A 110,538-nucleotide genomic window follows, 5' to 3' on the forward strand; every position below is an offset into this window, starting at 1 on the left:
AAGAAAATGACCCCTGATGAATTCAGGAGTCATTTGTTGGCTGCCTAACGCAGTGGCGCTTTTTTAAAATGTCTACAAAAGCGGTTACAGATCAACATAGCTTTGGGGGATTTCCTTTCTTCTATTGACCAATGATGATGCGTTCTTTCGGATAATGGTAGCGTACAATTCGGTCATTGCGCTTCAAGAAGAGGAGCAAATTGATAATCCCGATACGTCCGATCATCATCGTAATAATCAGGATGAGCTTGCCGCCTATGCCCATCTGTGCCGTAATCCCGGTAGACAATCCGGTCGTCCCGAAAGCAGAGCAGACCTCGAACAAGACGTGCTGGAAAGGTAAATCCTCCAGCCAGACGAGCAGCATGACCGCTGTGAACACCAGGATGATTGCGATGAAAAAGACGCTGAAGGAGCGCTGAATGTCCTCATCAACCAGCTCTCTTCCGAACACCTTTACGTCCTTGTAGCCACGCATGTTGGCAAAAACAGAGGCAATCAAGACGAAGAACGTCGTGGTTCGTATCCCCCCGCCCACGCTGCTCGGGGAGGCGCCAATGAACATCATCCCGGAGAGCATGATGAGTGTCGCGGTCGACAAGAGACTGATATCCATCGTAGCCAGGCCGCCGCTTCGCGAAGAGACGGAGTGGAACAACGAATAGAACAGCATTTCATCCCAGGTCTTATTGGCCAAAAACTGATTTCGTTCAAAAACGAAAATGAGCAGGGCGCCAATGGCGATCAAGGAAAAGAACGTCAGTGTCGTAATCTTGGTGAAGAGCGAAAAGGTGAAACGCACTTTTGCACGGCGATAGGAAAAGTACGTTCTCAGCTCCACGAGTACGGGAAACCCGATCGCTCCACAAATAATCAAGATCATCACGATGGTCTGAAACACGTAATCGTGGGTAAAGTCGAGCATAGAATTTCCGTGCAGGTCAAACCCAGCATTCGTAAAAGCACTGACAGATGCAAAGTAACCATGGTAGAACGCGGTGTACCAGTCGTCGTAGTAGCCGGCGTAAATAAAATGAGTGCCTAACAGGATGGTTCCCACCAGCTCGATTATGAGCGCAATCACGAGAATATTGCGCATCAAGTCGACTAGACCGGACAGCGTGGAGCGGTTATGGTCCGTCGCGATCCAGATGCGCTGTTCCAGACCGATTTTTTGGCCCATGAGGATCCAGATGAACGTTCCGAGTGTCATGATTCCGACCCCGCCAACCTGGAAGAGCAAGGTAAGAAATAATATCCCCCACTGGTTGAAAACCTCATGAATCGTAATGACAGTAAGCCCGGTAACGCTGATGGCACTCGCCGCGGTAAATAGAGAGTCAACAAAAGAAAGAGAGACTCCCGGTAAATGAAAAAACGGCAATGACAGAAGAAACGCTGAGATCAGGATGAGCCCAACGTAGGCGAACACGATGATTTGAACAGATGTCAATCGACGCTTTTGATTGGATGATAACAAAATAAATGGCCTCCTGAATGAGCTTCATGAGGATAATCATACCAAATAAATGAATGGAAGCAAAAGCGCGGAAAAGATCAGTTGACAATGTATCCGCAAGAATGGTAAAGTTCAGAATGTATTTATTGGAAATTCAAAATATTAATGGAAAGGTGGGCTAGTCATGAAAAGAATTGTACGCATGGGTCATACATACAAGGGCATATATGACGTAACCCCACCATTGATACGAGCGTAGTATCGTTTTTTTGATCTCGTTAACATGGCGTAGGTTACATTTTTCGTAACTTGCGCCTTTTTCATTTTTGTTGAGGAAAAGGCATGTTGCTCACGGGCGATATGTCTTTTTTGTCCCTAAAAAAGGTCACCCACCCAGCTAAAGAGAGGGGAGAAACACGGATGTTCTCGGTTTTGGCAAAGCTTGATTGGTTTTTCAAGGAGCATTGGAAACGTTATACGGTCGCTATTCTGCTATTGATTCTAGGCGGCTTACTGGAGATTATCCCTCCAAAAATCATCGGGGTGGCTATTGATGAGATTCACCTGGGGACGCTGACTGGCGAGCGGCTGCTATCCATTCTGCTGTTTTTCGGTGGATTGTCTGTCGCGATTTATTGGGTCAATTTTATCTGGATTCGCCAGCTGTTTGGGGGAGCGTTTCTGGCAGAGCGTACTTTACGTTCGAAGCTCATGACGCATTTATTGCGAATGACGCCAACGTTTTATCAGCGCAATCGCACGGGAGATTTGATGGCGCGGGCGACAAATGACCTCAAGGCTGTCTCAATGACGACAGGCTTTGGAATTTTGACGATGGTGGATTCGCTATCCTTTACAGGGGCGATTGTGCTGACGATGGGCTTTTTGATCAGTTGGAAGCTCACCTTAGCGGCGATCCTTCCATTGCCGTTCATGGCCTATATCATCAAGCAATATGGGAAAAAGATTCACGAGCGTTTTTCTACCGCACAAACATCCTTCGGTGAGCTGAATGACCGCGTGCTGGAATCCGTTTCTGGAGTTCGCGTGATTCGAGCTTATGTACAGGAGATGGCGGATCAGGAGCGCTTTCGCCAAAAAACGCATGAAGTGTTTCAAAAAAATATCGATGTAGCGAGAGTCGATTCCTTGATTGAGCCGACCGTCAAAATATTGGTCGGGATCAGTTATATGATCGGCTTGATCTACGGTGGCTACCTCGTTTTCCAAAGAGAACTGACCATGGGAGAGCTGGTCTCGTTCAACGTCTATCTCGGAATGCTCATTTGGCCGATGTTTGCGATTGGTGAATTGATCAATGTGATGCAAAGAGGAAGTGCCTCGCTGGATCGGGTCACTGAAACCTTGGCGTACGAAGCCGATGTAACGGATCACGACAGACCGGTTCATGTGGCAGTTCCAGAAGTCATTCGGTTTGATTCTGTGACATTCCGCTATCCATCTGCGCATGTTGACCAATTAAGCGATGTCTCCTTTACTCTTGGTCGGGGTCAGACGCTAGGAATCGTCGGACGTACGGGAAGCGGGAAATCCACGCTGGTGCGACAGCTGCTTCGCGAATATCCGGTAGGACGGGGAGCCATCAGTGTTTCGGGAGAGGCGCTAGAACAGATCAGTCTGGATAACATCAAGAGCTGGATTGGTTATGTACCACAGGAGCAGATTCTGTTCTCGAAGACAGTACGCGAAAACATCCTGTTCGGGAACAACGGGGCGACAGAAGAAGAATTACAGGAAGTGTTGAGGCAGGCAGCATTTGCTCGGGATGTGCAACTATTGGCCGAAGGCTTGCAAACGCTCGTGGGTGAAAAAGGCGTAGCCCTTTCAGGCGGGCAAAAACAGCGGGTATCGATTGCCCGGGCTCTTTTGGTCAATCCGGAAATCTTGATTCTCGATGATGCCATGTCGGCGGTGGATGGCAAAACCGAAGCGGAGATGATTACGAATATTCGCCGGGAGCGTGCAGGCAAAACAACACTGATCACCACACATCGCTTATCGGCCGTCCAGCATGCGGATTGGATTCTCGTCATGGACGAAGGTCGAATCGTCGAGGAAGGTACGCATGCACAGCTATTGGAGCTGGGCGGATGGTATAAAGAACAATTCGAGAAACAACAGATTGAAGCGACGCTGACAGAAAGCGGGTGAATGAATGACGACAGGGAAAAGGCTAGTCCACTATGCAGCCATATTTAAAAAGACGATCCTCCTAGCGGTATTGATGCTGTCCATCTCGGTTGGGGCAGAACTGACGGGGCCGTTTTTGGCAAAAAAAATGATCGATACGCACATCATGGGCATCGAATTCCCTTGGTATGAGACGGCACAGCGTGAGAATTCCGTGCTATACAAAGGGAAGTATTACACAAGACAGGATCACTTGGCAGCAGGTGAGAGCACGGGTCGGGAAGTGCGTGTTCTGCAGGTAGGACGCGACTATTATTTCTTAGATCAGGCGATTTCGTATGATGGGCAGAGATCGATTAAGGATGGGAAGCTCGTCATTGCCAAAGGTTCAGAGCGAGCTGAGTACCAGGCAACGCTCTTAAGCAATCAGGAGATATTTGAATTTTTTCGACCAGAGACAAGTGGCTTGCTCACGCTAGCTGCTCTCTATTTCGGATTATTGGTAGTTGCATCGCTCTTCCACTATGGACAAAAGTTTTTATGGCAAAAATCAGCGAATCAGGTCATTGAGAGACTGCGCATAGATGTGTTCGCGCATATTCAACGATTGCCCATCCATTATTTCGATCATCTTCCTGCCGGGAAGGTGGTTGCTCGTGTCACAAACGATACGGAGGCGATCCGTGAGCTGTTTACGAATGTGCTCGGCAACTTCATTACGAGCGGGATTTATTTAATCGGTATTTTCGCAGCGCTGTTCTTGCTTGATGTACGACTCGCTCTCGTGTGTCTGGTCATTTTGCCAATCATGGTCGTATGGATTTACTTGTACCGCAAGTACGCTTCTGGATTCAACCATGTGATTCGGGCACGCATCAGCGACATCAACGGGATGATTAACGAGTCAATCCAAGGGATGCCGATCATTCAGGCGTTTCGCAGGGAAAAGGAAACGATGCGGGAATTCGGCGAACTGAACGAAGAGCTGTTCACCTACCAAAATAAAATGCTACGACTCAATGCGACCGCTTCGTTTAACCTCGTTCAATTCATCCGCAACATCGCGTTTGTTTTGTTCATCTGGTATTTCGGTGGTGCGTCCCTTGGGATAGGTACACTGCTTTCACTTGGCGTCCTCTACGCTTTCGTCGATTACCTCAATCGCTTGTTCCAGCCGATGACACAGATCGTCAACCAATTAGCGAACCTGGAGCAATCTCTCGTCGCAGCGTCGCGTGTGTTTGAACTGCTTAATGAAGAGGGCGTTGACGTTGATTCTGCAAAGGTTCCTTGCTATCAAGGGAATGTCCGCTTTGACGATGTTTCTTTTGCCTACAAAGACGACCAATACGTGCTGAAAAACATCTCATTCGAAGCATGGCCAGGTGAGACAGTGGCACTGGTTGGTCACACGGGTTCGGGAAAAAGCTCGATTATCAATCTATTACTCCGCTTCTATGATGTAAACAGTGGAGCGATTATGATTGATGGGCGCAACGTACAAGCGTTTTCCAAACAGCAGCTTCGCCAGCACATGGCTATTGTTTTGCAGGACCCGTTTTTGTTTACGGGAACGATTCGTTCCAATGTGAGTCTGGATGATCCGTCGATTTCGCCGGAAAAGGTGGAGAAAGCCTTGTGTGATGTAGGGGCAGATCAATTGTTCCGCAGTCTTCCGAAAGGATTCGATGAACCTGTTATTGAAAAGGGCAGCACCCTTTCTCTTGGGCAGCGTCAGTTAATTTCGTTTGCGCGTGCTCTCGCGTTTGACCCGGCTATCCTCATTCTGGATGAAGCGACTGCCAGTATCGACACGGAAACAGAGGGCATTATTCAAAATGCACTTGAAGTGTTGAAAAAAGGCAGAACGACCTTCATCATTGCTCACCGCCTGTCTACGATCAAAAATGCGGATCAAATTCTCGTACTGGATCGAGGCAGAATCGTAGAGCGAGGAAAGCATGAAGACTTGATGGAAAAGCAAGGCAGGTACCATCAGATGTATCAATTGCAGCAAGGGAACAAAGTAGCGCAGGTGCAAGAGGCCATACACAAGCAAGGAAGTGCCCCAGCGCTGACCTAGTTTTTTCTACTCTTTTTGTCTCTTGAACGGTAAGATAGAGCATAGAAGTATGGACTTTTCAGGAGGGATCATCATGCCACATCTTATCGTTCGAGGCATCCAAGCTGAACAAATGGCCACGATTAGCGAACCGCTTGCAGTGGAGCTTGCTGCACTATGCCAATGCGGCACAGACAATTTCACCATCGAATGCTTGCAAACGACAGGCGTTTTCGGTGGCAAAATCGTGGAGTCGTTTCCTTTTATAGAAGTAGCATGGTTCGAGCGGGGGCAAGAAGTTCGTGACCAGTTTGCCCAGATCGTGACCAAGCATGTCTTATCTCTTGGCATTCCAGAAGTAGAGATGGCATTTGTCGCTTATCAAAAAGAAAGCTATTATGCCAACGGAGAGCATTTCTAGAGGAAGCCGACAGGTGCTGTCGATTTCCCGGGAAAGAATCAAGACATTCGACAAGCGTACGGAAAAGCAAATGAATACTAGCATGGAATAAGGGTGTTCCTACCGGAAGTACGAGATTTTTCGTGCGAGACGGGTGGAGTACCCTTTTTAGTTGGAGAGAATTTTTATTCGTAAAACCAAAAATTTCTAAAATAGGTGTCACAAACAAAAGATGCCAATTGTTATTCATAGTGAGAGGAGGGCAAACCGTGGAAAAAACAGAGATTGAGCGCCTGCTGATTGAAATAAAAGCTGGTTCTCTTGAGCAATACGAAATCATTATCGATCACTATCAACAACCGATCTTTACATACTGCTATCACATGCTCGGTCACCGTCAAGATGCAGAAGACGCAGTCCAGGAAGTTCTGTTTCGTGCCTACGAGCATCTGGAACAGTATACGTACTCGCTGTCATTTTCCGCATGGCTGTACCGGATCGCTTTCAACCATTGCGCGAATGTGTTAAAGCGCAGGAAATTAAGCCGCGTGTTGCCCTTTTTGTACAACCGGGATCAGGATGGACGCAACTATGTCGAGGAGAGCATTGACAGCAACTATTTTGGGGAGCCGCTCGAATGCATCTGGAAACGACTGTCCGCCGAAGAACGGACACTCATTTTTTTGCGTGTGCTAGAGGAAAGAGAGTACGAGGAAATAGCGGAGCTGATGGACAAAAAGCCTGTAGCCCTGCGCAAGCAATTCGAACGCGTTTTGAAAAAGTGCAAACGTTATTTGCCAACGATGGAAGGGGTGGCCGCTAATGGACAAAAATCCGTTTAAGCACATGCGAGACATGCTGGTAGCGAAGCCAGTCCCGAAAGTCGATGTCAAACATAAAGTCATGGCAGCGATCCGTGCCAAGGAAAACAAGGAGGAGAAAGTTGTGAAAAAGAAAATCGGTTTGCTCGTCACTGTAGGTATGTTGGTTGGAGCGTCGTCCGTATGGGCGGGAGTAGAAATGATCCAATTGAAAAATGAGAAGGGCGAAGTGATCTATGAAGTAACGCAACATACCGATCAAGAACAACAGCGACTGATTCAGCAAATGCCTCCAGAGGAACAAAAGAAAATGGAAGAGAGGCAAGCAAGGTATGAGTATCAGGATGAAGTCGTTAATGAAATTATAGATGGCTTGAAGCCTGGAACCTCAGTCGCTATATACTTTAAGCCGACAAAAGAAGAGGAAGAAATACAAAAAAACATTACCTGGTCAAGATACAAACAACCGTATATTACAATGGTGTCTACGCCGTTAACGTATAAATCATGGAAGGAGATGGAGCCGGTTGTAGGGAAGATGTTCACGCTTCCAACCGAGCTTGCAGGAGGATTCCGTTTGGATGAAGGTGACGTACACTATGAGGAAAACTTCGAGTACGAAGTGGATCTCGAAGCACTGAAAGCAAAAGCGATAAAAGAAAACAAAGAATACGCTTTTACAGAAATTCCGTCAAGCAACAAGTACGATTTTACCAGTGTCGCCTATAAGTCTGAGAAAGGCAGAGTAAGGGTAGAGGTACGCATAGCTGACGGAGGCAAAGCGGGAACAAACGCAGAGGCAATGGAAAAAATCATGATTGGCAACAATGAAGCGGTTCTCACGACGCACACTTCTAATTTCCATTGGATCACCTGGGTAAAAAATGGGACCAAACTGAAATACTCTGTGCGTGCAGGCGAGGATGTTGTATCAAAAGACGAGCTGATCAATATCGCTAAGCAGATCAGCGAAATCAAATAATCGTAGATAAAATAGAGGAGTACCACAAAGCGCTAAGCTTTCTTGTGGTACTCCTTCTTTTTCATGAATGGCTTACGTCTCGTAGCTTGTTTGCCTTTTTACCCATCAACTGCTTCAAGCCATCCATATTAATCAAGATAATCCCGACAATAATCGTAATCCCCCCTGCCAACGACAGGAGATAAAGCGGCTCGTTGTATAGGATGACGCCCAAGCTTAAGGCAATCAACGGAGAGATATAGAGCCACGTAGAGGGAAACACAGGGTTGGTTTTGGCTACGAGCCAATAAAAGATGGTGTGTCCCATCATGGAGCCAACGAAGACCAAGTACAGGAGCGAGAGGATCGCATTAGCCGTGAGCATCGATTCGATATGCACTTGCTCCGTAAATAACGATAAAACAAGCAGCATCGCTCCTCCATACATCATCTGAGCTGCATTCAAAGCGATGGGGGAAGTATCTTGAAACCGCTGGATGACACGTCGAGAGTAAACAGCACCAGCAGAATAAAAGATTTGTCCGAATATGACTGCCATGCACCCTGTAAGCCAAAGGAGACTGAATGAGATGGTCACACCGGGTAAAATCAGCAAAAAGACACCGACAAAGGCAACCAAGCAACCCGCCCACGCAATACCGGGGAGCTTTTGCCGAGTAATACTTGTCTGAAGCAGCATCACCATGAGAGGCGCTGTTGCAGATAAGATCGCTGCAATTCCTGAACTTACATGCTGCTCCGCCCAATACAAGGGGGCAAATGTCCCAAACGTCAAACCAATTCCGGTAAGGAACATTTCTTTATGAAGCAGCAGTGATAGTCGCGCCTGTTTTTTCCAGAGCATGAATGAAAACAATATCACACCTGCCAGAAAGAACCGAAGTCCTCCTGAGAAAAACGGCGGCGCACCCGCATCGATCCCGACTTTGATTGCCAAAAACGTCGTTCCGAATATCAAGCACATGACCACATAATTAAGCAGTACCATTATGATTCCTCCCTTTTCCTCATCATAAAGGGAAGGGAATAGAACAGATGAAATGGAATAGAACAGATAAGGAGATCAATCCATTATCATGGGGGAAAGGGGTGAGCTTGCATGAAAAGGGAGGCTCTTTCAAACAGTCATTCTGATAAGCTATTCGAACAAGTGTATGAATATCTTCTGGACCGGATCAGACGCGAAGAGTGGGGGGCAAATGAGAAGCTTCCTTCTGTTCGAACGTTGGCGTTGGAATTGAATGTGCATCGCCTGACGGTTTTTAAAGCATTTCAATTATTAAAACAAAACCGGCACGTGTATGTGAAGGATAAGTCGGGGTATTATGTACAACCGAGCAGCCTGCCAGTGGATTCGATGAATGATCCAATTGTGTCTGCCTACGTGCACAAGAGTCACCTTTCTGAAATTCATCAGGTGCAGGCGACTTATCAATTTTCTAAAGCATTGATCGATCCGAATTTATTGCCCAATCTTTATTTTTCCGAGTACGTGAAAAAAGTGTTTGATTTGTATCCAAAGGTGCTGGGCACCTACTCAACCACACAGGGAGATCAGGAGCTACGGGAAGCACTGAGCAGCTATTATGTCAGCCGTTATCATTTTCACCTGTCACCCGATGAGCTGATGATCACATCTGGTTCGCAGGAAGCGATTGATTTGGTTGCCAGAGTCCTTGTAAAGCCGCGTGATGTCGTGTTGCTGGAGAGACCCACTTACAGTCCTGCCATCGATGTATTCAGAAGACAGGGCGCCAAAATGATTCCCATCGAGATCGAGCCGCATGGATATGATTTGGAGCAGATTGAACAGTTGATGCAAAAAGAAAAACCGCGCCTGTTTTATCTCAATCCGACCTACCACAATCCGACCGGCTATACGGTTCCCGCTGAACAACGGAAGAGACTAGTGGAGCTGGCTGCGAAGTATCAGTGTCTGATCGTAGAGGATGATCCGTGCCGTGACATTTACTTCGGCGATGAGCCGCCACTGCCGTTTTTTTCTTACGATACAGCAGGCTATGTCATCTATCTGCGTAGCTTTAGCAAGTACATCGCACCTGGGCTGAGTATTGCGACTGTGGCATGCCGTCCATCTATCATGAACTATTTGCTGCAAGCGAAATCATTGTCCGATAGCGGAGCGCCATTGTTGAATCAAAAGATTTTTTTGCATTATTTCTTCTCCGAACGGATGCAGCAGCATTTGGCGAAGCTGCGGATTGCGCTGGCCATTCGCCGGGATATCATGGAAGAAGAGCTGTCCGTCACTGACTGGGAGTGGTCTAGCCCACCAGGAGGCTTTAATTTATGGGTGAAGCTGCCTGATTCCGTCCCAATGGAAAGTCTTCTGGGCAAATGTATAGAGCAATCCATAACGTTTGTGCCCGGTGCGATCTGTGACCCGCTGCGAGAGTTAAGCTCTTGGATACGCATCAGTTATTCTTATTTAAATGAACAACAGCTGCGGGATGGATTGCAAAGGCTCGTCCGTACGGTTCGCCTGTTGGATAGTAAGGAATGAAGAAAGGCTGCCGACATGATGGTCGACAGCCTTGTTTTCCTTACCTTATGATTTGCTTACTTGATCAAGATGATTCACCAGCTCTTCTGGTTTCGACAAGAAAGGCGCATGATCGGCTTCTAGTGTAATGACTTTGCTGCAAGGTGTTTCTGTGTTCATTCTGCGTTGGAAATCGATTGGGATCGCATTGTCTAAAGTTGTTTCAATATAAATTCGGTCTACACTTCCGAATTTCTCCTCGGTAATTTGCACTGGTTGTGTAAACGGAGCCAGCGCTTGCGGACGGCAACGCTTCATCGACGCCAGCTTCAATGCCTCATCCTCTACGGCATTGAAAAACGTTTGTTCCACAGTCTCTAGCTTAGGAGCCAGTGTCATATCGGCTTCATTCAATTCGAATTCAGGGCCTTTTTCTCCTTCTGACTTGCTTATGAGGCTTTCCCCGTTTTTCGGCAAGAATGCGCAAAGGTAGACGAGCTTATCAATTTTGTCATGTACTTTTTCAGCTGTTTGCGTAATGACGACGCCACCCATGCTGTGTCCGACAAGGATTACTTTTTCGTTTTGTTGCTTGATCAGGTCAGATACTTTCTCTACGTAGAGATCCAGTGTCACCTGCTGAGGAGGTGTCATGTCTTGTCCACTTCCAGGCAAGTCCAATGTCGCGACCTTGTGTCCCAATGCTTCCAGCTCAGGTTTTACTTTTTCCCATACCCATTCCCCTTGGCAAGCTCCATGAACCAATACAAAAGTACTCATTTACATACATCTCCTTCGTTTCATGATGATCGTTCGTTAGTGTTAACGAAGCGATTTCTGATTAAACAGGTGTTCTTGTGTTCGTTCCTCTTGAGTGCAATAATAATAAAAATCTGTATCGGTAATCTGTGACTTTGTCACCAAGTTATTTTTTTCACAAGGAGGTTCTTCGTCCATATGCAAAAGGATCAGATTGCGGAAGTCCTTGCCCGTTTTTCAAGTCTGGCGGAATTGACTCCAGAAGAGTGGCAGGAGGAGGGAATCTCCGTTACTACGGTTCCAGCCAACTTTACGATTGATGAAGGCGAGTTTTTGGAGAATGCGCCATTGATCTTAGATGGACTGGTTCGCATTTTCAAACTGAGCAGCGATGGTAGAGAGGTTACGTTGTACAGGTTAACGGCTGGCGAGTGCTGCCCGCTCATCGCGTCTAGCATATTGGGAGAAACGGTGTATGAAGCCTCTGCTTGTGTAGAGAAGCCGAGTCTGGTCTTGAACGTCCCGACGAAGATTTATAAAAAATGGATCGAGAAGCACCAAGGCTTTCGCCAGTATATTTTTCAATCATTTGCGCGTCGATTGATTATCATGTCGAACTTGATTGACGACATTAACTTTAAATCCATTCGGGTTCGGATTTCCGAATATTTGATCGAGCATACAAGTGCGGAGAATGATACGCTTGCGATTACGCATGACCTATTAGCAATTGAACTGGGGACTGCTCGTGAAGTGATTAGCCGGACACTAAAGAAGATGGAAAAAGAAGGGCTGCTGCGTGTAGCACGGGGGCAAATTACGGATATTCAACGTTCCAGACTGCCTACGGTCGAATAATCGGTAAGACAACAAAAAAAACAGACCCCATTACTGGAGTCTGTTTTTTTGTTTGTGGATATATTAAACTTTTTGAACGTTAGTAGCTTGTGGTCCGCGTTGGCCTTGTTCTACGTCAAAAGTAACCTTTTGACCTTCGTCAAGGGATTTGAAACCGTCGCCTTGGATAGCAGAGAAGTGAACAAATACGTCTTCTTTACCGTCGCGCTCAATAAAACCAAAACCTTTTTCTGCGTTAAACCATTTTACTGTACCTTGTTCCATTATTGTTGCCTCCTAGTGTGAAAACACACATATAATACTATCCTTGCTCTCAGGATCATCAAGACGAAATTTTACGCTATCCGTTGCTTCGAACAAAAATAATTCTCTACTAGCATAACAGGATTGGGAATGGATAGCAAATGATTCGAGTATGCTGACCAAAGAAAATAATGGTGGGCTGTTATAAAAGACGGGAAGGAGTCATTATACAGACTCCTTCCCGTCTCTATTTCACAAGCTTTTGTTCAGATCAGTCAATTCCTTGGCTGTCAGATTGCGCCATTGTCCTAGCTTTAAATTCCCCAGTGGAATGTTCATGATGCGTACTCGCTCTAGTTTTCGAACCTGATAACCGAAAGCCTGGCACATCCGTCTGATTTGCCGATTCAGCCCTTGCGTCAGCACGATATTGAAGACGCGATCACTGACTCTCGTTACTTTGCAAGGTTTGGTGGTCGTTCCGAGAATGCGTACGCCGTTTGCCATTCCGTGCAAGAAATTTGCCGTGATGGGCTTATCTACGGTGACGATGTACTCTTTGTCATGATTGTTCTCTGCACGCAAAATTTTGTTTACGATATCCCCGTCATTGGTTAACAGGATGAGCCCTTGCGAATCTTTATCCAGACGCCCGATTGGAAAAATCCGCTCCGGGTGATTCACGAAATCGATGATGTTGCCTTTGATGTGCAGTTCAGTTGTACACGTAATTCCGACAGGCTTGTTCAAGACGATGTAGACGTCTTTCTTTTTGGTACCGAGCGGTTGTCCATCAATGCGCACGTCATCCCCTGACGCAACCGTACTCCCTAGTTCCGCGAGTTGGCCGTTGATCGTCACGCGCTTGGTCTCGATTAATTTATCGGCTTCTCTACGTGAGCAAATGCCGGTTTCACTGATGAATTTATTAATTCGCATGAGACGTTCCTTTCGCTATTGCTGTTGCTTTTCCAGTAGTTTTTTTCGCCAAGGCAGGGCCAATTCCTCTACCTCTAGCATACGCTTTATCGTCTCTTGGGACGGTGACTTGTCGTGGAAGTACAAGTGGTGGATAGAAGCCACGCTGACTTTCTTCGGATGAGCAGAGATTTGGGTAATCTGTGAGTCTGGCTTGATGGTTCCTTCCTGCAAGACGCGGAAGAAATAGCCCGTATAGCCCATCTCCACCACCGCTTTGAGCAATTGGTTATTGTTGTTTCGCTTATTAATGGTCGCACAAGGAAATCTGCCTTGGGTCACTTGCAGGATCGTATCTCCGAATAGATACACATCTCCGATGCCGACCTGTTCTTCGGTCATGCCAGCGAGAGTGAGATTTTCTCCGAATGCCGCATTGGTCAGAGGTTGGCCGAATAACTTCTCCCAATGGGAATAATGTTCAAAAGGATACGCACAGACGACGCGGTCCGGGCCGCCGTGATACTGTGGGTTTGCGATATCGTCGTCATCGATTTTCTCGGAACGGACAACGAGCTCGTCTGCTTCATCCTTCCAAATGCCGGAGAGAAACTCTTTGCCGTTGTACATAGTATTTTTTGGCAACCCTTTACTAATAGAAACGATTCTTCTGTCCACCCTATACTCACTCCCAGCCTGTACGTTTGCTTCTCTTTTTATCCCATTACTATATCATATTCCCTAATATCCTCCACAGCGGATGGGCACCAGCGGACGCTTCTGGTATGATGATAGAAAGGAATACACAGGAGGCCTCAGTGACATGCAATCATTTGGTGTGGCACTACACACAGATAAATATCAAATAAACATGATGTACGCCCATTGGGTGAACGGAACACACAATCAGAAGGTCGTTTTCGAAGCATTTTTCCGCAAGCTGCCTTTTGGAAACGGATACGCCGTTTCTGCCGGATTGGAACGAATTGTTTCCTATATAAAAAATTTGCGCTTTGAAGAAAGCGATTTGAAGTATTTGAGTGAGCAAGAAGAGAACTACGATCCGAAGTTTTTGGAAGAGCTGCGCCAGCTTCGTTTTAAAGGCTCGCTCTACTCCGTCAAGGAAGGAACCGTGGTTTTCCCGAACGAGCCGCTGATTCGCGTAGAGGGGCGTGTCATGGAGGCACAGCTGGTTGAGACGGCCCTGTTGAACTACATGAACTACCAGACGCTGATTGCGACCAAAGCCTCACGGATTAAAAATGTGGCAGGCAATGATGTTCTTATGGAGTTCGGAACAAGAAGGGCGCAGGAGGCAGATGCTGCGCTGTGGGGGACGCGTGCAGCTTATTTGGCTGGCTTCGACGCGACCTCGAACATGCTGGCAGGGAAAATGTTTGGCATTCCGACAAAAGGAACGCACGCTCACTCATGGGTACAGAGCTTTGAGAGCGAGGAGGAAGCATTTGAGCGCTTCGCAGCAGCTCTACCAGGGCAGGTAACCTTATTGGTCGACACTTACGATACGCTTAAAAGCGGCGTACCTCATGCGATAAAGGTCGGAAAACGCCTGGAAAAAGAGGGCAAAAAGCTGGCAGCGGTGCGGCTGGACAGTGGTGACTTGACTTACTTGTCCTGCAAAACCCGTGAAATGCTTGATAAGGCAGGTATGACCGATGTGCAAATTGTCGCTTCCAACGATCTCGATGAGCACACGATTATGAACCTGAAGGTACAGGGAGCGCGCGTAAATAGCTGGGGAGTAGGAACACAACTCATCACGGCAGCGGATCAGCCGACGCTCGGAGGCGTATACAAGCTGGTGGCGCGTGAAGGCGCGAACGGAGAATATCAGCCGACCATCAAAATCTCCGGGAATCCGGAAAAAGTCACAACGCCGGGCATCAAAGATATGTACCGATTGATTGATCCGGAAACAGGCAAAGCGATTGCTGACTACATGTGCTTCCCGTATGAAAAAGCAGTTGAAGATGGAGCACCTCTCCATTTGTTCCATCCGAGCCATACGTATTTGAGCAAGCATTTGGAAAACTATCAGGCTGAGTCGCTGCTCGTTCCGGTATTTGTGAATGGAGAACTGGTATATGAACTGCCGACCCTCCAAGAGATTCGCAACTACCACCGTGAGCAACTCAAGCTGTTCTGGCCTGAATACTTGCGCATGCTGAATCCGGAGCATTACCGTCTGCACATCAGTGAAGAGATGTGGGAGACGAAAGCAAAGCTGATGAAGGCGTATTTGAAAAAATAGGAGAAAAACGTCTGATGTGTCGCGAAGAGTGCATCAGGCGTTTTTTTGTTTTGAAAATGAATTGTCTGAATTTACATACATCGTATATAATTACTCCATTCATCTTTTAGCTCTGTGCCAAGGTGATGTAGAAAACGCTTGTGAAATGTATTGGGGAGGAAGAGAGATGCTAAATACTGTAGAGAAAGAAAACCTAAATCCATACGAAATTGTGCAGAAACAGATTGATGCAGCAGCGGCATTGTTGGAATTGCGGAGCGATGCTGTAGAAATTTTAAAGCGACCCAAACGAGTATTGGCCGTCAGCTTTCCTGTCAAGATGGATGATGGCAGCGTACGTGTCTTTGAAGGCTACCGATCTCAGCATAATGACGCGGTAGGACCGACCAAGGGAGGGATTCGCTTTCATCCGGATGTGACGATGGATGAAGTCAAGGCGCTCTCCATGTGGATGTCTTTCAAATGTGGCGTAGTTGGTCTTCCTTATGGCGGCGGAAAAGGCGGCGTCATATGTGATCCCCACGAATTCAGTAAAAATGAGCTGGAACGAGTCAGCCGGGGCTTCATGGAAGCCATTGCTGATATTGTCGGACCTGAGACAGACATACCTGCGCCTGATGTGTATACGACCCCACAGATCATGGGGTGGATGATGGATACGTACAGCAGATTAAAAGGCACTTATTCTCCGGGGGTCATCACGGGAAAGCCACTCAGTATCGGCGGCTCCAAAGGGAGAAACGAAGCGACTGCCCGTGGATGTGTCTTTACGATATTGGAGGCGCTAAAAGATTCTGGACGCCCGCCGGAGCAAACTACCGTGGCTATCCAAGGCTTTGGCAACGCGGGAAGAATTGCTGCCAGACTTTTAACAGAGTTGGGCTTTAAAATCATTGCGGTCAGTGATTCACGCGGCGGTATTTATGATGCTGCTGGCTTGGACATAGAAAAGGTAGGACAGTTAAAAGACAACGCCACTATTTTGGAGTACGTAGGTGGTACGGTCATCTCCAACGAACAGCTGTTGGAGCTGGAAGTGGATATTCTGATCCCGGCCGCGTTGGAAAATGTCATTACAGCAGCGAATGCCCACAGCATTCAGGCCAAGTGGATTGCAGAAGCGGCAAACGGACCTACTACACCGGATGCTGACGCTATTTTGCGGGAAAAGGGGATTACCGTGATCCCAGATATTCTCGCCAATGCAGGTGGCGTAACGGTTTCATATTTTGAATGGGTGCAAAACCTGATGAATTACTACTGGTCCGAGCAGGAGGTAAACGAAAAGCTGCAAACGACAATGATTAACGCCTATCGCGCTGTAAAAGAACTCTCTGATCAATACAAGGTAGACTTGCGCACGGGAGCCTATATGATCTCGCTTTTGCGAATTACTGAGGCGATGGAAGCGCGCGGCTGGATATAAGGAAGAGACCTCTTGCAACTTGCTTGCAAGGGGATTTTTTCTACTATCGGAAAGTGCAACTAAGGCCACGCCCAAAGCTTGGCGTAGCCAAGTTTTCTAATTTTTCCCCTGTGGATTTGGCAGGAAGGCTAGTATTTTTGTCGAATTTGTCGGATATTGTTTTTCTACCTGTGTTCAAAGGATGGAAAGGGGGATCTTTATGCCAATCAAATTGCCCGACGAATTGCCTGCAACGGAAATACTCGCCCAAGAAAATATTTTTGTGATGAAGGATAGCCGTGCCTTCACACAGGACATACGACCGCTCAGGATCGTCATTCTCAACCTCATGCCAGTGAAGGAAACAACGGAAACACAGTTGCTCCGCCTCCTGGGAAATACGCCGTTACAGGTGGAAATCGTGCTTTTGCACATGTCCAGCCATACGTCCAAAAATACGTCGGAAGAACATTTGTCGATGTTTTATCAAACGTTTGAGGAGATCTGTGACCAGCGATTTGATGGCATGATCATCACCGGAGCGCCTGTGGAACAGCTCGAGTTCACAGACGTCACGTATTGGCAGGAGCTGACAAAAATCCTCGATTGGAAAATGGAGAACGTCACTTCGACACTGCATATTTGTTGGGGAGCACAAGCCGGTCTTTACCACCACTTTGGCGTTCCAAAGCATCCTTTGTCAGAAAAAATGTTCGGAATCTTCCCTCATACACTCAATAAGCAAAATGTGAAGCTGTTCCGCGGATTTGATAACTACTTCCACATTCCGCATTCGCGGCATACCGAAAACCGCAGGGAAGACATTGAGCAAGTGTCAGAGCTGGAGATTTTGTCCGAGTCTGATGAAGCAGGGGTTTACATCGCAGCGACGAGGGATGGCAGACAAATTTTCGTGACTGGACATTCTGAGTACGATCCGACCACTTTGCAAGATGAGTACCAGCGGGATGTGAACAAAGGCTTGGACATTGCTGTTCCGCGTAATTACTATCCAAAGGACGATCCAAGTCGCGATCCTATCGTCACCTGGCGCGCGCATGCGAATTTGCTGTTCTCCAACTGGTTAAACTATTACGTTTACCAAGAGACACCGTATGATTTGAACAACAACAAGTGATAGCAACATAGAAACCATCCGAGGAGATTCGGATGGTTTTTGTTTGGCCCAGTTGACGTAATAAATGGCGACAGGTAGTGTGAGAATAATCGCGCAGGAATGCTACCGGGAATTCAAGCAAGATGGGAGTTTTGTATGATGAAAAAAATCATGAAGCAAGATCAGGACGTGACCAAGCAGCATAACAAACAAATGATCCTCGACATTATCAAAAAGCAGAGACCGATATCGCGTGCAGAAATCGCCAAAATTACACGGATGAGTGCCACATCGATTGGCAGATTTGTCAGTGAGCTGTGCGAAGAAGGACTGATTCGAGAGACGGAGCTGACCTCATCTGGTGTGGGCAGAAAGGCAATCATGCTCGACATCGAGCCGGGGGCCATTTATACAATTGGCGTGGACATGGCAAAAAAGCGCATCAGATTTGGAATCATGGACTTTAGCGAAGCGATTATTGCACAGCACCGGATGGATCATAAAACACAGGATTCTACACCGGAAGAGACGGCTGAACTGATTTGCAACGAAATAGAAGGGATACTCAAACAGACAGGCATTCCGTTAGAAAAAGTGGTCGGGATTGGCATTGGGATGCCAGGGGTAATCAATTATGAGCGAGGGATTGTTCAGCTTTCCACTACGCTGGAGTGGAATGACGTAGCGTTTGCCAGCCTGATTGAAAAAAGGCTGCAAATCAAAACGGTTATCGACAACGATTTGAAGGTGAAAATCCTCTCGGAGTACTTGTACGGATCTGCTAAAGGCTCGAACAAGACAGCCTTGATCGGCATCGGCACTGGTATCGGTTCTGCGTTGATTATCAATGGCGAAGTGTTTCGCGGGGGCTCCAATAGTGCAGGAGAGCTGGGTCATACGACGCTCGATCCGAATGGGAATCTGTGCGAATGTGGAAAGCGTGGATGCCTGCAAACATACATAGACGAAAATTCATTGATCATAGAAGCGCGTCGGGTGAAGGATGTCAGTGATGTCCGTCAGGTGTTCGCGGCAGCGAGAAATGAAGAGCGCTGGGCGAAGGAAATCGTCTCCCGTACTGCGTTGTATCTCGGAATCACGATTAACAATATTGTATGCATGTACAATCCAGATACTGTGATTATAAGCGGTGATTTGGTGGAGAATTATCGCGAAATCATTGATTTGGTCGAGGAGCATAGCGATCAAGTGATCTGGGAGCCATTCAAGGGGAAATTTCGCGTAATTCCTTCCGAATTGAAGGGGGAAGCGATTGTGATGGGAGCAGGTGCTTTGGCGATGCAGCACTTTGCTCCCTTGGCAGGGACATGGGCAGAAGAATCATGACTTTCTTCGGCATTTTGTATTCAACAAGTAAGGCTTTTTACCGATATAGAAAATGGTGGAAAAGTAGAGAGGAAAAGGAGAGGGAGATGTGAGCATGAGAAACTGGAAAAAAGGTATGCTCGCTGCGGCTGTTACAGTTGGGCTGATCTTTTCTAGTGTCGGCCAAGTGCCAGCATTGGCAAATTCCGTGACGACAAGTACGCAGAAGAAAATTTCCAAGCTTGTGATTGATACAAAGACAGTAAAATTGAAAAAAGCGGGGACGCAGCAGTTGACCGTCCGCGTGCAATACACGGATAAAACAACGGAAGACGTCACACAGCAAGCAGAGTGGACTTCCTCCGACAGTGACATCGCCAGCGTTGAAAAAGGCTTGGTAACAGCAGTAAGTTCCGGTAAAACAAGAGTGAAAGCAAGCTTCGGGGGCAAAAGTGTGAATGTCCCTGTTGAAATCGATGTGATTTCCAAGCTCACTGCTGACCAGAAGAAACTGGCTCTCAGCGTGGGAGGCACGAAACAGGTAAACGCAACAGCAACCTTCTCTGACAAGTCTACCGCTGATGTAACGGCTCATGCGGAGTGGGAAAGCGATGATACGGAAATCGTAACGGTAACGAATGGATTGGTTACGGCAGTAGGCTCGGGCAAAGCGAAGATCAAAATGAAGTACGGTGGAAAAAGCGTATCCATTCCAGTAGAGGTGGATGTCGTCTCCAAGCTGGACAGTGATAAGAAAAAAATGTATCTGCGTCTAAACACTACCCAGTCGGTTACGCTGTGGGCTACTTTGTCTACCAAAGAAAAAGTAGATGTAACAAGCAAAGCCAAGTGGACATCCGACGATGAAAAAGTCGCCACAGTTGAAAACGGGGTCGTGACGACTGTAGGCTCGGGCAAAGCGAAAATCAAAGCAACTTACGGTGGAAAAACGATCTCGATCCCTGTAGAGTCTGCTGTCATCTCCAATCTGGAATTGGACACGAAAAAGGCCACGTTCAAAGTCGGCGAATCAAAAGACTTGAAGGTATCTGCTGTCTATACCGACAAAACCAAGGTCGATGTCACAATCGATGCAGATTGGATCTCCACGAATAGTTCCGTTGTGACTGTAGCGGATGGCAAGATCACGGCTGTGAAAGCAGGTCGCGCAACAATTGCGGCTACGTATAATGGAAAAGTCGTAAAAATACAAGTAGCCGTGAAGTAACTCACGCTGGAGGAAAAGCCAGGGCGCGACTGCGTACCTGGCTTTTTCGCGTACTCTCGCCTGTGGTAATCTGTAGCTAACGATTTAGAGTGGACGAAGACGGAGGACACCTATGGATATTCGACAGCTGCAATACTTTGTGGAAGTAGTCAAACATAAAAACTTTACGAAGGCCGCGCAATCTCTCCACGTCTCTCAGCCTTCTATCAGCAAAATGATCAAGGCATTGGAAGAAGAGCTGGAGGTTGTTCTGCTGGATCGGACAGAGCGGAAAATGGATCTGACAGACGCAGGGGAAATGGTCTACAGCTATGCGACCAAAGTGTTGCAGCTGATGGAGGGCATGTCGTCGTCGATTGCAGAATTGCGAAATGTCGAGCGTGGTCGGGTCAAACTGGGCATGATGCCGACCGTGGGTTCTTTTCTCTTGCCGAATGTGATCGCCTTGTTTAAAAAGCAGTATCCAGGCATCGATATCGAGATGAAGGAATACAGCGCCAAACTGCTTGAAATCCAAATGGAACAAGGAAGCATCGATGTAGCATTAACCGTTCTTCCAACGGATCAGGAGAAATTTGTGGCGGTTCCCTTGCTCGCAGAGGACCTCGTCGCGATCGTTCATCGGGAGCATTGGCTCGCGGGAGTCGATGAGGTGAGTCTGGAACAGCTCAAGGACGAGGCTTTCATTTTGTTTACCGAAGAGTACGCGATGCATGATGTGGTGCGCCAAGCGTGCAAGCTGTCCGGCTTTGAACCGAAAGTCGCTTATATGAGCTCTTTATGGGATTTTGTCGGAGAAATGGTGGCGACCCAACTGGGGATTTCACTCGTTCCTCGCTCCATCGTGAGACGCTTGAACAACGGACAATTGCACACCGTCAATATTTCCTACCCGGTGATTGACTGGCAGTATGCGTTGATTTATCGAAAAGAAGGGTATTTATCGCATGCGACAAAGGCTTTCATTTTGTTTGTAGAGAAAATGTACATCCATAACCAAATGGAATAGAATTGATGATTTTTATGTATTGTACGAATGGAATCGAGACGATTTAGAATGAAGGTAACTCGTTCAAAAGGTGACTTTTTGAACAACCTTTGTAGAGGAACCGGGGTGGTCTCGATGAAAAGATGGTTCTCCATCATTGCACAAGTTTTGCTATTGTTCGGCTTCACCTGGCTTGGGAAATGGGTGACCTCGTTTTTTCACCTACCTGTTCCCGGCAGTCTGATCGGACTCGCGCTTTTGTTCATTTGTCTATATACCGGCTTGATTCGTCTACAGTGGGTGGAAGCAGGGGCGACTCTGTTATTCTCGCAGATGATCCTGTTTTTCGTACCATCGCTGGTCGGGATGATGCAATATCCATGGTTATTAGGAGTACAAGGATTGCTGGTGCTTGTGGTTGTCGTAAGCGGTTGTGCGCTTGTGATGATTTCGACAGGCGTTATTGCTGAGCGGATGTTCAATCGTGGAGAGGTGAAACAGCATGATCCTGTGGAAAACGTCTAGCGTGCTCCTGACACTCGTTTTCTTCTATGCAGCAAAACGGTTTAACAAGAAAAGACCGTCTCTGCTGTTTTCTCCGGCCATATTGGCGCCGATTGGTTTGATTCTGTTTTTGCTTATCGCAGGCATTCCTTATCAGGTATACAGTGAATCGACCTCGCTCATTAGTGAGATGATGAGCGTAGTCACAGTGGCGTTCGCGGTTCCGCTGTACCGAAATTGGTCGGTTTTAATGGCGCATCGCCGGATGATATTGACGAGTCTGGCTACGGGTTCCTTCATTGCCATCATTGCAGGTGTCTCCACGACGATGCTGGTCGGTTTGGGAAAAGAAGCGGCGATTAGCGTCATTCCTCGCTCGATTACACTGCCGATTGCGGTGAGCGTAACCGAGGCGATTGGCGGAATGCCTACGATGACGGCGGTATTCGGTATGCTGACCAGCTTTGCTGGCGTTTTTTTGGCTCCCAAAATCATCAAGAGGATGAAGCTCCGCCATCCTGTCTCCATCGGCTTGATGTATGGAATGGGCGCACATGCGTTGGGGATGGTAAAAGCGTTTGAACGTGGAGAAACAGAAGGAAGCAGTGCGACCTTGGCTGTGATCGCCGGAGCGATGATTACGGTGGTGTGGGCGTTTACTTTACTGCCGGTGATCATGTCGTGGCTGGCTGTGTGAAGGAAGGTTTTTCGAAGGATAAAAATGGAAAGTGCAACATGACCCCCCAAATGCTGGAGGAAGGTGTATGATAGAGGACAAATAATTGCTCCACAACTCTATCATCTTGGCAGGAGGCACCATGAGACCGCTGTATATCGTCCTATTACTCTGTACCAGCTTCCTTTGGGGAGGAAACTTCGTTGTCGGTAAATTTCTAGTCGGGCACGCGTCTTCTTTGACGCTGACCAATTTGCGCTGGCTCATTGCAGTTGTTTGCTTGTTGCCGGTTGTTTGGATGCGCGAAAAACGGATTTTTCCAACGCGCGAAGCACTTCTTCCTTTGATAGTGATGGGAGTGACCGGCGTAGCACTATTTAATTTATTCATGTTCTGGGCACTCGAACGGACAGATGCGACCAATGTCGGCCTTTTGTCCACGTTGAATCCGGTTTCGATCGCGATTTTTTCTTTTTTGCTGGTGGGCGAAAAAATTCGACCGTTGCAGATTGTCGCGATGCTTGTCTCGTTCGCGGGTGTGCTTGTGGTGATGACAAAAGGAGACATCGTACACTTGTCTCAATTGCACTTTAACACGGGCGATTTGTGGATGCTTGCCGCTGTCGCCATGTGGGGGATTTACTCCGTATGCGGGCGTTGGGCGATGAAGACGGTCTCGCCGATGATGTCCACACTGTACTCGGGGATTTTCGGTGTCGCGTTGATGCTGCCCTTTAATGTCACCACATTTACAATTAGCAACACAGACTGGACGTTCTGGCTGTCGTTGTTCTACGTTGGTGTAATGGCGACTGTCGTTAGCATGGTGTTGTGGAATATCGGTGTACAAAAGGTGGGCGCTACCTCAGCGGGTATGTTCCTCAATTTCAATCCTATTTTTACGGCCATTCTCGCATTTCTGTTGCTCGGGGAGCGTATGACCATCATCCAATTGCTCGGCAGTCTGATCGTCATTGCCGGCTGCTACATGTTCTCTCGTTTAAAGCACGTCCCGGCTCCGACAGCACATGCAGTCAAGCAAGCACAAGGCTAAAAAGGAAATCCCTCGTCTGGTCAATCAGGCGGGGGATTTTTAGTTAGAAGGTACCGATCCACGAACAAGGCTAGTGAGAAGAAAAAGCACAGGGCTCGTAGACCTTGACAACGCCTACCCAGTCTCCGCTACAAAAAGGAGACCACGCTTGTCGAACACTTCTCCCTTGAGAATCTTCCGCCCGTAGGGTGGCTTTGGCTCGACGGTCCCCTTTTTGTAGTGGAGACGTCCAGTGAATCCCCCCTGCTGGCGTGTCAGAGTCGAAGAGAACTGTGCTTTTTCTTCTCCCCCACTATGTTGACTCATGGTTTTTCTTACTCGATCACTAGGACATGGGCATTCGCATACAAATAAGAAGGACAGTGTGTGAAGGGGAGGTTGTATATGATCGTCATAGCGGGGAGACCAGCTAATCCCGCCTCGTTGGCAGCGGAATGGGGATTAAATCCGGTACAGCGTGAAACGTTAGCGATTATGGCACGAAGTGAGGAAGTATTTGAATATCCGACTCCTGATCTCCTGCAATTTGAGCTGAAAATGCGCGATCATCTGGTGAGGTCTGCCTTGGCACTGAACGAAAGCGGCCTGGCCTTTTCTACTTTTGAAGAATCTCGTGCCAATCCAGCTTACTGGATTCGAACAGACCAGGGCGGATTCCGCTTGCGACCGGGAGTGCTGCCATCCAGCGGGATTATCAATATTTTTCGTGAGGGCCAAAAATACGCCACGGAATGCGCTACGGCGATGGTCGTTATTATTTATCATGCAGTCCTACAGTCCATTCGTTTACCTGATTTTGAGAGAATGTTTGCGGACATTTTGCTTTATGACTGGCGGTACGATCAGGATCTGGACTTGCAAACATTGAGGACAAATACCTTCTTGCCTGGCGATGTGATTTATTTTGCCAATCCTGATTACGATCGCGCGACACCTCAGTGGCAAGGAGAAAATGCAGTCGTGCTCGGCAATGGCTTGTATTACGGGCATGGTGCCGGGATCAAACGAGCGAGTGAGATGGTAGCATTTTTGAATGAACAACGACGAGCGGGAGCAATGAGGTCTGCCTATCTGGTCAATCAGGCGACTCGGCCTGGTTTCGCCTACCTGTTTCCCTACGACAACCGTCGTTCCACCATGCGAGCTTCCGGACTTCCCATACAAGCGAGCAGCCGAGTTACAGCGCAGATCGGTTCTTTGTCTTGGGAGTGGTAAAACGAACAAAAGCCTCCTGCCATAAATGCGGCGAGAGGCTTTTTTCACTCATTCGTGTGTGTTCAGGAGAATCGCTTCCAAGAAAACATAGCCAGGTCAAGGGCAGATGATCCCTCAACGAGCAGTTGGCTGGTCGCTTCCCCGATCGCACTGGCGAATTTAAAACCGTGCCCGGAAAAGCCTGCTGCAAATACAAGCTGTGGGTGTTCAGGATGACGGTCAATGACGAAATGCTCATCCGGTGTCATGGTGTAGATGCATACCTTGCCCTGTCGCAACGGTCCGGCTGCCCCAGGCATATACGCCTCCAAAAAAGAACGAACATCTCCTTCGTCTGACAAATAGGTGCCAAAGGTACGTTCCAGTTTATCAGGATCGATGGCTTGTCCTCCGTCATGGCGTCCGATTTTTACACCATTGCCATCAAAGCTGGGAAATCCGTAGAACATGGAGTCATGGAGGCGAAAGATGAAGGCGGGGAAGCCATCCGCACTGTACTTGCTCTCATCTGCACCAAACCAGGCGACTGTTTTACGTGTAGGCGTGAGAGGGATGGACAAGCCCAATGAGTCCAGGAGCGAACCATTCCAAGCACCAGCGGACAGTAGGACTTTATCGCCGTGGTAGCTGGCAGATTCCGTATGCACGATGAACCCATTTCCTGTTGGCTCCAACTGCGTGACTGGCGTATTGGTCAAAAGCGTAGCTCCTGAGGCAAGGGCGAGCTCTCGATAGGCGCGTATTCCATTTTCGGAATAAAGCACACCAGAAGTAGACTCCAGGCAACCGTAGTAATCAGCAGGCAGGTTTATTCCCGGCCAGCGTTGCATGACCTCATTGGCACTGAGTACTTCCAAGGGAAGGGAGTACTGCTCGGCGCTCTCTCGAATTTCATTCAGGAAAGGACAATGCAAGGGTCCAGCATTTAACACACCTGTTTTGGCGAAGATCGGTAGTCCTGATGCTTGTTCCAATTCTGACCATAATTGCTGCGCCCGCAATGCAAGCGGGACGTACTGTTTTCCTTCTCCATACGCATGACGAATGATACGTGTATCGCCATGATGACTGCCCATCGTGTGCGGGGGATCAAAAGCATCGATCATGAGTGTACGCACGCCTTGCTTCGCCAAATAGTAGCCGGCTGCCATTCCCATCGATCCTGCTCCAACAATAATGACGTCGTAGTTTTGCATTAGTAGTCCTCCATTCCGTTTCATTTTCATCTATCTTACAGGAGTTTTCTGAATGGTGGATTTTAATTTTTGCGTAAAGATCTATATTTTTGTGCGCATTAAGGTTTATTCCATCAGTTGGGAGGGAAAAGGAGATTACGCTATCATCATTAAGTCAAGAAAAGTGGTGTTTACGAAATGAAATGGACGATCGGAAAAAAACTGGGCGGTGCATTCGCATTTGTCCTGGTCATCATTATCTTTACGGGAGTAACAAGTATTGTAAAGATGCAGGAAATGAACCAGAAGATGGTGGAAATGAATACAAGCTGGCGCCCGGGATTAGAAGACATTCTGAAGATCAACATGACGCTGGAAACCATTTACGGAGTTACTCAAACCATGCTCACAACAGAGAACATGGATGACAAGAACAAGTACGCAAAAACAGTGGATGACCAATTTGCCTATATTGACGGGCTATTGGCCAGCTATGAAAAAACGATTGTCGGTGAAGAGGACCGCCAAAATTATGAGGGATTGAAGCAGGCACTGAAAAAATACGAGGAATTCAACCCTCAGTATGTTGAAATCGGCAAAAGAGTGGATATCAGAACGGCTGCTACAGATGCAGACATGGCCGAGCTGGAAAGTATCAAGAAAAAAGGTAGTGAACTGTTTCTTGATCGCAAGAAATACTTGGATGCACTGATTACGTATAACAGCGAGGGAGCTCAACGCGTTGGCACGGAAAGCGCACACCTGTACGAATCCGTAAAACGCGATATGCTCATCGTCATGGTTGTCTCTGTGATTGCAGGTATATCATTGGCTATCTGGCTGACAGTAAATATCCGTCAACCGATCGTGCGTTTGATGGAAGAGATGAAGAAAGTCGCTGATGGAGATTTGCGAGCAGAGCCATTGGTTGTCAAAACTCGTGACGAGATTTTGGATCTGACGAATTCGTTTAATGAAATGGCGACCAGTTTAACTTCTGTCATTCGTCAGGTAGGTGGGACCTCGGAGCAGGTAGCCGCATCGGCAGAGCAATTGACGGCAAGTGCAGATCAGACGAGCAGGGCCACCGAACAGATTGCTGTTACTGTTCAAGAGGTGGCAGCAGGCGTTGATCGTCAGGTAACGAGTGTAGAGAATGGGGCGAAATCCATTGATGATATGTCACGAGGAATTCGTCAAATCGCAAATAACGCACAGCAAACATCCAATATGGTGAGCGAAGTCGCCAACATGGCAGGAGAAGGGAACCAATCGATTCAGGCAGCGGTTCAACAAATGAATGCGATCCATACCTCCATGCGTGAGCTCTCATCCGTGGTAGACGGTCTGGGCAGTCATTCTCAAGCAATCGGAGAGATCATCGAGGTTATTACAGGCATTGCGGATCAAACCAACCTGCTTGCCCTCAATGCAGCGATTGAAGCAGCACGAGCTGGAGAGCACGGCCGTGGATTCGCGGTTGTAGCAGATGAAGTACGGAAGCTGGCAGAGCAGTCGGCACAGTCTGCTCAAAAAATCGCGCAATTGATTAGTACGATTCAGACAGATACAAAAGTCGCGGTCGAATCGATGGAAACAGGTACCCGGGAAGTGCAGGAAGGAATTCGCGTCGTTCATCGTGCGGGCGAAACTTTCGGTCATATTCAGAACTCGATTGGCACAGTAGCCGACCAGATTCACGATGTGTCTGCATCTGCCCAGGAAGTGTCTGCCCATTCCGAACAGGTCGTACAAGCGATGGAGCTGGTTAGTGAAGTTTCCGATTTGACTGCTGATGGTACGCAAAACGTTTCCGCTGCTACACAGCAGCAGCTCGCTTCTATGGAGGAAATCGCTTCATCAGCGACAGCTCTTTCCAATATGGCAGAAGAGCTACAGCACATGATTCGTCGATTTAAGGTGTAGGCATATACCGTACAAATGAATGCAAAAACGCCAATGTGATTGGCGTTTTTCTTTTTTTAGAAAAAGTTAATCTTTACGAAATAGTTCATTAAGGACTGGTTTAGTAGGAGTTTATCTCTTCCGACTACGATAGATTCAGAGGGTTGATCCCCCATCGTAGACAAGGAGATGATCGTATGAAGAAAACGAAAAAGCACCTCTCACTACTTTTACTCGCGTCGATGCTTGGAACAGGGGTAGCGGTTCCTTTCAACGTTCTGAACGCTTGACTCGAATGTCACTTATCAGGTGGAACCAGTAGGCGAATGGGCTACAGCACGAAATGTGTCCGTTACAACGGATGCCCAACCAGATGAAAATGCAGAAGTACGTAGCATCAAGTCGCTCAATCCGATCATATTGGAAGTTACCTTCTCTGCACCACTTGTAACAGAAGATCTGGCGCTTGCACAAGCACAGGAAAATTTCCAATTTGATAACGGTTTGACGATTCGCAATATCCCGCAGTTAAAAACAGGGACAACAGCTACCTACTTTGTTCCAACGACGCCTCAAGCTTCTGACACGGCTTACACGTTGACATACGAAGACGACCAAGCTGGCAGTTTTGAAACAAACAGCGATAGGCTGGACATGGTCGAAGCCCGTCAGGAGCCAAAATTCCGTTTGCCAGCAGGGGAGACACTGATTCCAGGTGTAGAATAAACCGTTATATCTGATTGGGCCGATATTAAGGATGCTAAGTTCACGGCAAAAGCGATCAACCCGCTTACAATTCGCTCTGTAGAAGAAGTAAACGAAACCACGCTGGAGGTAAGACTGAGTACGGATCCGCGAGATGAGCTGTTTGCTTTCCGCCAAATCAAGCTAACAGCACCAGACGGAACAGAGCTGGTTGCCCAATACAAGGTCACAACACGCAAAGGCGCTACAGGAATCTTTGAGATCATGAACGGTGGCAAAATAGAACCAAACACCATGTATTCCGTTTCTCCAGTAGGTCAATGGGCAGGACTGACCTTCACTACAAAATAAGAACGAACGAAATCTCTTAACAGGTGAGCTAAGCTCGGTCCGCAACTGGGCTTAGGCCTTTATCTCAATGACATACCAAGGAGGAAGGTACCCGATGTACAGACTCATTCTCACTGCGATCCCATTTGGAATGCTGTTGACTGGCTGCATGGATGAAACGACTACAACAGCTCCGGCTGTAACGACCGCACAGCATCAGCAGCAACAACAACCAGCAACACCACAGCCACCGCAGCAACAGTCTCAACCAGGGAAAAAACCAACTCTATCTCAAGAAGAAGTGAAAGACCTGAACAAAAAACTACTCTCTGCCGCAGCCGAGGGCAAAACAGATGAAGTCAAGGCTAGCTTGGCAGCAGGGGCTGAGATAAACGCACAAGATGATCGTGGCAGAACAGCGGCGATGGCGGCTACACATGGCAACCATGTGGAAACTGTGAAAGCTCTCATTGAAGCAGGAGCTGACATCAATATTCAGGATGACCGGCAAGATAATCCGTTTTTGTATGCGGGAGCAGAAGGATACTTAGAGATCTTGAAGCTGGTGATTGATGCAGGTCCAGATACGAAGATTTACAACCGCTTCGGAGGAACACCTTTGATTCCAGCGGGAGAACATGGGTATGTGGAAGTAGCAAAAGAACTTCTTACCCGGACGGATGTAGACGTCAACCATGTGAACAACCCGGGATGGACAGCATTGATGGAAGCTATCGTATTGAACGATGGTGGAAAAAAACAACAAGAAATGGTCCAACTGTTAATCGACCACGGAGCTGATGTGAACATCCCAGATAGCGAAGGAAAAACACCTCTGTATCGTGCAAAAGAACGAGGTTATAACGAGATTGTACAAATCCTGCAAAAAGCAGGAGCACGCTAATTTGCGGAGGTAGCATACATTCACACTTCGATCGTGATGGAAATATTCCTCGACTAGAATGAGTTGTAGCAAGATTGATTCTAGTCAAAGGAGGCTATGTTCATGACAAGCCATACTACCATCCAACCGAAGATTTTGTATTACGGAACTCCCGTCGTCTTGTTGACGACCGAAAATGAAGATGGAACAACGAATATCAGTCCCATTTCATCCTCATGGGCGTTAGGAAATTATGTCATTCTGGGTCTCGGGTTTGGCTCTCACGGATTGGAAAATTTGCGTCAGCGGCCGGAGTGTGTCATCAATTTGCCGGATGCCTCCATGTGGCAGCAAGTGGAAGCTCTGGCTCCGCTCACAGGCCGCAATCCCGTACCGGCCTATAAAAAGGAGCTGGGCTTCCGCTATGAAGCGGATAAGTTTCAAGTGGGCAATTTGACTCCTGTAGACTCTGCTATCGTTCGTCCAAAGCGAGTGGGAGAATGTCCGCTTCAACTCGAAGCAGTCGTCCGCACCATCCGTTTTCCAGACTATGCCGACATGTTTGCAATCGTGGAGACTGAAGTGCGTCACGTACATGCAGCCAAACAGATTGTCCAAAGCGCTCATCACGTGGACCCCCAAGCATGGAATCCGCTGATCTACAACTTCCGCCATTATTTTGGTCTGGGTAATCAGTTGGGAAAAACATATCGCTCGGAAACGTAGAACGTCAAAAACGCCAAGTTTTTGGCGTTTTTTTATTTCTGTAGGCAAAATATGGTATATTAGGTGTTGCCTAATAAAGTTAGTTAACACCGAAAATTTAAGGGGTGAAAAGATGCTTGTCTGGATGTTGCGAAAAGTAATGGCAGATAGAGGAATTTGGACGGGAGCCGCTTTAGCAAGGCTGTTGAAAGAGAAAGCAAATTACAGTCTGTCCCCAGCCTCCATCAGTGCTTTACTGACCAGTCAACCCAAACAAATGAAAGCGGAGACACTTGATGCACTCTGTACAGCTCTGGAGTGTACACCAAATGACTTGTGGGCCTATACACCACCTAATAGAGTGAAGGGAGCATAAAAATATGGCAGTGAAACAGATTTTGCCTTTTGGAGACCCGATCTTGCGTAAAGTAGCCAAGCCGGTGGAAGAGCTGAATGCGAAAACGTTCAAGCTACTGGATGAGATGGCAGAAACCTTGTATGCCACGGATGGTCGTGCTGGCCTTGCCGCACCTCAAGTAGGAATACTTCGCAGAGTCATTGTTATGGATTGCGGAGATGGATTAATTGAGCTCATGAATCCGGAAATCATAGAAATGCGTGGCGAACAAATCGGAATGGAAGCTTGCTTATCTTTTCCGGGTTACTATGGCAATGTAAAGAGAGCCGAGCACGTAAAGATAAAGACGCTGAACAGACAAGGCGAGGAAATGATCCTTGTGGCAGATGGATTCCTTGCTGTTTGTACGCAGCATGAAATCGATCATTTAGACGGAATTTTATTTGTGGATCATGTTCAGGAAAAATGGCTGTATCATGAAAAAACAAGACAAAGAATTGAGCTGCTGGATGTGATCCGCTTAACAAAAAAGGCGTAACGTCTCCATCCGGGAAATAAGATAGGAGAAGGCCGTTTGTTCCGGATATCTTTTCTGTGAACCTAAATGGTATCATCAGAAGAGCGGCATTAATACGTGGAGGAACACACATGGAACAACTACTGATAGGTAGCTTTCTTTCTGCCATGGCTACTGGTGTGGGCGCCTTGCCTATCCTTTTTTTCAAGTCGGTATCACATCGATGGCGGGATATATTGCTGGCGTTTACGGCTGGAATTATGGTGGCTGCCTCGACATTCAGTCTGATCCCACAGGCACTACATAGCGCGCCATTTATTATCGTTTGTTTGGGAGTACTTACGGGAACATTGTTGCTTACGGTGTTGGAAAGCATCGTTCCGCATATCGATCTGGAGCATACGAGAATCAACATATCGATGGATTCGCAATCGCTGCTTATTTTGTCTGCGATTACCTTGCACAATATTCCAGAGGGCTTGTCCGTTGGGGTGAGCTATTCGAGTGAACAGTCCGGCTTGGGTGGCCTGATTTCTTTTGCAATCGGTCTGCAAAATGCACCAGAAGGCTTTCTGGTGGCTCTTTTCCTGATCAATCAAAAGGTCAGTCGTCTCAAGGCATTTATATTGGCTACGATGACCGGAGCAGTCGAAATCGTCTCTGGAATCTGTGGCTATTATCTGACCTCTGTGGTACAAGGGCTGGTACCATATGGGCTTTCCTTTGCCGCAGGCGCGATGCTGTTTATCGTTTACAAGGAACTCATCCCCGAAAGCCATGGAGATGGTCATGCTCGTTCCGCGACTTTTTCGTTCATCCTAGGACTTTTGGTCATGATTGGACTAGTTCAGTCGTTCGGATGAGCGTTTTTTTCGAAAAGCCTCACAAGTGAGCGCAAAAATTCCGAAACCATATATAGATAGATTTCGATTATGGAAGTAGGGAGTGTCACGATGGAAAAGTCTACCTTGATAGGTTTAGTTCTAGGTATTATCGCAGTAGTGGTCGGGATGATCTTGAAGCATGCGAGTCCCATGTCATTACTGAATCCAGCAGCAATTATGATCATCATCGTAGGTACTATTGCTGCCATTTTCAACGCATTTCCCATGTCGGAAATTAAGCGTATTCCTGCCCTTTTCAAGATAATTTTTAAAGAACAAAAGCTCCCTGAAAAAAAAGAGTTGATCGGTCAATTCATGAACTGGGCTTCCATCGCGCGTCGCGAAGGATTGCTTGCACTGGAAAACACGTCTGATGAGATTGAAGACCCATTCCTGCGTAACGGTATGAAGATGATCATTGATGGTGGCGAACCGGATTTTGTCCGCGATGTCCTGAACGAAGAGATTCACGCTATTGAAGAGCGTCATCAGGCGGGTGCACTCGTCTTTAGCCAAGCGGGAAGCTACGCTCCGACACTCGGGGTATTGGGTGCGGTTGTCGGTCTGATTGCGGCCTTGGGTAACTTGAGTGACATCGATGCTTTGGGTATATCCATTGCGGCTGCTTTCGTAGCTACGTTGCTCGGTATTTTCACTGGTTACGTATTATGGCATCCGTTCGCAACCAAGCTCAAACGGAAATCAAAGGCGGAAATCGAAATCAAAAAAATCATGGTCGAAGGATTGCTTTCCATTCAAGCGGGTGTATCCCCGACTGCGATTGAACAAAAGCTGCTGGTGTACATTCCGTACCAAGAACGTGTAGAAATGAAAGAAGAAATGAAGGAAGAGAAGAGGGAGGAAGGAGCTGCGGTAAATGGCTAAGCGACCAAAGAGACATGCTCATCATGAAGAGCATATGGACGAGTCTTGGCTAATTCCATACGCGGACTTGCTCACCCTTCTGCTCGCTTTGTTTATCGTGTTGTTCGCCTCTAGCGAGATGGATGCGAAGAAGTTCGACCAAATGGTTCGGTCCTTCAGCGTTGCAATCAACGGCGGGGTGGGAGTCATGAACTACCCAAGCCCGGTACCATTAGATCCGGCCCTTCAGCAGCAAACCTTGCACAAAGGCGCACAGGAAGCAGAAAAACAGAAGACAGAAGAAGAAAAGCGTCTGGAAGAAGCGGTCCGCAAAGAGACAGAGGACTTGAAAAAGCTACAGACAAAGCTGGACGGATACATTCAGCAAAACAAGCTGCAGGACAAGCTCCAGACCAAGCTGACCGAAGAAGGACTGCTGATTACCATTTTGGACAATGCGCTGTTTGACTCCGGTAAAGCTGATCTGAAACCGGAAGCGAGAAAGCTTGCGTCTGAAATGGCAGCGATGCTGGTGCCTCACCCGAAAAAAGTGACCGTAACTGGTCATACGGACAATGTGCCGATCCGCCGTGCAGAGTTCCCGTCTAACTGGGATCTCAGTGCGAAGCGATCTGTTAACTTTTTGAAGGTCCTGCTAGAAAACAAGAATCTAGACCCGACGAAGTTCAGCGCGACAGGCTTGGGTGAATACCATCCAGTCGCTCCGAATACAACAACAGAAGGCAGAGCGAAAAACAGACGGGTAGAGGTAGCGATCCTGCGTGATTTGGCTTCTCCTCCGAAAAATAGTGTGAATCCGTAATAACAAAAAGGATAGCTTCCTCGAGAGGCTATCCTTTTTCATTTATAGTAGCTGTAGTGGAGGGGAAGAAGCCCATTTCCAGTCTACGCTTCGGCCTACGCCCTACTGAGGGTAGGGACTGTCCGCTCCGAAATGAACGTCGGGAGCGTTTCAAAAGTAGAGTTTCGAGGATGTATTCGCAGAGGTTGAAGCTGAAAACCCCCGCCATTCATTTCTCCGCTAAGTAGGGCTCCAGAGGCGCTAGGACTGGAAATGTGCTTCTTCCCACGCGGCTTTTTTCTACTTCTTGAAAGTAGCATTCAAGAGGCTTTTTCTTGAAAATTGCAGGTTGAATCCCGAACAGCTCACAGAGGAAACAGGAGAAATAAGCGAAGATCTTTGGACACACCTACCGAGGCGCAGTGAAAAAAAGAGAAACTGCCATTAGCGTCCACCTCTGAGAAGCCTCCTGAACAGTCGACTTTGGTCGCGGTTTCGCTTTTTTTCACGGAGCCGGGCACCCCCAGCTTCCCCGCAGGTGTTCCAAGAATCTGAGCGTTTTCTCCTGTTTCCTCCCCACCACAACAGCTAGTCAGACGGACGACTCCCCCAACGCCAGCTTCAATTGCCCCATCCGCATTTCTCCCCACTCATACATCATTTCCACAATGGGCAACAAAGTCATCCCCAGCTCCGTCATGGAATACTCCACGCGCGGGGGAATCTCAGGGTATACTTCCCGGTGAACAATTCCGTCTTCGATTAGCTCTTTTAACTGATTCGTCAGCATTTTATGTGTGATTTTGGGGAACAACCGTTGCAGCTCGCTAAAGCGATGCGGTCCTTCTACCCCTAAATGCCACAGAATCACGACTTTCCATTTTCCGCTGAACATTGACAAGGTCAGCTCCTTGGAACAGGTGAAATCACCGTTTTTTATTTTTTCCAAGGTTTCTTTCCGTAAGTCGGACATGTTTTTCTCCTCACTATTCTCAGTGCAATGGCCTTGCCAAAAAAGTGCATTCTTATGTTGCTCCTCGTTTGCAACAATAATAAGTCTTGTTGAAGCCATTCAATTATAACGCATCGCATTCCTATGGTGTGTATTCAAAGTATTTTTGGACATGCCAGGTTGCCAGAAAGTACAGGGAACCTTTTTTGTCGTTCCTTCACATGTGGCAAAGGGAAGCCATTTTTAAAGCAAATGAATAATTCCTTATAACTGTAAGACATACTTTGAAAAAGGAGGAAACCTGCATGGAAATTCGTACTGGATTATTGAGTTTTCCCAGCTTAAAAGGTACTGGTCCACGAAAAGCAGAGGCAGTTTTTAACTTTAACCAAACTGTAAATCAGGCTGTTGCCGGATTAATAGGGACCAATTTTGGATTCACACGTCAAGAGTTTTGTAGTGGATCTTTCTGTTTTTATTTAGGTGACCATAATCTAGGGAACGTAAATATTCGTCTGGATACACGGGTAGATGATGACGTCGTTATCGTCGAAGGTACATTTGGTGTGCGCGATTGGAGCGATAATTGGGACGATCTATATGAGGGAAGCATACAATTTGTGTTACTGGCGGAATTAGAAACGGGAGTTGCTCCTTCGAATCTTTCTATAACAGGAGTGGAACACAGCCAAGCCATTCAATTTTTCCGCTCTCAGTTACATCTTGATCCTGCCACAGCACAACCAGACAATTCCATTGGCTTGGTTGCTGGGAAGAATACAGTTTTGCGTGTTTATACAGATACACAGTCAGATCCAACACGTCCGGTGATTGGAAGGATTTCGGGTTTATTGGAAGTTCGTCTACCAAATAGTGGAAACTGGACTCCCATAAGTCCGATAAATGGACCTATTGTACCTAAAACAGACTCTACCATCAACCGCCGAAATCCTGATGACACTTTGAATTTTTTGATTCCGGGTGCTCTCTGCGTAGGGAATGTTGATTATCGCATTCGCGTATTTGACGTGTTACAACCGAATCAACCGGGCTATTTTAGCGGGAGATTTCAAAACACACTAACGTTTAATGAGGTGTCGCCATTACGGGTAAGAGGGGTTGGTATTCGGTACACTGGTAAGCAACCTAACCTTGCTGCACCCAATGAAATTGCGTTAAGCAGTACGCTCAGTTATGTTCGGAAAGTATATCCATGCCGAGTCTTTATTACAGGCTTTGACATCATTGATTTCGATGGTGACCTGACAGAGAAATCTGGTGATGGGTGTGGTGACGGTTGGAGTGACTTACTTGGGAAACTTAGTGAAATGAGGGGAGATACCGGGGATGTTTACTATGGGTTGTTACCAATAGGCGTTCCAACCAATCAATACATTGGGTGTGGTCGCAGTGGAGTAGGAGCTGGCTTTATTTACAATGGTGAAATTGCTGCTCACGAAATAGGCCACGTTTTTGGAAGAATGCACTCTCCCTGCGGCAAGCCCCTGAATATTGATCCAAATTATCCAGTATATGATGCACTTCCTTCTGGGAGCATCGGTGAAATTGGCATTGATGATCTGGGGAATGCACAAGATCCGGCATACACATTTGATTTCATGGGCTATTGCGACCCACGCTGGGTGTCACCCTACACGTATAAGGCATTGCAACAAAAGTTTCCGCCCATTTCTCATACCGAAAATAGATTGGATCTGCCAGAAAAAAAGGGTGCATCGAGTGAACATTTATTTTTAAAGTTTCATATTTACCGCGGAGGAAAAGTAGAAGTTTTTCCGAGCTTCCACTATCTGTCCCAACCTGCGATTGAATCGGGAGAATGGACTACATACGCAATTGAGCTACGCGACTGTCATAACAAAGTCTTGCATGCAAAAAGAATATATTTGACGGATCCACACAAGGATCTTGACAGTGCCCGATTGGATTTTTACGTGCCTGTCCCATTTCACCCACATACAATGCAGATTGTATTTACGTGTGGTGCAAGTGGAAGTTGTGAACAGAAAGAATTGCTCGTAGTGAACGTTCCAAGTGATCCACCTAAAGTACATATTCTGTCGCCACAAGGGGGGAAACAACTTTCCGGAAAAGTACGTGTAGCTTGGAAAACGGAAGCCGGTAACAAAACAGCTTCTTACCTGCTCCGTTACAGTAACGACGGGGGAAGGAGCTGGAGGGCTGTGGCACCTTCGATGGAAGTAACTGAATACGAAATGGAACTTGATCATTTACCTAGCGGAGGTGCTTGCCAGTTTCAGGTACTGGCTACTGAAGGTATTCGAACGGGTATGGCAGTAAGCGAACCTTTTCAAGTTCCAGAACGACCATGCAAGGTATATATTAACAATCCAGTTTATGGAGCGATCTTTAGGCTTGGTCAAGTGATCCACTTCATGGGGGATGCGTTCTCACCTGATATTGGATCCGTACACCCCTCCAAACTTCATTGGTACTCCGATATTGGTGGACTGCTTGGAGTAGGACAAGAGATTTATGTTAGATCATTACAACCAGGATCACACACGATTTCTTTAAAGGTTCTGGATAGGGATAACCAAGAGTGTGCTGCTTCAACCCATATCGTAGTGAAAAATCCAATTATATATGAGCGGTAAGAGGTGATTTTATATTATGGAAATGAAAACAGATTTCATTAGCTTTGGTAGTTATTCTGGTGATGGTCCACGAACTGCTTCAAAACATATCGTATTTGGCAGTAACGTTTTGAAAGCAACTGCTATATTAACTGGTACTGAATTTGGATTTTCTCCAAGAGACGATAATAATCTGGGAATGGTTAACATCAAGGTTGACGCGACTACACCTGATAATTCCAATTTAGTCACAGTGACGGCAACACTAGGAGTTCGTGACTGGTCTGGCACATGGGATGACAAGTACGAGGGCAAAATCTATTTTGCAGTTATTGCAGAACTTATTTAGCCTGGCCTAGTGACAATCAGGCATGACCTTCTTGACATAGTAAAATGAATCAGTGATAATAGGATTTATATCAAAGTAAACAACTCGGAATACTAAAAATAAAAGAGGTGAGTTCTTTGGAACGGATTTTGCAAATACCTAGCGACACGATTTCGTTGACGGCTACCCTGCATGAACCTGCATGCACAACAGGCAAGACAAGAGTGAAATACCCGTTGGTTGTCATTTGCCATGGCTTTATCGGCAGTCGGATTGGAGTGAACCGCTTGTTTGTAAAAGCTGCCAGAGAATTAGCTTCACACGGTTTTGGCGTTTTGCGCTTCGATTACGGAGGCTGCGGGGAAAGCGACGGTAATTATGGTGCAGGTGGCTTGGACGTCCTGTTTGCACAAACACGTGATGTTCTCGACCATGTTTTCACGCTGGAACAGGTAGATCAGGAGCGTGTGTGCCTGTTAGGGCATAGTTTGGGTGGAGCGGTCAGTGTACTGACAGCGAGCCAGGATAAACGAATACACTCGCTTATCCTATGGGCACCGGTAGCAAGACCCTTTGATGATATCGTTCGGATCGTGGGCGAAAAGGAATACAAGGAAGCACTTTCATACGGCAAAACGGATCATTTGGGCTACGAATTGGAGAGGCGCTTTTTTCAGTCGCTGGGTACCGCTCTTCCGTTGCGTCAAGCCAAGCAGTTTGAGGGAGATGTGTTAATCCTGCATGGCAATCGGGATGATGTCATTGCGGTGGATGCCATGTTCCACTATGAGAGAGAGCTGCATCTGCGGAGACGGGGGAGCTGCGAAACAGAAGTAGTAGTAGGGGGAGATCATACCTTTTCTTCGGCGGACAGCTACAAACGCTTGATTGCGAGTACGAAGAGTTGGCTGGCAAGACTGCAGGAGAAGGAAACAGTTGCAGTATAAAAACTTTTCACATTGATAAAAAAAGGGATGCCTGGTAACGGCTATCCCTTTTTTGCGATCGTTGTTTTGATGTCCTCCAGCAGCCCGCGACAACCTGCATTCACCAGGTCATACACATACGTAAATCGCCCGGTATAGTAAGGGTCCTCCACATTTTGTTCCTGGGCAGAATCGGCAAAGTCGAGCAAGCGGTGCACCTTTTTCTCTGACAGTGCCATCTGATTGAGTGCCGACAAATTTTCCTCATCCATGCAGACGATATAGTCGTACTCCGAGAAGTCCTGCGCGACAATTTGGCGAGCACGCAGTGTGTCATGCGCGATCCCGTTCTCAATTAGTACCTTTTGCGTACCATTGTGTGGAGGTTCCCCAGCGTGCCAGCCACCAATCCCCGCCGAATCGATGGAGATTTCCCCTGCCAATCCCTCCGCCTCTACGAGATGTCGAAATACGGCTTCAGCCATAGGCGAGCGACAAATATTGCCCAAACAAACGAACAAGACTTTCGTCATACGTACGTTCCTCTCTTCCTGTGTATCATGCTTCTCTTTGTAGAATACCATCTTTTGCCGAAGTGTCGCACGTTCATTGCCAAACGCGGCGCTTTTTGATATGATAAGGGCAGTTACCCCAAGAAACGAACTGCATATGTACTGAGTTTTCTAGGGTTCCGCGGACAGTCATCTGGCCGGTCAGGACCGAGAGAAAACCCACGACCACGGTCGTGTACACGGAGGGATAAAAGCCCGGGAGGAATATCTGTGATGGTATTCACCCGAGGCTTTTTTTGCATTCGGAAAAAGCCTGAGCCATCTTGGATGAGTATGTAATTTGGGGAACGATAAAAACGGATACGTCCGTTGTCATGAGCGTAAAAGAAAGAGGAGGGAGCCAGAACATGGGGAAATATTGGTTGATGGTTGTCGTAGCAGCAGTATTTGAAGTCATGTGGGTAGCGGGCTTGAAGCACGCCGACAGCTTTTGGTCGTGGGCATTGACCGTCTTAGCGATTATTATCAGCTTTGGCGTTTTGATCTATTCAGGGAAAAAGTTACCGACGAGTACGGTCTACGCGATCTTCGTTGGTTTGGGTACGGCTGGTACCGTGATTAGCGAAATGTTCCTGTTTGGAGAACCGTTCAGCTGGACAAAAGTGGGCTTGATCGCACTTCTTCTGGGGGGAATCCTTGGATTGAAGCTGGTCACACCGGATCATGAAGAAAAGCCGCGAAAGGAAGGTGAAGTGGCATGACATGGGTAGCCTTGGTTTTTGCAGGGTTGTTTGAAGTCGTAGGCGTGATGGGGATTACGCAGGTCAACACGAAGCCTTCTTTCCGTTCCTTTGCGGTACTGATTGGCGGTTTTTCGATCAGCTTTCTTCTTCTGTCTCTTGCGATGAAAGAAATCCCTATGGGGACAGCCTATGCGGTTTGGACAGGTATTGGTACAGTAGGTAGCGCCCTTGTCGGGATGCTGTTTTATGGAGAAGCAAAAGACAAGCTGCGGATCTTGTGCATCGCAGTGGTGATTATTGCAGTAGCAGGATTGAAATTAGTCGCATAAGGTAGCGATAACAAGAAAAGGCAGATAATCCACTTCGGATGTCTGTCTTTTCTTTGTTTATATGTTCCATTTCTCATAAGGAACACGCCTTGCGAATAGGGAATAGTAAAGAAAATTGTCTCGATCAAGGAGGGAATGGCAGCAGCATTCGCGACAGCTTGCTCACTGATCCGGATATTAGCGATGTGACGATGGGGATTTTGGAGGACAACAGTGTGGACGACTGGAAGCAACTTACTAGCCAGGAGACTACGTAGAAGCAACACGAGCGAAATAGAAAAGCCCCGCACCAGCCAAGTAAGCAGGTGTGGGGCTTTGGTTTGTGCGAAACGTGTGAGGATTAGGAGACGGTCAACAGTTCTTGTTGCTCCGATTCATCATTTTCCAAACGCGTAATCAGGACGCGTGTGACACGGTGATGATCCATCTGCTTGACGGTGAACAGGTGGTCTTCCCATTCTACTGTCGCATCAACAGCGATGTCTTCTTCCAGCTGGCTGTACAACCAACCGCCGATTGTGTCTACATCTTCGGATTCGAGTTCGAACGGAAGATGGTCATTCAGGTCAGCCAACACGAGCATACCGGATACGGAGAGGCCATTGTCCAGCTTCTCAATCTCTGGTCTTTCCTCGTCAAACTCGTCTTGGATATCCCCAACGATTTCTTCCAGAATATCCTCCATCGTCACGAGACCAGCTGTTCCGCCGTATTCGTCGATGACAATCGCGAGCTGCGAACGATTTTTCTGCATCAGGCGCAATACCGTGCTGATTTCCATTGTTTCCGGTACGGTCAGGACAGGGCGAACCACCGAATCCAGCTCCACGCTTCCGTCTTGCAAGGCAGAAAGGTAGAAGTCTGTCGCGTGGACAAAACCGATGATGTTGTCCTTATCCTCAGCGGCAACCGGAAAACGCGTGTGGCGCTGCGAACGAATAATTTCCAGGTTTTCTTCAAAGGTATTCGTCGTATATAAGCAAACCATATCAATGCGCGGGATCATCGTTTCCCGAGCAACGGTTTCGGAGAAGTCAAAAACTTGTTCCACTAGAGCCAATTCGGTTTGGTCGATATGGCCACTTTGGTGACTTTGGTTGACCAACAGGCGAATTTCTTCTTCTGTATGAGCCGCTTCATGTTCTGAGATGGCTTCGAGTCCGAGTCGTCTCATGAGAGCGTTGGCTGTTCCGTTCAAGAACCAGATAGCCGGGTAAAGCAATTTATAGAAAAACATCAATGGCGCGGCAACCCACAACGAGGTCATTTCTGCTTTTTGAATGGCCAATGATTTCGGAGCCAACTCACCCAAGACAATGTGGAGGAACGTAATAATCGCAAAGGCTACACCAAAAGAAATCGCGGAGATCGCATAAGCAGGCAATCCCGAAGATCCAAGCAAAGGCTCCACAATCATATGGGCAATGGCCGGTTCCCCGACCCAACCCAGTCCCAGCGAGGCGAGAGTAATCCCGACCTGGCAGGCAGATAGGTAGGCGTCTAGCTTATGCGTTACTTTTTGGGCATAGACTGCACGTTTGTTACCTTCATTCACCATCTGTGTCAGGCGCGTTTGCCGCACCTTCACGAGTGAGAACTCTGCGGCTACGAAAAAGCCGTTGAGAAAAACAAGAAATATAACAAGCAGTAGGTTGAGCACTATCGGGACGGTGTCCAAGTAAAAAGTCATCCTCTCTGGAATTTTATGAAAGTACTATTTTCTATTTTACTCTGATCGGGTTGAACGCACAAAAGCGATATACCACCGTAGAGGGCGTTTCTGCCCTTTTGGTCGGGAAGAGCGACCCTCAGATAACCGTAGCGCACGTTTTTGCGCTCGGAGAAGGCCGCAGATAGGCATCCGTTTCTGCAAGCAACGCAAAGTGCAAGCGGTTTCTTGGTAGATAAGGATTTGTAAAAAGCCCTACAAGCGTTTTTCTAATGCAGGATTTGTTGGGCGTAGACGAAAAACGCTGACAGGACAGCAGCTAGACCGAGATAGGCAACTAACACTTTCCACTTCGTAGAGGTAGGTGCATCGTAGTACGTAGTGAGCTGGTGTATTTGCTCATCCAGTTCGGCTAATCTCTCTTGCGCCGCACGTTCCCCATCACGAAGTGCATCCGAAGGGATCGGGCGGTTCGGGTCCGAATCGTAATACAAAACGGGCTCTCGTTCCCACAGTCTGAACAATTCCCATTTTCTGTTCAGATATACTTTATCGAGTCGCTTGAAGTCACGCTGAAGGCGTTTTTTGTCCTGTAAAAATGGAACATAAAATTTCTTCAAATCTTCCTGATTGATCGCATTTACCTCAGCATTCATTTGCGTGCGAATATCCCATGTCGATTCCAGCGTGGGCCATTTGGCTATGCTTTGCTGGAAGTCTGCAATCCTTTCGCGCTCGTATTGCAGGATCTTTTGTTGATACCCAGCACGCAGACGGTTGTACCATGTAATCAAGCCGATGATAAAAATGAACACAGTAATCGGTCCTGGGTTGGCGAACAGCATAACGCCCAGTCCGACTAAACCGATAAACCAAATTTTCGTCGACAATACCGAAACGATGCGGCCACCATCCAGCGGGGAGATGGGCAGTAGGTTAAATAAATTGAGCATGGCGCCCAAGTAGATAACCAAACCCCAGAAAGGGTCCTGCGTATACCAATACAGCGGGAGGGCAGGTAAGAAAGCAATCATCCCCGCCAAAGGTCCGCCGTAGGCTAAGTACGCCTCGGTTTTTGCATCACGCGGCATGTCTTTCATGGCGATGAAGGCTCCGGCAAAAGGAATAAAGACAGCGGGTGAAGTCGCGATTCCTTTTCGTTTGGCGGCAATCACATGGCCCATTTCGTGTACGAAGATCAGATAGACGAGAGCTACTGCGAATTTCCATCCGTAAAACAAGGCATACGCCCACAAGGTAATCCCCATGGATATAATGGTGGTTCCGAATTTCGAAAACTTCAGTATGCTAAGTATCCATTTTAAATTGGCAAGTAAGAAAGCACCGATCGCCAAAAGGACTGAACGGCTTTTTTTCATCGTTTTTCCTCCCAGAAGATATAGGCAGATATCTCTTCTTACGAATCAAGCCAATAGAAGTTTCTGTTTTAGTTCCCATCCAGACGAGGGTTGGTGAAGTGAAAGCCGTATTCGCCATAGACCGGATTGTAGCTCAGATGTCCCCCGTCGAAATACCAGAAATCAGTTGGACGAATGACAAAGCGCAATCCCTCTACTTCAAACACAGCATCATCGGTGAGGGCCTCATCTTTTTCAATCGCATAGAACATACCACCGGTTCCGGGGCCGCTTGTTCGTACATACAATCGAAGCGTATCTCCGGGTACAAAGCCGGCATAACGTTGATAGGCAAGGGAGAACGCTGGCTCTATCGTAAGTGTGATACTCATGGACTTGCTCCTTTCTGCTACTTGTCTTCCATTGTAACACAAGTCAGAGTAGTGTCCCGAAGCCTGGAGTGCAAGCGCAATTCAAAAACACCCGTCCGGTCAGAAGTGCTTCTGCCGAACGGGTTGCATAAAAAGCTGGCATTAGTCCTTGCCTTTGCTCACATCGAAGGTAGGGTGCATAAACCGGGCTCCATCTAGTTCTTGATCCTCGAGAAGCTCACGATTTTCTATCGAGTTCCAGCCAATATCATTGGTCGGATGTACCCACTGATCCCCGGCCATGACGGAGGGATCCGTTTCCGTACTCCAATTGTGTAAGGGAGATTCCTGGGACTCGTACAAGCTGTCACCGATGACGACTCCGAACTCATTGACGAATGGCTTTTGGATCGTACGGGACGAGTTTTTGAAGTCAGGAGCACTGATTTGATGAGGCAGCGTCCCATCGAGGGAAATATCCTTCGTCTTGTCGTTCTTTTGCTTATCGTTATCCATCATCTGGACCGTTGCCAAAAGATTGTAAAAGTCTACACATCTTTTGTTTGCTTCCTGCTTCTTTGTGTCTGCTTTTGCCGAGGCTACTCGCATTTGGTACGACACTCCACAGGCGTAAATTCGGATGCAACGAATCCTACACAGTTAGGGATGCGAGCTGTGCAATTTCCTAACTTCTATCTTCGCTTGGTTTTCGCGTAGCCACTACGGGCAAATATGGCGGGCAGCCCTACTTCACAGCGTAGACTTCGCATGTTCACGGTGTAACACCGTCCATGATTATACTGCCTAACGGATCGCCAATCTCCACGTCGGAGATAGATTAATTATATCGGATTCAGTTGTACCAAGCAATTCCTGCAACGGATACCTCCTCTCTTATATAAGTTTTTAGTTGCACGAAAAAGTGCAGAGTCGTTGAAAGAAGATAACTATTTGCTAAAGCTATAAATTACCTCCTTTTATAGCATGCATCAGTGACTGACCCCTTATTCGGTTCGGATGGAATCCGCGCCCAGCCCAAATGAGGCCCAGCCGCATATGCTAAAAAAAGGGGGAAGATCTAATGCTAACGAGTGTGATCATTCCCGTCAGAGATGCAGCCCATCAGCTTCTGTATACTTTGTTTAGCCTGAACTTGCAGTTTGCCGATTTTGAACAATACGAGGTGATCGTGCTGGACAATGGCTCCACGGATGGACTGGCAGAGAAGCTGGCTGGCTTTACCGCCCATTATTCTTTGCAAGTGGTGCGTTATCGCAGACGTGTTCCGCTCTCCGGTTTGTTCAATACGGGAATCCAGCAGGCGAAAGGTGAACTGCTCGTGTTTGTAGCGTGTAATATGATGGTTCCCCGCGAGTTTATCGGCATACATCAGCAGGCACACGAGCGGGTACAGGATATGATTTTGCTGGGGCTGGGTACGAGGAGGATCTACTCCGTATACGAACCTCAGTTTAGTGCCAGTCAGCATGTTGAATGTCAAAAATGGCTAGAACAAAATCCGCATATAAAGCGACCGCATCAGTTGGGCAAAGCTCGAGCGATACCGTTCGCCCTGGACGATGTTTACGACTCAGCATGTTTCCCTGCTGCGCGAGGATGCAAAGAGGGCAGGAGCATTCCGGGAGTTGCAGCGGATTGAAATGGAGCGGAATTTTGCCAAGCGATTGTTAAAAATCGGCTGTTCTTTCCAATTTGACGAGAAGCTCACCTTACTGAAGCAGGAACGCGTGATTCGAAAAGTAGGCCAACAAAACCCGCCTCCAAGTAAAAATCGCCGAGCATAATGGCTGCCCGGCGGTTTTTTTGTTAGCGGTTTTCTTTTAGCCTTTCTTGTGGTTCACTATTAATGGAGCCGTCAGAGCGGACAGCCTCGGATTGGGCTTTGGGTCCTCGGATTTCAGCGGTTTTTCCAAAATCTTTTTCTTTGTTGCGAACCATGTGATGTCCTCCTCTTTGTGAAAGATGAAGATAGTATGACCCGGATGGGGCCAGAGAATGAGGACAGAATGAGGATAGGGAAAGGGTGGCAATTCAAATGGCGAAAAAACAACGAAAACCACAGCGTCAAGCAGTGACCACAACTACGACAGACGCGAAAAGCGGATTGAGCAGTTTGAAGGATATGCTGAATGCAGATGCGCTCGGAGCACTCAAGCAGCTTGAAAAAGATATGAAGACAGAAGGCGAGCGCAAAGCGAAGGAAGCAGTCGAACAGAAGCGCCGGGAGCAGGAAGAACGTGAGCGCAACAAGAGCTTTGCTGAGCTTTTGACGGATTATGAGAAAAAAGGCGGAGGCAAGTACAGCTAATGCGAGATGGACGGCAAACGGACCGACCGGATACTTCCAAAAACGGTTTGATGAAAAAGCGTCAACAGGATATCAAGGACGAGTCCATTAAGGAACGGGGCCGGATGGTCCTCGGGCGATTAGGCAAAAAGGACCCGAAGAAGTGATTTTTTCCCTCTCTTCCCCATATAGCTAGGAGTGAGGGGAGGGAGGTCATGGGGACAATCCTGCTCCTGTTTAGCCTCTTGTGTGTGGCGGTAGGTACCTGGAAGTTAATCGGGATCTACAAGGCCAAAAAGGCTGACAGCAAGCCGCTCTGGTGGACAGTCGCGAGCGTCGGGATTGCGCTTTTTTTTGTTTTGAAGCTGGTAACAGATACGTTACCAACATAAACAAGCACCTGTAGCCAGAGAGCTTACAGGTGCTTGTTTTTTCAAAAAGGCTTCGCTCGCTTAAGGATGGAAAATTGGCTGCGCCATTTTTCCTTATTCGTAACGCAGAGCTTCGATTGGATCGAGCTTCGCTGCCTTGTTGGCCGGATAGAGGCCGAAGAAAATACCGATGGCACTGGAGAAGCCGAATGCGATAAACACGCTGTTCCAGGACATAAGCGGCGGCAACTGTGCAAAATAGGCGATGATCGAAGCAATACCAAGGCCGAATAACACCCCGATTAATCCACCGATCAAGCAGACGATGACCGATTCAATCAAAAACTGAATCAAGATATCGCGTCGTCGTGCCCCTAACGCTTTGCGAATCCCGATTTCGCGGGTACGCTCTGTCACAGATACGAGCATGATGTTCATAACCCCGACTCCACCAACCACGAGGGAGATTCCCGCGATAATACTAAAGATCAGCGTCAAGGTGCCTGTCATTTGATTAAACTGATCCATCGATTCTTGCATGCTTCGAACTCTGTAATGATCTTCCTTTTGATGCTTGCGGCTCAAATACTGTTTGACCTGCTGCATGGCTGGTTCGACAGAGGCTTTGTCGATCGCTTTTCCCATGATCATCTGGACAGACGGTTCTTCCTGCAGGCTCATTTCATAACGGATTGGAATAATCGCTCCATAGCTCGTTGCCATATCGAACTTGAACTTCTCTTCGGTATACGTACCGATTACGACAAGAGATTGATTCTCCCAGCGAACACGCTGACCAATCGGGCTCATTTGACCGAACAGCTTTTGAGCCAAGGCTTCCTCCAGGACGATGACAGCACGTTGCTCTTTGTCATCTGTCTCGTTGAAAAGACGACCTTTAGCTACCTTCAACGTCGATTGCATCGCAAAATAATCAGCAGTCGAGGCGGTGAGGTTGACACGCTCTTCTTTTTTCGGACCCTTCAAATCGATGGTACTGGAATTGGAAGGGACGATGTATTCGATTGCAGGACTAATCCTGCCGAGCACCTCGGTATCTTCCACGGTCATATCTTCTGAGGCCATCTCTTCTTTTGTCTCCCAATTGATGAAGACGTTAAATGTGTTTTGCCCGAACTTTTCCATCTCTTCGTTGATTGCTTTCTGTCCGCCTTCACCGAGTGCCGTGACGACAATGACGGATGTAATCCCGATGATGATCCCGAGCATGGTCAAGATCGAACGCATTTTGTTCGCCCAGATACCTTCCACCGCGGTACTAAAGCTTTCCATAAAATTCATGTGACAATCACCTCGTCAGACGGCTTGGAGAATATTCGCTCCGTAACCTTTTCATCACGAATGATCACGCCGTCCTTGAAAGTCACAATCCGCTCAGCGTGCTGGGCGATGTCCAATTCGTGGGTAACGAGAATGATCGTGACGCCCTGTGCATGCAGCTCCTGAAACATGGCCATGATTTCGACTCCGGAGCGGCTGTCCAGATTCCCCGTCGGTTCGTCTGCCAGCAGAATGGCAGGCTTATTGACCAGTGCTCTGGCGATCGCTACACGCTGTTTTTGCCCACCGGATAGCTGGGTTGGTTTATGGTCCATGCGCTCAGCCAGTCCCACTCGTTTGAGTGCTTCTGTAGCCCGTTTACGCCGTTCTGTGCGGCTGACATTCGCGTACATCATCGGCAGCTCTACATTGTGTAAGGAGGTAGAGCGGGCGAGCAGATTAAACGATTGGAAGACAAAGCCGATCTTTTGGTTACGAACAACGGCGAGCTCCGTATCCTTCAGGCTGCTGACTTCAATGCCGTCTAGCATATATGAGCCGGTATCTGCGCGATCCAGACAGCCCAGCATGTTCATAAACGTCGATTTCCCTGATCCTGATGGCCCCATGATGGCAACGAATTCGCCTTGCTCCACCAGCAGGGAGACACCTTTTAAGATGGGCAGTACGGAATCACCCGTCTTGTATGCTTTCGTCAAGCCTTCTACATGAAGCATCGTCGGCTGACCTCCTTCTTTACGTGTTACATACCCATTGGTGCGCCGCCGCCACTCATTGGCATGACAGGTGCGCCGTCAGTTAGGGATTCGACAGGGCCTAAAATCACTTGCTCATCACCGTTAAGTCCTGACTTGACGTGAGTGAACAACTCATTTTCCATACCTGTTTCGACCTTTTGCTTTTTCGCAACACCATTAGCAGATATCCAGACAAAGGTACTGCCGTCAGCATCTTGCTGTACAGCTTCGATTGGTACTTGCAGGGCACTATCGATTTTTTCGACAGAGATGTTGATGTCCACATGGAAGCCAGGTTTCAAGGCGGAAATATTTCCAGATGGCTTGAGCGTGACTTTAACACGTGTCTTTTCACCTTGTCCCGACTTGGTGGCAGTACTAGTCGCGGTAGGAGAGATGCGAGCTACTTCGGCATTCAGCTTTTGTTTTCCGAGTGTCACGCCTTCAATCGTGGCAGATTGTCCGATTTTAAGCTTGTTGACATCGGATTCGTTGATATCTGCTTCAATCAACAGATTGTTTAGATTGGCAAGGGTCAAGATTTCTGTCCCCTTGTTGACGTATTGACCGTTATCAGCCGCAACGCCAATGACTGTTCCATTCATAGGTGCTACCACGACACTTTGGACACGTTCTTTATTCAACTGTGCTTTTTCTACATTCAGCTTGTTGATTTGGGCTTGCTGTGCGGCAATGTCTTCTTTGCGTGGCCCCTTTTGCTTGAGAGCGAGCTGTTGCTTGGCGACATTCAGCGTAGACAGAGTGCTATCCATTTGTGATTTCAACTTGTCCAGCTCTTGCTGGGTAGAAGCGCCAGAGGTGAATAGTTGATTCATTCGATCATATTCTCGCTTTGCCGCATCGTATTCACGTTGGGCTTGGGAGACGCGTTCTTGGTCCTGTGCGACTTCTTCCGGCTCGTTGCCGATTTGTGCCTTGGCGAGATTGGCTTTGGCCAATTCCATTTGCGCTTCCAGATCGAGAATTCTGTTATCGACATCGGATGTGTCGATTTTCGCGATCACTTGTCCCTTTTTCACCTTGTCGCCTTCCTTGACGACAAACTCGCGCAAGGTTCCGGTGACGTTTGCGTACTGTTTGAGCTTGTCTTCTACGGTGACGACCCCTGATGTCAAAACTTTGCTTTCCAAAGCCGATTTCGTTGGTGCGCCGATGTTGACAGGCATCCCCATAGCTTGTTGCGATCCCATCATGCTAAGCGCAACGCCCCCGATGCCCAGGAGGACTACGACGGAACCGATGATCCACCATCGTTTTTTCATGTTCATTCTCCTTGCTTTGGTAAGAACCATATTATTTCAGTGCTCGAAAGGTTTTTACGGTATTGCTGGAAAAAGGTAACATGAATGACCGATTGTTCACAATTTGGACATAATTAAGCGCATTTTGATACGTTTTGTCGGAAAGTTCTTTGCCGCCAATTGCCGTGATATCATAGATAGAGATGAGATGACGTTCCTCGGAGGGGAGCTATGAATAAAACGATTCGCTTTGATTACGCCAACGCTCGAGCCTTTGTCAAACAGCATGAGTGGGAGCAGCTTTCTCCAGCGATCGAAATTGCGCATCAAATGCTTCATACAAGGACTGGACCCGGCAAGGATTATCTTGGTTGGGTCGATTGGCCGGAACAATACGACCGAGACGAGTATGAACGAATCCGCCAAGCGTCAGCCCGGATTCAGTCGGATTCGGATGTGCTTCTGGTGATTGGCATCGGAGGCTCGTATCTAGGGGCAAAAGCGGTGCTTGACATTTTGGGCCACAGCTTCTACAATTTGCTGCCGAAGTCCAAGCGACGTTCTCCAGAGATTTATTTTGTGGGCAACAATATTAGTCCGATTTATATCTCTCATCTGATGGACGTATTAGAAGGAAAAAATGTGTCCATCAACGTCATCTCAAAATCGGGCACGACCACAGAGCCAGCGATCGCGTTTCGACTTTTTCGGGAATGGCTGGAAAAGAAATACGGACGTGAAGAGACCAAAAAACGAATTTACATTACGACCGATAAACAGCGGGGAGCTCTGAAAAAGCTGGCGGATGACGAGGGCTATGCGTGCTTTGTTATTCCGGATGATATCGGTGGGCGATATTCAGTCCTGACCGCGGTTGGATTGTTGCCGATCGCTGTAAGTGGGGCGAACATGGATGCACTCATGCAAGGGGCCAGGGATGCACGCGAACGCTACATGGTCATGGATATGCGCGATAATCCGTGCTATCAGTATGCGGCGATTCGTAATGCACTCTATCGAAAAGGAAAAACAGTGGAGCTGTTGGTCAGCTATGAACCGCAGTTTCGCTACTTTGCCGAGTGGTGGAAACAGCTTTTCGGGGAATCGGAGGGCAAGGACGGCAAGGGGATTTTTCCGGCTTCTGCCGAGTTTTCAACGGACTTGCATTCGTTGGGCCAATACATACAGGACGGCATGAGGCATTTGTTTGAGACCGTTGTGTCTGTGACGAAGCCTGCTGTTGATTTGACTGTACAGGAGGACCCCGCTGACATCGATGGATTGAATTTTTTGACTGGCAAACGAATGGGGTATGTCAATAAAAAGGCTTTCGAGGGAACGGTGTTGGCCCATGTGGACGGCGGCGTACCGAATCTGCTTGTAGAAATACCGGAGGCGACAGCTTACTATCTTGGCGGACTGATTTACTTTTTTGAAAAGGCATGCGGTATCAGCGGCTATTTGCTGGGCGTCAATCCGTTTGATCAGCCAGGGGTGGAGGCGTACAAAGCCAATATGTTTGCCTTGCTGGGCAAGCCGGGCTACGAGCGGCAGAAAGCGGAACTGGAGGCTAGATTGCGCGAGAATAAGACGTATTTGACCGTCGAGGAGACAGCCGTCTATTTGGAGCTTCCCGAGACGTTTATTATGGAAAAAATCAAGCAGGGGCGCATCCGTGCTGTCCATGATGGCAATGAGTACATCATCAACAAAGAGCAATTCAATCATCATTTGGAGGAAATTCGCAAGCTCCAGGAGTTTGAAGATGCTGCACGTCATGAGCCGATTCCGGAGAGCTACGATGTGAAGGATGAGGATTAACCAGCGGACGTGCTTGTCAGATGGTTGCAAACAGGACTATACTTACAAAAGAATATCATAATGAACAAGCAACTTGGGGAGTCCTTCATGCGGGGCTGAGAGGATGGAAGCAATCGACCATCGACCCATTGCACCTGATCCGGATCATGCCGGCGCAGGGATACGGTTGCCGGCAAACAGCGCTTTTTGCTTGATTATTACCTATGCGTGTGTAGCCCACCTTTTCCTGCTCAGGAACGGGTGGGCTTTTTGTTATGTGGATTACATGTGGCTGTAGTGGAGAGAAGAATATTTCCAGTCTAGGCTCCAGGCTCCGTCCACGGGGAAGCTTGCACTGTCCGCTCCGAAGAGATTAGCGGGGAAACGCAAAAGTGGTAGCCGCTTCGTAGTATGGGCACGTTGCGTTTCTGTTGCCCGCTAATCTCTTCTGCGCTCGGTAGGACTCCACAAGTCGCTACGTCTGGAAATAATCTTCTCTAGCGTAACTGATGGCATTCTTCATAATTTTTAAAGCTTTAAAATATCGGAAAACACGGAAAGCTCGTAGAGGAAACAGGAGAAATAAGCGAAGATCTTAGGGACACCGAACCGAGACGGAATGCAAAATGCGAAACACGCCTTTAAGCGGCCACCTCTGAAACACATCCTGAAAGGACTACTTTGGCCGCGGTTTCGCTTTTTGCATGGAGTCGTGCAGTCAATCCCTCAGGGGGTGGGCCTAGAAGCTGAGCGTTTTCTCCTGTTTCCTCCACACCACAACAGCAACGTACAAGACGTTTTTAGTCAACATGGTGAGGAGAGAAAAAAGATGAGTGATTGCCTAGTAGTGGGTGGAGGAATTATCGGTTTGAGCTTGGCATACGAGCTGTCGCGGCGCGGGGTGAGTGTTACCTTGGTCGAGCAGGGCGAATGGGGAGGTCAGGCGTCTTCTGCTGCGGCAGGGATGCTTGCTCCTTTAAAGGAATTCACGGCACCGGGACCGATGCTCGATTTGGGGATGGAGTCCCTCGTGCTATACCCAGAATGGGCAGCAAGGCTGGAGGAATTTACTGGTGGAGATGTGCAGCTGAGTCTGGATGGGTTGTTGACCGTCGCGTTAACTGAAGAGGAAGTCCAACAACTCGCGGACAAGTATCGTTGGCAAAAAGAAGCGGGACATGCTGTAGAGTGGCTCGAGAATACAGCCCAAGTAAAAGAGGTAGAGCCACTCTTGACCGATCAAGTACAGGCAGCTATCTACTCACCGTACGAAGGACACATCAACAATCGCATGCTTCTTCGCGCGTTGGCTACTGCTTGCCAGCTGCAAGGCGTGAAGCTGTTATCTGGCTGCGTGGTGAGCGGTATTGCGGTAAAAGCCGGCAGAGTAATTGGGATCGAGACCTCTACAGGGCCGTTGCGCGCCGCACAGACGGTGATTTCCTCGGGCGCATGGGCTGGAATGATGCTGGAGTTGCTGGGCGTTTCCGTGCCGATTCGCCCTGTACGCGGACAGATTGCGGCCGTCTCGTCCGTGGGTATTCCATTGCGAACAGTAATCTTCGGAACGACAGGCTACATCACTCCGAAAAAGGATGGAAAAATTGTCATTGGTGCGACTGAGGATGAGAGTGGCTTCCAGCGGGACGTCACAATGGCGGGGCTAGCCAGTATCCTGCAAGGGACCATGCCGTATGTTCCAGCGCTTCACTCCGCTGCCTTTCTGGAGGCTTGGGGCGGACTTCGACCTGCGACACAAGATGGCAAGCCGCTCCTGGGCCCCGTTCCTGGCTGGGAAGGACTGTCGATCGCAGGTGGACATTTTCGCAATGGCATCCTGCTTTCCCCCATCACTGCTAAATGGATGGCGGACTTTGTGGAAAAAGGGGAGACGGAGCGTCTTTCGCCATTTTTGCCTGCCCGCTTTCTGTAAATTGGGCTAGTCTCGCCTATATTCCGGTAACCTCCCCATGGGCACTTGTATATGGTAATAAAGAAACACCAGAAGGGGAGGAGTTTCGATGCAGTCTGATTCCGAAAAAAACCTGTATCAGGCTGATATTCAGTTTGTCAGCCTGTTAAAGGATATGCGAGAAAATGTGCACAACATCTGCAAGGAGCACGTGGAGAAAAAAGTGCGCATCGAAGCAATTGACGGGCAAGTGTTTGAAGGCGTCATTGTCGATTATGATGATCAGAACGTATACGTAGAAGTCGTAGACCAGGATGCGGAGGAAGAAGAAGTTTTCGAAGAGTATGATTATGAGAACTATGAGAACTATGAGGACTACAATCCTTATCAAGTAATGGAAGTGGTCAGTCGTCAGCCGTACGGAGGATGGGGGCAGTATCCTGATTATTACCAGTACGTAAGCTATAATCCGTATGCAGGCTATCCTCCCTATGGCGATCTCAGTCCTTATGAGGGCAATTCATACTATTCGCAGGTAAGTCCCTACGGCGATGGTTACAATCCATACAGTCAGGTCAGTCCTTTCGGCAGCTCCAACAACTCACGAGTCAGCCCGTATAGCAGCAGCAATCGTCCCTCCCAAGTTAGCCCGTATAGCAGCAGTAACCGTCCCGCCCAAGTCAGTCCGTATAGCAAGCAGAAGCCACAGGTAAATCCTTGGGAGCAAAATGTATCGCCATTTCCACCATGCCCGCCGTATCCGCCATTTTTTTGCCCACCACCCCCACCTCCCTATGTTTTGCCAAAAGTTCAAGGGAGAAGGAGACGGAAAAGATGCGGACGTAGAATCATTCCATTGGCGCTCTTTACGCTCCTGACGATTGTCTTGATTTAATGGTAGGAAACTTACAAGCCTCTCAAGGCCATCACGGCTTAGGAGGCTTGCTGCTTTTTGTAGATGGGAGAGTACATCCTCGCCTTTTGTCACACACTACGAACAAAACGTTGGACGTTTCTCATAGTATAAGCAAAGGCAGGGATTGACGATGAAACAAATAAGCAGCAGCTTGCCAGGCACGCGGGCGACATTTGGCTATTTTCGTGAAGCGCTTCAGCCGCACTTTACATTATCCAACTGGGATTATGAGCAAGGGTACTTCGACCGGGCGCTGGATGACAAAAATACGGTCTTTTTGCGCTTGCCTGTAAAAGTATTACAAGGCGAGCTCGACAGCCCGGATGCATGGTTGGAAATCGGGGGGCCGTTTGTGATCAGGCATGTGTACCAGACTGGGGTAGAGGAAGATATCGGCTATATGGAGCCGCTTGCTTCCGGTCTGATGAATCAGTTTCAGGAGCCGGTGGACAAGGACGCACAGATTGATTCGAGATGGATTCGAAAAGCAGAGGCGATTGTCAAAGAGCTGGAGAATCGCCTCGCGTGAGACAGGCCGTTGGTAGGCCTGTTTTTTTCTTGTTCTTGGCAGGGAAAATATAGGTGATTAAAGAATGGTAGCAGATGGAAAAAGCGAGGTGGAAATATGGCCTGGTACCATGCAGTGGCGAAATGGTATTGGAAAATCCGCAAGCCCCTTACCTTGGGTGTCCGTGTCATTGTAACGGATGAAGAAAAGGGAGTCTTGTTGATTCGGCATACGTATGTCCATGGCTGGTATTTGCCGGGAGGAGGGGTAGAGCGAGGAGAGTCGTTTGGGGATGCTGCTCGCAGGGAGTTGTGGGAGGAGTGCGGAATACGAGCGGACGGACTTACCCTCTGCCATCTTTTTTACAGTGAGCGGGAAGGGAAACGAGACCACATTGCCTTGTATCATGTCGAACTCACACTTGGCCAAGAATTGAATAAGGATGACAAAGAAGTAGCGGAATTGCGCTTTTTCGCTTGGGATGAGCTTCCTCGGGAAATATCACCAGCTACAGAGAGGCGGTTATCTCAATTTCGCAAGCAGTCTTTTCAGAGTGACCGCTGGTGACGCGTTATGCAAGTAGATTTTTCCTATGGTATAGTGAAGACAAACAACAGAGCGTACATGACCGCTTGTAAGGATAAAAGTGAGGGCAGACCAGCATGAAGATTGCGACTGTACTGCGAAATGACGATTATACACGACAAGTTGAGCAAGCATTAAAAGAAAAGCTGCATGCAGCCAATAGCCCGTTTACCTTTGTGAAGGGACCAAGTGAGCAACCGGATATGGTGTTGTCCATCGGGGGAGACGGGACACTTTTGGAGGCCGTACATCAATACGGGATCGAGCCGTCCTATGTGGGGATTCATACGGGACATCTCGGCTTCTATGCGGACTGGCGTCCCGAGGAGCTGGACGAATTCGTTGAGCGTCTGATGAACGATGAACCACTGATCGCGGAATACCCGACGGTCCAATGCAGGATCAGGACAAGAGATGGAAAGCAGTACGAAAAGTGGGCGCTGAATGAAATGGTTTTGCGCAACGCGAATCTGTCTACGTTGGTGACATGCGTCTATATAAACGGCGATGAGCTGGAGACGTTTCGCGGCGACGGTTTGATCGTTTCATCACCATCAGGAAGTACAGCTTACAACAAGGCTGTGGATGGAGCGATCGTTCATCCGTCCATTGAGGCGATTCAGTTGTCCGAGATTGCTTCGATCAATAACCAGGCGTATCGAACCATCAACAGCTCGCTCGTATTGCCGAAGCATCATGAAGTAGAGCTGATCGTTATGAATCCCGAGATTATGATCGGCTTGGACCGCGAGCAGGCAGTATGGAGAGATGTCTGTTCCATTCGTTGCCGAGTGGGACCAGACAAAGTGAAATTCGCTCGCTACAAACGACTGACGTTTTGGGGGCGGGTTCGCAATTCGTTTATATCCGGATAGAGAAAGTGCTTAGGGAGGGGAACCAAATGAAAAAAGTAGGAACGCTTCAAACCATTTTCCGTCATCCTGTCAAAGGAATGCGGGGGGAAGAGCTATCATCAAGTACGGTCGATGAATTTGGCTTGTATGGAGACCGTGCCTATTATTTTTGGGATAATGCTCGTCAAGGTAAGTATCTCAGTGCGGATGTTGTTCCCGCTCTCATCGGGTATCATGCCAGCATGAGCGAAGGGACAGGAAAAGAAGAGTACCCGCCGATTCGGATAGAAGCCCGAGATGGCAGTGTACATACATGGGATGATGCTTTATTTGCTCATGTCGCGGAGACGGCGAAGCGCTCCATTACGCCTATGATTAGTAGTCCGCAAGAAGGCGGTGTGAACTGGGAAGACCACATTTTGCTGGTTACGGATGCCTCTCTTAGAGAGATCGCGCGGCAGATTGACGCAGAACAGGTAGATCCACGACGCTTTCGGGGGAATTTGGTCGTTGTCCTGGAGGATGATGAGCCGTTCGCGGAAGACAAATGGCTGGGCAAACAGATCAAAATCAATGATGTGACCTTGCAAGTCAACAAGCACTGCGAACGATGTGTGTATGTCAATATCGATCCGGATACGCTGGCGATGACTCCCGCCGTATTGAAGGCATGCGTCAAGCGTCACAATAATCACTTCGGCGTTTATGCTTCGGTTGTCAAGACAGGCAGTGTGTCGCAAGGCGATGACGTTTTTTTAGTTGAGATGGGAAGTGACGGGGAATGATAGCTAGCCCTTTGGAAAAGGTTCGCAGCTATGTACAACGCTATAATTCGAGCATCGAGCCGATTTTGTTTGAACAGCCGTTGCCTACGTCCGAAGTGGCAGCACAGGCACTAGGTGTCGAGATCGGCCAAATCGCAAAGTCGATCTTGTTTCGGGTAGATGAGCAGTTTGCCTTGTTCGTGGCAGCAGGAGATGTGCGTGTCCATCCCAAGCAAGTGAAGGCAGCGTTTGGACAAGGAAAGCCAAAGATGGCTACGCCGGAAGAAGTAGAAAAAATGACAGGCTTCCGTGTTGGAGCAGTTTGTCCGTTTGCTTTGCAGGAGGAAGTGCCTGTCTATGTGGATCGGTCCTTGAAGCGCTTTTCTGTGGTTTATACGGCGGCTGGTATCGCAGAATCACTTTTGCCAGTCTCTTATGAAGCCTTGTTGGAGATGACAGGGGCGAAGGAAATTGATGCCGCTTCGGCAGAAGGGAATGTATTATGAAAAAGTTTGTAGTCTCCATTGCAGCAGTAGCCATCGTCACAGTCGCTGGGTTTGCCATGCTCGGTATGTCTAACCAAACGATTGCAATTGAAAACAGCATCTCTCATTCTGCTTCTTCGTTTAAAGAGATGACAACAGACACGTACTTGAGTAATTACAACAAAATCAAAGAAGAGTTAGCTGTGAAAGGAATTCTTGCCCTGCCTTTTCAGCTTGAGTTGGACAAGCAAACGAATTACTACCGCTTTTATTATCCCAAACAAGGAAGCGCGGCAAACGAAAAATCCATATGGGTAAGCGTCATGCTGAGCGGTGATCAAAAAACAATAAACGGTATCATGTATGAGGGAATTCCTGACCTTCATACCGTGAAGGCGATGATCCAAGCTACTGGACTTACCTGGACTCCGGAGCTGGATAAATTCATTGCGGATACCAACATTGCAAAAACGCCAAAAGAAATGGTTGTTTCCGGTGTGAAAATAAAGATCGAAGGAACGTCAGCAAAAATAAAAGTAATGGTTGATCCCGTGAAATTAGAAGCTCCGAAAAAATTATGATGGTTGAAATGAAAAAGTGGTTGGCAGGAGGTTATCGCTGCTCAACCACTTTTCTTATTCTGTTGTAGTTTAGCTGTAATGAGCTGACTCTCGATTCTGAACGATTTGGAATAGCTTCACGTAAAGAATCGCACTCAACAGAGAGCATAACAAGATGAACGCGAAAACGCCAATGGGCATGATCCACTCCGATAGAATGACGGTCACGGGAGCGAGGAAGCGGCCGAGCGAGTACTGCAGGTTAGCGGCACCCATGTACTGTCCTCGTGCATTCTCAGGTGCGTATTTGCTGACGAAGCTCTGCTCGACCGGAGTTCGCATCACTTCCCCTAGTGTAAAAATGACCACGCATCCGAACAACAGCCATGCATTCGTCGTGAATCCCACCAAAAACATGCCCACACCAAACAGCAAGGAGGACAAGAGGAAGACATTCCGGTCGCTCCAGTTTTCAAACCATTTGGTAACAGGCAGGGCGCACAGAACAAACAGAAGGCCGCTTATTCCCAGCATCCATCCGAAAATCTCTGTACTGCCAAGTGATAACGACCATTCATTCCACGAAAGCAGTGGTTGTGCTGGGACGAATTCTTTTACATAGACGGCCAAAAATAAATCGAGCTGCACCATTGCAATCGTAATCAACATGCCTGCGAGAATATAGATGGCAAAGGCTTTGTCGCGTAGAATGACGGTGTAGCTCTGCCATTGTTCCTTCATCACGGAAGGGAAGTGGATGGAGTCGACAGAGCTTTTTACAGACGGTGGCAGTGTTTCTCTCACATTGATCCAGATCGCGATGGTATACAAAAAAGTGACAAGCGCACAAGTCCACAGCAACTCACTTCGGTATTGAAAGAAAAAGATGGCCCCCAAGGCGGGTCCTAAAACGGCGCCAATGTTCATGGCTGTAGCAAAGGTAGCGAAGATTCTGCGTCTGTCTTTTTCTGAGGTGAGATCAGCAACCATCGCGGAACTCGCCGGACTATATATCGACTTGCCAAGCCCGATTCCGATAAACGCTAGATAATCGATCCAAGAAGTGAGGGAGAAGGCAAACAGGACAAACATGCCTGTCTGCAAAAACGCTCCTGACAGCATAACGTATCGACGACCAAATCGATCAGCCAAGAAGCCGCCAAAAAGATTGCCAACCATACTCATAATCGGTGGCACTGTCATGAGTAACCCGGCAATATTTTTGCCAAAGGTATCACTAAAGTGGAGAGTAAGAAAGGGGAAGTACATCCAAAACAATAGGTTGAAAAGCGTCTCGCCGACCAATCTGGTCTTCAGGTTCAGATCCCATGACAGCCATTGCACAGCAGGTTTACCTCCTGTTTTTGATTCCCTGGCCAGGTACACCTGCTTTAGTGCAAATTTTCAAAAAGATATAGACTTATAATCATCCGTCAGTTACACTAATATCATAAGGGCTAAGGGATTAGACCCTGGCTTAAGATGTGCCACTTTTAGGTATTTGTTTCCTACACAACAAATAAGCCGACACTTCCTTGGGAAAAGGGGTGTCGGCTTTTCGCATGCTGTTACTTGACCATCCATTGATAAAAATGAACGTCGTGCCACTCTCCGAATTTAAATCCTACCTCTTGAAACTTCCCTGCCAATGTAAAATCGAACTTCTCGTGCAGCTTCACGCTGGCGTCATTGCCACCTACGATTCCGCTCACGATCGTGTGGTATTCGAGTTGTCTGGCACGATCCAGAATCGCACTCATCAAGGTAGTGCCAACACCTTTCCCGCTTTGATCCGGAGCAATATAAATAGACAGCTCGGTCGATTTTTGATAGGCGGGTTTCTCACGGAAAACGGACAGGCTGCAATATCCGATCACTTTCCCTTCGGATTCGGCGACGATGATCGGATGTTGGTCACCGTGCTTGTGAAACCACACTTCACGCTGGGCCAAGGTCTGTGGCTCCAAGTCAAATGTCGCAACCAGATTTTCCACCGCGTAGTTGTAAATAGCGAGCATAGCGGGGAGGTCCCCCTGAACTGCGTCTCTGATCTGTAGCATGATCTTCTCTCCTCATGTTGGTAGAACTTATCGAACGATTCGAACTAATTCTAGCGTACGGCCTCGTAAACCTGCCGCAGGCTTGTAAATCCTTGGGATTCTGCTTTCACCAAATACTTCGCCCAGAGCGTACCAGCAGCGACAGCGTCACAGTAAGCGTGATGCCTGCGTGAGATAGGGATGTCGTGTGCCGCACAGAGAGCATCTAGCGAGCCGTTGCCAACCGGATTGCTCAACAATCGGATGAGCAGCATCGTATCGAGCATGCGGTGAGTAAACGGGCGCCGACTTGTTTTCCAAAGTCCAGCGCGTAAAAATTCACGTTCATGGCGAGAGTGATGGGCAACGAGCGGACGATCTCCAACGAATTGAAAAAAGCGAGAGAAAGCCTCTAACAGCTCGGGAGCATCTGCAACCATGTCATCGGTAATCCCGGTGAGCGAAAGGATGTGGGGAGGAATTGCCCGACCGGGGTTGACCAACGTATAAAAAGAATCGCCGAGGAGGAGGTGTTCTCCTCTCATGGCGACTGCGCCCATCGATATAATCGCGTCTCCGTGATCGGGATAAAAACCGGTCGTTTCCAGATCAACGACGACAACCTCCAGATCGTGCAGAGGAATATCGGCACTGGAATCGACCTGTTTATTTGCTTTGGAGATGGAGCGCAAATAGGCGATGTGTTGTTTGTCATCTGCTATACCTGGCGCGGCGGCCCGGCTCATATGCCAAATACGACCGAATAAATCCCATTTTGCCACGCAATCTCCTCCTATCCCCCAAAAACGGACGGGAGCTTTTCTGTCATTTTTTGCAGGCGGATCGCCAGCTTCATTGACTGCCGTACCATCACTTGGGTGTCAGGAGAAAGCTCCCCTAGTTTGATATAGCTATTGCTCGTGTATTGTCCATCTTCCCAGTGGAGGGGAGCGATCAGGCGCTGACCTTGAATTTGCCGGAAGTATGCAGCTACCTCGTCACAAAAGCTCTTGCTCCAGATTCCTTTTTCACCGAGCAGATCCAGGCGTTCCAAGGTAGAGCTGGCAAAGATGCCATGCGCCAAAGCGAAATGCCGTACGCAATTCACCAGCGGCAAATAAATACCGTACTTCACATTGATGGCTCCACGGAAGCGTCCATGGACCTCAGGTAAAACTCTACCGAATATTCCAAGTGGTACCCGATAATGCAACGTATTGCTCACCAGTCGATTCAGCAAGAAGACATTCCCTGCGAGCAATTGGCGAAAGCGGTCATGGACAGGAGTAAAAATGGCCGCTTCGCCCCATAAGACACGCACATCACTTGCGAGCAGTAAATAACGGGCGTTCTCCCAGATGGGGTGAGAGACCCATCTGTCTATTTGGTCTAGCCATTGTTCGATGCTGCCTCGCCATTTTGGGGAGAGACAAGTGACATTCCCTTGGCAGGGAGGATAGCCAGCTACCTCCAAACCTGCAACGATCGTCGCCCCCAGCAATTGAAAGTAGCCATGTATCTTTTCGGTTTCCTGCTCGCCCAGATGATCGGGCAGTTGATAGACGAGTCCGTTATCCTGATCGCTGATGAGTGCTTGCTCTGACCTGCCACCACTGCCGAATTGCAGAAAGGCAAAGGGGACGGGAGGGGTGCCCAAGCCCCTCTTGGCAAGGTCGTTCACAGCGAGGAGCACCCCTTGTCGGATGAGATTGTCGTGAATCAGATTGACGACGATGGAAAAGGGAGCCAATTCCCCTGCACGATTCAATGAACGCAACGGAGAAGGGTCCAACAATTCTCGTCGCAATAAGGCCAGTTCACTAAAGGAGTCAACATTCCGTATTTTTTCCACTTGTTCAGGTGAGAGAGTGAGAGGTGCTGCTTTGGGTAGATGCAGCCGATCGTACGCGTTCAGGCTGGAGTAGTTCGGGATAGCCGTATCCCCCGTGTTCGCTAAGGTCAAGACCAACCACCTCTTCCTCTTCAGTGACTCGCAGGCCAATGGTTACTTTTAACACATACAAAATGATGAAGGCTACGAAGAAAACATAGAGTGCGGAGCCAGCCAATCCCAATGCCTGAACCCCTAACTGATGTAGGCCACCGCCATAAAACAGCCCAGGACCACCAACGCCGACCTTTTCGGCAAGCTCCGGGGTAGCGAATAAACCCGTGGACAACGTTCCCCAAATGCCAGCCACCCCATGCACGGAAAAAGCGAAGACAGGATCATCAATCCCCATGCGATCAAACCAAATGGATGTGTAGAATGTGAGAATACCTGACGCTGAACCAATCACAACAGCTGCCCATGGATCAACGAAGGCGCATGATGCTGTAATCGCGACGAGAGCGGCGAGGACACCGTTGAGCATGCTTGGGATATCTGCTTTTCCCATCACGATCAAGGAAATGGCGAGAGCGGCGACAGCGCCTGCTGCGGTAGCGAGATTGGTAGTGACGGCGATATATCCGAAAAATCCGGATGTGCTGCCTAGCGTAGAGCCGGCGTTAAAGCCGAACCAGCCGATCCAAAGAAACAGGACCCCTAAGACCGAGTAGACTTGGTTGTGACCAGGAATCAGATTGGAGCTGCCGTCGCGATTATATTTTCCGATGCGAGGCTTCAAGAGGATGGTGGCGACGAGTGCGACGATGGCACCTTGAAGATGGACAACCGTGGAACCAGCGAAATCTTGCATCCCGAGCTGTGCCAACCAACCGCCGCCCCATACCCAGTGACCGACGACAGGATAGATGAGGACAGTAAACAGTACGCTGAAAATAAAATAAATGGATAGCTTGGCACGTTCAGCAAAACCGCCCCAGGCGATCGCGAGTGAAACGGCTGCAAAAGCGAGCTGAAAGAGGAAGAGAATCGAGATAGGAACAGTTGCAGCGGAAAAAGCGGAGAAAGCGTCTTTTTGCATACCGTCAAAAAAGAATCCGGAAAGTCCGATGAAAGAGTTGCCGTCTCCAAATGTCAGACCAAAGCCAAACGCCCAAAAGGCAATCGAGCAGATACCAAAGGTAAGAACTGTTTTGCCTGCGACGTGACCAGCGTTTTTCATGCGAGTAGAACCAGCTTCAAGCAGGGCGAATCCAACTTGCATGAGAATGACCAGAATGGCTGATACCATGAGCCATGTGGCGTCAATGGCAGACGAGAGACTTGCGACAGTAGGTTCCATCCATCCACCTCTTTTCTGTGTCAGATAACCTGACACTATTTTTATTTATGTCAGATTATATGACATGAAAATTTCGGTTGCAATTGTTTTTTGCAAATAATGAGAAAATATTGATTGCATGCATCACTAGCGCTTCGATACGGAATGATACAATAGCTCTGATGAAGCGGATATACAAACGAGTCATTTAACTACAAATTATCCTCACACAAAGGAGACATATGTACACAATCAGCAGATTTTCTCAGCTTTGCAAAATGAGTCCGCGCATGTTGCGACACTATGACAAGGAAGAACTTTTGAAACCCGTACATGTCGATGAAACGAATGGATATAGATACTATGAAAAGAGTCAATTAGAGACTGCATTACTCATCAATAAGCTGAAAGAGTATAGATTTTCTTTGCCAGAGATTAAGGCGATCCTTCAGACATCAGACAGGAATTTATATATCGAATTCATCCACTCGAAAATAAATGAATTATCCAATGAAATGAATCGTAATAGACAGATCATTGCAGAAATGCAGGAGATGGTTGAAAAAAAGGAAGATATCATTCGAGGAAAGAGAAGTTCGTACGATATATTGCTCGGAATGAGAAACGAAGGAAGTGTCATCAGTCAAAGCTTGCAAATTCCTATTGCGGACATGGACAAGTACATTGATTCTATATACGCGAAGGCGGAAGAAAATCATCTTCAGTTACTTGGTGCTCCGTCTGTCTTGTTTTTAGATGAAGAATTCAACCCTGACAACAGTCATATTGAGTTGATGATCCCGATCATTCATGAGAACGATGGAGATACATCAAGCGAATGGCAAATCAAACAGCTCCCCGAGCAGTTTGTTGCTACTACTTTGCATTTCGGAAGTTATGACGACATCGGATACGGACATATGGCACTTGAAGAGTGGACAGATAGCAACAGTTACCATCTGGATGGTCCGCCTTACGAAACCTACTTGAAAGGCTCAGAATGTGACTGCCCTGCCCGTGAGTATGTGACACAGATCTGTTTTCCTATCATGAAAAAAGCCAGACAATAGCTGCTTGACCTTGACACTATGTCAAAGCTTACTCTACTTCTGCGGGAAAGCTACCAGAACATGAGGGGATTATGAAATGAAGAAAATAATGGTACTGTGCTCAGGGGTTGTCTTAACAGCTGGGATCTTAATGGGGTGTATGCCAAGTAAGGCCGAGGAGAGTCAAAGTATGAAAAAACAGTACGTAGGCAAGTACACAATGCCGGATGAAAAAAGCAAGCATGAAGGTACGTGGTTAGTATGGCCGCATAACTTTACGTATGGGAAAGGTTATCAAGAAGAAATTGAGTCCATTTGGATCGAGATGACAACTGCCTTAAGTGATGGGGAAAATGTCCATATTGTCGCCTATGATGAACACGAGAAGAACTATATTTATGATCTTCTCTATGATGAAGGTATTAATATGGACAAAATCGACTTCTACATTGCTCCTACGGACGATGTATGGTCAAGAGACACTGCACCGATCTTTGTATACGACAAGGATAAGAACTTGAAAATGATGGACTGGGGATTTAACGGATGGGGCAAGAAAACGCCGTATAAAAAAGATGCATTACTTTCAAGCAAGCTAAGCAAGCAATCAGGAATGGAACGAATTGATTTGAATGAGCTTGTACTTGAAGGTGGAGCGTTTGAACTGGACGGGAATGGTACATTTTTATCGACACGCAGTGCTGTTACAAATAAAAATAGAAATCCCAAATTTTCAGAAGCAGATGTTGAGAAGTATATGAAAGAATATCTTGGGGCGACAAATTTTATTTGGTTAGATGGTGTGCCAGGCCTGGAAATTACAGATTTTCATATTGACGGTTTTGCCAAATTTTATGATCAGTCAACGATTATTACGATGAAGGAAGAGGATATAGAGGAATGGGGTGTCCCGAATAAGGATATCCAAACATTGCTGAATGCGAAGAATGCCTTGGGCAAGCCGTATAAGTACGTGAATTTACCGATCAGTAAGCACAATGTCATTTTAGAGAATGGAAAGGACTTGGGATACAAAGGCTCCTATGTGAATTTCTATATTGGGAATACCGTTGTCCTAGTGCCGAATTATCATGATCCGAATGACAAAATCGCAAACGAGATCATCCAAAAGCTTTACCCTGACCGTGAAGTGATTGGCATTGATGTAAGAGAGCTTTATAAACATGGTGGGATGATACATTGTGTGACCCAACAACAGCCAGTTGAAATGCCCTAAAACAAAAAGCCGGTGATTCCTTGAAGGAGGAAAAACCGGCTTTTTGGTATCAAAAAGTTTCTTCGCATTACTCAAACAGAAGAGGATTGGTGATGTTTTGTTGCTTTTCGTTTTTCAATGAGGAAGCCTGCGAAGCTCATGACAGCGAGGAATACCCCACTGACAAGGAAGATCTGTTCGACTGGCCAATTGCCCATCCAGATGGCACCGAGTGTGCTGGACAGCAAACAGAAGAATGTGAACATAAGCATGTTGATCGCGAAAATTTTGCCTGTGCTGCTGTTTGATGCTTTGATTTGAATGGCAGTCACGGTTGGGATACCAATGAGAGGGCCTCCAATTCCTGCGACGGCTGCTCCGAGGAAAGCAATCCAGTGAGCGGTGCCTCCTGTCGTAAGCAACAGGAATCCGGCTGACTGAAACACCCATCCAATCAAAATCACAAACAAATAGCGGGTGTAAAACGAGCGAGCCATGTACAGGCTTCCCAGCAAGTTTCCGATCCCATAAAAGCCCAATAAGACAGCTAATGTACTGCCGTTTCCTTGCTGCATGCGTTCTGCCATAAACGGAAAGCCCACTGTGTAAGTGACCTGCCAGACGAGAAAGCCCATGTTACTAAAGAGAAGAATCAAGAACAGAGCACGATTCTGTTTCAGCTCCTGTAAACCCGAGGTGATATCACGGGCGTACTGGCTGGGTGTCATTTTCGTAGTAGATACCCCTTGTTGATCGGTCAAGGAAATACGAATGGCATAAAGGAACAAGACGGATATCAAATAGCTGCCTGCATTCACAAAAAACAAAGTAGAGAGCGGCAGGATCGAAGCGACGAGTCCGATTGACATTGGCGCAATAATCCGAATGGTTCGGAAAGTCGTGTCCAAGATGGCGTTTGCTCGGCCTAGCTGCTCTTGGGGAACCACTGATTTGAGTGCCACGGTTCGCGCTGGCTGAAACAGACTGGAGAACAACCCCAACAAAAATTGTGCTGCCAGAAAAAACGAAAACTCCTCGATGCCCATGAATACCAGGATGCCAACCGTGATCGCGACAAGAATTCGCGCGACATCTGCTCCTACCATGAGCGTGCGCGGATTGTACCGGTCAGCCATGACCCCGCCGACGAGGTAAAACATGAGACCTGCCACCATTTCCGGGATTGCGAGCAAGCTCAGCACCGTACCCGATTTGGTTGCCTGTAGCAAATACCAGAGTAAAGCGAAGCTGTAGCAATGATCACCGATGCTTGCCGTCATTTGCGCAAGCCAGAGCTTGAGAAACGATCTGTTTTTCCATAGTGATGAAGATGAATCCACGTTGACCCTCTCCGTCCTGCTGACTGCGATAAAATGAATTCGATCATAGCGTAGCAAGGCGAAGAGGGAAAGTAAAGGACTCAAGCTTGTGAGGTTACATGTAATTTACCAGTCCTCAAAACAAAGAGAAGATAGGCGATAAGAAAAGTGAAGGTGGCGAAGGTGCTGACCCCCGCGAATCCAAAAATAGAATACAAACTGCCTGCGAAAGAAGAAGCAATGAAAGTTCCTATGTACATGCAAGCGTTGGCCAAGCTCGATATGGTACCGCGCGAGGTGTCGGACAATGATTGCAAGTAACCCATCAGGACAGGCACGAGTACACCGCCGAAGCAGTACATGAAGAAGAGGACAACCTGCAAAAAGCCGACTCCCGGTATGTAAGGCAAAACAAGATAGAGCAGGGCGCTGCCCAGAAATCCAACGGTCAAAATCGTATTTCTCTTCCAACGCTCGAGTAACCAACCGCTGAGTAAGCTGCCAACGGTGTTGCCTAGCCCGATAACTAAAGTGATCAAGCCAATTTCGGTAACGGATTGCTGATAGTGATCGGAAAGCCATACGCCATAAAATGAAAAGACTGCATAGACACCCGTCATGAAAACGAAATAGCCGATAAAGCTGCGTGAAGCTTGAGGCAGTCGCAACAGATCCTTGTAACGTGCAAAAATAGCCACCCGGGCGTTGTTTGTTCCAAGTCCGGCTATGGAGGTACGAGGCAATAAATCCGGAAGTTTTCGGATGATGAGTACAAAAGCTCCGAGAGAAGCAATTCCTACAGCCAAAAAAGGAAACGACCAATGATAAGCTGACAGAAAACTGCCTATAGGTACACCGATCACTTGGGAAACCGAAAGACCTGCCATGACAATCCCCATCGCTTTTCCGATACGAGCAGGGGGAAACAAAACAGGAATGGCAGCCCACACTTGAGGACCGATAAAGGCAGAGCAGGTCCCGGCAAGAAAGCGAAAGAAGAGCATCGCGGTGAAACCAGGTGCAAAGGCGCATGCAAGTGTGGAAAGTGCAAATCCGAGCATACCGACTGCCATCACATGTTTCCTGTTTCGATTATCAGATAGCGGACCCGCGACTAAAGCAGCCAAAGCAAATCCGAGAGCATAAGTTCCGATGAGCCAAGCTGCCTGGTTAGTGGATACGTGATATAACTCTCGCATTGTTGGCAGCAGTGGGCTAATGATAAATGTATTGGTACCGATCAAAAACATGGTGAAGAAAAAGATCATCAAAAATAGGCGCTCCATAAAAAATCTCTCCTCTTTGTTTTATGATTCTATAGTTAAATAACTTTTGAACTAATGAGCAAAAAAAGGATACCAATCACAAGGTATCTAAAAAGCCAGGCAATATTTGATCGAAGGTTTCTTTATATATGCTCATGTACCGTGCTTGCCCATCCTTTCTGACTTTGATCAGTCCTGCCTCTCGAAGTGTCTTGAAATGATAGGAGGCATTGGACTTGGAAGTATCGCAGGTAAAGCCCACTGCTGTACAATTCAGCTCGTTGCCGGAATGATACAAGGTCTTTAATATGGCTAGCCTTGTCTCATCTGCCAACGCTTTGAAAATCTTGATTCGCTTTTCGGTTAGTTCAAGTTGTTCAATATTCATAAAACTATCTTACTAAGGAAACTCTATCCAGGCAACCATTTCTTTCCTTTCATTTTTCATCTTTCGTGTTTTCGTTGTTTTGTTGATGCTGATAGGAAGATCCTTGGTTGTCTTCGGTATGCGTATCATCCGCAACCGTACTGCTGGTTAGCCCTGTTACGGCTAATCCTTTTTGATTCAGGTTTTTGGCACTTTTGAATTTGGACATGTGACTACCCCCTGTTTGATAATGGATGCTTTCTTAAGATGTCTTGTTTCGAAGGAGGTATACTAAATAAAAATGGTGAGTCAGGGAGGATGGGAGCGGATGGCAGGGTGTGTCATGATCGTGGAGGGGAAAACAGACAAAGAACGATTGCTTCGTGTGCTGGTTGAGCCTGTCACTATACTTTGTACATACGGTTCCTATAGCTTGGAAAAAGGGGAGCAACTGCTTGCCCAAACAGAGGCAGCAGATGCAGATGAGGTTTACATCTTTACTGATGAAGATTTTAGCGGGAAAAAATTGCGGACGCATTTAAGTGATGACTTTCCTGATGCGATCCATTTACATACGCCGAAAATGTACAGAGAGGTTGCTGACACGCCTCTTTCGGTACTGGTAGAAATTTTGGAGCGAGCAGGCTTTGCGGTTACTGTGCCTCATCCTGATCTTGGAGAGCGCTAAGGGGATAAAACACCGTTTCATCGGCTATAACAGTAGTAAATGGAATGGTGGAGGTGCGAGGCAATTGCGTAGTTTGATGACGTTTTTTTATCGAATGAACATTATGGTGTGGCTGGTAGGTATCTTTATTGCTCATGCCGCGCTCTACCTTGTGCTGGGGACGGCGACTTGGCTAGCTACCTCGCTTTTGGCAACAGCGTTTTACGGCATTATTTTGTTGGTAGGCAAATTAATTGCCAGCCGTTATCCAGACAAAGAAGAAAGTAGATGAAAGCCGGCGAGCAAGCAGCCGGCTTTTTTCGCATTACCAGCCCAAGAACTGCATGAGTAAAATTAACCCACCCAATACCCAGACGTAGATAGCGAAGCCCTTCATCGATCCTGTGCTGATGATTGTAAGCATCCAGCGAATGGCTACATAGCCAGCTAGTCCGGCAAACATGGTGCCCACGAGCATCGGGATCAATAATGCTGTTTCAAGCGGTGTTTCTATGAGCTTGGCTGTTTGCAAGACACAAGCACCCAGAATCGCGGGTAAGGAGATTAAAAACGAAAAGCGCGCAGCGTCAGCACGGTCGATTCCGCGAAGAAGAGCACCGGCAATCGTCAGCCCTGAGCGAGAAATGGCAGGCAAGATCGCAGCACCTTGCAGTGTTCCGATGATGAGGGCGTCCGTGTAGTTGATTTCTTCGAATGTCCGATTTCCGCGGCGCATGGACTCCACCGCCCAGAGGATCGCGCCTGTCGCAAGGAATTCCCATCCGATTGTAATGCCTGTCTGTGAGATTTCTTCAAAATAATCTTCAAAGGCGAGTCCGATCACTGCGGTAGGGATCGTACCTACGACCAATAGCTTTGTCAGCTTACTCATCGGATTCATGATGATATAACGAACCTGTGGCCAAAAAACGATCACGACAGCAATCAGCGTACCGAAATGAAGCATCGTGTCAAATAAAAGTCCGACTTCCTGCATGCCAAATACTTTGCGAAACAGGACGAGATGACCCGTGCTTGATATCGGTAAAAATTCAGTCAAGCCTTGTACAATGCCGAGAAAAATATGTTCAAGCAGCAACAGCATAGGCAAGAGTCACTCCAGTCTTGAAAAAGTAGGGCCAAGCCAGTCTTACTGTCATATGTATGTCCGTGAAAGGAAGACTTGCCTATTTCGTTGCGCATCGTTATTTTGTTAGAAAAAAGTTGTGGTATTTTCTTGCGGGGGATGGGTATAGTTAGTGTGCACAATGGTAGAGAGCGAGGAAAAAATAAATATGTACAAAAGACAGATGCGTGAAAAGCGTGAGCCCCAAATCATTCAGAACGGCAATTTGGCGGCAGGGATGACGCTTACCATGACGGTAGCGAGAAAAACGGAAATCGGCTATTTTTTGAGCGATGGCAAAGATGAAGTGTTTCTACATGCCAATGAAGCGCACGAGAGTTTACATAGCGATGATGAGGTCGAAGTGTTTTTGTACCATGATCACGAGAACCGACTGGCTGCGACCATGGACATGCCTCATGTCGGCATGGGTGAATACGGCTGGCTGGAAGTCGTGGACATTTCTCCGCGCATGGGCGTATTCCTGGACAACGGTATTAACAAGGATTTGCTCTTGTTCGTCGATGATCTGCCCAAGCATACCGATGAATGGCCGCGTCCCAAGGATCAAATGCTGGTAGCGCTGAAGCAAGACAAGCTCGGCAGACTCTTGGCAAAGCCGGTAACGGAAAACGAAATCGTCAAGATCGCAGCACTCGCAGATCAGAGTATGAAAAACAAGGCTGTCGAAGGTACCGTCTACAAAGTAATTCAAGCAGGTGCATTCCTGTTGACGGAGGACGAGCATATCCTTTTCATTCATCGTGATGAAATGGTGGGGCGTCTGCGCCTCGGACAAACAGTGCACTGCCGCATTAGCTTTGTGCGTGAGGATGGTCGTCTGAACGGTTCCATGAAAGAGCGCAAGGAAGTGCAGTATGGCGAAGATGCGGACAAGCTGATGCGTTATTTGATCAACCGTGACGGGGCGATGCCTTATACAGATTCCACAGAGGCGGATGTCATTCGTGAAAAATTTCAAATGAGCAAGTCCAGCTTCAAGCGGGCACTCGGCAAACTGATGAAGGAACGCCGCGTGGAGCAAGTAGACGGCTGGACCAAAATTATTCAAACCGAACAAGAAGAATAAAACGAAGAAAACCCTCCTAGGCAAGAGAGCTTCCTGGCAACAGGAAACGAATGCTTGGGAGGGTTTTTGTTCGTTTTCTTCGGCATTGTAGGGGGAGGTCTATAAAAAACTACAAAAATCTATAGAAAAATATAGTAAACTAAGAAATAAACAGGAAGTGCGGGCAACATTTTATGAGAGAGACCCTTTCGATCCTGCTGCTTATGCTCATTGCTGTCCCGATTGCCGGGGAGCTCAAATTTCACCCGTTTCAAGATGATTTTCGCATCAGCTTTGGTACCACGGCTTTTTTCTTTTTTTTATTGTGGCTGCGTCCTTCCTTCCTGGCAGGGATAGTAACCGGATTAATTGTTGTTCTATTTCGAATAATCTTAGATTTATTGTATGGTGATGTTTTTTCGTTTCTGTCTTCTCTTCAGTTGCACTTCCCCGCATTTTGCTATTACGCTACCTTTGCTTGTCTATTCTCGCTCTTTCGCGTTAATACACTACATCATCGACCGCTTTGGGTGGGATTGTTGGGGACAGTCGCAGAAATAGCAGCCAATTTGGTAGAGCTGTCCTTTCGTGCTATGTCCTGGGAGGGAGTCTTTCAGTTGGAGGTCGTAGGGCCGATTGCCGTCATTGCATTGATACGCAGTTTTTTTGTCCTTAGTTTTTTCAATATGATTCAGCTGCGTCAGGCGAAATGGATGGAAGAGCAACAGCGCAATCGAAACGAGCGGATGTTGATGCTCATTTCCAATTTGTACGAGGAATCTGTTCATCTGAAAAAGACATTGCATCAGGTTGAGGAAATCACGCGCAACTGCTATGAGCTGTATCGCGGGATGAACGAGGTGGAACACAAGGATGAGACGAGCAAACGATATGCGAAGCGGCTGCTATCCCTTGCCGGACAAGTGCATGAAGTGAAAAAGGACAATCAACGCATATATGCAGGCCTATCCAAGCTGATTTCTGATGAGAACGAACGCGACTATATGCCACTGGGCGAATTGATAGCGATCATTGTTCAGGGGCAACGAAAGTACGCGAGACTGTTGGAAAAGGACATTCAGTTTGAAACGAATGTGGAGGTGCCGTATCTCGCTTGCCACATTTACACGACACTCTCACTCATCAACAATCTGGTCGGCAACAGTGTCGAAGCAATCCGTGACCGGGGGATGGTATCGATTGTGGCTTCGATTGACGAGAGTCAGGAGTGGATTCATTTTGTTGTAATCGATGATGGGCCAGGCATTGTGGTGAAGGACAAGGAGTTCTTGTTCATGCCTGGATTCACTACCAAATACGACGACTCAGGCAGGCCTTCTACGGGGATTGGGCTATCATACGTTAAGGAAGTGACAGACAGTCTCCAAGGAATGATTGATTTATCCGAGGACTCATGCGGACAAACGACACAATTTTGCATTCGCCTGCCAATCGCAACTCTGATTCAGAAAGGGTGACCTCATGCATTACTTTCGATTTTACCGAGGTGCGCAAACGCATGCTGGAGTTGGAGAATCAGATGGAAATGACGATCTCTTCTACTCGTATCAATACCAACAAGTTTATTTTTGTGCTCTATATGGAGTCAAAAAGGCGAATTGGTGTATTTCAGGGCTGACTTTTGGAGTGGGCATACAAATGTGATAAGATATTTCTATTGGTCAAGAGCGAGGGCTTCGATGTAAGCTGGTAAAAGCTTGGGAATGCCTCCGTTTTACATTTGTTTTGGGAGGGAAGTAAGTGAGCGAACTACGTAATCCATGGCAGCTACTATACCGAGTCTATCGTCATGTGCAACCTGTTCTGGAGCGAGAGTTTGCGGCCTGGTACAAAAGAGCACAGGCGATTCCCAATCCCGAGCTGAGAAAACAGGCACAAGACAGCATGGATTCCAAAAAGTTTCACTGCCAAGGGGGATGTGTTTATGCAGCACAGGTCATCCCGCATGTAGAGACAATTGTCCCGCTGATTGTCGCCTACCAAACGATCAGTGACTACTTGGATAATCTGTGTGATCGCAGCACGTCACTAGACCCGCAAGACTTCCGTCAGCTTCACGTGTCGATGCAGGATGCCCTGACACCAGGCGCGCCTTTGCGAGACTATTATTTGTACCGCGAGGATAAGGATGACGGCGGCTTTTTGGCTGGGCTGGTTCAGACCTGTCAACAGCATGTCGCGCAATTGTCAGCCTATGAAAAAATCCAGGCCAAGGTACTCGAGTTTTCTTGTTTGTATAGCGATTTGCAGGTATACAAGCACATTGCTCCCCATTTGCGCGAGGATCACTTGTTGACGTGGTGGGATCAGTATAAGGAACGCTATCACGATTTGCACTGGCAAGAATTTGCCGCTGTCACAGGTTCGACCATCGGGATATTCGCTCTTTTTTGCTTAGCGACTGATCCAGATGTAGGGGAAGAGCAAATTCAAACGGTAAGTGAAGCTTACTTTCCGTGGCTGTGCGGATTACATATTTTATTAGACTATTTAATTGACCTGGAAGAAGATAAAATGGGTGGAGATTTAAACTTCGTGAGCTATTACGATTCGGAACAGATAGCGACTGAACGCTTGAAACTTTTCATAGAACAAGCAAAGGCAAGCGTTAAACGCTTGCCAAATCCTGCATTTCACCGTATGATCGTGGACGGGCTAGTCGCGTTTTATCTCGCGGATCGCAAGGTAAATCGGAGCCAGCCACACATTTATACTATCGCTAGACAACTGCTGAAGCAGGCTAAAGGCTTGCCTTCTGTCCTGTTTTATGTGAACAGTTTACTTGTACGGCGATAACGGAGAAGAGGTTAGCGCATATGCTTGCGCTTGTACGAAAAGCCAAATCCCATCAACGAGAAGGCAACAACGATACAGCCAAGGATACCGAGAGGGCTTTTTTCCCCAATGGCAATGCCAACTCCGATGAGACAGGCGGTTACCAAAAATGCCAAAGCCAGTGTTACCAATTGATAACGATTCATCGGTCTGTAACCTCCTATCTGTCAATGTTCCCATTATACCTTATTTTCCGCGAAAAGCATCCAGGTAAAGATTTCGGAAATCCCGGTAATATAATTGTGCGAAGTGGTGGAGAACGCAGATGGAAAGCATAATACAAATTAGAAAAGGAAATCGAGTGATAGAAGGTCATGTTACCTATGAAGAAGGGGACTTGATCGAAGCCGTATTTCCCAGCCCATTGGATGTCACTGTAGGGGACCAAATCCCTTGTCTATTGACGGCTGATTATGAAACGATTAATACGTTTGAGGCCGTAGTCGTGGCTAAGGACAAAAATCGCTTGTTTTTGTTCCACTCTCCAACAGCTACTGAGTTTCGGGAACAGCGCAGACGCTATCCCCGTTTCGACATGGAGGTTAAGGGTTGGATCCAGTATCCGACGCAGGAGCCAGACTCATTTTTTTCCGTTTATAGTCAAATGGTGTACTTGGTAAATTTGAGCCTGGGAGGCTTGGCATTCCGCTCAGACAAACAGATTCCTGCGGATCAGCAAATTGTCTTTTCCTTTGAATTGTATGGTCGCAATCGCCCGGATGGGGTAGTGAAAACTGACCTGGATATCATTCATGAACGAATAGAGGGCCCGAACTGTTTTTACGGCTGCACGATCAAAGGAATCAATGCACGTCATTTTCACAATTTGCGAAAGTACATTTTGCATCGACAAATCGAGGAACGAAGACAAGTGAATATCGAGTAGGTCTTTTCGTGAATTGGTTCAATGGGGACCAATTTTTTTTTGCCTTTTTTGGGTAGTGGCTGCAGGGGAGGAAGAAGCGGATTTCCAGTCTACGCTTCAACCTACGCCCTGCTGGGAGGCGGGGGCTGTCCGCTACGGAATGAATGTCGGGAGCGCTTCAAACGTTGAAGTTTCAAGGGAGTATTTCATAAGGAAGCTGAAAACCCCCGACATTCATTCCTTCGCTGGGGTGGGCTCCAGAGGCGCTTGGACTGGAAATCCGCTTCTTCCTACGCGGCTTCAGTCAACATTTGAAAAGGCATCAAAGAGGAAAAAAAGATAAAGAAGAACGAAAAGACTTCTCTGATTAACTACACAAACGTTCTAAAAAAGTTGGACGTCCACCTCAGCTGTGGAAGTACGGTGATATGTTTGGAAGGAGACCGCCCGAACGAAGAGAGGATATAGGCGACTGGAAAACATGTCACCGGGCTTCGGCCCCAGCACAACTGCTGGAGGGTATCCAGACTGATTTTTTACACAGCAAAAAGAGGGGATGAAACCCCCCCTCCTGCAAAGCGGTGATACGACATGGGCTCCTTCTGGCATGACGTTTGTATCCAAAGGGCCGTGGAAAGGTTGACCAACAACCGCGATGGACGTGGAAATCCGAGAGAAGGCGATGATAATATTATCCGACTCGTTCCGATCCAGCCGTAGCGATATCAACAGCCACGTCTTTTGTGCGATTCCCCCAAATCCATCGCTGTAAGAGGATAGCACCTCCGCCAATCGCAGCGATTAACAATCCGACCCATAAAAAAGCGGTGTTTGGACCCCAGATGGTCATGATGACGCCACCGAGCAACGGAGCAATAATGAAAGTGGCGCTCGTCAATGAATCGATAATTCCCCTCACTCGGCCAAGTGCTTGCGAGGGGCTTTCTTTTTGTACCAGATAATTGGCCCCGATTGAAGTCAGACCTGTTCCTACTCCAGCCAATAAAGCGGGAATCAGCAGCCAATACATCCCATCACCCGGCTGGAAAAATCCAATCCACGAGAAACAAATCCCGATGAGTAAAACGCCGCCGCCCAGCACCCACCCATAGGAACGAATTTCTTTTAAGCGATGAAGCAAGGTGACAGTGACAAGTGCGCCTAAACCAATGACACTGACCGTGAACCCGAGCATTTCTGGATTGTCGGGTAGCTTCTCGCGGAAGATCACGGGAAACTGTGTATCCGCCAACTGAATCGCCAACGAAGTAACGGTTGCAAAGATCGTACTGAACAACAGGACACGGTTTTGCAAAAAGATGCGCCAGCCCTCTTGCCATGCTTGACGGTAAGGAAGAGGCTGCTCTTCTGTAGATGGACGGGACAACGTATCCTCCACTTTGCGAATCGTAAACAAAAATCCAGTAGAGAGAAGGAAGGTCGAAGCATTAATCATCAGACAAATTGCGGGGGCAAAAATGGCCGCTACCAACCCTCCGGCAAGTGGACCGATCAATTTCCCCATTTGGTATACAGCTCCATTCAAGGCAGAGGCTTGTAACAATTGATTCTCAGGTACGATTTGACGCGTCAAGGTCTGTTGCGCTGGATCATTGAAGACCGAGGCACCTGAACGCAGGGCAATGACCACCAGGAACCAGAACGGATTAGGCATGGCAAGCAGAAGTAGAGTGAGAGTAGCCTGAATGATATTCATGGTCATGATCATACGTACCTTGTTCACGCGGTCTGAGAGCACCCCGGCAAACTGTCCGAGCAAAATGCTTGGAGCTGCATAGGCAACGGGCAGGAGGGCCATCGTCATCGGATCAACCTTCCACACAAACCCCAACAGGATGGATATCGCAATAAAATCAAACCAATCGCCAAGCGTAGACAGTCCGTAAGAGACGAACAGCGTGCGAAACGTTCTATTTTCTTTTAACAAAAAAATCCCTCCATCGATCTGTTATCTCGATGATAAAAGGGATTTGTCAGAGGAATATCAGATTGGGGAAGAGATGATGGCAAGAATCTTTTTATGCAAGTAGTCGAACTTGTACTCTTCGGATAAATCCATCCACATTTTCTGGTATTTGCGCTCCCATTCTGCATCGTAGCCGAAGTCTTTCAAGAACAACAAGATCATTTGTACGCCATAAATGAGATGGGGGATGAACTTGGTGCTTCGTAAGACTTCCAGACCTTCATCGATCAAGCGGCGCGCCTTGGCAAGCTCCTGTCGATGGTACAGACAAAGACCGCGCGCAATGGTAAAGCTGCCGAGTTCACGCTGCATAGGGAGTTCTTGCAAGAGTTCCTCAGAGCGTTGAATGACTTTCTCAGCTTCGTCACCCTTACCCATGAGCAAATACAAGAGGGCTTCTTCCGCTTGAAAAAAGAGTTGAAAGCCGGGTGAATTGACTCGCTCAACAACCTCTTTGGCAGGGAGTAGCTGTTTTTTGGCTCGCTCCCATTCTTTTGCTTGGGCGTAGACACTTATTGCTGTGATCTGTAGCTCATCCTGATAATTTTCAGGCATACTATGCGCGTTTTTCAGAGCCCATTGTAATATTTCTAATGTTTTTTGCGAGTCAATTTCTGTCATATGGTACAAATGGAACAAATAAAACAGCTTGTCGGAAATGGGGGGAGTTTTATCCTCGACAAACCAGTTGAAGTCACCGAAAACAAACCGCAAAAAGGTAGCGTAAAATGGGTCCATCTGAATGCCCAGTACCTTCTGATGAGTATAAAGGGTCTGCAAAGCGGCCCCCATTCCCATGCCGTGGTAGGTGGTTAGCATCTTCTGGATGTTCTCAGAGAAATCGCTGTTCAATACCGTTGGGCTAAGCGACGGCTGCTCTTTTAGGGTAAGTCGATAGCCGACTCCTCGGACCGTATCAATCGTGAGCAGATGAGACCACTTTTGCAATTTTTTCCGCAAGCGGTAAATGTGATCGTCGATCGTACGGTCAGTCGGTGCTTCCAGCGGCCAAACGCGATCCAGCAAATCACTTCGTGAAAAGGCCCGGTTTTTCCATGTGTACAGATATTGAAACAAGGCGTATTCCTTTGGCAAAAGGACAATCGTTTCCCCGGCATAATGGATTTGATACGTATCATCCGACCATGTTATCAATCCCATTTGAAAGACTCCTCGTTTATATTGAACTTTTTCATTTTATTGTAAAGAGTGCCGCGTGATACTCCGAGCAGCTCGGCTGCTGCTTTTTTGTTGCCGTACGTGCGCTCCAACGCTGCCAGAATACGCTCTTTTTCGTTCACAGGTTGAGAAGGGGGCGCTATCGACGGACGTATGATTGACGTCGGAGTCGGGGTCGGCTGCGCATAGGTTCCTCCAATCGGTGTGAGTACAGAAACGTGTATGGGTTCTGCGTGACTGCGAATGACAGATGGTAGATGCTCAGGCAAAATAACGCCGTTCTCTTGCAGGATCGACAGACGTTCGATGACGTTGCGAAGCTGTCGGATGTTTCCAGGCCAATGGTACTCGAACAACGCTTGCATGACCTCGGGCGAGATGCGTGGTACGGAGTGGTCATGGGCAACCGAATACTCATGAATGAAAATTTGCACAAGCTCTGGCAAATCTTCGCGTCGTTCGCGCAGCGGCGGGATTTCCAGAGAAAAGACGTTCAGCCGATAATACAAGTCCTCGCGAAAACGACCGTCTGCTACCATTTGCTCAAGCTGTCTGTTTGTCGCCGCTACGATCCGCGTGTTGACGGTGATCGGCTCTGTTCCGCCTACGCGGTAAAATTGCCGTTCCTGTAAGGCGCGAAGCAGCTTGACCTGCAATTCTAGTGGCAGCTCGCCAATTTCATCGAGGAAAAGTGTTCCGCCATGCGCCAGCTCCAGCTTGCCAGGCTTGCCTTTTTTCTCGGCTCCGGTAAAAGCACCGCCTTGATAGCCAAACAGCTCACTTTCGAACAGAGCAGCAGGAATGGCACCGCAGTTGATCGCAATAAACGGCTTCTCATGTCGGCGGCTTGCCTGATGAATCGCTTTGGCAAACAACTCTTTCCCGACGCCGCTTTCTCCATAAATCAGCACAGTCGCATCCGTCTGCGCTACTTTTTTCGCGGAACCAATAGCAGATTGTATCGAGGCAGAATGCCCCTTGATCGCGTAAAAAGGATCGTCCGCTGCCTGAAACCGACTCATCTCTTGCTGCAAATTGTGGAGATGGGCAGTCGTATGTGCTAATTCTTCATTGAGACGAACCAGCTCGGTAATATCCTGTTCAATGGAAATCGCACCGATAATCTCACCCTCGCGGCGAATCGGTGCTGCATTAATGAGTACATGACTATCTGGACGAGGAATGTGATAGACACGTTGAACAGATGTTCCTTGACGCAGCGCATCGAGCAGGCGGATCGATTCACTGGCGAAGTGTTCATCGAGCGAAGTTCCGACGACTTGGGCTTGATCGATTTCATAAATAGTTTCTGCTGCCCGATTCCAGTGTTGGACGACATTGCGGGAGTCCACGATGGTGACGGCCTCACTCATCGTATCCATCAAGGTACTGAGCAGGGCAGACTGGTTTTGGGTCAACACGACAAAGGCAGTCATGAGCTGGTATGGTTCGACCATTCCCGTCGGAGTGCCTTCTTCATCCACGATGACGAGTGTCGGCAGATCGGAAACGCTTGGGCCAGCGAGAATGTGGCTGATGGATTGTTCTAGTGTGGTAATAGGAGAGACGATGATTACTCTGCCCTTTCGTTCTTTATCAACCCATTCACCTACGGTTTCACCTGCGCGTATTTTGAAAGTATCAAGTGGAAGCGGAATCGCAAAGGAAGAGAGTGTACTGTCCAGCCAAAATAACGGTTTCAAATCGTCACCTCTTATCCAAACTAACAGGAAACGGGATCGTCCCTGTTGTACATCGACTATATCTAATCAGAAGTGTACAAGAATAGACACGCAATGTACATATGTGTTGAAAATGTGTGTTAGACATCACGATAGCGCTTACGAGAATCAGTTGGCACGATTCATGCTAGTAGAAGTGGGAAGAGTACGTTGAGGAGGAGACAGTCAACGATGGAACAAGCTATGAAGGATTTCTTTCTATTTTTATCCAAAAACAAAACCTTAAATTCTGCCGCAAAAAAGTGGGGTCTGCGCTTCGGGGCGAGCCGCTTTGTATCCGGTCAAACCATTGCGGAGGCTATCAGCGCCGTACGCAAACTAAACCAGCAAGGCCTCGTGTGCACGCTGGACCATCTGGGCGAATTCGTGTTCAGCGTAGAGGAAGCAAACGAGTCGGCTGACTATTGCATTAAAACGCTGGACGCGATTCACCAATCTGGTGTCGATTGCAATCTTTCGTTGAAAATGACTTCGCTCGGTCTGGACATCAGCCGTGAGCTGTGCATGGAAAACATGAGACGCATTTTGGATTCGGCTAAGAAAAATGGAAACATTTTCGTTCGTATCGATATGGAGGACTATGCACACAATCAAGTGACCATGGAGATTCTGAACGAATTACTGCAAGAGTACGACAACGTAGGAACCGTTATTCAGGCATATCTCTACAAAGCAACGGACGATATCGACAGCCTGAAGGACAAAAAAGTGAACTTCCGTCTCGTAAAAGGAGCGTATAAAGAGTCTCCTGAAGTCGCTTACCCGAACAAGCCAGATGTAGATGAGAACTACAAAAAAATCATCAAGCAGCACCTGTTGAATGGCGGGTACGCTGCTGTGGCAACCCATGATGACAACATCATTGATTTTGTGAAAAAGCTGGAAAAGGAACACAACATCCCGCGCACACAGTTTGAATTCCAAATGTTATATGGTATTCGCACGCAGTCCCAAATTGATTTGGCTCGTGAAGGCTATAAAATGCGTGTTTATGTACCGTATGGAAACGACTGGTACGGATATTTCATGCGCCGTTTGGCAGAAAGTCCGGCAAATGTAAAATTTGTTCTCAAAGGGATGTTTACGAAATAAGTTTTGCAAAGTATACTTGACACCTTCGGGGGATTCTCCGGAGGTGTTTTTATTTTATCTGGAAAGGTGAGAGTCTTGTGAATTATTCGATTATTCCGCTTACTCCTCCGTATTCTTTTGACCGATTGCTTCGGCGCCTTGAGTCACATCCAGATACGCAGATACGTGTGAATAAAGATAATCATAGCCTAGAGCGAGTCTTTCGAATCGGCTCACGGCCTGTTTTGGTCCGTATGCAATTTATGGGCAGCTTGGAAGAACCAGCACTGCGCTATGAAACACATGAGATTTTGTCCACGACAGACCAGCAGCTGCTAGAAAAAATGCTCCGCCATAGTTTCAGTGCCGATTTGGATCTATCCGTCATATACGAGCAGATGAGGGAGGAAAAGGAACTCGCCATCCTGACCGAGCGGTTTCGCGGACTCCGTCTTATGCTGGATGCAGATTTGTTTCAATGTATGGTCAAGACGATTATCGGGCAGCAGATCAATTTGACCTTTGCAGCCAATTTAACCGAGAAGCTGGTGACACTGGCTGGCGATCCAGTAGAAAACCCAAACGGCGAGGGGATCATCGCTTTTCCTACGCCAGAAGCGGTAGCGAGATTGACAGTGGAGGATTTGCGTTCTCTGCAATTTAGTCAACGAAAAGCAGAGTATATCATCGATTTCGCTCGTGCCCTTGTGAATGAAATGGTAGATTTGGAAAGACTATGGACAATGAAAGACGAGGAAATCATTATGTACCTCACTTCGCTGAGAGGAATTGGACGGTGGACAGTAGAGTGCCTGCTCATGTTTGGGATGGGGCGTCCAGACCTGTTGCCGGCTGCTGACATCGGTTTGCGAAATGGAATTGTTCTCCTCTATGGTATGAAATCGAAGCCAAATGAAAACGATATTCGCAAAATAGGGGAAAAGTGGGCTCCATGGCGTAGTATCTACAGTCTGTATGTATGGGAAGCAGTGGGGGCGATCAAGAGAAAAGAGGTATTTGAACTGTAAAAACTTTCATTTTTAACAAAAGTTCAATAATTTTAAAAAATTAAAGGTTGAATAGTGAGTTAATTTTAAGTTATACTAATGAAAATTTTATTTTACTAAACAATATTGAGAGGATTCATATGAAAGAACTTTCAACGAAAGAAACAATTACAATTGGTTTGATGCTGTTTGCCCTATTCTTTGGAGCAGGGAACATGATTTTTCCGCCAGCGCTAGGACAAGCTGCAGGGGATAATGTTTGGATCGCGATGGTCGGCTTTTTGATTACCGGTGTAGGTTTGCCTTTACTGGGAATCATTGCGGTAGGACTGGCTGGCGGTAATTTGCAAACGATGGCGTCTAGAGTCCATCCGATGTTTGCAGTAGTGTTCACCTTTATTGTTTATCTGTCGATAGGGCCATTCATGGCAATTCCGCGAACAGGTACAGTAACGTTTGAGATGGGCGTGTTGCCATATTTGCCTGAAGCGATGAAAGGCAGTTGGGTACCGCTATTTCTGACAACCATCGTCTATTTTTCCATCACCTTCTGGTTGAGTCTAAACCCGAGCAAGCTGGTGGATCGAATCGGTAAAATCTTAACACCTGCTCTCTTGATCATCATTGGTCTGATGTTTGCCAAATCACTCATTTCTCCTTTGGGTGAGGTGGGACAACCGACAGGCGCCTATCAAGATACAGCGTTCTTCAAAGGCTTTGTCGAAGGCTATCTGACGCTGGATGCATTAGCAGCGATGGTATTTGGTCTGGTAGTAACAACGGCTGTTCAGGCTAGAGGCATCATCGATCGCAAAAAAGTGATGTGGTCGACTATCAAAGCAGCAGTCCTTGCCGCTACTGGGCTTGGACTTGTCTATCTAGCCCTCAGCTATTTGGGAGCGACGAGTGTTTCGTTTGCGAAATCGGCAAACGGCGGTCAGATCCTAACCGGGGTTGTGCATCAACTGTTCGGTCCATTAGGCTCGCTCTTGCTGGGAGCAGCTGTTACGCTTGCTTGCCTCACCACTTCTGTTGGGCTCGTTACAGCGTGCAGTCAATTTTTCTCGAGTCGTATTCCTAGCATCTCCTACAAGAAAATGGCTGTGATCCTGTGTGCGTTCAGTGCTGCGGTAGCAAACGTAGGCTTGACACAGCTGATTACCTTCTCCGTGCCTGTCTTGATGGCGATTTATCCGCTGGCGATCGTACTGATGCTGCTGACGTTCTGCGATCGATTGTTCAATGGACACCGTGCCGTATACGTTGGCGCGATCATGGCAACGGCAGTAATCAGTCTGTTGGATGGCGCTTCCCAGCTCGGATTGTCTATCGATTCGCTGACGCCAATCCTGGAACAATTGCCTCTGTACAAAGTAGGAATTGGATGGCTGGTGCCAGCCTTTGCAGGCGCACTGTTAGGGTTGTTGTGGGCGAGTCTCACACGCAGTGTCCCGATTGTAAGAGAAACCAAGTAAAAAATAAGAGCGAGTGGGCTTTGGGTCCACTCGCTTTTTTTGTTGTCGCACACGAGGTTGTCCTGCTTTTACCAGCTAGATAGGACTTCTATCCGTCCACAACATGGGTGATCTATGTTACCATGGAAAAACGTAAATTGTCTGAACGGCATGTTTCATTCTATGTCGTTTTGGAAGAAGGGGGGTTATTGGCTATGTCCACGATGAAAGTCTTGGTTGCCGATGACGATCCAAACGTACGCGAAATAATTCGCCTTTATTTTGAAAAACAGCAAATCGAGCTCATCGCAGCAACAAATGGACGAGAAGCTCTTGAGATAATGGAAAAGGAACAGCCGGATGTGGTCATTCTCGATGTGATGATGCCACAGTTGGACGGCTTTGAAGCATGTCGGGAAATCCGCAAGAAGTGGGATACACCGATTATTATGCTGACGGCAAAGGATGAGGAGTTTGACCGTGTACTCGGCTTGGAGCTCGGAGCGGATGATTACGTGACGAAGCCGTTTAGTCCACGCGAGATCGTTGCTCGTATCCGCGCGATTATGCGTAGATTGCAACCAAAGCCAAAAGTGGAAGATGAAGCAGCGCTCCGTACCTTTGTTTTTGATCAGTTGACGATTGATCTGGATAAAAGGGAAGTGGTCGTGGCCGGGGAAAAAGTGAGCTTTCGCCCGAAGGAGTTCGATCTCCTCGTTCAACTCGTCAAATCGCCGGGAAGTGTATGGTCAAGGGAGCAATTGCTGGAACAAGTGTGGGGTTTTGATTACTTTGGCGAAGTTCGAACGATCGATGTTCATATTAAAAAGATCAGACAGCGTTTAGACAAGCTCCCTTATGAATGTATTCAAACGGTTTGGGGGATCGGCTATAAGTTTGGGGTGGATAACTGATGCTAGGCATGTCGAAGAGTATCTACCGCAGACTGCTGGTCAGCTTTTTGGCTACCGTTTTGGTGGGGCTGGGGATTACAGGTATCGTTCTCTCCTTTTTTACGAAAGAGTACATCTACAACGCCAAGGAAGAAGAGCTTTTGCGGATGGCAAAAAAAGTGAATACCGCCATCCATAACAGCGATGAAGTAAACAAACGGCTCTTGGACAAGCTGGCGATGCTGGACGAGTCATTTGATACCCGGATCTGGTTATTTGATACGGAAGGAAAAATTGTCGCGACCTCGATGAAGGATGAGATGCTTACGGGCAAGTCCGTGGCAGTTTCCATCGCGGATAACGTGCTGAGCGGAAAAAGCGCGGTAACCGAGCTGCAAATCGAAGGTCTGGATGACCCGATGTTGTCGGTCTCCGTCCCATGGGGCGAAGGCGAAAACGTGTATGGCGGAATTATTTTGCACGCGCCGATTGAAGGAATTGAGAAAACCTTTGGTCAAATGCGCGAGTCGATTCTGTGGGCGACTTTGTTTGGGGTGCTTCTTTCTACGATCATGGTTTCGTATTTGTCATGGTCAATTTCCCGTCCCTTGCGAACCATTGAGAGAACAGCGGCTGAGATTGGTCGCGGGAATTATGCAGAGCGCGTCCAGGTCGATACGTCTGACGAGATCAGCGACTTGGCACAAACGATCAATACGATGGCACAGAAGCTGGAGAAGGTCGAGCAGGAGCGTCATCATCTGGAGCAAGTGCGCAATGATTTTTTGGCGAATGTCTCCCATGAATTGCGTACGCCACTTACCGCGATCCAAGGCTTTCTCGAGGCGTTGCAGGACGGCTTGGTAGAGGAAGAAGAGGCGCGACAGAAGTATTATGCTGTGATGTACACCGAAACGATGCAAGTGAACCGCCTAGTGGATGACCTGATGGACTTGATGAAGCTGGAGAACAACGAAGTAAATCTGGCCAAGTTCCCCGTCGATGTGGCAGATGTGATGAATCGGGTTGCTTTTTCTTTCCACCAAGAAGCAGAGGAAAAAGGGCTTCGCATGGGAGTAGAGGTGGAGGACGAGCTGCCGAGAATTTATGCCGACAAGGACCGGATCGCGCAAATTCTGAAAAATCTGGTGAAGAATGCGCTCAAGTTTACGGCTGAAGGCGAGATTCGTATGCGTGCTGTGATGGAAGAGGAATATGTACAGATTCAAGTGATCGATACAGGGATGGGGATTGCAACAGATGACCTGGACCGCATCTGGGAACGTTTTTTCAAAGTGGATCGGGGACGTTCCAAGAACAATAAAGGGACAGGGCTTGGACTCGCCATCGTAAAAGAGCTGGTAGAGCTGCATGATGGCAAATGCAGAGTGGAGAGCACGCCTGGGAAGGGCAGTACTTTTACGATATGGCTTCCAAGGATTAAGCCGGAGAACTAAATCATGATCCTATCAAAATGATCATGGTCATACTTTTTTCATAATTTGATCATCGTTTTTTCCCACTTTCCTTACAGAATGGTTATCTTTGCCCGTTACGATATAGGTGTGACAGCGAGAAGGTCACGAAGCCAAGGAATGAAAGGGGAATGAACATGAACAAAAAATGGTTCTCCATTGCCACTGTCGCATTACTCCTGTCTGGCAGCTTGGTTGCCTGCTCTAACACAACAGGAACACCAGAACCGGCGACACAACCAGAGGGCACGACAAGCGAAACCGCTCCGGGGTCCTCCACTACTGATAGCGGACAATCGACCGATAACTCGGTTTCGCAAGATCAGTCTACAACAGATGCTTCTGCGGACAGCTCTGATGCATCGACGGACACAGGTTCGTCTACGGAAGCACCTGCGGCAGATGCCAACTCTGATGCAGGTACCAGCACTGCTTCGCCTGGTGCTGCGGGAACCGAAAGCAGCGGTTCCACTGGACAGTCTACAACGACTGACGCCAGCAAGAAGTAATCATTCACGAACTGGAAACACGTTTGTTTTAACTCCTCTACTTCCCTCCCGTTTTATATACCTTGATGACGGCTATAGGCCGTCTTTTTTTTGTCTAAGAAAAGTAGCCGTAGTGAGGAGAAGTGCATTTCCAGTCTACGCTTCGGCCTACGCCCTACTGAGGGTGTGGACTGTCCGCTCCGAAATAAATGGCGAGAGCGCTTCAAACGTAGAAGTTTCATGAAGGATTTCATAAGTGACGCTGAAATTCCCCGCCATGTATTTCAGAGCTGGGTGGGCTCCAGAGGCGCTAGGACTGGAAATGCACGCACTTCTCCTTTCGCAGCTTTTTAAGACCAGTATTTTCTTATCAATAGTGATACAGGAAGTCTGGAAAATACTTTGGTGATATGTGGTATGATTATCCAAAATCAGACATAGCGGGAGGGAGAAGCATGATCACATATCCAACGTTGAAAAAGGGCGCTACTATAGGTGTAACTGCGCCATCATCAGGTGTACCAGAGTATATGCATGAACTAATTAATCTGGCATGCAGTCGTATGGAGAGCAGAGGATATACCATCGTCTGCAAAGATACAGTCTGGACACAGGAAAAAGCCAAGTCAGCTCCTGCCACAAACCGCGCAGCCGAATTGAACTCACTGATGCAAGATGAAAACGTCGATGTCATCATCCCTCCCTGGGGTGGCGAGCTGTTAATTGAGATTTTAGACAAGCTTGATTATCATGCCATGCAACCCAAATGGGTGTTAGGCTATTCAGATGTGAGTGTGCTGTTGCTCGCGATTACATTAACAACGGGGATCGCCACGGCCCATGGGACGAATTTGGTGGATCTGCGCGGAACAGATATGGATGAAACGACGGCCATGTGGGAAACGGTTCTGTCAACGCAAAAGGGCGAGTCGGTTTTGCAGTACTCTTCCCGGATGTATCAAAAGGAATGGGAGCATACGAATCCTTCCCCGCACATCTTTCACCTGACGGAACCGACAATATGGAAAACGACAGAGACGATGCCTCATGTAAATATGCAGGGACGGCTACTTGGCGGCTGCATTGATGTCATTAGGCATATAATCGGCACACCATATGGGGATGTGCAAACGTTCCAAAAAGAACAAATCGGTAATGAAGCGATCATCTGGTATTTGGAAAACTGTGAGCTTTCTACGACTGATCTGCGCAGATCATTGGTACAAATGAAGCTGGCGGGATGGTTTGAGCATTGTGCTGGGATTATGTTTGGTCGCAGCCCAGCGAATCAGGCGGTCGACGGCTATACGGTAGAAGACGTATATCGAGAGCTGGCTGCTGAGCTGCAAGTCCCTGTCCTCTACGATATAGATTGTGGGCATATGCCGCCGCAAATCACGTTTATTAATGGAGCATTTGCTGAAGTAGAGCTGTCTTTCGAAAAAGGAAGTGTACGGCAATATTTTCGTCCATAAGCACAAGAAAACGAGGGCTTCCCAACGAATGGGGAAGTCCTCGTAGCATGTAAGTATACATGATTTTTAGGCTTGCTTCTCGTTGTAATGGGGCAGTTGTTGTCCGTTCGTCGCTTCACGAGTTCGCAGAGTGGATATGGCGACACCGAGGAAAATAAATGCTCCACCGGCGAAAAAGCCGACACCCAAATGCTCATGTAGCAACAGCCAGCCTAAAAATGCACCGACAATGGGCTGAACAAAAAAGAACCCGGCCCCACTCCCTGCGGGCATTAGCTCGAAGCCTTTGTTCCACAAATAAAAAGCACCTGCGGTAGAAATCATCCCGATATAGAGAACGCCTGCCCAGATGTCCCAACCAAATTGCCAGGAGACGGGCGTGACAGACAGCTCCCAGAACATGAGTGGGCTCGTAAAGATGATGCCAAAAAGTGCTACATAGGTGGTGACGAGCAGGGATGAATAGCGCTGTGTCGCCTTTTTACTGAGAACGGTATACAATCCCCAGCTAATCGCTGCTACGAACAAAATCAGGTTGCCTGCCAGGGAGGACTGTGCGTCAGCTTGATCTGGAACTCCGATGACAATGATGACACCAATCGTCGCTAACAAGATACCCGCTGCCTGCTTCAGATGGATGCGCTCCTTTAATAGCCAGACCGCAAAAATAGCAATAAAGGCAGGCGATGCAGAGGTAATCAATGCACCCATGTGAGCAGTAGACAGCTTTGTACCGAGAAATTGCGCGGCGATTGAGATTGTGACCCCGACGAAGGAGATCGCCATCAGCAGAGGATAATCTTTTTTCGCGATACGTTCCTTGCGCGTAATGGTAAATGCCCCCAACACGACTAAAGCAATGCAAAAGCGCAAAATCAATAGGGTGAATGGTGGAATCACTTCCAATACGACCTTGCTTACGACATAAACACCGCCCCAGATCGCTGCGGCGAGAGTCAGGCAGACAGCTCCCAAAAACATTTGTTTCCATTGTGATTGTGACATACCAAGTCCCTCCCGGAATAATGAATCAATCATTCGAGTGTTATTCCGTAGCCGGGAGGCAGTAAGAGAACCGCTTCCTCACCGACTAGGAGAGGAGGGTGGGCACATCATTTTCAAAAAGGCGACGGTTCATGAATTTCACCTCCTTAATTTGAAGGGGTTAGCCACTTGGCTACCAGCAGCACCGGTTGTGTCAGACGACCGACTGGTGCCTCCACCTGACGATACTGCTCATAGCCAAGTCGTCCCCAGAAAAGAAGAGCGGGTTCATTATGGGCAATGACACCGTGATGAACATGCTGACTGCCGTGTTGGATGCAGAAGGCTTCCATGAGTGACACTGCTTCTTTTCCAAAGCCCTGCTGCTGGTAATCGGCATGCAGGAGCAAGAGACTAATCCAGCTTTTTGGATCGCTTTCACTGGAGAGGACGATATGGATGACTCCGATGATCGTACCTTCACGAGTAATGGCGAGCCAATGCCCGGAAGGTATAGCTATGGTGGCGTCATATTCGGCTTCCAGTTCAGCAAGACTTACAGTGCTCGTGCCGTTTCGAAGCTGATTGTACGCTGGATTACTGTTGTAGGTGGCGAGTAAGTCGGGCAAGTCCTCGCGCAGCAATTCGCGAATGATGAGCCGCGCACCTGTCAGAATGAGACTCATTGAGGCCCTCCGTACTTTCGGATAAGTCCGATCTGTCCGCCGTGGTAGCCCATATGATAGATCAGACGACCAAGTGCCTGACGGGGAGTCAGCGTGGCGATCGGTGCGTCACAGGGGATGTCCCACGCGTCTTTTGGCAGGGCAGCCAAGGAATCCTGCAAGTAAATGTAGGAAGCCTCTTTGAAGGCAAGCAAGGCAGACAAGTCGGTAAAGTTTCCTTCATCTCGGACAGGTCCAATCGTGGTCAGGGTGACTTCTGGAGGGAGCGGTCGCCCGAAAAACATCATACAGAATCGATACTCCACTTCTGCGATGTGATGAATCAAAAATCCAATGGAATTGGAGCCCGGGGCCAGCTTCCAGCCTAGCTCGGATTCATCCAAATGGACGAGTGCATCCTGATACCGCGAGCGAGCTGTTTGTAAGGTCGGCAATAATTCTTGTTCGAACATCCAATCTTCCTTTCTGGTGAAGAAGTGAAGGTGCACAAGTAGATGTATCCTTATTATAGGAAAAAGATCAGGAAAGAACAGCAGGATCATTCGGAATATTTTGAATGAATGTTCACTCAGCCACCTGAATTCGTTATACTGAAGAAAAACAAGGAGTGAGAACGATGGCTCATCGTTATAGGCTAACCGTGCGTTCTACTGATATTGACGTAATCGGACATGTGAACAATGCCAAGTATTTAGAGTATATGGAGTGGGCGCGTTTTGAGTGGATATGGGAGCAAGGATTTACGCTGGATGAATTGAGGCGACGGGCCATCATGCCGGTAGTGGTCAATATTAACATTAACTACCGCAAAGAGTTGAAGATGCGTGAAGAGGTAACGGCGATTACCACAGTAGTCAAGGTGGGTGAAAAAAGCTTCGTCATCCGCCAGGAGCTGTACAACGCCGCAGATGTTTTAGTGGCGGACGCCGATGTGACGATGGTCATGATCGATGCGAATACACGCCAATCTATTTCTTTGCCAGTTGAGTTGAAAGAGGCATTGCTGGTGGAATTGCCACAAAGCTAAAGGCTTTAGGATGATTTGCGAATAAAATCTAGGCGGAAATTATTCCATTCAAGAGCACGCAACGCCAATGTCTCCAAGATACGTTCATGGCGATCTTGACCTTCCTTTAATTCGGCAGCATCTTGCTTCAAAATGGCGACATCCTGCTTGAGCACGGCGACATCTTGCTTCAGTTCGGCGACGTCCTGCTTGAGCACGGCGACATCTTGCTTCAGTTCGGCAACATCCTGCTTGAGCACGGCGACATCCTGCTTCAGTTCGGCAACATCGGCTTTTAATTGGTGAACCTCCATAGTCAAAGCGTCCATCTTGGCATCCAATTCGTCCTGCCGATCCATAAGAGCGCGAGTAACCAGACGCAACTCATTCATACCCTCTATCAAAATATCCAGTTTTTCGTTAGACATGTTTCCACCTCCTTATTTCCGTTACAATGATCATAACAAAAGACAGAATCATATGCACAATGAAATCAGCAAGGAAAAAGGAAGGGGAAGCAACGAAGCCATGTCCAAATTTACAACAATCCTATTTGATCTCGACGACACTCTCTTTGATTTTTCAGCTTGCTGGGAGAAAGGGATGCAGCAGACGATTGCGACCCATGCACTTACAGCAGAACTAGACCAAGAGAAATTCCTTGGGGATCTACGGCGCCACGGCGATGATTTATGGGTTGATGTAATTGCCAAACGCTACGATTTTACACAATACAGAAGGCTGCGTTTCCAGCGAGCCATGGCTGATTATAACCGACAGATTGAAGTGGAGCAGGTCGACGATTTTCAACGCGCGTATCAGGCGGCATGCATGGATGCAGCCCAGCCAGATGCCATTGTTTTGTCCACCATTGCGAAGCTATCAGAAGAGTATACACTGGGGATTGTCACCAATGGCCCTGTCGATATGGCTTTTATCAAGCTGGAGCGGTTGGGCTTGTCTGCGTATTTTCCTCGGGAGCAGGTGTTTATCTCCGAAATCATCGGACATCATAAGCCCGATCTACGAATATATGAACATGTTCGCGAAAAGCTCGGCATCGAGAGTAAGCAGGTGCTGTTCGTCGGAGATACGTGGGAGGCAGATGTAGCAGGCGCAATGGACGCAGGTTTCTCAGCTGTCTGGATCAATCCACGAGGGAAGAAGCCTACTTCCGAGCATCAACCACTCGCTGTCATTGAGCGACTGGATCAGCTTCTCGCAATCTTGTAGAAAAAAGCAGCTCATTGCCCTATAGCCGCATAACTTGCAGGCTGTTTTCGGGGGCAATCAAGCTGCTTTTTTCTAAGTATGTTCTTGCTTCTTTTGTTCCTTGCGTTTTGCGTACTGCTTTCTCATGAAAAAGATGAGATTGAGGACAATCAGGCCAATCGTGATCGACATACTTCCGGCGGTCATGCTTTTTCCTACATAGATGTTGTAGAGCAGCATTCCAGAAAGTAGTACGGCAAAAGCAAGATTAAGCTTCATGAGATTCTTCCCCCATAAATATTCGTTCGAGCGAAGGTACTTCAACGTTCACGCCATATATATCGACGCGTGCCTGAACAAGAGCACGAACGAGGGTCGCCACTTTTTGATCGTCATCGACCTGAAGAGAGAGCCGTCCTTCCTCCCAAATCGCATTGCGCCCGAGGGATTCGATAAAGGTGCGCAGGTTTACGGAATCCTCAGCAGCAAAAGCAGAGTGACGAACATTCACGGATCGCCATGCCAGATGGGCAGCCTGCAGCTCATTGAGAGTGCCGAGTGAACTGATTTTTCCGCTTTTCATGATGGCGATACGGGTACAGATTTTCTCGACTTCATTCAAATTGTGCGAGGTCATGAAGATTGTTTTTCCTTGTTGATGGAGCTTCCGGAGCAAATTTTGAATGTGCAGGCCTGATTCGACGTCCACGCCAGAAGTAGGTTCATCAAGGAAGATGAGCTCCGGATCACCGACTAATGCTTGGGCAATACCCAGCTTTTTTTTCATCCCGAAAGAAAAAGTTTTGGCTTTGCGGGATGCATGCTCCTCAAGCTCAACGGCTGTCAGGATGCGCATACATTCTTCCTTTGTTAATGGGACACCTTTGACCCGAGCGAAATAGTGCAGGTGCTCCGCAGGAGATAAATGGTCATAGAAAGTGGAGTAATCCGGCAGTACGCCAATTCGTTTTTTCCATCCTTCTGTATGGGCATCCTCTCCAAACATGCGAATGGTGCCAGCTGTCGGAACCAGAATGCCCGTAAGCATATTGATAAAGGTCGATTTTCCAGCGCCGTTGCGACCGAGGAATCCGAAAATCTCCCCGCTGTGCACAGTAAGACTGACGTCGTTCACGACTGTGCGATTGCCAAAGCGCTTGTTCAATTGAATGGTCTCGATCATTGCCATTAACAATCCCTCCGTCGGAATATAAACATAGAAGCGATCAGAAATGCTGCTGCATAGAGCCAGATGAAGCCTGTCCAGGCACCGCCTTTTTCCATAAATTTAAAAGGCGTCAGGTATGCGAACCATGGTGCAGCTGGGTGACTGGAAAAGGTGCTCCACAGCCCGAGTCCTGGTAGGATCAGTGCGATCACAATTCCCAAAAACATTGTGTAGCTGGGGCGTGGTATCACGAGTGAGAGCAGCAGTGCCAGCGAGATGCAATAGATAAGTAGGGATACGCAGAGATAAAAGGTTTTGGCGTCAAAGGTTTGCACGGTGGCGAAAACTACGCCAAACGTAATAATCATGCAGGTTAACCAGAAGAACGCGACACCGAGAAATTTCCCCAAAATGATCTGATTGCGCGAAGTACGGGTGACGAGAAAGCGAATCGTCCTGCCCGCTAACTCACGATTTATGACATCATGGGACAGGCTGAATACAAACAAGGGCCCGAACAGCATGATGAGTGCAAAGATACCAAGCGCATGTCCCTGCGCCAGCTCCTTTTGCGGGAGAAAGCTTGCTGCTTGATTGACGAGGTCAGAAACCAAATACGAGATGCCGACGATAAAGGCAACCGTAATCAACGACTTTATACTTTTAAACAATCGAAAAAATTCGTGTTGGCAAATAGCCCACATAGGTGAATCCGCTCCTTTCTCCTTTATCATAATGGCCATACCTTTCCCTGACTGAAACGCTACCTTACCATTTCCTTATCTTTTTCGTTGGTGGCGTTTCTCATGATAGAATGAATGACATCAAGGGAGGGAACGGACATGGAGAAAGAAGCAAGAATCTTGCTGGTAGATGATGAAGAAGCGATTTTGCAGATGCTCCAAACCGTGCTGCAAAAGGAAGGCTTCGTCCAGATCGATACATGTACGACAGCAGTAGAGGCAATTCGTCTCGTGGAGGAGAAGACGTACGACTTGTTGATTCTGGATGTCATGCTGCCTGATAAAAATGGATTTGAGCTGTGCGGAGCAGTGCGCCAGCGGACGAAGGCACCGATCTTTTTTCTGACAGCAAAGGGCACGGATTTTGATAAATTAAGCGGATTTGCTTATGGAGCGGATGATTACATTACGAAGCCATTTCATCCATTAGAGGTCGTTGCCAGGATGAAGGCTCATCTGCGCAGAACCTTGGGGGGATCTGCGCCAAACCCGGAAGAAAAGCGCTTTGATTTTGGGCGTTTTCAAGTAAATGTGGAGGCAGCCGAGCTGTTCGTGAATGGAGAACGAGTGGACTGCCCGGCGCAAGTCTTTTCATTGCTCGTCTTTTTCTGCCAGCATCCGAACCGGGTATTTACGAAAGAACAAATTTACGATCATGTATGGAAAGACGAGTACGGGATGTTTGATGAAAATACAGTCATGGTGCACATTCACAAACTGCGCCAGCGCATAGAAGAAAATCCGGGACAGCCAAAGCTCCTGGTCACGGTGAGAGGGCTGGGCTACAAGCTGGTTAGTCCGGCAAGACAGTCATGAATTTGCGTAACAAGCTGATCTTTCAATATGTCCGGCAACTGTTCGGGTTTCTCCTCATCTTACTGTTGTTTCTGATTATCGCGATGCTAGGGTTAGGCTGGCGGATCATGAACGAGCAATTGTCCATCGATTTGTCCAGGCTGGATGCGTCTGATTTGACGTTGAAGATAGAGTATGAGGGGGAGCGTATTCGCGTCAATCCGGAAATCGAGAAGAGCGTGGCGAGACACCAAGGCTGGTTGCAGATCATCGACAAGCACGGCAAAATCCTTTACAGCTATCGGACACCTGCTGATGTTCCCAGTCAATTTGGGCCAGGGGAGTGGATTAGTTATGTAGAAGATCGTGATGCTTCTCGCTATCACATCAAGCACTGGGTCATCAACAAATCCGATGAAAACATAATCATCCTCTACGGAACTCCCGCCCCGGAAAAAGAACTGCTAAAGCGCTTGATCGAAGGTAAGACTGGCGGGAGCAAGGAGACATGGGACGAGCTGAACAAACGATTTTCCCAGGAGCAGGCATGGTATTTGGTATACGATCGTGCAGGAAAGCTCCTCCACCAATGGAATCACCCGAACGCTTCTGCCCAGCTAGACATGACGGAAGCTCTCCAGAACGGCGAGACAGCAAAAAATGTTCCTGTCCATATCACGAGCCGATATGACACGAAGAGCGACTTGACGTATGTAGTGGGCACTCCGAATCCAACCTACCAGTCTGGTGTCCAAGAGACGTCTGAGGATGCCATGGTCAAGGAAACGTTTCTTCAGATCGGTATTCTTTTGATCCTGGTCGTTCTATTCGCAGGCAGCTGGTATGCGTGGCGGGTCGGTAAGCCGCTCTTGCACATGGTGAATTGGCTAGAAAGACTGGCCCAAGGTCGCTACGAGGAGCCCACCGGGAAAAAAGGGAAACCAATCGGAAGGAATTGGCGAGGAAAAGAAAAGAAGTCATTTCGTGTGTTCAAGGATGTGTTTGACGCTCTCCGGCATCTGAGTGAAACGTTGCGCTCCAATGAAAAGCTTCAGCAAGAAATGGAGCAGACGCGAGAGGAATGGATTACCGGGCTCTCTCATGATCTCAAGACACCGCTTAGCTCGATTTACGGTTATGCTACCTTTTTGGAGTCCGAGCAGTATGAATGGGACAGAAGGGAAGTCAACCAATTTGGGAGAACGATCCGGGAAAAATCAGATTACATGAACGGGCTGATAGAGGATTTGAATTTGACCTATCGCCTCAAGAACCAAGCTTTGCCGATGGCCAAACAAGCTGTCGCGATCGTAGAAACCATTCGCAGGATTGTGGTCGATATGGTGAATGATCCGAACTCGTCTTTGCATGACATCGAATTTTCGTCGAATGTCCAATCGATAACGGCCGAGGTCGATCCAATCTGGTTTCGCCGCATCATCGTCAACATTTTGACGAACGCGATCAAGTATACTCCGGAAGGCACACACGTGCTCGTAGAAGTACAGTCGATTGCAGCAGATCGGTTTGTGGTTAGAATTGCGGATAATGGTCCGGGCATGGATGATACGACACTGGCTAATCTGTTCGAGAGATACTACCGTGGTGGGCATACAAAGGAGGATACCAGTGGAACGGGACTAGGCATGGCAATAGCCAAGCAGCTCGTTTTGGCTCACGGGGGAGAGATTAAGGTGGAGAGCAAGCTGGGTAGCGGAACTGTTGTCGTGATGACCTTTCCTGCCGTCAACGGCTAGGTAGTTTTCATAAGGAAAGCCAAGGGATTCGCGTTGTCCCTTGGCTTTTTTCTGCTAGGGTCTCGAGAGGAATGTTTGTATGACTTTGCTATCCTCTAGACGCTCTTGATAGTGATTGGCTGTGTAATCGCGGATGCTGGCACGCCAGAAGCCGATGGCAGGCACGTTGTTTTCCAATTGAAAGACTTCCCATGCACCAGGGAACATTTGAAAGATTTGATGAGACACGGCTTTCCCAATCCCCAGTCGACGGTAGCGTTTCATGATAAAAAATTCAGCAATGGAGTAGATGGATGGCAAATCTGGATCAGAGCCGGTGAGCATGCGGACGAGGACAAAACCGGCCAGCTTACCATTCACCTTGATAAAAAAGGGATGGCGTTCTGGTTCGATCCAATACTTGTCAAAGTAGTCGTAACCAAACAAACCATCATCATCTACTTCGAAAGGCTCAAACTCAGTGAAGTCGTACGTATACAGCTCCAACAGTTGCTTGAGAGCGTGCTTCTGTTCAAAAGGAACTCGTTCTATCAAGAATGCTTGATTCACTGAGAAAACCTCCTTTTTTCCCCCTGAGATATACGAGTATCGTACTCTATTTTTTGGGGGGTGGAAACATATGGGAGACATTTCTTTACAGAACCTCACACAAGCGTTCATTTTGCCCGAGACGGTTCCAGTCAGGGCAAGAAAGCAGCCATCCGGTGATCCGCCGGGCGGCTGTAAAAGAGACTTCCTTTTATTTGTTAATGACAAAAGTACCCTATAGACAGACGTCTTCAAACGCCTACTCTATAGGGTACCATTTTCTCGTTAATGAATCGCATTCTTCTTAAACTGCCCGCCGCGCACATCGTGAATGTTGCCGACAGCCAAGAAGGCATTCTCGTCCACTTCTTCCACGATCAGCTTCATCTTGGCTTCTTCCAATCGTGTAATGATGCAGAAAATTACTTTCTTGTCGTCTCCAGTATAGCCGCCTTCACCATTCAAATAGGTAACACCACGGCCCAGACGAGCAACAATCGCATCTCCCAAATCCTTGTGATTGTCGCTAATGATCCATACCGCTTTAGACTCCTGGAAGCCTTCGATGGTCAGATCGATCATTTTGAATGCAATGTAATAGGCGATCAGCGAGTACATCGCGCGATCCCAACCGAATACAAATCCGGCACTGCTCAAAATGAATAAGTTCATGAACATTACGATCTCACCAACGGAGAACGGAGATTTCTTGTTAAGTAGTACAGCAACGATCTCTGTACCGTCCAGAGAGCCTCCATAACGGAGAACGAGTCCTACACCAATCCCGAGTAGGATACCCCCGAATACAGCAGCAAGGAGGGGATCATCCGTTAGCCCTTTGACAGGGTGAAGCAGTGTCGTTCCAATTGACATGATCGTAACCCCGAAGAGGGTCGAGAGTGCAAACGTTTTTCCGATTTGCTTGTACCCTATGATTAAGAAGGGCAAGTTAAGCACGAAAAGGAAAACGCCAAGAGGCAACCCAGACAGATGCGAGGTAATAATCGAGATACCTACGATTCCACCGTCGATAATATTGTTCGGTACGAGAAAAATCTCGAGTGCTACCGAGAACAGGGAAGCACCAATCAGGATACCGAAGACCCTCTTGAGCAATTTTCCAATGGGTAATTTTTGATGAGCCGATTTTGCAAGTGGTTGTTCCATCGTTCCTCTCCCCATTGTGAAATTTTTTACTTACTTAGCTATTATAGCATTCATTCTAATGCGATTACTGCACAATTACACTTTTTAGTAAAAAATATTCCATTCAGACTTGTTCAGACTAATTTATACGCTTGAAATCTCGTTCGGGCGTGAGAGTGAAGATAGCGAGTGTTCTGTATTGACTGGTTATACAGAAATTGCTATTTTCAAACTGTTAGGAAAATAGTTGGGGGGAAGATACATGGGTTTCTTCAAAACGGAGATAGAAGTATCATCATCCATAGAGCTGGTTTGGTGGGCATGGACACGAGAGGAACGGCTTGTTCAGTGGTTTGCGCCTGATGCAACGATTGAGCCGTATCTGGGCGGAGCGTACGAATTGTACTTCCATCCAGCCAATCGCGACCAGATGGGGACGAAAGGGTGCATCATTACCCATTTTGAACCGAAGGAGCGCCTGGGCTTTACCTGGAAGGGACCGGATGAGTTCGCAGATACCATGAATCACGAAGATGCTTTGACTTACGTGCTTGTCACCTTTTCTGAAGCAGAGGGGGAAACACAAGTATTGGTCGAGCATTTCGGTTGGAAAGAGGGGGAGGAGTGGGAAAAGGCTCGGGGCTGGCATGAAATGGCTTGGTCTCATGTTTTGGGGAGCCTGAAATCTGCACTTGAATCGGGCAAAGGAGATCTGTGCTGCTCTCCACAGGCTGCCCATCAAGAGTAGATTTTGGGGATTCGTCCATCACGGCGAGCCAATGTGATGATTACATATACAGACTATGAGGGACAATCAGATAATAGACGTGATCTTTGCACTTACTCGTTTTGATAGGAAAAGAGGAAACATAGATGACAGTATCGATACTATTGTTTATTTTGGCGGGATTAGCAGAAATCGGCGGGGGATATTTGGTATGGCTTTGGCTAAAAGAGTCCAAGCCATACTGGTACGGTATCGTCGGGGCGCTGATCCTGGTGCTGTACGGAATCATTCCTACGCTTCAAAGCTTCCCTTCCTTCGGGCGGGTATATGCCGCCTATGGAGGGGTTTTTATCATTCTTGCTGTTTTTTGGGGATGGTTGGTGGATAAAAAGACACCGGATTTATATGACTGGGTGGGCGCTTTCATCTGCCTGATCGGAGTGAGCGTCATCTTATGGGCACCGCGCCAATAGCTTAGGAGTGGAGACTGAAATGAAAAGCTTTGAGGAATTGCATTGCGAAGAGGATTCAGCGATTGAAGAAATAAAAGAATGGCAGTCAGCATCAGACCGGGAGATTACGATTCTTCCATCTGATCAGAAGAAAGGGAAAAAACAGCTTGTTGATTTACAAGTAACCACGAGGTCAACTCTCGGGGCTGTTGCTTTTGAAACAGGCGGGATTCTGATTCACCAAGGCTGGCTACGGATTCTAGGGTCAGGCCATCCGCATTTTCCTCGTTCCATCACTTCTTGGAATCAGCAATGTGCCATGAACCAGATGCTGCTGGTAGCAGACGATGTCATAGGGGGATTCTTTGCGATCAATGGTGGAATGTTCCCCGATTCGTTAGGCGGTATCTGGTATTTTGCTCCGGACAGTCTCGCATGGGAGGATCTTGAAATTGGCTATACCGACTTTTTGCACTGGACAATGACGGGGGATATCTATACATTTTATGAGACATTTTTCTGGAAGGATTGGGAGAAGGACGTTTCCAAGCTAAAAGGCGATGAAATGTTCGTGATCTATCCTTTTTTGTGGTCAAAAGAAGCGCGTGAATTAACGATGGAGGGGTGCTCAAAAAAGCCGGTACCTGCATTTGAAATTTGGGAGATGAACCAGAAGGTTGTATAAAGGAAAAAAGAGCGGCCCATGAAGGACCGCTCTTTTGGTTTTATTGTTTGGTTGCTGCAACTTCAGCTTGAGCGCTATTAGGATGATCCAAGTACTCATCTGGTCCGATAATTCCCGCAGCACGATCTTGTTTTTCCAGTTCAAGTGCTTTCGGAACGGAGAGCCAGTAAGCAAAAGCAATCCCGATAATACCTGCACCCAATTTACCAATCATGACCGGCAAGATAATGTTTGGTTGGAAGTTAGCCGAGAAGGACAAGTGGTCACCCAGCAAGAAAGCTGAACAAACCGCAAAGGAAATGTTGATAACCTTGTCTTTTGGCGGCATGGAACGAATGAGACGGAACATAGCCAGGATGTTCGCGCTAGTTGCGAGCAAGCCTGCACTACCAGAAGGGCTCATGCCCAACTTATTGCCCAATACTTCGAGTGGCTTCGCTGCATATTTACGCAGCATGTAAACCATTGGGAACGCACCTGCGAGCATGATACCGATGTAACCAGCGGTCTCCAACGCACGGTATTGGTCGGTTGGATCGGCGATGATCGGATCGAAGCCCCAAGCTCCGAAAATCTTTGTAAAGATGCCAGTAAAGTGTTGCACGATCGAGAATACGAGAACGAGCTTGATACCTGCATCCATTGTCTTTCCGAAAATCATGAAGCTTTTAATCATCAAGTCTGGCAGGAAGCGCAGACCAGCAGCAATCGCTAGTACGAAGAACAAAATAGGTGAAAGGTTCAGAAGTACCTGTCCGAAGCCAATGGCAAAAGCATAAGTCGATTCAGCGTTCGTCGAGATTTCAGCACGAACCTCTGCATTTGTCAAAACAAGAATGGCACTAGAGATAAAAGCACCAATCGGAACAGTCAAAATACCGGACATTACACCAAGCGCCATGTATTTATGGTCGCGCTTGTCCAACATAGCAAGGCCCATTGGGATGGAGAACACGATCGTAGCACCGGCCATCAGACCGACGATCATAGCCATAACCCATCCTTCCGTGGTGGTTTTCAGAAGGTTTGCCAACTGATAGCCACCCATGTCAGATGCGAGAATCGCAGTTGCCGCAATCGCAGGATCTGCTCCAATTTTGTTGAAGATGGGTGATACCGCTTTTTCTACGAACCAAGAGATGTACGGGAGGGACGCCATAATACCAGCAGCAGGAACGAAGATGTAACCTGTTGAGTGAATCCCTTCCATGAACTCCTTACCGAGACCCTCATCGCTGTTGCGGATCGCGGCAATGGCACCAATTACTGCACATAACATGATGATGTAAATAATTACGCTTCCAATGTGCTCCATGGATATCCCACCTTTTTGCGGATGTAAACAATAAAAGCACTTAGGATCTCATGAATGAATGAGATATACCCTAAGCGCCTTTGCTTATTTTGTATGAACTTGTTTACAGGGTATGGCAATAACAACCAGCTGGAACCGCTTTCATAGCTCACTAAAAATAAACGAAAAATGCACGTCACGTTTATTTCATTGTGTACATTTTTTAAAAAACCTTATGCTAGAAAGCGCCGTTGCTTTACTCTGCATTATAAAGTGATTATATGGGGAGGCATGGTTAATGTCAACTGCTCTTTAGGAACAAAGAACGAATTTTGCGAAGAAAAAGAGCTGGAAAAAAAAGCCACCCTTGTTATTCGCAAGGGCAGCTTTATGTGTAATTTACAGTTTTGTTACGTTCTCAGCTTGTGGACCACGGTTGCCTTCAACCACGTTGAATTCAACGCGTTGGCCTTCTTCGAGGGTTTTGAAACCGTCGCCTTGGATTGCGCTGAAGTGAACGAATACATCGTTTCCGCCTTCAACTGCGAGGAAGCCATAACCTTTTTCTGCGTTAAACCATTTAACTGTACCTGTTTGCATGGGTGTTACCTCCAACAAAATAAAATGAATATGTAACTTTTATTTATGGATAAAATAAAATTCACACATTGTAAAAGGTTCGAACATAAGTGTAAACCCTTTACAATATGTGAACGCTTTAAATAAGAATCTTTTGTTTAATGTAATACTATCACAGACGAAAGCGGAAAGCAATCGCTCAATACATGAAAGGACGACCCGAATACGAAATGTTCAGAGCCGTCCATTACAACATTGAACAAAATGTTACTTAGGAAAAGAACTTCACTCTCTCATCCAAAGGCTGGAATTGTTTTTCACCTGGTTGAGCGGTTGGTTTGCCAAAAGGCATTTGTGCTCTCAGCTTCCATTCGCTCGGGAGCTTCCACGTTTGTTGGACTTCTTCATCGATGAGTGGATTGTAATGCTGCAAGGAAGCACCGAAGCCCTCAATTTCCAACGCAGTCCACACAACATACTGAAGCATTCCAGAAGATTGCTCGGACCAAATCGGGAAATTATCTTTGTACGCTTCGAATTGCTGCATGAGGTTTTCGACGATGCTCTGGTCTTCAAAGAAAAGAACAGTGCCGTAGCCGCTACCGAAGGCGTTCATTTTTTCTTCTGTGGCCCCGAAATTTTCAGCGGGAACGATTTTACGCAGTGTTTCTTTAGTAATGTTCCACAGCTTATCGTGCTCAGCACCTAAAAGGACAACAACGCGAGCGCTTTGGGAGTTGAATGAGGATGGTGTGTACTTTACTGCTTCCTGCACGATTTCTTTAATTCGCTCATCAGATACAACATTTTCCTTGCTGATCCCATAGTACGTTCTTCTGTCTTTTACGGCTGAAATAAAATCCTTACCCACTCTGCATTCCTCCTGCAACTTGTTTTTACACTAACATGATGCATTGTAAGGGAGAAGCTTATTCAATGTTTTGTTTCTTACATTTCGTAATTAAATATAAATTCTTGTGCAAGTGTTGTCAACATCTGGGTTTGCTGATAGCGATAAGTAAACTTTTTTTCGGTTACAATGGGATGATAAGGCTCGAGTTAGTAAGGAGGATATTATGATAACAAAAATGGCAACGGTAGCTGTTTACGTAGAAGATCAGCAACGCGCAAAAGTGTTCTGGACAGAAAAGGTTGGATTTGAAGTCAAGCAAGAGCACCCGATGGGACCAAACAGCAGTTGGCTGGAGGTAGGACCAGCAGGTGCCCAGACTGCTTTGGTACTCTATCCGAAAAGTATGATGAGCAACTGGCAGGAACAAAAAGCATCGATCGTTTTTGAATGTACAGAAATTGAAAAGACATATGAGACGATGCGCGCGAACGGTGTTGTTTTTCAAGGAGAGCTGAACAAAATGCAGTGGGGGACCTATGCGACTTTTCAAGATGAAGACGGCAACAGCTATTTGCTAAAAGGATAACCCTAGTGACGACCTCTGGCCAAATCCGGCTGGAGGTTTTTTAAATAACGAATCAAACAATAGCGCGAACGAGGTAATACATATGCGTAGTTGGCAGTCCGTTAGCAGTCGTATAGTGGTCAAAAATCGGCATGACACTCTTCAGGTGTTGTTCGATGGCAGACGTGAGAATAGTGGGACTTTGTCCGAAGCAACGCATGCGAATGACATCGAGTGGAGTCTGTAAATACTCAGTGGCGATCACGCTCTGAATATCGACTCGTTGGAAAGCAGCTTGTCTGAGTCTCTCCTGCAGATTTTGCAGGATCGGGGTGTCGGCAGGACGTAAACCAAATAAATGAGGGAACCATTCGAATAATTCGGCGGATAACTGATCGCCCGGATGTAATCCGATGAATGCGCCTCCTCGTTTGACGACGCGTGCTATATCTGGATAGGCGGAGGTAGGTCCCTTGCGATTGTAGGCGCAATCGAACGTATCGTCATGGAAGGGGAGGGTGTATTTCGTATTGGTGACGACGAAGGAGACGTTTTCGGGTGTTTGGGTACGGGCTTTTTGTACAAAGTTTTCTGTCACATCCAAGCCGACAATTTCTTTGGCAGAACGGCTCCAGTGCAGTGTGAATGCGCCGTGCCCGCAGCCGATGTCGAGAACGGATTGTTTCGGAACCATGCGACTAATTTCTTCCATAAAAAGCGACTCGCCATTCGGTTCCGTAATGGTAGAGCGCCAAGGGTAGACGTATTCACCAGTCATTTGGCCCAGTTGAGTGTACCAGGCCAAAGAGTGGGGGGCGAGCCAGTCGGGATGGGTGTTCGGATTCGGTGGATGATACATGATCGGTCACCTCTCATTTAACGAAAATACACAACAGGTTTTATTGTAATAATTTCCCTGTCTTTTGACAAACTCTTTAAACGGCTTTACACGAACGAAAAGTAGCGATAACGTGGAAGATGGAAAGCGGTTGAAAGGAGCCAGGGCAAATGATTTTGTCACAACAATATAGAAGCATTCTCGTCGTCACCTCGGTTGACGCAGAACGGGATGCAGTGATGCGCGGCATTCAGGGGGATGAGCGTTTCACAGTCATTTCAGGAGGAGTAGGACCAGCGGCAGCCGCAGCGAGTACAGCCAGAGCGCTTGCTTGCGCGGACTACGATCTGGTCATTTGTGCAGGAATATGCGGTGGATTCGTGGGACAAGCAGAGATTGGGTCGCTGGTTGTCGCGACAGAGATCGTTTGTGCGGATTTGGGTGCAGAAACGCCTGAGGGCTTTTGCAGTGTGGACGAGCTGGGATTCGGTTCAGCGAGAGTAAGTGTTGATCAAGAGATGGTCGAACGGGCCACGGAAGCAATGAAGGCGGCTGGTTTATCCGCCAAAAAAGGCATCGTACTCACACTATCAACCGTGACGGGAACAACGGAAACAGCGGCGGCTTTGGCACAGCGGATGCCGGATGCACTCGCTGAAGCGATGGAGGGGTATGGCGTTGCTACTGCTGCCCAGGGTGCCGGACGACCTGTTCTGGAAATTCGCACGGTATCGAATGCAATTGGACCGAGGGATAAATCTGCTTGGCGGATAAAAGATGCGCTGGAATCTCTGGAAAAGGGAAGCACTGTACTACGGGAGGTACTATCATGAAAATTGCGTTTTCGCCATGTCCGAATGACACTTTTGTTTTTCATGCCTGGGCACATGATTTGATTCCGGGAGCGCCGAAGCTCGATATTATGTACGCAGATATCGATATCACCAATACGCTGGCTGCGCAGGGGGAAGGCCCTGAAGTAATGAAAATCTCCTATGCGGCATTGCCATGGGTGATGGACAATTACTCGTTGCTCCCTTGCGGTGGTGCACTGGGCAGAGGATGCGGGCCACTCGTTTTGACCCAAGGAAATTCTGGCGAGAGTGCGAACGATCCAGTACGCCTGTCCAACAAGCGTGTAGCGGTTCCGAGTGAGCGCTCCACAGCTTACTTACTGTTCCGGCTCTGGGCTGCACAAAATGTCCCAGGTGGTGTAGGGGAGATCGTCGTCATGCCGTTTCATGAGATTATGCCTGCTGTACGTGACGGCAAGATCGATGCGGGACTCGTGATCCACGAGGCGCGTTTCACGTATCAAAACTACGGGTTGTCTCTCATGACGGACTTGGGCAATTGGTGGGAGTCTGATACCAATTTGCCCATTCCATTAGGTGCGATCATCGCGAAAAAATCAATGGACATTGAGGCTTTGACTAATTGGACGCGTTCCTCTGTGGAATATGCATGGGCGAATCCTACTGCATCACAAGAATATGTCATGTCCCATGCCCAAGAGCTGTCTTTAGAGGTAGCGCAAGCACATATTAACTTGTACGTGAATGAGTTTACAAGAAATCTGGGTGACGATGGTTTTGCAGCTGTAGAGGCATTGCTCGGTCGTGCAGCCGAGGAAGGACTTGTACCAGCATTTGATTTGTCGACATTACGGCGATAGCTGATTCAATAATGCGAGGGGGCAGCTTACAGGGTTGCCCCTTTTCCTGTTTGAAAGAAGTGTTATCCAGCGTAGATCAATCCACATGCCAGCCGTTTTCCACTATTCCCTGCCGGTTGTGAATGGAAATCATCGGGACTTTGATGGATGATGAGGGATTTACCGACCACATCTGCTGCACTGATTTTGTTTGTGAAAAAAGTCATTCGTGCATAGCCATCATTGGAAAACAGCACAGGGAAATCGCCTACGTGGTTGCCATGCGGCTGTTGCGTAGGGTTCCAGTGACTGCCTGCTGCGGTAAAGGGATCTTCCGGATTTCCTACCGTGCAGACACCATGCTCATGCAAGTGAAAACCAAATGGCCCGATTTGCGGCTGATTGCCGGAGGCTGGCTGGAAAGCGGGGAGACCGCTGATTTCCACGAACACTTCTGTGCCGTAGGGGACATCGGTAAACACAACGTAGCCGTGCAGGCTTGGTGCCAGTGGACCTCCCTGGATTTCGGCAAACGATTGTCCTGTTCTTCTCCCGTATTGTGAAGACACCGCTCGTAAGTCATATTCATAGACGTATTCATATGGTTGATATCCGTACATGTTTCACACCACCTTACTTCATGATCCAGTTTGACATATCTTATGTAAGGGATGGGCGCATGGTTACTGGGCCGTGTAGGAGAACCAGCACGAACATTGACGCTGATAATTATTTTCATCTACAATCAGGTGGAATTCCCCGGTATGGGCAAAAGGGTGGGCAAATCGTGAAAAGAGTGCTGTTGATAGAAGATGAGATCAATATGGCCCGATTTATTGAACTGGAGCTTCGCTACGAATCGTTTGCGATTACAGTCGCGCATAATGGACATACAGGACTCGAGCTTGCTTTAAAGGAAGAATGGGATGTCATTTTATTGGATGTCATGCTTCCGGGCCTTGATGGTATTGCGGTTTGTCAAAAAATACGTAGCGTGAAAAAAACGCCGATTATTATGCTGACAGCCAGAGACAGTATTACGGACCGCGTCTCAGGCTTGGACAGTGGTGCCGATGATTATATCCCGAAGCCATTCGCGATCGAGGAGCTGTTGGCACGCATGCGCGTTGTGTTCCGCAGACAGGAAGAACAGGAGAATGTCCCCCGATCCTTGCTCGCGCATCGAGGACTGGTGGTCCAAATGGAAGGCCGTGTCGTCACCAAAAATAATGAACCTGTTGAGTTGACCAAAAGAGAGTATGATTTGCTCGTGACGTTTATGAAAAACATCAATCGTGTCCTGCCTCGCGAGGTGCTACTCGATACCGTGTGGGGATTCGAGGCTGCTGTCGAGACCAATGTTGTCGATGTGTACGTTCGGTATTTGCGCAATAAAATCGATTCTCCCCATGAGGACAGCTATATCTCGACTGTACGCGGGATTGGCTACGTGATGCGAAAATGAGAGGCCCATCGAGATTCTTAAAGCTCCCGATCAAATGGAAGCTGACCCTCTGGTCGTCGCTTCTGCTTTTTCTCGTATTCATTGGCTATAATAGCTTCCAATATTTTTTTGTAGAGAAGTGGATGTTTAATCAGGAGCAGCAGGTTGTTCAACAGACGATGCGAGAGTTCCTCAACTACGCGCTGGAAAAAGAGCAATCTTTTGAGGGGGATGACCTCGCAGAGCTGCGCAGCTTCTTGGAGAAAATCAATCAACGAAACCAGATGATCCGCATACTGGACGAAGAGGGTAAACCGATTGTTGTCGTATCGGAAAATTTTCAGGATATCACACTGCCACCACTTCCGCCTGTTCAGTCGATTCGTGCCCAGACCCAAGAAGTGCGTGGTGACCTGTTGATTATGAGCAGTCCCCTTACGATCTTTCATTTTAACGGGACAGTCATGATTCTGAAGAATATGAAAGAGTTTGAGCAGTTGAGTGGTGCGCTTTTTCAGGTCATGGCAATTGGGTGCTTGACCGCTGTGATTATAAGCGGTCTGGGTGGCAGATTGCTCGCCCGACAGCTGCTGAAGCCGCTGCAATCGATGAATGAAACGATGAGCAACGTCCGGCAAAAAGGATTCCATGAACGTGTACAGTTTCACGATAATCAGGATGAGATTGCGACCTCGATGAAAATGTTCAATAAAATGATGGATCAGGTGGAGCGTTCCTTTTTGCAGCAGAGACAATTCGTCGAAGATGCCTCACATGAGCTGCGGACGCCGATCGCGATTATCGAAGGACATCTGGGAATGCTGCGGCGCTGGGGCAAAAATGATCCAGTTGTTTTGGAGGAATCCTTGCAGACATCGATTCAAGAGCTCGCCAGACTAAAAGGACTGGTGCAGGAGCTGCTTGCTTTGACGAGAGCGGAGCATGTGGAGATAGAAGAGGATGTCGCGCTCCATGATCCGGATCGGGCTGTCTGTCACATGATAAAGAAATTCGCCATGATTCAGCCAACATTTACGATCGAGCAAGAACTTGCGCCTTTGGCTGGAGAAATCCTTGCCATATCGGAAGAACACCTGGAGCAAGTGCTACTGATCCTTTTGGATAATGCGGTCAAGTATTCCGGGGAGAGCAAGAGAATCCGCGTGAGGGCCAAGGTGCAAGAAAATGTCGCCAGTCTGGAAATTATAGATGAAGGAATCGGCATACCCGAGCAGGATTTGCCGTATGTCTTGGACCGATTGTATCGGGTAGACAAAGCAAGAAACAGCGGGGAGAGCGGGTATGGACTCGGGCTTGCGATCGCCAAACGATTGCTTGTGCGATACAACGGCAGCATAACGATTCAGAGTATGGAGCAGAAAGGGACGACTGTGACTGTTTTTGTGCCGCTTCGTCAGTGAATGTCAGCTAATCCACAGCTCGCTAAAAAAATAGAAGATATTTTTTCATTTTCACATCATTTTCTCATTTTTGTTGGTTACAATAAGCCTTGTCAATTGGCAATGATATTCATTATCAATAATAACTGCTATAGAGAGGGAGAACTAAAATGAGAAAAAAATCTATGCTGGCGGTCATGCTGAGCACGATGCTGACGCTTCCAATACTTGCTGCATGCGGAAACGGCGCGAATACTGCCCAACCACAAACAGAAGCGCCAAAGGCACAAGAGCCGGCTGCCACAGAGCAAGTCGTCAACGTATTTACTGCGCGCCACTACGATATTGATAGCAAACTGTACGCTGAATTTACCAAGCAAACAGGCATCAAGGTAAACGAAGTGAAGGGTACAGCAGAAGAGCTGGTTGAGCGCTTGAAGCGCGAAGGAGAGAGCTCCGAAGCTGATTTGTTCATCACGGTTGACGGTGGTGTTCTGAATTACGCGAAGCAAAACGACGTTCTGCAACCGATTCAATCTGCTGAAGTAGAGAAAAACGTACCGAAAGAACTGCGTGATCCTGACAACCAATGGATCGGTATGGCTACCCGTGCGCGTGTGATCGTCTATGCGAAGGATCGCGTGAAGCCAGAGCAGCTGTCTACGTATGAAGATTTGGCTACGGATAAGTGGAAAGGAAAAGTATTGGTACGTTCTTCTTCCAACTTGTACAACCAGTCACTCGTTGCTTCCTTTATTGAACTGAATGGCGAGCAGGCTGCATTGGATTGGGCAAAGGGTCTGGTAAACAATTTCGCGCGCAAGCCTGAGGGTGGAGACCGTGATCAGGCAAAGGCTGTCGTTGCCAAAGTTGGTGACGTCGCGATCATGAACACCTACTATGTTGGACAAATGCTGAACTCCAAAGATGCAGAGGAAGTAAAAGTCGCGCAAAACATCGGTGTCTTCTTCCCGAACCAAGAAACGACAGGCACACACTTGAACATCAGCGGTATTGGTTTGACCAAACACGCGAAAAACAAGGATAATGCCGTGAAATTAATTGAGTTCGTCACAGGTAAAGAGGCTCAAACGATGCTGACAAACGGAAGCTACGAGTTCCCTGTCAATGCAGAGGCTGACAAGCCTGCTCTTTTGAAAGAGTGGGGAGAATTCAAAACGCAAAAGCTCGACTTTGCTAAGCTCGGCGAGTATAACAAAAAAGCGGTAGAACTGCTGAATCAAGCAGGTTGGAAATAAGCATGACGGGAGCACTTTTGCGTAGAAGCCTGAGACGAAAACTGAACGGGTGGGTAACGCTGAGCGTGATAGGGGCCTTTTTGGCCCTTCTCCCGTCTCTTTACATTTTCTTCGGACTCTTTCAAAAACAGAATGAAAACTGGCAGCACATCCAAGAGTACATGCTGCTGGATTACGCGCTGCAATCGTTATGGCTCGTGCTCGGTACTGGAGCCTGTACGATCATCGTAGGTGTGACGCTTGCCTGGCTGGTCGCTGCCTACGATTTTCCATTGCGTCGCTTTTTTTCATTTGCTTTTGTATTGCCGCTGGCGATTCCTCCGTATATCGCAGCATACACGTACGGCTCCATGCTCAGCTACACGGGGAGCATTCAGACGATTTTGCGTGATACATTCGGGGTGACGCTTGATCAACGCTACTTTGACATTATGTCGATGAAGGGCGCTATTTTTATTTTTACCCTGTTTTTGTTCCCGTACGTTTATTTGATCACGAAAACATTTCTTGAAAAACAGAGCGCTGTGTTCATTGAGAATGCCAGATTGCTCGGAAAAAACCAGACGCATATCTTTTTTCGCATCGTCCTGCCCATGTCGCAGGCAGCCATCGTCGGCGGCGCAAGTCTTGTGGCATTCGAAGTGCTCAATGATTTTGGGGTGACGAAGCATTTTGGGATTCAGTCTTTTACTGCGGCGATTTTCAAGACGTGGTTTGGCATGTATGACGTAGAATCGGCGATCCG

General features: G+C 47.7%; 120 protein-coding genes, 3 pseudogenes and 2 riboswitches (1 of these 125 only partly in view). Of the genes and pseudogenes, 77 read left to right on the top strand and 46 right to left on the bottom strand.

Annotated elements, in window-relative coordinates; genetic code table 11:
* Positions 1 to 121: 121 nt before the first annotated feature.
* Positions 122 to 1,480, bottom strand: coding sequence for a TrkH family potassium uptake protein (locus tag ACFYU8_RS20910; RefSeq protein WP_390303765.1), 1,359 nt, complete (start codon positions 1,478 to 1,480; stop codon positions 122 to 124).
* Between the two features lie 399 nt (positions 1,481 to 1,879).
* Here ACFYU8_RS20910 and ACFYU8_RS20915 point away from each other — a divergent pair, with 399 nt between their 5' ends.
* From ACFYU8_RS20915 to ACFYU8_RS20935, 5 genes are all read left to right on the top strand, one after another.
* Entirely contained in the window at positions 1,880 to 3,631 is a 1,752-nt protein-coding gene (locus ACFYU8_RS20915) for an ABC transporter ATP-binding protein (protein WP_390303762.1), read from the top strand.
* Positions 3,632 to 3,635: 4 nt separating this feature from the next.
* A complete protein-coding gene (locus ACFYU8_RS20920) occupies positions 3,636 to 5,693 on the top strand; it encodes an ABC transporter ATP-binding protein (RefSeq protein WP_390303759.1) in 2,058 nt (685 codons plus the stop codon).
* Between the two features lie 73 nt (positions 5,694 to 5,766).
* Positions 5,767 to 6,093, top strand: coding sequence for a DUF1904 family protein (locus ACFYU8_RS20925; protein ID WP_047073417.1), 327 nt, complete (start codon positions 5,767 to 5,769; stop codon positions 6,091 to 6,093).
* Positions 6,094 to 6,341: 248 nt separating this feature from the next.
* Complete coding sequence (locus ACFYU8_RS20930; protein WP_390303756.1) at positions 6,342 to 6,914, top strand: RNA polymerase sigma factor; 573 nt, start codon at positions 6,342 to 6,344, stop codon at positions 6,912 to 6,914.
* Positions 6,895 to 7,875 (top strand): hypothetical protein, encoded by a 981-nt coding sequence (locus ACFYU8_RS20935; RefSeq protein ID WP_390303753.1) that lies wholly within the window; start codon positions 6,895 to 6,897, stop codon positions 7,873 to 7,875. Before ACFYU8_RS20930 ends, ACFYU8_RS20935 begins: the two co-directional genes overlap by 20 nt.
* Positions 7,876 to 7,936: 61 nt before the next feature.
* Here the strand turns inward: ACFYU8_RS20935 and ACFYU8_RS20940 are convergent, their stop codons facing one another.
* Positions 7,937 to 8,863, bottom strand: a complete 927-nt coding sequence (locus ACFYU8_RS20940; protein ID WP_390303750.1) for a DMT family transporter — start codon at positions 8,861 to 8,863, stop codon at positions 7,937 to 7,939.
* Positions 8,864 to 8,974: 111 nt separating this feature from the next.
* On the opposite strand from ACFYU8_RS20940, the gene ACFYU8_RS20945 reads away from it, so the two are divergent.
* Entirely contained in the window at positions 8,975 to 10,399 is a 1,425-nt protein-coding gene (locus tag ACFYU8_RS20945; RefSeq protein WP_390303747.1) for an aminotransferase-like domain-containing protein, read from the top strand.
* Between the two features lie 45 nt (positions 10,400 to 10,444).
* On the opposite strand, the gene ACFYU8_RS20950 is transcribed toward ACFYU8_RS20945, so the two are convergent.
* Positions 10,445 to 11,158: an alpha/beta fold hydrolase gene (locus ACFYU8_RS20950; RefSeq protein WP_390303744.1), complete on the bottom strand. Its 714-nt coding sequence runs from the start codon at positions 11,156 to 11,158 to the stop codon at positions 10,445 to 10,447.
* A 177-nt stretch (positions 11,159 to 11,335) separates the two neighbouring features.
* On the opposite strand from ACFYU8_RS20950, the gene ACFYU8_RS20955 reads away from it, so the two are divergent.
* Positions 11,336 to 11,995, top strand: a complete 660-nt coding sequence (locus ACFYU8_RS20955) for a Crp/Fnr family transcriptional regulator (RefSeq protein ID WP_390303741.1) — start codon at positions 11,336 to 11,338, stop codon at positions 11,993 to 11,995.
* A 63-nt stretch (positions 11,996 to 12,058) separates the two neighbouring features.
* On the opposite strand, the gene ACFYU8_RS20960 is transcribed toward ACFYU8_RS20955, so the two are convergent.
* The 3 genes from ACFYU8_RS20960 to ACFYU8_RS20970 form a co-directional block, all read right to left on the bottom strand.
* Positions 12,059 to 12,259 carry a cold-shock protein gene (locus tag ACFYU8_RS20960; RefSeq protein ID WP_390303738.1) on the bottom strand — a complete coding sequence of 67 codons (201 nt, stop codon included), beginning with the start codon at positions 12,257 to 12,259 and terminating at the stop codon, positions 12,059 to 12,061.
* Between the two features lie 231 nt (positions 12,260 to 12,490).
* On the bottom strand, positions 12,491 to 13,177 hold the full coding sequence (rluF, locus tag ACFYU8_RS20965; protein WP_390303735.1) for a 23S rRNA pseudouridine(2604) synthase RluF: 687 nt from the start codon (positions 13,175 to 13,177) through the stop codon (positions 12,491 to 12,493).
* A gap of 15 nt (positions 13,178 to 13,192) precedes the next feature.
* On the bottom strand, positions 13,193 to 13,834 hold the full coding sequence (locus tag ACFYU8_RS20970; RefSeq protein ID WP_390303732.1) for an MOSC domain-containing protein: 642 nt from the start codon (positions 13,832 to 13,834) through the stop codon (positions 13,193 to 13,195).
* A gap of 145 nt (positions 13,835 to 13,979) precedes the next feature.
* Between ACFYU8_RS20970 and ACFYU8_RS20975 the strand changes: the two genes are divergently transcribed.
* From ACFYU8_RS20975 to ACFYU8_RS21015, 9 genes are all read left to right on the top strand, one after another.
* On the top strand, positions 13,980 to 15,428 hold the full coding sequence (locus ACFYU8_RS20975; protein ID WP_390303729.1) for a nicotinate phosphoribosyltransferase: 1,449 nt from the start codon (positions 13,980 to 13,982) through the stop codon (positions 15,426 to 15,428).
* 166 nt (positions 15,429 to 15,594) lie between these two features.
* Complete coding sequence (locus ACFYU8_RS20980) at positions 15,595 to 16,854, top strand: Glu/Leu/Phe/Val family dehydrogenase (RefSeq protein WP_390303726.1); 1,260 nt, start codon at positions 15,595 to 15,597, stop codon at positions 16,852 to 16,854.
* 199 nt (positions 16,855 to 17,053) lie between these two features.
* Positions 17,054 to 17,971, top strand: coding sequence for a homoserine O-acetyltransferase MetA (gene metA, locus ACFYU8_RS20985; protein WP_390303723.1), 918 nt, complete (start codon positions 17,054 to 17,056; stop codon positions 17,969 to 17,971).
* Positions 17,972 to 18,106: 135 nt separating this feature from the next.
* A complete protein-coding gene (locus ACFYU8_RS20990; protein ID WP_390303720.1) occupies positions 18,107 to 19,297 on the top strand; it encodes an ROK family transcriptional regulator in 1,191 nt (396 codons plus the stop codon).
* A gap of 94 nt (positions 19,298 to 19,391) precedes the next feature.
* Complete coding sequence (locus tag ACFYU8_RS20995; protein WP_390303717.1) at positions 19,392 to 20,504, top strand: Ig-like domain-containing protein; 1,113 nt, start codon at positions 19,392 to 19,394, stop codon at positions 20,502 to 20,504.
* 112 nt (positions 20,505 to 20,616) lie between these two features.
* The gene (locus tag ACFYU8_RS21000) at positions 20,617 to 21,513 is read left to right on the top strand and encodes a LysR family transcriptional regulator (protein WP_390303714.1); all 897 of its coding nucleotides are present in this window, start codon (positions 20,617 to 20,619) and stop codon (positions 21,511 to 21,513) included.
* Between the two features lie 114 nt (positions 21,514 to 21,627).
* Positions 21,628 to 22,017, top strand: coding sequence for a CidA/LrgA family protein (locus ACFYU8_RS21005; RefSeq protein ID WP_390303711.1), 390 nt, complete (start codon positions 21,628 to 21,630; stop codon positions 22,015 to 22,017).
* A complete protein-coding gene (locus tag ACFYU8_RS21010) occupies positions 21,995 to 22,693 on the top strand; it encodes an LrgB family protein (RefSeq protein WP_390303708.1) in 699 nt (232 codons plus the stop codon). The genes ACFYU8_RS21005 and ACFYU8_RS21010 overlap by 23 nt, the downstream gene beginning before the upstream one ends.
* Positions 22,694 to 22,814: 121 nt before the next feature.
* On the top strand, positions 22,815 to 23,726 hold the full coding sequence (locus ACFYU8_RS21015) for a DMT family transporter (RefSeq protein WP_390303705.1): 912 nt from the start codon (positions 22,815 to 22,817) through the stop codon (positions 23,724 to 23,726).
* A gap of 114 nt (positions 23,727 to 23,840) precedes the next feature.
* Here the strand turns inward: ACFYU8_RS21015 and ACFYU8_RS21020 are convergent, their stop codons facing one another.
* Positions 23,841 to 24,032, bottom strand: coding sequence for a hypothetical protein (locus tag ACFYU8_RS21020; RefSeq protein ID WP_390303702.1), 192 nt, complete (start codon positions 24,030 to 24,032; stop codon positions 23,841 to 23,843).
* Positions 24,033 to 24,110: 78 nt separating this feature from the next.
* On the opposite strand from ACFYU8_RS21020, the gene ACFYU8_RS21025 reads away from it, so the two are divergent.
* A complete protein-coding gene (locus ACFYU8_RS21025) occupies positions 24,111 to 24,941 on the top strand; it encodes a protein-glutamine gamma-glutamyltransferase (protein ID WP_390303699.1) in 831 nt (276 codons plus the stop codon).
* Between the two features lie 62 nt (positions 24,942 to 25,003).
* Here ACFYU8_RS21025 and solA read toward each other — a convergent pair whose 3' ends face one another.
* The gene (gene solA, locus ACFYU8_RS21030; RefSeq protein ID WP_390303696.1) at positions 25,004 to 26,137 is read right to left on the bottom strand and encodes an N-methyl-L-tryptophan oxidase; all 1,134 of its coding nucleotides are present in this window, start codon (positions 26,135 to 26,137) and stop codon (positions 25,004 to 25,006) included.
* 177 nt (positions 26,138 to 26,314) lie between these two features.
* Between solA and ACFYU8_RS21035 the strand changes: the two genes are divergently transcribed.
* The 9 genes from ACFYU8_RS21035 (at position 26,315) to motB (ending at position 34,090) form a co-directional block, all read left to right on the top strand.
* Positions 26,315 to 28,042, top strand: coding sequence for a methyl-accepting chemotaxis protein (locus ACFYU8_RS21035; protein WP_390303693.1), 1,728 nt, complete (start codon positions 26,315 to 26,317; stop codon positions 28,040 to 28,042).
* A gap of 288 nt (positions 28,043 to 28,330) precedes the next feature.
* The gene (locus tag ACFYU8_RS21040) at positions 28,331 to 28,747 is read left to right on the top strand and encodes a hypothetical protein (RefSeq protein WP_390303690.1); all 417 of its coding nucleotides are present in this window, start codon (positions 28,331 to 28,333) and stop codon (positions 28,745 to 28,747) included.
* Between the two features lie 424 nt (positions 28,748 to 29,171).
* The gene (locus ACFYU8_RS21045; RefSeq protein WP_390303687.1) at positions 29,172 to 29,960 is read left to right on the top strand and encodes an ankyrin repeat domain-containing protein; all 789 of its coding nucleotides are present in this window, start codon (positions 29,172 to 29,174) and stop codon (positions 29,958 to 29,960) included.
* A gap of 102 nt (positions 29,961 to 30,062) precedes the next feature.
* Complete coding sequence (locus ACFYU8_RS21050; RefSeq protein ID WP_390303685.1) at positions 30,063 to 30,665, top strand: flavin reductase family protein; 603 nt, start codon at positions 30,063 to 30,065, stop codon at positions 30,663 to 30,665.
* A 112-nt stretch (positions 30,666 to 30,777) separates the two neighbouring features.
* Positions 30,778 to 31,020 (top strand): helix-turn-helix domain-containing protein, encoded by a 243-nt coding sequence (locus ACFYU8_RS21055; RefSeq protein WP_390303682.1) that lies wholly within the window; start codon positions 30,778 to 30,780, stop codon positions 31,018 to 31,020.
* A gap of 4 nt (positions 31,021 to 31,024) precedes the next feature.
* Positions 31,025 to 31,540 carry a peptide deformylase gene (gene def / locus ACFYU8_RS21060; protein WP_390303679.1) on the top strand — a complete coding sequence of 172 codons (516 nt, stop codon included), beginning with the start codon at positions 31,025 to 31,027 and terminating at the stop codon, positions 31,538 to 31,540.
* Between the two features lie 110 nt (positions 31,541 to 31,650).
* Entirely contained in the window at positions 31,651 to 32,382 is a 732-nt protein-coding gene (locus tag ACFYU8_RS21065) for a ZIP family metal transporter (protein WP_390303676.1), read from the top strand.
* 90 nt (positions 32,383 to 32,472) lie between these two features.
* Positions 32,473 to 33,288 carry a flagellar motor stator protein MotA gene (motA, locus tag ACFYU8_RS21070; protein WP_390303673.1) on the top strand — a complete coding sequence of 272 codons (816 nt, stop codon included), beginning with the start codon at positions 32,473 to 32,475 and terminating at the stop codon, positions 33,286 to 33,288.
* Positions 33,281 to 34,090, top strand: a complete 810-nt coding sequence (gene motB / locus ACFYU8_RS21075; protein WP_390303670.1) for a flagellar motor protein MotB — start codon at positions 33,281 to 33,283, stop codon at positions 34,088 to 34,090. Before motA ends, motB begins: the two co-directional genes overlap by 8 nt.
* A gap of 571 nt (positions 34,091 to 34,661) precedes the next feature.
* On the opposite strand, the gene ACFYU8_RS21080 is transcribed toward motB, so the two are convergent.
* Positions 34,662 to 35,042: a winged helix-turn-helix transcriptional regulator gene (locus ACFYU8_RS21080; protein WP_390303667.1), complete on the bottom strand. Its 381-nt coding sequence runs from the start codon at positions 35,040 to 35,042 to the stop codon at positions 34,662 to 34,664.
* A 284-nt stretch (positions 35,043 to 35,326) separates the two neighbouring features.
* On the opposite strand from ACFYU8_RS21080, the gene ACFYU8_RS21085 reads away from it, so the two are divergent.
* The 3 genes from ACFYU8_RS21085 (at position 35,327) to ACFYU8_RS21095 (ending at position 38,914) form a co-directional block, all read left to right on the top strand.
* The gene (locus tag ACFYU8_RS21085; RefSeq protein WP_390303664.1) at positions 35,327 to 37,660 is read left to right on the top strand and encodes a hypothetical protein; all 2,334 of its coding nucleotides are present in this window, start codon (positions 35,327 to 35,329) and stop codon (positions 37,658 to 37,660) included.
* A 16-nt stretch (positions 37,661 to 37,676) separates the two neighbouring features.
* On the top strand, positions 37,677 to 37,988 hold the full coding sequence (locus ACFYU8_RS21090) for a hypothetical protein (protein ID WP_390303661.1): 312 nt from the start codon (positions 37,677 to 37,679) through the stop codon (positions 37,986 to 37,988).
* Positions 37,989 to 38,095: 107 nt separating this feature from the next.
* Positions 38,096 to 38,914, top strand: coding sequence for an alpha/beta hydrolase family protein (locus tag ACFYU8_RS21095; RefSeq protein WP_390303658.1), 819 nt, complete (start codon positions 38,096 to 38,098; stop codon positions 38,912 to 38,914).
* A gap of 41 nt (positions 38,915 to 38,955) precedes the next feature.
* Here ACFYU8_RS21095 and ACFYU8_RS21100 read toward each other — a convergent pair whose 3' ends face one another.
* Complete coding sequence (locus ACFYU8_RS21100; RefSeq protein ID WP_390303654.1) at positions 38,956 to 39,426, bottom strand: low molecular weight protein-tyrosine-phosphatase; 471 nt, start codon at positions 39,424 to 39,426, stop codon at positions 38,956 to 38,958.
* 139 nt (positions 39,427 to 39,565) lie between these two features.
* Positions 39,566 to 39,669, top strand: a riboswitch (guanidine-I (ykkC/yxkD leader).
* A 143-nt stretch (positions 39,670 to 39,812) separates the two neighbouring features.
* Here ACFYU8_RS21100 and ACFYU8_RS21105 point away from each other — a divergent pair.
* From ACFYU8_RS21105 to ACFYU8_RS21115, 3 genes and pseudogenes are all read left to right on the top strand, one after another.
* Entirely contained in the window at positions 39,813 to 40,166 is a 354-nt protein-coding gene (locus tag ACFYU8_RS21105; protein WP_390303651.1) for a DMT family transporter, read from the top strand.
* A complete protein-coding gene (locus ACFYU8_RS21110; RefSeq protein WP_390303648.1) occupies positions 40,163 to 40,477 on the top strand; it encodes a DMT family transporter in 315 nt (104 codons plus the stop codon). The genes ACFYU8_RS21105 and ACFYU8_RS21110 overlap by 4 nt, the downstream gene beginning before the upstream one ends.
* 146 nt (positions 40,478 to 40,623) lie before the next feature.
* Positions 40,624 to 40,734, top strand: a pseudogene (locus tag ACFYU8_RS21115) (cation diffusion facilitator family transporter); the annotation flags it as partial.
* Between the two features lie 83 nt (positions 40,735 to 40,817).
* Here ACFYU8_RS21115 and ACFYU8_RS21120 read toward each other — a convergent pair.
* From ACFYU8_RS21120 to ACFYU8_RS21135, 4 genes are all read right to left on the bottom strand, one after another.
* Entirely contained in the window at positions 40,818 to 42,155 is a 1,338-nt protein-coding gene (locus ACFYU8_RS21120) for a hemolysin family protein (RefSeq protein WP_390303645.1), read from the bottom strand.
* Between the two features lie 260 nt (positions 42,156 to 42,415).
* Positions 42,416 to 43,525 (bottom strand): site-2 protease family protein, encoded by a 1,110-nt coding sequence (locus tag ACFYU8_RS21125; protein WP_390303642.1) that lies wholly within the window; start codon positions 43,523 to 43,525, stop codon positions 42,416 to 42,418.
* A gap of 68 nt (positions 43,526 to 43,593) precedes the next feature.
* Positions 43,594 to 43,896 carry an iron-sulfur cluster biosynthesis family protein gene (locus ACFYU8_RS21130; RefSeq protein WP_390303639.1) on the bottom strand — a complete coding sequence of 101 codons (303 nt, stop codon included), beginning with the start codon at positions 43,894 to 43,896 and terminating at the stop codon, positions 43,594 to 43,596.
* A gap of 141 nt (positions 43,897 to 44,037) precedes the next feature.
* The gene (locus ACFYU8_RS21135; RefSeq protein WP_390303779.1) at positions 44,038 to 44,391 is read right to left on the bottom strand and encodes a DUF3905 domain-containing protein; all 354 of its coding nucleotides are present in this window, start codon (positions 44,389 to 44,391) and stop codon (positions 44,038 to 44,040) included.
* Between the two features lie 565 nt (positions 44,392 to 44,956).
* On the opposite strand from ACFYU8_RS21135, the gene ACFYU8_RS21140 reads away from it, so the two are divergent.
* Complete coding sequence (locus tag ACFYU8_RS21140) at positions 44,957 to 45,535, top strand: glycosyltransferase family 2 protein (RefSeq protein WP_390303636.1); 579 nt, start codon at positions 44,957 to 44,959, stop codon at positions 45,533 to 45,535.
* Positions 45,522 to 45,680, top strand: a complete 159-nt coding sequence (locus ACFYU8_RS21145; RefSeq protein ID WP_390303633.1) for a hypothetical protein — start codon at positions 45,522 to 45,524, stop codon at positions 45,678 to 45,680. The genes ACFYU8_RS21140 and ACFYU8_RS21145 overlap by 14 nt, the downstream gene beginning before the upstream one ends.
* A 22-nt stretch (positions 45,681 to 45,702) precedes the next feature.
* On the opposite strand, the gene sspK is transcribed toward ACFYU8_RS21145, so the two are convergent.
* Positions 45,703 to 45,834 (bottom strand): small acid-soluble spore protein K, encoded by a 132-nt coding sequence (gene sspK / locus ACFYU8_RS21150; protein WP_007724732.1) that lies wholly within the window; start codon positions 45,832 to 45,834, stop codon positions 45,703 to 45,705.
* Positions 45,835 to 45,931: 97 nt separating this feature from the next.
* Between sspK and ACFYU8_RS21155 the strand changes: the two genes are divergently transcribed.
* The 3 genes from ACFYU8_RS21155 to ACFYU8_RS21165 are packed head-to-tail and all read left to right on the top strand — an operon-like array spanning position 45,932 to position 46,575.
* Positions 45,932 to 46,204, top strand: a complete 273-nt coding sequence (locus ACFYU8_RS21155) for a DUF3886 domain-containing protein (RefSeq protein WP_390303629.1) — start codon at positions 45,932 to 45,934, stop codon at positions 46,202 to 46,204.
* Complete coding sequence (locus tag ACFYU8_RS21160; protein ID WP_007724729.1) at positions 46,204 to 46,350, top strand: hypothetical protein; 147 nt, start codon at positions 46,204 to 46,206, stop codon at positions 46,348 to 46,350. The genes ACFYU8_RS21155 and ACFYU8_RS21160 overlap by 1 nt, the downstream gene beginning before the upstream one ends.
* Positions 46,351 to 46,398: 48 nt before the next feature.
* Positions 46,399 to 46,575: a hypothetical protein gene (locus ACFYU8_RS21165; protein ID WP_167402469.1), complete on the top strand. Its 177-nt coding sequence runs from the start codon at positions 46,399 to 46,401 to the stop codon at positions 46,573 to 46,575.
* Between the two features lie 93 nt (positions 46,576 to 46,668).
* Here the strand turns inward: ACFYU8_RS21165 and ACFYU8_RS21170 are convergent, their stop codons facing one another.
* The 3 genes from ACFYU8_RS21170 to ACFYU8_RS21180 are packed head-to-tail and all read right to left on the bottom strand — an operon-like array spanning position 46,669 to position 49,876.
* Positions 46,669 to 47,856, bottom strand: a complete 1,188-nt coding sequence (locus tag ACFYU8_RS21170) for an ABC transporter permease (RefSeq protein ID WP_390303626.1) — start codon at positions 47,854 to 47,856, stop codon at positions 46,669 to 46,671.
* Positions 47,853 to 48,572, bottom strand: a complete 720-nt coding sequence (locus ACFYU8_RS21175) for an ABC transporter ATP-binding protein (RefSeq protein WP_390303623.1) — start codon at positions 48,570 to 48,572, stop codon at positions 47,853 to 47,855. Before ACFYU8_RS21175 ends, ACFYU8_RS21170 begins: the two co-directional genes overlap by 4 nt.
* A gap of 26 nt (positions 48,573 to 48,598) precedes the next feature.
* On the bottom strand, positions 48,599 to 49,876 hold the full coding sequence (locus tag ACFYU8_RS21180; protein WP_390303620.1) for an efflux RND transporter periplasmic adaptor subunit: 1,278 nt from the start codon (positions 49,874 to 49,876) through the stop codon (positions 48,599 to 48,601).
* A 210-nt stretch (positions 49,877 to 50,086) separates the two neighbouring features.
* Here ACFYU8_RS21180 and ACFYU8_RS21185 point away from each other — a divergent pair.
* The 10 genes and pseudogenes from ACFYU8_RS21185 to ACFYU8_RS21230 all read left to right on the top strand — a co-directional run.
* A pseudogene (locus ACFYU8_RS21185) lies at positions 50,087 to 51,436 on the top strand (glucose-6-phosphate isomerase); the annotation flags it as partial.
* 15 nt (positions 51,437 to 51,451) lie between these two features.
* Entirely contained in the window at positions 51,452 to 51,676 is a 225-nt protein-coding gene (locus ACFYU8_RS21190) for an excisionase family DNA-binding protein (RefSeq protein WP_391365911.1), read from the top strand.
* 64 nt (positions 51,677 to 51,740) lie between these two features.
* Positions 51,741 to 51,857: riboswitch (TPP riboswitch) on the top strand.
* 627 nt (positions 51,858 to 52,484) lie between these two features.
* On the top strand, positions 52,485 to 53,588 hold the full coding sequence (thiO, locus tag ACFYU8_RS21195) for a glycine oxidase ThiO (protein WP_390303617.1): 1,104 nt from the start codon (positions 52,485 to 52,487) through the stop codon (positions 53,586 to 53,588).
* 88 nt (positions 53,589 to 53,676) lie between these two features.
* Complete coding sequence (locus ACFYU8_RS21200) at positions 53,677 to 54,462, top strand: LSm family protein (protein WP_390303614.1); 786 nt, start codon at positions 53,677 to 53,679, stop codon at positions 54,460 to 54,462.
* A 151-nt stretch (positions 54,463 to 54,613) separates the two neighbouring features.
* The gene (locus ACFYU8_RS21205) at positions 54,614 to 55,012 is read left to right on the top strand and encodes a YugN-like family protein (RefSeq protein ID WP_390303611.1); all 399 of its coding nucleotides are present in this window, start codon (positions 54,614 to 54,616) and stop codon (positions 55,010 to 55,012) included.
* Between the two features lie 96 nt (positions 55,013 to 55,108).
* On the top strand, positions 55,109 to 55,558 hold the full coding sequence (locus tag ACFYU8_RS21210; RefSeq protein ID WP_390303608.1) for an NUDIX domain-containing protein: 450 nt from the start codon (positions 55,109 to 55,111) through the stop codon (positions 55,556 to 55,558).
* A gap of 95 nt (positions 55,559 to 55,653) precedes the next feature.
* The gene (locus tag ACFYU8_RS21215) at positions 55,654 to 56,451 is read left to right on the top strand and encodes an NAD kinase (RefSeq protein ID WP_390303605.1); all 798 of its coding nucleotides are present in this window, start codon (positions 55,654 to 55,656) and stop codon (positions 56,449 to 56,451) included.
* Positions 56,452 to 56,477: 26 nt separating this feature from the next.
* Positions 56,478 to 57,215, top strand: coding sequence for an MOSC domain-containing protein (locus ACFYU8_RS21220; protein ID WP_390303602.1), 738 nt, complete (start codon positions 56,478 to 56,480; stop codon positions 57,213 to 57,215).
* Positions 57,212 to 57,700 carry a YbaK/EbsC family protein gene (locus ACFYU8_RS21225; protein WP_390303599.1) on the top strand — a complete coding sequence of 163 codons (489 nt, stop codon included), beginning with the start codon at positions 57,212 to 57,214 and terminating at the stop codon, positions 57,698 to 57,700. Before ACFYU8_RS21220 ends, ACFYU8_RS21225 begins: the two co-directional genes overlap by 4 nt.
* Complete coding sequence (locus ACFYU8_RS21230; RefSeq protein WP_390303596.1) at positions 57,697 to 58,260, top strand: hypothetical protein; 564 nt, start codon at positions 57,697 to 57,699, stop codon at positions 58,258 to 58,260. The genes ACFYU8_RS21225 and ACFYU8_RS21230 overlap by 4 nt, the downstream gene beginning before the upstream one ends.
* Before the next feature lie 69 nt (positions 58,261 to 58,329).
* Here ACFYU8_RS21230 and ACFYU8_RS21235 read toward each other — a convergent pair whose 3' ends face one another.
* The 5 genes from ACFYU8_RS21235 to ACFYU8_RS21255 form a co-directional block, all read right to left on the bottom strand.
* A complete protein-coding gene (locus tag ACFYU8_RS21235) occupies positions 58,330 to 59,583 on the bottom strand; it encodes an MDR family MFS transporter (RefSeq protein WP_390303593.1) in 1,254 nt (417 codons plus the stop codon).
* A 224-nt stretch (positions 59,584 to 59,807) separates the two neighbouring features.
* Positions 59,808 to 60,299, bottom strand: coding sequence for a GNAT family N-acetyltransferase (locus ACFYU8_RS21240; RefSeq protein WP_390303591.1), 492 nt, complete (start codon positions 60,297 to 60,299; stop codon positions 59,808 to 59,810).
* Between the two features lie 50 nt (positions 60,300 to 60,349).
* Entirely contained in the window at positions 60,350 to 61,060 is a 711-nt protein-coding gene (locus ACFYU8_RS21245; protein ID WP_390303588.1) for a 3'-5' exonuclease, read from the bottom strand.
* Between the two features lie 11 nt (positions 61,061 to 61,071).
* Positions 61,072 to 62,085, bottom strand: a complete 1,014-nt coding sequence (locus ACFYU8_RS21250; RefSeq protein ID WP_390303774.1) for a DUF294 nucleotidyltransferase-like domain-containing protein — start codon at positions 62,083 to 62,085, stop codon at positions 61,072 to 61,074.
* Positions 62,086 to 62,134: 49 nt separating this feature from the next.
* Positions 62,135 to 63,469 carry an ammonium transporter gene (locus ACFYU8_RS21255; protein WP_390303585.1) on the bottom strand — a complete coding sequence of 445 codons (1,335 nt, stop codon included), beginning with the start codon at positions 63,467 to 63,469 and terminating at the stop codon, positions 62,135 to 62,137.
* 221 nt (positions 63,470 to 63,690) lie between these two features.
* Between ACFYU8_RS21255 and ACFYU8_RS21260 the strand changes: the two genes are divergently transcribed.
* Complete coding sequence (locus tag ACFYU8_RS21260; RefSeq protein WP_390303583.1) at positions 63,691 to 64,518, top strand: MerR family transcriptional regulator; 828 nt, start codon at positions 63,691 to 63,693, stop codon at positions 64,516 to 64,518.
* 76 nt (positions 64,519 to 64,594) lie between these two features.
* Positions 64,595 to 65,734: an agmatine deiminase family protein gene (locus tag ACFYU8_RS21265; RefSeq protein ID WP_390303580.1), complete on the top strand. Its 1,140-nt coding sequence runs from the start codon at positions 64,595 to 64,597 to the stop codon at positions 65,732 to 65,734.
* Positions 65,735 to 65,805: 71 nt separating this feature from the next.
* Here the strand turns inward: ACFYU8_RS21265 and ACFYU8_RS21270 are convergent, their stop codons facing one another.
* The 4 genes from ACFYU8_RS21270 to ACFYU8_RS21285 form a co-directional block, all read right to left on the bottom strand.
* A complete protein-coding gene (locus ACFYU8_RS21270) occupies positions 65,806 to 67,053 on the bottom strand; it encodes an MFS transporter (protein WP_390303577.1) in 1,248 nt (415 codons plus the stop codon).
* Between the two features lie 80 nt (positions 67,054 to 67,133).
* Positions 67,134 to 68,318, bottom strand: a complete 1,185-nt coding sequence (locus ACFYU8_RS21275; RefSeq protein ID WP_390303574.1) for an MFS transporter — start codon at positions 68,316 to 68,318, stop codon at positions 67,134 to 67,136.
* A 76-nt stretch (positions 68,319 to 68,394) separates the two neighbouring features.
* Positions 68,395 to 68,685, bottom strand: a complete 291-nt coding sequence (locus ACFYU8_RS21280) for an ArsR/SmtB family transcription factor (protein ID WP_390303571.1) — start codon at positions 68,683 to 68,685, stop codon at positions 68,395 to 68,397.
* 49 nt (positions 68,686 to 68,734) lie between these two features.
* Complete coding sequence (locus tag ACFYU8_RS21285) at positions 68,735 to 68,893, bottom strand: hypothetical protein (protein ID WP_390303568.1); 159 nt, start codon at positions 68,891 to 68,893, stop codon at positions 68,735 to 68,737.
* Positions 68,894 to 68,992: 99 nt separating this feature from the next.
* Here ACFYU8_RS21285 and ACFYU8_RS21290 point away from each other — a divergent pair, with 99 nt between their 5' ends.
* Both ACFYU8_RS21290 and ACFYU8_RS21295 read left to right on the top strand, forming a co-directional pair.
* Complete coding sequence (locus ACFYU8_RS21290) at positions 68,993 to 69,352, top strand: toprim domain-containing protein (protein ID WP_390303565.1); 360 nt, start codon at positions 68,993 to 68,995, stop codon at positions 69,350 to 69,352.
* 64 nt (positions 69,353 to 69,416) lie between these two features.
* The gene (locus ACFYU8_RS21295; RefSeq protein ID WP_390303562.1) at positions 69,417 to 69,623 is read left to right on the top strand and encodes a hypothetical protein; all 207 of its coding nucleotides are present in this window, start codon (positions 69,417 to 69,419) and stop codon (positions 69,621 to 69,623) included.
* Positions 69,624 to 69,656: 33 nt separating this feature from the next.
* Here the strand turns inward: ACFYU8_RS21295 and ACFYU8_RS21300 are convergent, their stop codons facing one another.
* Positions 69,657 to 70,436 carry an undecaprenyl-diphosphate phosphatase gene (locus ACFYU8_RS21300; RefSeq protein ID WP_390303559.1) on the bottom strand — a complete coding sequence of 260 codons (780 nt, stop codon included), beginning with the start codon at positions 70,434 to 70,436 and terminating at the stop codon, positions 69,657 to 69,659.
* A gap of 190 nt (positions 70,437 to 70,626) precedes the next feature.
* Between ACFYU8_RS21300 and ACFYU8_RS21305 the strand changes: the two genes are divergently transcribed.
* From ACFYU8_RS21305 to ACFYU8_RS21320, 4 genes and pseudogenes are all read left to right on the top strand, one after another.
* Complete coding sequence (locus ACFYU8_RS21305) at positions 70,627 to 71,547, top strand: CvfB family protein (RefSeq protein WP_390303556.1); 921 nt, start codon at positions 70,627 to 70,629, stop codon at positions 71,545 to 71,547.
* Between the two features lie 173 nt (positions 71,548 to 71,720).
* Positions 71,721 to 73,004 carry an ATP-binding protein gene (locus tag ACFYU8_RS21310; RefSeq protein WP_390303553.1) on the top strand — a complete coding sequence of 428 codons (1,284 nt, stop codon included), beginning with the start codon at positions 71,721 to 71,723 and terminating at the stop codon, positions 73,002 to 73,004.
* Positions 73,005 to 73,018: 14 nt separating this feature from the next.
* Positions 73,019 to 73,165, top strand: a pseudogene (locus tag ACFYU8_RS21315) (DNA-binding domain-containing protein); the annotation flags it as partial.
* A 122-nt stretch (positions 73,166 to 73,287) separates the two neighbouring features.
* Positions 73,288 to 74,343 (top strand): tetraprenyl-beta-curcumene synthase family protein, encoded by a 1,056-nt coding sequence (locus tag ACFYU8_RS21320; protein WP_390303550.1) that lies wholly within the window; start codon positions 73,288 to 73,290, stop codon positions 74,341 to 74,343.
* Positions 74,344 to 74,354: 11 nt separating this feature from the next.
* On the opposite strand, the gene ACFYU8_RS21325 is transcribed toward ACFYU8_RS21320, so the two are convergent.
* Positions 74,355 to 74,528, bottom strand: a complete 174-nt coding sequence (locus tag ACFYU8_RS21325; protein ID WP_007722723.1) for a YlaF family protein — start codon at positions 74,526 to 74,528, stop codon at positions 74,355 to 74,357.
* 119 nt (positions 74,529 to 74,647) lie between these two features.
* Between ACFYU8_RS21325 and ACFYU8_RS21330 the strand changes: the two genes are divergently transcribed.
* Positions 74,648 to 75,268 (top strand): PilZ domain-containing protein, encoded by a 621-nt coding sequence (locus tag ACFYU8_RS21330; RefSeq protein ID WP_390303543.1) that lies wholly within the window; start codon positions 74,648 to 74,650, stop codon positions 75,266 to 75,268.
* 670 nt (positions 75,269 to 75,938) lie between these two features.
* On the opposite strand, the gene ACFYU8_RS21335 is transcribed toward ACFYU8_RS21330, so the two are convergent.
* Genes ACFYU8_RS21335 through ACFYU8_RS21345 form a run of 3 tightly spaced genes read right to left on the bottom strand, consistent with a single transcriptional unit; the run spans position 75,939 to position 80,116 of the window.
* The gene (locus ACFYU8_RS21335; RefSeq protein ID WP_390303540.1) at positions 75,939 to 77,195 is read right to left on the bottom strand and encodes an MFS transporter; all 1,257 of its coding nucleotides are present in this window, start codon (positions 77,193 to 77,195) and stop codon (positions 75,939 to 75,941) included.
* Positions 77,196 to 77,252: 57 nt separating this feature from the next.
* Entirely contained in the window at positions 77,253 to 78,395 is a 1,143-nt protein-coding gene (locus ACFYU8_RS21340; protein WP_390303537.1) for a winged helix-turn-helix domain-containing protein, read from the bottom strand.
* The gene (locus tag ACFYU8_RS21345; protein WP_390303534.1) at positions 78,386 to 80,116 is read right to left on the bottom strand and encodes a sigma-54 interaction domain-containing protein; all 1,731 of its coding nucleotides are present in this window, start codon (positions 80,114 to 80,116) and stop codon (positions 78,386 to 78,388) included. The genes ACFYU8_RS21340 and ACFYU8_RS21345 overlap by 10 nt, the downstream gene beginning before the upstream one ends.
* 210 nt (positions 80,117 to 80,326) lie before the next feature.
* Here ACFYU8_RS21345 and ACFYU8_RS21350 point away from each other — a divergent pair, with 210 nt between their 5' ends.
* The 7 genes from ACFYU8_RS21350 (at position 80,327) to ACFYU8_RS21380 (ending at position 88,018) form a co-directional block, all read left to right on the top strand.
* A complete protein-coding gene (locus ACFYU8_RS21350) occupies positions 80,327 to 81,247 on the top strand; it encodes a proline dehydrogenase family protein (RefSeq protein WP_390303531.1) in 921 nt (306 codons plus the stop codon).
* 77 nt (positions 81,248 to 81,324) lie between these two features.
* Positions 81,325 to 82,254: a DNA-3-methyladenine glycosylase family protein gene (locus tag ACFYU8_RS21355; protein WP_390303528.1), complete on the top strand. Its 930-nt coding sequence runs from the start codon at positions 81,325 to 81,327 to the stop codon at positions 82,252 to 82,254.
* A gap of 119 nt (positions 82,255 to 82,373) precedes the next feature.
* Positions 82,374 to 83,708 carry a branched-chain amino acid transport system II carrier protein gene (gene brnQ / locus ACFYU8_RS21360; protein WP_390303525.1) on the top strand — a complete coding sequence of 445 codons (1,335 nt, stop codon included), beginning with the start codon at positions 82,374 to 82,376 and terminating at the stop codon, positions 83,706 to 83,708.
* 194 nt (positions 83,709 to 83,902) lie between these two features.
* A complete protein-coding gene (locus ACFYU8_RS21365) occupies positions 83,903 to 84,601 on the top strand; it encodes a response regulator transcription factor (protein ID WP_390303771.1) in 699 nt (232 codons plus the stop codon).
* The gene (locus ACFYU8_RS21370; protein ID WP_390303522.1) at positions 84,601 to 86,037 is read left to right on the top strand and encodes a sensor histidine kinase; all 1,437 of its coding nucleotides are present in this window, start codon (positions 84,601 to 84,603) and stop codon (positions 86,035 to 86,037) included. The genes ACFYU8_RS21365 and ACFYU8_RS21370 overlap by 1 nt, the downstream gene beginning before the upstream one ends.
* Positions 86,038 to 86,192: 155 nt before the next feature.
* Positions 86,193 to 86,564 carry a hypothetical protein gene (locus ACFYU8_RS21375; protein ID WP_390303519.1) on the top strand — a complete coding sequence of 124 codons (372 nt, stop codon included), beginning with the start codon at positions 86,193 to 86,195 and terminating at the stop codon, positions 86,562 to 86,564.
* 434 nt (positions 86,565 to 86,998) lie between these two features.
* Positions 86,999 to 88,018: a S66 family peptidase gene (locus tag ACFYU8_RS21380; RefSeq protein WP_390303516.1), complete on the top strand. Its 1,020-nt coding sequence runs from the start codon at positions 86,999 to 87,001 to the stop codon at positions 88,016 to 88,018.
* Between the two features lie 66 nt (positions 88,019 to 88,084).
* Here ACFYU8_RS21380 and ACFYU8_RS21385 read toward each other — a convergent pair whose 3' ends face one another.
* From ACFYU8_RS21385 to ACFYU8_RS21395, 3 genes are all read right to left on the bottom strand, one after another.
* On the bottom strand, positions 88,085 to 89,023 hold the full coding sequence (locus tag ACFYU8_RS21385; RefSeq protein WP_390303513.1) for a DMT family transporter: 939 nt from the start codon (positions 89,021 to 89,023) through the stop codon (positions 88,085 to 88,087).
* 146 nt (positions 89,024 to 89,169) lie between these two features.
* A complete protein-coding gene (locus ACFYU8_RS21390) occupies positions 89,170 to 89,688 on the bottom strand; it encodes a GNAT family N-acetyltransferase (protein ID WP_390303510.1) in 519 nt (172 codons plus the stop codon).
* Positions 89,685 to 90,140 carry a DinB family protein gene (locus ACFYU8_RS21395; RefSeq protein ID WP_390303507.1) on the bottom strand — a complete coding sequence of 152 codons (456 nt, stop codon included), beginning with the start codon at positions 90,138 to 90,140 and terminating at the stop codon, positions 89,685 to 89,687. Before ACFYU8_RS21395 ends, ACFYU8_RS21390 begins: the two co-directional genes overlap by 4 nt.
* A 164-nt stretch (positions 90,141 to 90,304) precedes the next feature.
* Here ACFYU8_RS21395 and ACFYU8_RS21400 point away from each other — a divergent pair, with 164 nt between their 5' ends.
* Positions 90,305 to 90,715: an acyl-CoA thioesterase gene (locus tag ACFYU8_RS21400; RefSeq protein WP_390303504.1), complete on the top strand. Its 411-nt coding sequence runs from the start codon at positions 90,305 to 90,307 to the stop codon at positions 90,713 to 90,715.
* A gap of 5 nt (positions 90,716 to 90,720) precedes the next feature.
* On the opposite strand, the gene ACFYU8_RS21405 is transcribed toward ACFYU8_RS21400, so the two are convergent.
* A complete protein-coding gene (locus ACFYU8_RS21405) occupies positions 90,721 to 91,122 on the bottom strand; it encodes a hypothetical protein (protein ID WP_390303501.1) in 402 nt (133 codons plus the stop codon).
* Between the two features lie 100 nt (positions 91,123 to 91,222).
* Here ACFYU8_RS21405 and ACFYU8_RS21410 point away from each other — a divergent pair, with 100 nt between their 5' ends.
* The gene (locus ACFYU8_RS21410) at positions 91,223 to 91,927 is read left to right on the top strand and encodes an HAD family hydrolase (RefSeq protein WP_390303498.1); all 705 of its coding nucleotides are present in this window, start codon (positions 91,223 to 91,225) and stop codon (positions 91,925 to 91,927) included.
* A 72-nt stretch (positions 91,928 to 91,999) separates the two neighbouring features.
* Here the strand turns inward: ACFYU8_RS21410 and ACFYU8_RS21415 are convergent, their stop codons facing one another.
* From ACFYU8_RS21415 to ACFYU8_RS21425, 3 genes are read right to left on the bottom strand one after another with little or no spacing between them, the layout of a single operon-like run.
* Positions 92,000 to 92,185: a hypothetical protein gene (locus ACFYU8_RS21415; RefSeq protein ID WP_390303496.1), complete on the bottom strand. Its 186-nt coding sequence runs from the start codon at positions 92,183 to 92,185 to the stop codon at positions 92,000 to 92,002.
* Positions 92,175 to 93,095: an ABC transporter ATP-binding protein gene (locus ACFYU8_RS21420; protein WP_390303493.1), complete on the bottom strand. Its 921-nt coding sequence runs from the start codon at positions 93,093 to 93,095 to the stop codon at positions 92,175 to 92,177. Before ACFYU8_RS21420 ends, ACFYU8_RS21415 begins: the two co-directional genes overlap by 11 nt.
* Positions 93,095 to 93,778: an ABC transporter permease gene (locus ACFYU8_RS21425; RefSeq protein ID WP_390303490.1), complete on the bottom strand. Its 684-nt coding sequence runs from the start codon at positions 93,776 to 93,778 to the stop codon at positions 93,095 to 93,097. Before ACFYU8_RS21425 ends, ACFYU8_RS21420 begins: the two co-directional genes overlap by 1 nt.
* Positions 93,779 to 93,916: 138 nt before the next feature.
* On the opposite strand from ACFYU8_RS21425, the gene ACFYU8_RS21430 reads away from it, so the two are divergent.
* Positions 93,917 to 94,633, top strand: coding sequence for a response regulator transcription factor (locus ACFYU8_RS21430; RefSeq protein WP_390303487.1), 717 nt, complete (start codon positions 93,917 to 93,919; stop codon positions 94,631 to 94,633).
* Positions 94,630 to 96,369, top strand: coding sequence for an ATP-binding protein (locus ACFYU8_RS21435; protein ID WP_390303484.1), 1,740 nt, complete (start codon positions 94,630 to 94,632; stop codon positions 96,367 to 96,369). Before ACFYU8_RS21430 ends, ACFYU8_RS21435 begins: the two co-directional genes overlap by 4 nt.
* A gap of 54 nt (positions 96,370 to 96,423) precedes the next feature.
* Here the strand turns inward: ACFYU8_RS21435 and ACFYU8_RS21440 are convergent, their stop codons facing one another.
* Positions 96,424 to 96,918 (bottom strand): GNAT family N-acetyltransferase, encoded by a 495-nt coding sequence (locus ACFYU8_RS21440; protein ID WP_390303481.1) that lies wholly within the window; start codon positions 96,916 to 96,918, stop codon positions 96,424 to 96,426.
* A gap of 264 nt (positions 96,919 to 97,182) precedes the next feature.
* Entirely contained in the window at positions 97,183 to 98,064 is an 882-nt protein-coding gene (locus tag ACFYU8_RS21445) for a YitT family protein (RefSeq protein WP_390303478.1), read from the bottom strand.
* A gap of 241 nt (positions 98,065 to 98,305) precedes the next feature.
* Here ACFYU8_RS21445 and ACFYU8_RS21450 point away from each other — a divergent pair, with 241 nt between their 5' ends.
* From ACFYU8_RS21450 to ACFYU8_RS21460, 3 genes are all read left to right on the top strand, one after another.
* Positions 98,306 to 98,791 carry an SRPBCC family protein gene (locus ACFYU8_RS21450; RefSeq protein WP_390303475.1) on the top strand — a complete coding sequence of 162 codons (486 nt, stop codon included), beginning with the start codon at positions 98,306 to 98,308 and terminating at the stop codon, positions 98,789 to 98,791.
* A gap of 125 nt (positions 98,792 to 98,916) precedes the next feature.
* Positions 98,917 to 99,243, top strand: a complete 327-nt coding sequence (locus ACFYU8_RS21455; protein WP_390303472.1) for a YnfA family protein — start codon at positions 98,917 to 98,919, stop codon at positions 99,241 to 99,243.
* A gap of 19 nt (positions 99,244 to 99,262) precedes the next feature.
* Positions 99,263 to 99,907, top strand: coding sequence for a DUF2625 domain-containing protein (locus ACFYU8_RS21460; protein ID WP_390303469.1), 645 nt, complete (start codon positions 99,263 to 99,265; stop codon positions 99,905 to 99,907).
* A gap of 40 nt (positions 99,908 to 99,947) precedes the next feature.
* On the opposite strand, the gene eutH is transcribed toward ACFYU8_RS21460, so the two are convergent.
* The 3 genes from eutH to ACFYU8_RS21475 form a co-directional block, all read right to left on the bottom strand.
* Positions 99,948 to 101,222 (bottom strand): ethanolamine utilization protein EutH, encoded by a 1,275-nt coding sequence (gene eutH, locus ACFYU8_RS21465; RefSeq protein WP_144617588.1) that lies wholly within the window; start codon positions 101,220 to 101,222, stop codon positions 99,948 to 99,950.
* A gap of 378 nt (positions 101,223 to 101,600) precedes the next feature.
* Positions 101,601 to 101,801, bottom strand: a complete 201-nt coding sequence (locus tag ACFYU8_RS21470; RefSeq protein ID WP_390303466.1) for a cold-shock protein — start codon at positions 101,799 to 101,801, stop codon at positions 101,601 to 101,603.
* 250 nt (positions 101,802 to 102,051) lie between these two features.
* A complete protein-coding gene (locus ACFYU8_RS21475; RefSeq protein WP_390303463.1) occupies positions 102,052 to 102,651 on the bottom strand; it encodes a nitroreductase family protein in 600 nt (199 codons plus the stop codon).
* Between the two features lie 205 nt (positions 102,652 to 102,856).
* Here ACFYU8_RS21475 and ACFYU8_RS21480 point away from each other — a divergent pair, with 205 nt between their 5' ends.
* Positions 102,857 to 103,219 (top strand): VOC family protein, encoded by a 363-nt coding sequence (locus tag ACFYU8_RS21480; protein ID WP_088910840.1) that lies wholly within the window; start codon positions 102,857 to 102,859, stop codon positions 103,217 to 103,219.
* A 52-nt stretch (positions 103,220 to 103,271) separates the two neighbouring features.
* Here ACFYU8_RS21480 and ACFYU8_RS21485 read toward each other — a convergent pair whose 3' ends face one another.
* A complete protein-coding gene (locus ACFYU8_RS21485; RefSeq protein WP_390303458.1) occupies positions 103,272 to 104,057 on the bottom strand; it encodes a class I SAM-dependent methyltransferase in 786 nt (261 codons plus the stop codon).
* A 149-nt stretch (positions 104,058 to 104,206) separates the two neighbouring features.
* Here ACFYU8_RS21485 and ACFYU8_RS21490 point away from each other — a divergent pair, with 149 nt between their 5' ends.
* Together ACFYU8_RS21490 and ACFYU8_RS21495 are read left to right on the top strand one after the other, a co-directional pair.
* Positions 104,207 to 104,869 (top strand): futalosine hydrolase, encoded by a 663-nt coding sequence (locus ACFYU8_RS21490; protein WP_390303455.1) that lies wholly within the window; start codon positions 104,207 to 104,209, stop codon positions 104,867 to 104,869.
* Complete coding sequence (locus ACFYU8_RS21495) at positions 104,866 to 105,711, top strand: 1,4-dihydroxy-6-naphtoate synthase (protein WP_390303453.1); 846 nt, start codon at positions 104,866 to 104,868, stop codon at positions 105,709 to 105,711. Before ACFYU8_RS21490 ends, ACFYU8_RS21495 begins: the two co-directional genes overlap by 4 nt.
* Before the next feature lie 62 nt (positions 105,712 to 105,773).
* Here ACFYU8_RS21495 and ACFYU8_RS21500 read toward each other — a convergent pair whose 3' ends face one another.
* Positions 105,774 to 106,310: a superoxide dismutase family protein gene (locus ACFYU8_RS21500; RefSeq protein WP_390303450.1), complete on the bottom strand. Its 537-nt coding sequence runs from the start codon at positions 106,308 to 106,310 to the stop codon at positions 105,774 to 105,776.
* Positions 106,311 to 106,477: 167 nt separating this feature from the next.
* Here ACFYU8_RS21500 and ACFYU8_RS21505 point away from each other — a divergent pair, with 167 nt between their 5' ends.
* The 4 genes from ACFYU8_RS21505 to ACFYU8_RS21520 form a co-directional block, all read left to right on the top strand.
* A complete protein-coding gene (locus ACFYU8_RS21505) occupies positions 106,478 to 107,155 on the top strand; it encodes a response regulator transcription factor (protein WP_390303447.1) in 678 nt (225 codons plus the stop codon).
* Positions 107,152 to 108,555 (top strand): sensor histidine kinase, encoded by a 1,404-nt coding sequence (locus ACFYU8_RS21510; protein ID WP_390303444.1) that lies wholly within the window; start codon positions 107,152 to 107,154, stop codon positions 108,553 to 108,555. The genes ACFYU8_RS21505 and ACFYU8_RS21510 overlap by 4 nt, the downstream gene beginning before the upstream one ends.
* 149 nt (positions 108,556 to 108,704) lie before the next feature.
* Positions 108,705 to 109,793 (top strand): Fe(3+) ABC transporter substrate-binding protein, encoded by a 1,089-nt coding sequence (locus ACFYU8_RS21515; protein ID WP_390303441.1) that lies wholly within the window; start codon positions 108,705 to 108,707, stop codon positions 109,791 to 109,793.
* A gap of 2 nt (positions 109,794 to 109,795) precedes the next feature.
* Positions 109,796 to 110,538, top strand: the 5' end (the start) of a protein-coding gene (locus tag ACFYU8_RS21520) for an ABC transporter permease (protein WP_390303438.1). 913 nt of this gene lie beyond the right edge of the window; the window shows 743 of its 1,656 coding nt (coding positions 1-743); it begins with the start codon at positions 109,796 to 109,798; the stop codon falls past the right edge of the window.

Origin of the sequence: Brevibacillus sp. NPDC003359 (genome assembly GCF_042878995.1) — a bacterium.
In the GTDB taxonomy this organism is placed as follows: domain Bacteria; phylum Bacillota; class Bacilli; order Brevibacillales; family Brevibacillaceae; genus Brevibacillus.

What these genes read in the sequence shown, in the direction of transcription:
- ACFYU8_RS20915 (WP_390303762.1), top strand. Translation starts at nt 1,880, where the DNA reads ATGTTCTCGGTTTTGGCAAAGCTTGATTGGTTTTTCAAGGAGCATTGG.
- ACFYU8_RS20920 (WP_390303759.1), top strand. Translation starts at nt 3,636, where the DNA reads ATGACGACAGGGAAAAGGCTAGTCCACTATGCAGCCATATTTAAAAAG.
- ACFYU8_RS20925 (WP_047073417.1), top strand. Translation starts at nt 5,767, where the DNA reads ATGCCACATCTTATCGTTCGAGGCATCCAAGCTGAACAAATGGCCACG.
- ACFYU8_RS20935 (WP_390303753.1), top strand. Translation starts at nt 6,895, where the DNA reads ATGGACAAAAATCCGTTTAAGCACATGCGAGACATGCTGGTAGCGAAG.
- ACFYU8_RS20940 (WP_390303750.1), bottom strand. Translation starts at nt 8,863, where the DNA reads ATGGTACTGCTTAATTATGTGGTCATGTGCTTGATATTCGGAACGACG.
- ACFYU8_RS20945 (WP_390303747.1), top strand. Translation starts at nt 8,975, where the DNA reads ATGAAAAGGGAGGCTCTTTCAAACAGTCATTCTGATAAGCTATTCGAA.
- ACFYU8_RS20950 (WP_390303744.1), bottom strand. Translation starts at nt 11,158, where the DNA reads ATGAGTACTTTTGTATTGGTTCATGGAGCTTGCCAAGGGGAATGGGTA.
- ACFYU8_RS20955 (WP_390303741.1), top strand. Translation starts at nt 11,336, where the DNA reads ATGCAAAAGGATCAGATTGCGGAAGTCCTTGCCCGTTTTTCAAGTCTG.
- ACFYU8_RS20960 (WP_390303738.1), bottom strand. Translation starts at nt 12,259, where the DNA reads ATGGAACAAGGTACAGTAAAATGGTTTAACGCAGAAAAAGGTTTTGGT.
- rluF (WP_390303735.1), bottom strand. Translation starts at nt 13,177, where the DNA reads ATGCGAATTAATAAATTCATCAGTGAAACCGGCATTTGCTCACGTAGA.
- ACFYU8_RS20975 (WP_390303729.1), top strand. Translation starts at nt 13,980, where the DNA reads ATGCAATCATTTGGTGTGGCACTACACACAGATAAATATCAAATAAAC.
- ACFYU8_RS20980 (WP_390303726.1), top strand. Translation starts at nt 15,595, where the DNA reads ATGCTAAATACTGTAGAGAAAGAAAACCTAAATCCATACGAAATTGTG.
- metA (WP_390303723.1), top strand. Translation starts at nt 17,054, where the DNA reads ATGCCAATCAAATTGCCCGACGAATTGCCTGCAACGGAAATACTCGCC.
- ACFYU8_RS20990 (WP_390303720.1), top strand. Translation starts at nt 18,107, where the DNA reads ATGATGAAAAAAATCATGAAGCAAGATCAGGACGTGACCAAGCAGCAT.
- ACFYU8_RS20995 (WP_390303717.1), top strand. Translation starts at nt 19,392, where the DNA reads ATGAGAAACTGGAAAAAAGGTATGCTCGCTGCGGCTGTTACAGTTGGG.
- ACFYU8_RS21000 (WP_390303714.1), top strand. Translation starts at nt 20,617, where the DNA reads ATGGATATTCGACAGCTGCAATACTTTGTGGAAGTAGTCAAACATAAA.
- ACFYU8_RS21005 (WP_390303711.1), top strand. Translation starts at nt 21,628, where the DNA reads ATGAAAAGATGGTTCTCCATCATTGCACAAGTTTTGCTATTGTTCGGC.
- ACFYU8_RS21010 (WP_390303708.1), top strand. Translation starts at nt 21,995, where the DNA reads ATGATCCTGTGGAAAACGTCTAGCGTGCTCCTGACACTCGTTTTCTTC.
- ACFYU8_RS21015 (WP_390303705.1), top strand. Translation starts at nt 22,815, where the DNA reads ATGAGACCGCTGTATATCGTCCTATTACTCTGTACCAGCTTCCTTTGG.
- ACFYU8_RS21020 (WP_390303702.1), bottom strand. Translation starts at nt 24,032, where the DNA reads ATGAGTCAACATAGTGGGGGAGAAGAAAAAGCACAGTTCTCTTCGACT.
- ACFYU8_RS21025 (WP_390303699.1), top strand. Translation starts at nt 24,111, where the DNA reads ATGATCGTCATAGCGGGGAGACCAGCTAATCCCGCCTCGTTGGCAGCG.
- solA (WP_390303696.1), bottom strand. Translation starts at nt 26,137, where the DNA reads ATGCAAAACTACGACGTCATTATTGTTGGAGCAGGATCGATGGGAATG.
- ACFYU8_RS21035 (WP_390303693.1), top strand. Translation starts at nt 26,315, where the DNA reads ATGAAATGGACGATCGGAAAAAAACTGGGCGGTGCATTCGCATTTGTC.
- ACFYU8_RS21045 (WP_390303687.1), top strand. Translation starts at nt 29,172, where the DNA reads ATGTACAGACTCATTCTCACTGCGATCCCATTTGGAATGCTGTTGACT.
- ACFYU8_RS21050 (WP_390303685.1), top strand. Translation starts at nt 30,063, where the DNA reads ATGACAAGCCATACTACCATCCAACCGAAGATTTTGTATTACGGAACT.
- ACFYU8_RS21055 (WP_390303682.1), top strand. Translation starts at nt 30,778, where the DNA reads ATGCTTGTCTGGATGTTGCGAAAAGTAATGGCAGATAGAGGAATTTGG.
- def (WP_390303679.1), top strand. Translation starts at nt 31,025, where the DNA reads ATGGCAGTGAAACAGATTTTGCCTTTTGGAGACCCGATCTTGCGTAAA.
- ACFYU8_RS21065 (WP_390303676.1), top strand. Translation starts at nt 31,651, where the DNA reads ATGGAACAACTACTGATAGGTAGCTTTCTTTCTGCCATGGCTACTGGT.
- motA (WP_390303673.1), top strand. Translation starts at nt 32,473, where the DNA reads ATGGAAAAGTCTACCTTGATAGGTTTAGTTCTAGGTATTATCGCAGTA.
- motB (WP_390303670.1), top strand. Translation starts at nt 33,281, where the DNA reads ATGGCTAAGCGACCAAAGAGACATGCTCATCATGAAGAGCATATGGAC.
- ACFYU8_RS21080 (WP_390303667.1), bottom strand. Translation starts at nt 35,042, where the DNA reads ATGTCCGACTTACGGAAAGAAACCTTGGAAAAAATAAAAAACGGTGAT.
- ACFYU8_RS21085 (WP_390303664.1), top strand. Translation starts at nt 35,327, where the DNA reads ATGGAAATTCGTACTGGATTATTGAGTTTTCCCAGCTTAAAAGGTACT.
- ACFYU8_RS21090 (WP_390303661.1), top strand. Translation starts at nt 37,677, where the DNA reads ATGGAAATGAAAACAGATTTCATTAGCTTTGGTAGTTATTCTGGTGAT.
- ACFYU8_RS21100 (WP_390303654.1), bottom strand. Translation starts at nt 39,426, where the DNA reads ATGACGAAAGTCTTGTTCGTTTGTTTGGGCAATATTTGTCGCTCGCCT.
- ACFYU8_RS21105 (WP_390303651.1), top strand. Translation starts at nt 39,813, where the DNA reads ATGGGGAAATATTGGTTGATGGTTGTCGTAGCAGCAGTATTTGAAGTC.
- ACFYU8_RS21110 (WP_390303648.1), top strand. Translation starts at nt 40,163, where the DNA reads ATGACATGGGTAGCCTTGGTTTTTGCAGGGTTGTTTGAAGTCGTAGGC.
- ACFYU8_RS21125 (WP_390303642.1), bottom strand. Translation starts at nt 43,525, where the DNA reads ATGAAAAAAAGCCGTTCAGTCCTTTTGGCGATCGGTGCTTTCTTACTT.
- ACFYU8_RS21130 (WP_390303639.1), bottom strand. Translation starts at nt 43,896, where the DNA reads ATGAGTATCACACTTACGATAGAGCCAGCGTTCTCCCTTGCCTATCAA.
- ACFYU8_RS21135 (WP_390303779.1), bottom strand. Translation starts at nt 44,391, where the DNA reads ATGGATAACGATAAGCAAAAGAACGACAAGACGAAGGATATTTCCCTC.
- ACFYU8_RS21140 (WP_390303636.1), top strand. Translation starts at nt 44,957, where the DNA reads ATGCTAACGAGTGTGATCATTCCCGTCAGAGATGCAGCCCATCAGCTT.
- sspK (WP_007724732.1), bottom strand. Translation starts at nt 45,834, where the DNA reads ATGGTTCGCAACAAAGAAAAAGATTTTGGAAAAACCGCTGAAATCCGA.
- ACFYU8_RS21155 (WP_390303629.1), top strand. Translation starts at nt 45,932, where the DNA reads ATGGCGAAAAAACAACGAAAACCACAGCGTCAAGCAGTGACCACAACT.
- ACFYU8_RS21160 (WP_007724729.1), top strand. Translation starts at nt 46,204, where the DNA reads ATGCGAGATGGACGGCAAACGGACCGACCGGATACTTCCAAAAACGGT.
- ACFYU8_RS21165 (WP_167402469.1), top strand. Translation starts at nt 46,399, where the DNA reads ATGGGGACAATCCTGCTCCTGTTTAGCCTCTTGTGTGTGGCGGTAGGT.
- ACFYU8_RS21170 (WP_390303626.1), bottom strand. Translation starts at nt 47,856, where the DNA reads ATGAATTTTATGGAAAGCTTTAGTACCGCGGTGGAAGGTATCTGGGCG.
- ACFYU8_RS21175 (WP_390303623.1), bottom strand. Translation starts at nt 48,572, where the DNA reads ATGCTTCATGTAGAAGGCTTGACGAAAGCATACAAGACGGGTGATTCC.
- ACFYU8_RS21180 (WP_390303620.1), bottom strand. Translation starts at nt 49,876, where the DNA reads ATGAAAAAACGATGGTGGATCATCGGTTCCGTCGTAGTCCTCCTGGGC.
- thiO (WP_390303617.1), top strand. Translation starts at nt 52,485, where the DNA reads ATGAGTGATTGCCTAGTAGTGGGTGGAGGAATTATCGGTTTGAGCTTG.
- ACFYU8_RS21200 (WP_390303614.1), top strand. Translation starts at nt 53,677, where the DNA reads ATGCAGTCTGATTCCGAAAAAAACCTGTATCAGGCTGATATTCAGTTT.
- ACFYU8_RS21205 (WP_390303611.1), top strand. Translation starts at nt 54,614, where the DNA reads ATGAAACAAATAAGCAGCAGCTTGCCAGGCACGCGGGCGACATTTGGC.
- ACFYU8_RS21210 (WP_390303608.1), top strand. Translation starts at nt 55,109, where the DNA reads ATGGCCTGGTACCATGCAGTGGCGAAATGGTATTGGAAAATCCGCAAG.
- ACFYU8_RS21215 (WP_390303605.1), top strand. Translation starts at nt 55,654, where the DNA reads ATGAAGATTGCGACTGTACTGCGAAATGACGATTATACACGACAAGTT.
- ACFYU8_RS21220 (WP_390303602.1), top strand. Translation starts at nt 56,478, where the DNA reads ATGAAAAAAGTAGGAACGCTTCAAACCATTTTCCGTCATCCTGTCAAA.
- ACFYU8_RS21225 (WP_390303599.1), top strand. Translation starts at nt 57,212, where the DNA reads ATGATAGCTAGCCCTTTGGAAAAGGTTCGCAGCTATGTACAACGCTAT.
- ACFYU8_RS21230 (WP_390303596.1), top strand. Translation starts at nt 57,697, where the DNA reads ATGAAAAAGTTTGTAGTCTCCATTGCAGCAGTAGCCATCGTCACAGTC.
- ACFYU8_RS21240 (WP_390303591.1), bottom strand. Translation starts at nt 60,299, where the DNA reads ATGCTACAGATCAGAGACGCAGTTCAGGGGGACCTCCCCGCTATGCTC.
- ACFYU8_RS21255 (WP_390303585.1), bottom strand. Translation starts at nt 63,469, where the DNA reads ATGGAACCTACTGTCGCAAGTCTCTCGTCTGCCATTGACGCCACATGG.
- ACFYU8_RS21260 (WP_390303583.1), top strand. Translation starts at nt 63,691, where the DNA reads ATGTACACAATCAGCAGATTTTCTCAGCTTTGCAAAATGAGTCCGCGC.
- ACFYU8_RS21265 (WP_390303580.1), top strand. Translation starts at nt 64,595, where the DNA reads ATGAAGAAAATAATGGTACTGTGCTCAGGGGTTGTCTTAACAGCTGGG.
- ACFYU8_RS21275 (WP_390303574.1), bottom strand. Translation starts at nt 68,318, where the DNA reads ATGGAGCGCCTATTTTTGATGATCTTTTTCTTCACCATGTTTTTGATC.
- ACFYU8_RS21280 (WP_390303571.1), bottom strand. Translation starts at nt 68,685, where the DNA reads ATGAATATTGAACAACTTGAACTAACCGAAAAGCGAATCAAGATTTTC.
- ACFYU8_RS21285 (WP_390303568.1), bottom strand. Translation starts at nt 68,893, where the DNA reads ATGTCCAAATTCAAAAGTGCCAAAAACCTGAATCAAAAAGGATTAGCC.
- ACFYU8_RS21290 (WP_390303565.1), top strand. Translation starts at nt 68,993, where the DNA reads ATGGCAGGGTGTGTCATGATCGTGGAGGGGAAAACAGACAAAGAACGA.
- ACFYU8_RS21300 (WP_390303559.1), bottom strand. Translation starts at nt 70,436, where the DNA reads ATGCTGTTGCTGCTTGAACATATTTTTCTCGGCATTGTACAAGGCTTG.
- ACFYU8_RS21305 (WP_390303556.1), top strand. Translation starts at nt 70,627, where the DNA reads ATGTACAAAAGACAGATGCGTGAAAAGCGTGAGCCCCAAATCATTCAG.
- ACFYU8_RS21310 (WP_390303553.1), top strand. Translation starts at nt 71,721, where the DNA reads ATGAGAGAGACCCTTTCGATCCTGCTGCTTATGCTCATTGCTGTCCCG.
- ACFYU8_RS21325 (WP_007722723.1), bottom strand. Translation starts at nt 74,528, where the DNA reads ATGAATCGTTATCAATTGGTAACACTGGCTTTGGCATTTTTGGTAACC.
- ACFYU8_RS21330 (WP_390303543.1), top strand. Translation starts at nt 74,648, where the DNA reads ATGGAAAGCATAATACAAATTAGAAAAGGAAATCGAGTGATAGAAGGT.
- ACFYU8_RS21340 (WP_390303537.1), bottom strand. Translation starts at nt 78,395, where the DNA reads ATGGGATTGATAACATGGTCGGATGATACGTATCAAATCCATTATGCC.
- ACFYU8_RS21350 (WP_390303531.1), top strand. Translation starts at nt 80,327, where the DNA reads ATGGAACAAGCTATGAAGGATTTCTTTCTATTTTTATCCAAAAACAAA.
- brnQ (WP_390303525.1), top strand. Translation starts at nt 82,374, where the DNA reads ATGAAAGAACTTTCAACGAAAGAAACAATTACAATTGGTTTGATGCTG.
- ACFYU8_RS21365 (WP_390303771.1), top strand. Translation starts at nt 83,903, where the DNA reads ATGTCCACGATGAAAGTCTTGGTTGCCGATGACGATCCAAACGTACGC.
- ACFYU8_RS21370 (WP_390303522.1), top strand. Translation starts at nt 84,601, where the DNA reads ATGCTAGGCATGTCGAAGAGTATCTACCGCAGACTGCTGGTCAGCTTT.
- ACFYU8_RS21375 (WP_390303519.1), top strand. Translation starts at nt 86,193, where the DNA reads ATGAACAAAAAATGGTTCTCCATTGCCACTGTCGCATTACTCCTGTCT.
- ACFYU8_RS21380 (WP_390303516.1), top strand. Translation starts at nt 86,999, where the DNA reads ATGATCACATATCCAACGTTGAAAAAGGGCGCTACTATAGGTGTAACT.
- ACFYU8_RS21385 (WP_390303513.1), bottom strand. Translation starts at nt 89,023, where the DNA reads ATGTCACAATCACAATGGAAACAAATGTTTTTGGGAGCTGTCTGCCTG.
- ACFYU8_RS21390 (WP_390303510.1), bottom strand. Translation starts at nt 89,688, where the DNA reads ATGAGTCTCATTCTGACAGGTGCGCGGCTCATCATTCGCGAATTGCTG.
- ACFYU8_RS21395 (WP_390303507.1), bottom strand. Translation starts at nt 90,140, where the DNA reads ATGTTCGAACAAGAATTATTGCCGACCTTACAAACAGCTCGCTCGCGG.
- ACFYU8_RS21400 (WP_390303504.1), top strand. Translation starts at nt 90,305, where the DNA reads ATGGCTCATCGTTATAGGCTAACCGTGCGTTCTACTGATATTGACGTA.
- ACFYU8_RS21405 (WP_390303501.1), bottom strand. Translation starts at nt 91,122, where the DNA reads ATGTCTAACGAAAAACTGGATATTTTGATAGAGGGTATGAATGAGTTG.
- ACFYU8_RS21410 (WP_390303498.1), top strand. Translation starts at nt 91,223, where the DNA reads ATGTCCAAATTTACAACAATCCTATTTGATCTCGACGACACTCTCTTT.
- ACFYU8_RS21415 (WP_390303496.1), bottom strand. Translation starts at nt 92,185, where the DNA reads ATGAAGCTTAATCTTGCTTTTGCCGTACTACTTTCTGGAATGCTGCTC.
- ACFYU8_RS21420 (WP_390303493.1), bottom strand. Translation starts at nt 93,095, where the DNA reads ATGGCAATGATCGAGACCATTCAATTGAACAAGCGCTTTGGCAATCGC.
- ACFYU8_RS21425 (WP_390303490.1), bottom strand. Translation starts at nt 93,778, where the DNA reads ATGTGGGCTATTTGCCAACACGAATTTTTTCGATTGTTTAAAAGTATA.
- ACFYU8_RS21430 (WP_390303487.1), top strand. Translation starts at nt 93,917, where the DNA reads ATGGAGAAAGAAGCAAGAATCTTGCTGGTAGATGATGAAGAAGCGATT.
- ACFYU8_RS21435 (WP_390303484.1), top strand. Translation starts at nt 94,630, where the DNA reads ATGAATTTGCGTAACAAGCTGATCTTTCAATATGTCCGGCAACTGTTC.
- ACFYU8_RS21445 (WP_390303478.1), bottom strand. Translation starts at nt 98,064, where the DNA reads ATGGAACAACCACTTGCAAAATCGGCTCATCAAAAATTACCCATTGGA.
- ACFYU8_RS21450 (WP_390303475.1), top strand. Translation starts at nt 98,306, where the DNA reads ATGGGTTTCTTCAAAACGGAGATAGAAGTATCATCATCCATAGAGCTG.
- ACFYU8_RS21455 (WP_390303472.1), top strand. Translation starts at nt 98,917, where the DNA reads ATGACAGTATCGATACTATTGTTTATTTTGGCGGGATTAGCAGAAATC.
- ACFYU8_RS21460 (WP_390303469.1), top strand. Translation starts at nt 99,263, where the DNA reads ATGAAAAGCTTTGAGGAATTGCATTGCGAAGAGGATTCAGCGATTGAA.
- eutH (WP_144617588.1), bottom strand. Translation starts at nt 101,222, where the DNA reads ATGGAGCACATTGGAAGCGTAATTATTTACATCATCATGTTATGTGCA.
- ACFYU8_RS21470 (WP_390303466.1), bottom strand. Translation starts at nt 101,801, where the DNA reads ATGCAAACAGGTACAGTTAAATGGTTTAACGCAGAAAAAGGTTATGGC.
- ACFYU8_RS21480 (WP_088910840.1), top strand. Translation starts at nt 102,857, where the DNA reads ATGATAACAAAAATGGCAACGGTAGCTGTTTACGTAGAAGATCAGCAA.
- ACFYU8_RS21485 (WP_390303458.1), bottom strand. Translation starts at nt 104,057, where the DNA reads ATGTATCATCCACCGAATCCGAACACCCATCCCGACTGGCTCGCCCCC.
- ACFYU8_RS21490 (WP_390303455.1), top strand. Translation starts at nt 104,207, where the DNA reads ATGATTTTGTCACAACAATATAGAAGCATTCTCGTCGTCACCTCGGTT.
- ACFYU8_RS21495 (WP_390303453.1), top strand. Translation starts at nt 104,866, where the DNA reads ATGAAAATTGCGTTTTCGCCATGTCCGAATGACACTTTTGTTTTTCAT.
- ACFYU8_RS21500 (WP_390303450.1), bottom strand. Translation starts at nt 106,310, where the DNA reads ATGTACGGATATCAACCATATGAATACGTCTATGAATATGACTTACGA.
- ACFYU8_RS21510 (WP_390303444.1), top strand. Translation starts at nt 107,152, where the DNA reads ATGAGAGGCCCATCGAGATTCTTAAAGCTCCCGATCAAATGGAAGCTG.
- ACFYU8_RS21515 (WP_390303441.1), top strand. Translation starts at nt 108,705, where the DNA reads ATGAGAAAAAAATCTATGCTGGCGGTCATGCTGAGCACGATGCTGACG.